This is a genomic window from Pseudomonas sp. 1L-C-7-B-C1 (genome assembly GCF_057291635.1).
Map to the genome: position 1 here is coordinate 55,109 of NZ_JBXAWH010000005.1, position 115,343 is coordinate 170,451.

Genomic DNA, 115,343 nt, shown 5'->3' on the forward strand with positions numbered 1-115,343 from the left:
CCGGTGCGGTCGTCGAATTTGCGCTTGGTGCGGTTGTTTATCGCGTCGACCGCCGTGTCGCCCGTCAACGGTCGGCTGAACACCTGATTGTGGGTCGGCACGTAACCCTGCTGGGTGCAGGCGATGGCAAAAACCAGCCCTTCATGACGGGTCAGCAGCGGCTCTTGAATGGCCGGCAGCGTCTGATCGGTGTAGCGGTCGAAGCGCGTCTGGTACTTGGCCGGCGAAGTGTTGGCGATGGGCTGATAGGTGCGGTCGAACAGGTCGGTCAGGCTGACCCGGCCCTGATCGATGTCCTGCTCGAACTTCGCGGCAATCTGGCCGGCGCCTTCCCGGGCAAGGTCATAAATGCGCTGGTGGTAGTCATCGAGGCCGACCTGGGCCAGGCGTTCGCTGATGGTTTCCGCCTGTTCTTCCATTTGCAACGCCGACTGCGCCAGGCGCCGGGTCTGGTCATCGCTGACGGCAAGGTCGCTGCGCATTTGCTCGACGGCCACGAACAGGCTGCTCAATTGCTCCTGATTGGTCTGGGCGCCCCGTGCGATTTCACCCACCTGCTGCTCCACGCCCACGGCCAGCTCGGCGATGTTCGCCAACTGCTTGCCGGTGGATTCAACCTGGGCCACGCCGCCACTCAAGTCGCCCGACAACTGGCGAATCTGCTCGACCACTTGACGGGTGCGCTGCTGAATATCAACCACCATCTCCCCGACCTCATTGGTCGCCGTCGCGGTGCGCCCGGCCAGCCCGCGCACTTCATCGGCCACCACGGCAAAGCCACGGCCATGTTCACCGGCGCGCGCGGCTTCGATGGCAGCGTTCAGGGCGAGCAGATTGGTCTGGCTGGCGATGGACTGGATCACCGCCGTGACACGCTGAATGTCTTCGCTGCGCTGGCTGAGCGCTTCGATCAGTTCACGGCTGCTGTCGGCCCGTTCACTCAGTTGGTGCATCAGACCAATGGATTCATTGAGGACGCTGAGCCCGGCACCGCTGCTCTCCCGCGCCTGACTGGCGGCGCTGAGCGCTTGCTGGCTCAGGGTCGACGTGGCGCGCTCGGTGGTGATCATCACATCAGCGCTGCTGACGATTTGCTCGGCCGCATTGACCTGGGACTGCAGCTTGCCCGCCAGTTGCCTGACGGAAAACGCTACGGCCGCAGCAGACAACGCGTTGTGACTGGTGCTTCGGGACAGATCCCGGGTCAGACGTGTCATGCCGTCTTCGCTCGTACCTGCCACGGTCTCTGGCGTTCGTTTGGCGATCAGCGTTGGTAACCACAAGACCAACAGCGCAACGGGCAGACTCACATAGACAGATACATCGACCCAGGCCATCGCCGCAAACAGCAGGCACAGACCAAGGCTTTGCAGGGCGGGCGTCAGCCAGCGCGAACCGGTACGAACCTGCCCGTCAGCAGACGCGTGCGCGGGGTGGGAGGGTGTTGCTGCGTGATGACCTTTCGCATCCATGTCCGGGACCTGCCCTGCTTTCATTATTGTGAAAGCATTAGACGCCCAAATAGCGGCCATGCGCCATGAGTCATTGGTGGTAGTCGGTCGGAATGTGCGGTGACGGGGAACTTGAATGGGCGCAGCAGACGGTGCGCAATGGAACGGCTCGACCACCCGTTGCAGGCGGTCGAACCCGAGGGATCACGCCTGACGCTGGTGGCGGTCGATCTGCTCGTGGCGTTCCTGAGCTTCGATGCAGTACTTGGTGGTCGGGCTGATCAGCAGGCGCTTGAGGCCAATCGGCTCGCCGCTGTCTTCGCACCAGCCGAAGCTGTCGTCAGCGATGCGGCTCAAGGCCATTTCCAGCTGAGGCAGCATGCGCTGGTCACGGTCAATCACGTTCACCAGCCAGTGACGCTCTTCTTCCACGGAAGCGGCGTCGGCTGGGTCAGCCGGGGTGTCCAGGCTTTCGATCGCGATACGGCTCTGCTCGATGCGCTCGTGGATTTCGACTTTCATGGCTTGCAACAGGTCGACGAAGAACGCGTGCTGCTCGGCGTTCATGTAGTCATCGGCCGGCATCGCCAGCAACTTTTCCTTGGTCATTGATTTCTCTATAAAAAAACGTGCATTAAGGCGATCTCAAAGGTGCGCCTCAACCTGGCATAAAGAGCGCCGTAGTCTCGAAGCGCCACTTGGCACTCAATTTACGAGGGGCGGCAGTCTAAGGCCGGGTTCGGTACTCGGCAACATAATTGATCAGGATTCGTCCAACAAGGGCTTGAATACCCGACGGCATTGGGTCGCGCCGGGATTTCAACACATGCTCGCCCGGTCGGGGTGCGCTCGAAAAGCGGCAGATGGTGTCTGACCGGCCATTGCCTGATCGGTTCAAACCGATGAAAAACGAAAAGGGCCTGATATCAGGCCCTTTAAGCAGCACGTCTCTAGCTTAGCGCTTGAGCTTGCGCTTGTTGCGGTACTGATCGATGACCACGGCGACGACGATGATCAGGCCCTTGATGATGTCCTGGACGTAGGCATCGACGCCGACGAAGGTGAAGCCGCTGGCCATGACACCGAGAATCAAGGCGCCGATGACCGTGCCGGTGATCCGCCCGACGCCCCCGGCCAGACTCGTGCCGCCGATGACCGCAGCGGCAATGGCGTCCAGTTCGTAGGAAACGCCCATGCCGGCCTGCCCGGTGGCTGCCCGCGCCGATGCCACCACCCCGGCCAGCCCTGCCAGCAGACCGGCAATGCTGTAGACGATGATCAGGTGACGCTTGACGTTGATCCCCGAGGTGCGCGCCGCCTGCATGTTGCCGCCGATGGCGTAGGTGTATTTGCCGTACTTGGTGTAACGCAGGGCGATGTGAAAAATCACCGCCACCACCAGAAAGATGATGACAGGCATGGCGCCCTGGCCGATCGCCGTGTAGGAATCATTCAGCATGCTCACCGGCTGACCACCGGTGTAGTAACGGGCCAGGCCGCGCGCCGAGACCATCATCCCCAGTGTGGCAATGAATGGCGGGATGCCGGTGATGGCGATGATGCTACCGTTGATCGCACCGGCAAGCAGCCCCACCCCGAGCCCCGCGATCACCGGCGCCCACACCGGCAGATCGGTCAGCGACGGAAACACCGCGCGGGTGTAGTCCGACGACTGCGCCAGGCTGGCGGCAATCATCGCCGACAGCGCCAGCACCGAGCCTGACGACAAGTCGATACCGGTGGTGATGATGACTTGGGTCACGCCGATGGCCAGCAGGCCGATGATCGACACCTGCAAAATCATCAGCACCAGCCGCTGGGAGTTCATCAGAAAGCTCTGATCGCGGACGATCCAGCCAAACAGCTCGAAAATCAGGCCAATGCCGATCAGCACAAGGAAAATGCTCAGTTCGGTGGGCAGCCGGCGCTTGTGCTTGCGGGGCGCCAGCGCGGGTTTGTTTTCCAGCATCGCGTTCATCTTCATGTGTGCCTCTTGTTCTTTTTCGACCCGACTGGGGCGTGGCGCAGTGCTCGAATTGGAGCTTCAACAGCCCGAAATTCAGTGGACCGGGTTTCCGGACGCCAGGTGCATGACCCGCTCCTGAGTGGCCTCGGCGCGGTCGAGGGTGCCCATCATTTCGCCTTCGTGCATGACCATGACCCGGTCGCTCATGCCCAGCACTTCCGGCAGCTCGGACGAAATCATGATGACCGCCATGCCTTCGCTGGCGAGCAGGGAAATCAGCCGATAGATCTCGGCCTTGGCGCCGACGTCGATACCGCGGGTGGGCTCATCGAGAATCAGCACCCGCGGGTTGGTCATCAGCCAGCGCGCCAGCAACGCCTTCTGCTGATTGCCGCCGGACAGCGTATCGATGCACTGCTCCAGGGACGGCGTCTTTACCCGCAGTTTTTTGCACATGTCTTCGCACAGCACGCGCAGGGCTTTCTGATGGACAAAGCCGTTGCCCACGTAATGGGGCAGCACCGCCATTTCCATGTTTTCCAGCACCGACAGGCACGGAAACAAGCCGCTGAGCTTGCGGTCTTCGGTGAGCAGCGCGAAGCCTTTTTCGATAGCAAAGTGCGGGTCGCTGACGCGGATTGGCGTGCCGTCGAGGAGAATTTCCCCGCGGGTGCTCGGGGTGATGCCGAAGAGCGTTTCGGCGACGTTGGTGCGCCCCGAGCCCATAAGGCCCGCGATGCCCAACACTTCGCCAGCGTGCAAGTCGAACGAGACGCCGTCGAACACACCGTCCAGCGCCAGGTCGCGCACCGACAGCAGCAACTTGCCCACGGGCTGGTCGCGTTCAGGAAACAACTGGGTCAGTTCACGGCCGACCATCATGGAAATCAGGCTGTCGCCGTTCATGCTGTCGGCTCGCTGCAGGCCGATGTAGGCGCCGTCGCGGAACACCGCCACTTCATCGGCAATGGCGAACACTTCGTTCATCTTGTGGGTGATGTAGATGATGCCCTTACCCTGGGCGCGCAGGTCGGCAATGATCGAAAACAGGTGGGCCACCTCCGTCTCGGTGATGGCGGACGTCGGCTCGTCCATGATCAGCACGTCGGAGTCGTAGGAAACGGCCTTGGCGATCTCGACCATCTGCCGCTCGGCGATGCTCAGGTTGCCGACCATTTCTTCCGGATCGAGGTTGATGCGCAGGCGTTCGAGCAATTCTTCCGTGCAGCGATGCATCGCGCGGTGATCGACCATGTGCAGGCCGTTGAGCTGCTCGCGACCGATCCAGATGTTTTCGGCAATGCTCATGTGCGGCATCAGGTTGAGTTCCTGATGGATCATGGCGATGCCCGATTGCAGCGCCGCCAGTGGCGACTGGAACACCACCGGCTTGCCGCGCAGGCGGATTTCGCCGGTGTCGGGCTGGTAGATGCCGGCGATGATTTTCATCAGCGTGGACTTGCCCGCGCCGTTCTCGCCCATCAGCGCCAGCACGCTGCCGGGCCGCACGCGCAGTTGCACGTTGTCCAGTGCCACCACCCCGGGGAAGCCCTTGCTGATGTTGGTGATTTCCAGCAGATAGGGGTGCTCGGCGTCGTCCGCCGTCCCGGAAACGGGCGGGTTGGTTGAGGCCGCAGCGGTTGCGGAAGCGAACATGGTCACAGGCTCCTCGGGTGACAGGGTGGCAGAGGCACGGTGACGCTCTGCCGGTGTCAGTCGGTCTGAGATGAGCGGTTATTTGAAGGTGTTGACGTTGTCCGGCGTGATCAGCTTGAAGGGAATCAGGATGGCCTGTTCGGGCAGCGTTTCCTTCTTCGCCAGCTTCACGGCCGCATCGATTGCGCCCTCGCCCTGCCCCTTGGCGTCCTGGAACACCGAAACCGAGAGGTCGCCTTTCTTGACGGCGCTCAGGCCGTCCGGCGTACCGTCGACGCCCGCGACGAACACATCGCCCTTCTTGCCGGCCTGCTTCAAGGCCATGGCCGCGCCGATGGCCATTTCGTCGTTGTTGGAAATAACCGCCTTGAACGCGTCGCCCTGGGTCAGCCAGTCATTGGTGACGTCCATGCCTTTCTGCCGCTGCCAGGCGCCGGTCTGCTCCTGGGTCACCTTGATATTGGGGTAGTTTTTCAGGACTTCCTTGACCCCTGCGGTGCGGTCGCGTGTCGAATTGTTCGCCAGCTCACCGAGCAAGATGACGACATTGCCTTTGCCGTCCATTTTCTTGGCCAGATACTCCATCTGCATGCGACCGGCTTCTTTGTCGTCGGAGGTCACAGAGGCGACGCCTGCGGGCAGCTTCGGATCGTCCGGCCGGCGGTTGACGTAGACCAGCGGAATGCCGGCATCTGTGGCGGCCTTGGTGATTTTTACGGTGGCTTCGGTGTCGACGGGGTTGACGATCAGTGCGTCGACCTTCTTGCCAATCAGCTCTTGCACCTGATCGAGCTGTTTGTTCACGTCGTTGCGGCCATCGACGAACTGCAGATCAACGCCGCCCATGGCTTTGACTTTCTTGTCCATGTCCTCGCGCATGTAGGTCAGGTAGGTGTCATCGAACTGCGACATGGACACGCCGATCTTCAGGTCGGCGGCCAGGGCGGCGCCGCTGCTCAGCATCAGTGCCAGAGCGAGTGAGGTAAAACGGACTTGGGTATTCATGAACGGTCTTTCTCCAGATTCTTGTTGTTGTAATGGCAGGGCTGACGACTGCTGGAGGTGCTGAGACTCAGCGCGGAGCGGTTGGCGCCGTGTCTGCAAGGTGCGCGACCGACCCGCTCGATGCCCCGCACACCACAACGCCGCGGCTTTGAACGCAGAGCACGCGGGCGATGGTTTCGAGGGCGGATTCGAACGCGGGGGCTGCGTGGATCAATCTGTGGGAAGCTGCGTGGGAAACAGCGCGGCGAAGGGCGGGAAGCGCGAGTAAGAAGGGACGGCAAGCCTTGGCGGCTGATCTGAAGATGTTCATCGGCGGTACCTGTCTGCGATTGGCTTTCTTGTTTTTGTGTCGCTCGTTCGGCCTGCTGCCGGAAGACCCGACCTCAGGCGCTGACGGCGAGAATCGGCAACCTGGAAAGGACTCTATTGGAAAATAATTTCTACTTCAACAGCTTTTAGAATTAATTTCTATTTTCGTTTTGATGCGCCAAGCCCGGACTATGGTGGATGTGGCGCAGTGCGTCACAGGGCATCTGCGTGTGCTTTTCACAGCACCACCACCCTGCCCTCCATCGCGCTGATTCTCGCAGCATCCAGCACCCTGGCCGAGGCCACCGCATCGTTGGCATCCACAGGATTGCGCCTCTGATTCATCACCGCGTCTTGCAGCTGCCGGTAGAACTCGGTCCAGCAGCCACGCTCCGACGGGACCCGCTCACGGTGCTCGCCCTGCTCGAACCAGCCCCAGCGTCGATGTTCTTCCACGCCCCAGCGTTCGCCTTCGGATCGGGGGGACAACCCGGCCAGCGCGGCAGCTTCCTGACCGTCGAGGCCCTCAACGGTATAGCAGCCCTGGGAACCGTTGACCCGAAATCGCGGGCCCTGGGCGTTTTGCAGGCAGTTGCCCCAGAGGTGCGAAACCACGCCGTTGGCATGGGTCAGGGAAATAAAAAAGCCGTGATCGGTCTTTTGCTCAGGCGTCGCAAACTCAAGCTCGGCATACACCCGCTTCACCGGCCCGAATAGCAATAACGCCTGATCCACAAGATGGCTGCCGAGATCGCGGAGAATACCGCCGCCGCTTTCCTTGCCCACCGAGGACGGCGAATAGCGTTCGACCCGCGACTCGAAGCGGCTGACGTTGCCGAGAATGCCCTGGTCGATCAGCTTGCGCACGGTGAGAAAATCCGAGTCCCAGCGACGATTCTGGTACACACCCAACAACACGCCTCGGCGTTCGGCGGCGTCCACCAGTTCCTGTGCCGCCTGGGCATCCGGCGCGAAGGGCTTGTCGCTGACCACGGGGACGCCGAGTTCAATGGCCTCGAGGATCAATGCACGCCGGGAGGCCAGCGGCGTCGAGATCACCACCGCATCGACACCGGCGGCGATCAGATCGGCCAGGCTGTCGAAGGCCGGGACTTTGGGGTAGTCGTTGCGCAGGTCTTGGCGGCGTTCCGGCGAACGGGTGACCACGCCGGCAAACGTCACGCCGGGGTGACTGGAAATCAGCGGCGCGTGAAAGTAGCGCCCGCCTTTGCCGTAGCCGATGAGTCCGATTTTCATGTGTGGAATTCCTGTTCCTGCTGGAGCCTGTTCAATACTGACGGGCCTTGGCCAACGCCGTTTTTTGTCGCTCGTATGCTTCGGCAGTCGTGCCTGTGGTCGAGACCTGCGCCACGCCCACGCGCCACCACGACAGGTAGCCATGGATCATGGTTTTCGGCAGCACCTTGATGTCGATCAGCGTCGAAACGGTCTGCGTGCGGGCGTCGGCCAGTGCCGCTTCCAGCTCCCGGGCGTTGCCGACTTTGTACGTCTTGCAGCCGTAGGCCGCGGCACTCATGGCAAAATCCACCGGCACGAAGTCGCCATCCAGCTGACCGGTCTCGGGATTGCGATACCTGAACTCGGTGCCGAAACTGCCCATGCCGTTGCCCATCTGCAAATTGTTGATGCAGCCGAAGGCCATATTGTCGAGCAGCACCACGTTGATCTTGCGCCGTTCCTGAATCGACGTGGCCAGCTCCGAGTGCAGCATCATGTAGGAACCGTCGCCGACCAGCGCGTACACCTCACGTTCCGGCGCCGCCATTTTCACGCCCAACGCGGCGTTGACCTCGTAGCCCATGCAGGAATAGCCGTACTCGACGTGATAACTGTCGACACTGGTGCTGCGCCAGGCCCGCTGCAAATCACCGGGCAGACTGCCGGCCGCCGCGACGATCACCGCGTCCGCGGGCAGTTGCTGATTGAGCACCCCCAGCACCCGGCTCTGGGTCAGGCACGAACCGGTCATCTCGATGAAGTCGCGCAGCACCTGCGGGTCAAGGTGGCCGCTGACTTCCGGCTCGAAATCCTCGGTCTGGTATTCCACGGCGTACAGCCGATCCACCTCTGCATCCAGGGCAGCCCTCGCTTCTTGTGGCTGATCGCCCCATTGCGCGCGGTAGTCGCCCAACTGAGTCGCCAACGACTGCAGCGCCAGGCGCGCATCGGCCAGCACCTGCACGCCATCGAGCTTCTGCACATCGAAGGCGCCGACGTTGAGGTTGAGGAACTGCACGTCAGGGTTTTGAAAAAGGGATTTCGAGCCGGTGGTGAAGTCGCTGTAACGGGTGCCGACGCCAATGATCAGGTCTGCTTCTCGCGCCAGGGTATTGGCCGCCAGGGTGCCGGTCTCGCCGATGCCGCCCATGTTCAGCGGATGGGCGGAGACGATGGCGCTCTTGCCCGCCTGGGTTTCGCTGAACGGAATGCCGAAGCGCTCGGCAAACGCCTGCAACTCGGCGGCCGCGCCGGAATAGCGCACGCCGCCACCGCAGATCAGCAGCGGTTTGCGTGTGCCCTTCAGCAGCGCAACGGCGTCATTGAGCATTGACTCGGTGGGCGGACGGCGGTCGATGCGGTGCACGCGTTTTTGCAGGAAGGAATCCGGGTAGTCGTAGGCTTCGGCCTGCACGTCCTGGGGCAACGCCAGGGTGACGGCGCCGGTTTCGGCAGGGTCGGTGAGCACGCGCATGGCATTGAGGGCGGCGCTCATCAATTGCTCGGGGCGGTTGATGCGGTCCCAGTATTTGCTCACGGCCTTGAAGGCGTCGTTGGTGCTGATGCTGAGGTCGTGGAACTGCTCGATCTGTTGCAGCACCGGATCGGGCTGGCGACTGGCGTAGACATCGCCGGGCAGCAACAGCAGCGGAATGCGGTTGGCCGACGCGGTGGCCGCGGCGGTGAACATGTTGGCGGCGCCGGGGCCGACCGATGAGCTGCAGGCGTAGATCTTGCGCCGCAGGTGTTGTTTGGCAAAACCCATGGCGGCGTGGCACATGCCCTGTTCGTTGCGCCCTTGATGCACGATGAGGTCGCCGCTGTCCTGCTCCAGCGCCTGGCCCAGGCCGAGCACATTGCCGTGGCCGAAAATGGTGAACACCCCGGCGACGAACTTGCTCTGCACGCCGTCGACCTCGACGTACTGGTTATCGAGAAACTTCACCAGGGCCTGGGCCATGGTCAATCGAGTCGTGGTCATGCTTGCACCTTGTTGTTATTAGAGGTGATTGCTTCGTCTGCTTACCGCGATCCCCTGTAGGAGTGAGCTTGCTCGCGAAGACGGCATTCCAGCCGCTGAAGATTTAGCGAATGTCCGAGCCCCTTCGCGAGCAATCTCGCTCCCACATTGACCACCTACGACAGACGGCCAGCGCAAATTCCTTACTTCGCCGTCGGCATGCTGAATTCCGCACCCTTGGCGATGCTGTCCGGCCAGCGCTGCATGACGCTCTTGTAGCGGCTGTAAAAGCGCAGGCCTTCTTCGCCGTAGGCATGGTGATCGCCGAACAGTGAGCGCTTCCAGCCGCCAAACGAATGCCAGGCCATCGGCACCGGGATCGGCACGTTGATGCCCACCATGCCGACTTTGATGTTGCGCGCGAACGCCCGGGCGATGCCGCCGTCGCTGGTGAAGCACGACACGCCGTTGCCGAATTCGTGGGCGTTGATCAGCTCCACCGCCGAAGCGAAATCAGGCACGTGGACGATGCCCAGCACCGGCCCGAAGATTTCTTCCTTATAAATAGTCATCTCCGGCGTTACCTCATCGAACAGCGTGGCGCCGACGAAGAAGCCCTGCTCCGCACCCGGCACGGTGAAGTTGCGCCCGTCGACGATCAGCTTCGCGCCTTCCTGCACGCCCTGGGCGATGTAACCCTCGACCTTGGCCTTGTGCACCGCCGTGACCAGCGGGCCCATGTCCGAATCGGCGTTCATGCCGTTGCCGACCTTGAGCGCATCAATGCGCGGCAGCAGTTTGTCGATGAGTTTCTGCCCCACGTCGCCCACCACCACAGCGATGGAAATCGCCATGCAGCGCTCCCCCGCCGAACCGTAGGCCGCGCCGATCAATGCGTCGGCGGCCTGATCCAGATCGGCATCGGGCATGACGATCATGTGGTTTTTCGCACCGCCGAGGGCCTGCACGCGTTTGCCGTGTGCAGTGCCCTGCTGATGAATGTATTCGGCGATGGGCGTGGAGCCGACAAACGAAATCGCCTCGATGCCCTTGTGCTGCAACAGCGCGTCCACGGCCACCTTGTCGCCCTGCACCACGTTGAACACACCATCCGGCAGGCCCGCCTGTTTCAGCAGGTGCGCCATCAGCAGGCTCGCCGACGGGTCACGCTCGGAAGGTTTGAGGATGAAGCAGTTACCGGTGACCAGCGCCATGGGAATCATCCACAGCGGCACCATCACCGGGAAGTTGAACGGCGTGACGCCGGCGCAAACGCCCAGTGGCTGACGCAGGTTCCAGTTGTCGATGCCGCCACCGATGTTGTCGCTGTAGTCGCTTTTCAGCAGGCTCGGCGCGCCACAGGCAAACTCGACGATCTCGATGCCGCGCACCACTTCGCCCTTGGCATCGGAAAACACCTTGCCGTGCTCGCGGCAGATAATGGCGGCCAGCTCGTCATGGTGCTGGTCGAGCAATTCCTTGAATTTGAACATGACCCGCGCACGCCGCAGGGACGACTGATCCGCCCACGCGGGAAACGCCGCCTGGGCCGCGGCGACGGCTTCATCAACGGTCTTCAGCTCCGCCAGCGCCACCCGCGCCTGCACGGCGCCAGTGGCCGGATTGAACACATCACTGAAACGCTCGGCGCTGTCGTGAATCTGGCCGTTGATGTAGTGGCCGATGATTGGGGCAGTGCTCATTGCGGGCTCCTTAAAATAAGCGGGGAATTACAAGTCGAGCAGCCAACTGTGCTGCGGATCGTTATGGAATTGCCAGGCGCGCTTCGGCCCGGCCATCACGTTCAAATAATAGGACTCGTAGCCGTACGGCACGGTGACCGGGTGATAGCCCTTGGGCACCGTGACCAGGTCGTTGTTCTCCACGGCCATGGCCTGATCGATGCTGCGATCGTCGGTGTACACGCGCTGGAATACATAGCCCTGGGGCGGGTTGACCTGATGGTAATAGGTTTCTTCGAGGAAGCTCTGGTGCGGCAAATCATCTGTGTCGTGCTTGTGCGGCGGGTAGCTCGACGAGTGGCCCGAGGGCGTGCGCACCTCCACCACCAGCAATGAATGCGCCGGTTCGGAATCGGGGAGGATGTCGCAGACGTAACGGGTGTTGGCGGCCCGGCCGCGCACGCTGCGTTTCATCGTGTCGGGGGTGATCACGCGCGCCGGCAGGTCTTTGGACGCATCGCCCGGCGCAGCGCACACGGCAATCTGCACCGCGCTCAGCGCCGTGACTTCGGCCTGACTGCCCGGCGGCAGGTACACGGCGAAGGGCGATTTGTCCTCAAACACGGACTGCCGATCGCCGAGGTTTTCCCAGCTGAAACTGCCCTGCCCCGGCGCCTCGCCGCTGACGCTGATGCGGCCGCTGAGCAGCACCAGGCAGATTTCCTTGTCGCCCGTACTCACCGGCAACCGTTCGCCGACGCTCAATCGGTGGGCGGAGAACCCGACGTACGTCAGCACGCCGTCGGCCAGCGCGACCACGTCGCGCCCTTCCGGCTTGCTCTTGACCAAAAGATTCATGTTCACAGGCTCCTCTGTTCAAGGGGATGTTGAAGTGCGTTCTGTTGGTTAGCCACGCTGTTCACCTGCGCGGCGGCCAGCAGCGTGCGCAGGGTTTCGTAGCCCTTCTTCGCGTAGGCATAACTCGGCGCGACGGCCGGGTCCTGTTCCGCCTCGACCACCAGCCAGCCCTGGTAACCGGCCTGCATCAACACGTCCAGCAGCGCGGCGAAATCGATGTCGCCATCGCCGGGCACGGTGAAGGTGCCGTTGACGATGCAGTCCGGAAAGCTCCACAAGTTGTTGCGCGCCAGCTGCACCACCGGCTTGCGCACGTCCTTGAAATGCACATGGCAGACGCGATCAATGTGCTGGCTCAGCAACTGCAGCGGTTCGCCGCCGCCCATATAGCAGTGGCCGGAATCGAACAGCAGGCCGACTTCATCGCCAGTCAGGGCCATCAGCGTGTCGATGTCCTGCGGCGATTCCACGTACGCGCCCATGTGGTGGTGATAGGCCAGACGCACGCCATGGGACAACGTAAACCGGGCCAGCTCTGTGAGCTTGTCGGCGTAGGCCTGCCAGGCGCTGGCGCTGTGGAAGCGCGGCCGCTCGACCAGCCGGATACGCTGGCCCTGAATCGAATCGGCCACTTCGCCATAGACCAGCACCGAGGCGCCGTTGTGTTTAAGCAGTTCGACGTGACTGGCGATGGCGTCGATTTCTTCGGCCGCCGAACGGCTGGCCAGTCGACCGGAATACCAGCCTGACACCAGCGCCAAGTCATACGGGCGCAACACATCGGCCACGCCTTGAGCGGTCTTCGGGAATTTGCCGTTGAGCTCGAAGCCCTCATAGCCAATCTCCTTGCCCTCACTGAGCGCAGTGCTCAGAGGCGTTTCGCCGCCGAGGGCCGGCAGGTCGTCGTTGCTCCAGGAAATCGGGTTGATGCCAATTCGGATTGCAGAAGCGGGCATGGCTGCACCTTTATTGTTGTTATCACGTTCAACTGAACGCACAGTCCTCAGGTTCTGACTTCAAGCCCGGGCGTCGCGCCAGGACTCGATCAGGAACACGAAATTGCTCTGCACCCGCGTGATCAGGTCCGCGTCATCGATTTCGCCCTCCAGCCAGGCTCGGCTCGGTTCGTGAAAAATCGTGCGGCCTACGGCAAACCCACGGCAGGTGGTGCTTTTCGCCGCCTGACGAAAACCGGCCGCGAGGGTTTCGGCAGGCGCGTTCAGCCCCAGCAACACCACGCCTCGGCAGTACGGATCGCGCTCGTGGATCAGCGCATCGAGCTGTTCCCAGACCTCCGCGGGCTGCGACTCGATTTTCCACCAGGCCGGGTAAATGCCGAGGTTGTAGAGGCGCTTGAGAGAACGAAGGATGACGTCCGGATGAGTCGAAGGATGATCCTTGGGCGGGATAACCTCCAGCAGCAGTTCGTGACCGCTGGCCAGCGCCGCCTGATACAGGCCCAACAACTGCGCTTCCTGCTCCAGTCGCAGCATCGGCTCGTCATCCGGGTGGTATTGCACCAGGCACTTGATGATCTGTTCTTGCGGCCAGGTTTGCAGCGCGCTGCCGACCGAACGCCCATGCTCGAATGCCAGCGGCCGCGAGCCTTGCACTTCCACCGGCCGGGCCACCCACCAGCCGCGGCCGCTGGCGGCATTCAGCGAATCCTGACCAAAGCGCTGATCCGCCAGCACCCCAACATCAGCGGCAATGCCGCGCCTGTGCAAATCGGCCTCGACCCGGGCGACCGCCTGAACGAACAACTGCTTGAGCTGGCCGATGCAGGCCGGATCGCCCCCGGCCTTTTGCGCCAGTTCTACCAGTTGCCCCCGGTGATCGAAGGCGAAGATGAACAGCGGCTGCCATTCCCGACGGGGCACGCTGACGCGGTGCAGTCGCTGCAGCACCGCGTCCTGATCGGGTCGGGTAATCGGCACCGGGCTGTTGAACAGGTATTCCAGCTCGACCAGCGTGGGCATGGCCGGCGCGCAGGCATGGCGCGATACCACCAGACCACCGCAGGCATTCGCCAACTGGCAGCAGCGCTCGTCGCTCTCGTCGTTAAGCCAGCCCTTGAGGAAGCCGGACATGAACGCGTCGCCCGCGCCCAGCACATTGAGGACTTCCACGCGCACGCCGGGGTAAATTGCGCCGTCTTCCAGCTTCTCCGGTATCGCCCCGTGAATCACCGTGCAGCCTTGGGGCCCGAGCTTCACCACCAGGGTCGCGGCACTGAGCTCGCGGACCCGGCGCAAGGCACTGAGCAAATCGGTCGAGCCGCCGGCGATGAGGAATTCTTCTTCGGTGCCAACGATCAGATCGAAGCGCGGCAGGATGCGTTGCACGTGCTGGCTGACGGTGTCGTTGGCGACGAAGCGGGTTTCGCCGTCAGCCTTGCCGGCCAGGCCCCACAGCACCGGGCGGTAATCGATGTCGAGGACGCGTTTGACGTTGTGTTTTTCGGCGTAATCCAGCGCCTGACTGCTCGCACGGAACACCTGATCGGTGGAGAAATGCGTGCCGGTGATCAGCAGCGCCTTGCTGGAGGCGATCTGCGCTTCGTGGATGTCTTCGGGTTGCAGCGCCATGTCGGCGCAGTTCTCGCGGTAGAACACCAGCGGAAAGGTTTCGCGGTCTTTGATGCCGAGCAGGACCATGGCGGTCAGGCGTTCACTGTCGACTTTAATGCCTCTGACGTCGCAGCCCTCCCGCGCCAGGGATTCGACCAGGAACCGGCCCATGTGATCGTCGCCGACGCGGGTCAGCATGGCGGACTTCACGCCCAGCCGTGCGGTGCCGAACGCAATGTTGGCGGAGGAGCCGCCGAGGTATTTGGCGAAACTGCTCACGTCCTCCAGGCGCGCGCCGATCTGCTGCGCGTAGAGATCGACGCCAAGGCGCCCGAAACAAATCACGTCCAGCTGACGCCCAGTGGCAAAACGAGTCTGGCCCATGCCGGCCCCTCTTCTTTTATTGTTATTGATTTGATTGCTCATGGCCTCGCTTGAAAGCGAGGTGCATGCAAGCGAGTTCGTGGATGCAGACTAGAACGCCGCCGGGGCTTGATCAATGGATTTTTCTAAATTATTTTCATGTGGAATATTTATTCCACTTTGCAATGCGGGTCGCAGCCTGCAAAACTGCCTGCCTGTCGTCCCGAACACTCCACAACGCACCACCCCGCCAAAGGATTCGCATTTATGTCCAGCCTTGATCAGCCAGGCTCGCCCGATACCGGAGCCGGCGGTGCAACGGCCGTTACCGCGCCGGAGACCGCCGATGCACTGCTCAAGTTGATCACGGCCGACTACGAAAGCCTACCGCGCCAGCTCAAGCGCATTGCCAGCTACATGAGCCAGCAGAGCGACCGGATCATGGTCGACCGCATCAGCGACATCGCTCGGGAATGCGAAGTGCATCCTTCCGCCATCGTGAGGTTCTCCCAGCGCTTCGGCTTCAGCGGCTTCAGCGAAATGCAGGCGCTGTTCCGCGAGGCCTACACCCACAAAGCCACGCCGGTGCAGAACTACCAGCAACGCATACGCAGCATGATCGCCAACAAATCCCAGAAGGCCAGCGCGGGCGACCTGGCCCGCGAATGCGTGAACGCTACCCTGTCGGGGCTGGAGCGGCTTGCGCTGGAACTGGACGACGAGGCCTTCGAGAACGCCGTGGACCTGGTGGTCAACGCCGACAATATCTACGTGGTCGGGGTACGACGTTCGTTCGCCGTCGCCGACTATCTGGTCTACAACCTGCAACACACCAACAAGCGCATCCATCTGATTTCCGGTCTCGGCGGCAGTTATCGAGAGCAGATGCGCAGCGTACGCGCCAACGATCTGGTGATCGCCATCAGCTTCACGCCCTACGGCAAGGAAACCCAGCACTGCCTGCGCATCGCCCAGCATCATCAGGCCAAGACGTTGATCATTACTGACAGCAATCTGTCGCCCCTGGCCAAGCGCGCCAATGCGGTGCTGCTGGTCAACGAAGGCAGTTCATTTGCATTTCGCTCCCTCAGCGCCACCCTGTGTTTGTGTCAGGCGCTGTTCATTGCCGTGGCCTACCGCCTGGAGTTGAAGGTGGACGAGATTTCCGAACAGGCGGGGTTCGAGGACTGACATCAGACAACCTTGTACAAAACCGACGAGCTGTATAACTTTGGTATAGCTTTTTAACATCACGTGCGTGATGATCCGCTGCACTGCACACGGAATACGCATCTGAGCTGCCTCGCGCTCGCAAGGTCATGGATAGGACCGCTCCTCATCCATTTGCCTGAGCCGCCATCATGTTTTTCGACTCGTCCAAGAACAAAATCATCCAGGACCTGCGACTGACCGTCGCCCATCAGGCCAGTCTGCTGGAGGCGATCAATCGCTCTATGGCCAGCATCGAATTCGATCTGAACGGTGTGGTGCTCAAGGCAAACGACAACTTCTTCAAAACCATGCGCTACCGGCCCGAGCAGGTCATCGGCAAGGAACACCGCATGTTCTGCACGCCGGAGCACGCCCGCAGCCCCGAGTACGCGCAATTGTGGTCGCGCCTGCGCAATGGCGAATTCGTCTCGTCGAGGTTCCAGCGCATGGCGGGCGATGGCAGCACCGTATGGCTGGAGGCCAATTACAACCCGGTCAGGGACTCGGACGGCAAGGTCACCCGGGTGGTCAAATACGCGATGGACGTCACCGCCAAACTTGAAGCCGAGAGCGAAGCCCACAATAAGCTGCAGGCCATCGACCGCGCCATGGCAGTCATCGAGTTCGATCTGGACGGCACGATCATCGCTGCCAACGACAACCTGTTGCGCTTGCTGGGCTACAGCCGGCAAGAGCTGCTGGGTAAAAGCCACAAGTTGCTCTGCCCCCCTGAGTTCACCAAAAGCACCGAGTACCAGGACTTTTGGCGTCGGTTGAACAAGGGTGAGTTTTTCAGCGATCAGTTCAAGCGCGTCGGCAAGCACGGCCAGACGCTCTGGCTGGAAGCGTCCTATAACCCGGTGTACGACGCCGCTGGCAAGCTGTGGAAGGTGGTCAAGTTTGCGTCGGACGTGACCGCGCGCATCGAAAAGCACGAGCAGGATTCCCACAGCGCTGCGCAGGCGTATCACATTTCAGTGCAGACGCAGAAGTTTGCCGAGCAGGGCACGCTGGTGATCCAGCAGGCGGCCAGTGAGATGCGTCAGATCTCGCAGAATATCGATGATTCGTCGCGGATCATTGGTCAGCTGGGTGAACGGTCGGAGCAGATCACGGCGATCGTGAATACGATTCGCAGTATTGCGGATCAGACGAATTTGCTGGCGTTGAATGCGGCGATCGAGGCGGCCCGGGCCGGTGATCAGGGCCGTGGCTTTGCGGTGGTGGCCGATGAGGTTCGGCAGTTGGCGGGACGCACGAGCCGTTCGACGCAGGAGATTTCGGAGATGATTCAGGTGATTCAGACCGAGACGCGGCAGGCGATTGTGAGTATGGACAATACGCGGAGCACGGCGGTGAAGGGTGTGGATCTGGCGGATCAGGCGGGGGATGCGATTGTGCAGATCAGTTCGGGGACGAATGATGCGGTGGATGCCGTGAGGATGTTCGCTGGGCGGGATTGATCTTCAAGATCAAGATCAAGGGCGTCTGCCTGGGGGCAGACTGTTTCGCCTTCGGCGAGTTACTTGGAAAAGCACCCCAAGTAACCAAGGGTGCTTGCTCTCGGTTGGGCCCCTCGTACCTCGGGGTTCCTTCACTCCGGTCTCGCTCCGTGGGCCCGCTGCCATCCACCATCCATGGCGGGGGGCAGCTCTCGCCGCATCCATGCGGCTCGGCCCACTCCGCGAGACCTACGTTCAGCCTGCACCCAAGTCGCGATTGGCGTCGCTTGGACCTCTTGCGTATGAAGATCAAAAGCAGATCAAAGGCTTCCCGGCTGAAGCCGGTCTCACTGAGCGCATGGGATGCTTTTAGTGGGACCGGCTTTAGCCGGGAAGAGGCCAGTTCAGGCGCTGGCGATTTCAGGATCTTCGCTGATCGTGCCCACGCTCCGCGTGGGCATGCATACCGTGACGCTCTGCGTCACCCGACACCGGTTCCACTGAGTGAACGCGGTGTTTTTGTAGGACTGGCTTTAGCCGGGAAGGGGCCAGTCCGGGCAACATTTTTTTGGACTGAGTTGAGCGACTGATTTATTTACGACGCCTCACTGCAAAATCATCAGCCCCCGAGCTCCCGCGTCATCCTTCCCACTCACAACTGCCCTTCATTCCTGAGCCGCATGGCCTTCGCGCGCTTCTCCAGTACCACATACACCACCAGCGCAATCATCAGCGGGATGAGGAAGTAGATCACTCGATAGCCGATCAGCGCGGCCAGCAATTGGCCTTTGCTGAATTGGTGTTGCATGAGGGTGATGAAGACGGTTTCGAGCACGCCAAGCCCGGCGGGGATGTGGGCGATGACGCCGGCGATGCTGCTGATGAGCAATATCCCGAGCACGGCCGGGTAGAAGGCCTTTTCCGGCAGCAGGACATAGATGAGTAGCGCCATCAGTCCCCAGTTCAGCGCGCCCAGCAAGGCTTGGCGCAGTGCCTGGTTGAGTGAGGGCAGGACGAGTTGTTGCTTGCGAAGGGTCCAGGTGCGTTTTTTGGAGAAACGGCAGGCCAGGAAGTACGCCAGGCAGACGGCCAACAAGACGAAGCCGATCAGTTGCAGCGTGGTGTCGCCGATCTTCCAGCCTTCCGGGAGGTCGACGAAATCACCCGCGAAGACAAACCCCGCCAGCAGCATGTAGCCCAGCCAGTTGGTGATCAGGCTCAGGCTGAGGATCCGGGTGATGGTCGGCACGTCCAGGCCCAGCCGCGAATACAGGCGATAACGAAGCGCAATGCCACCGACCCATGAACTCAGGTTCAGGTTGAAGGCATAGCAAACAAACGTCACCGGGATGATCTGTTTTATGGCCAATTTGTGTTCGGTGTAGCGCCGGGCCAGGACGTCGAAGCAGCAGTACGTGAGGTAGCTGCCAGCGGCGATGACGAAGCCCAGCGCCAGGGTGCTGAGCTTGTAGGACTCCAGCGCGTGCATCACCTCGTTCCAGTCGAGGTTCTTCATCAGCGTGAACAGCAGGACCGGCACGGCGATGAAGAAGAACAGCGTAAACGCACGTTTGGCCCACTTCAGCCACGGACGATTCTTGCTGGCCTCGGTCGGTTTCTGCTCGTGGGTGGAAGCTTGGGAGACGCCTGTCATAAGGATTTCTCCTGATCGGTCGGCAGGTCGTTTTTAAGGGCGGCAGCTTCCGGCAGTGTTTCCGGTGCGCGCAGGGGTTTCAGCCGTGGGCCGTGTACCGGGAACAGGCCGGCAATCGCCGGAAAGTGCCGCAGGAAGTGGAAGCTCAGGAAAATCATCGGCGCACGCCACCATTGCCCTTTTGCCAGGCCCTTGAGGTTGACCTGTTTGCTGTGGGCCACCGCGAGGTCGCGCAAGTGTTCGTGCAAGCGCTGGTTCAATGCGTGGTCGCGGATGAACAAATTGGCTTCCAGGTTCAGCGCGAGGCTTAGCGGATCAAGGTTGCTGGAACCCACGGTGGACCACTCGTGGTCGATCAATGCGACCTTGCCGTGCAGCGCCCGTTGTTTGTATTCATGAATCACCACGCCTTCACGCAGCAGCCAGGTGTAGGTCAGGCGCGAGCACACGCGCACAAACGGCATGTCTGGCTTGCCTTGAAGGATCAGCGTGACCTTCACCCCGCGACGGGCTGCGTTGCGCAGTTCACGCAAGAACCGGTAGCTGGGAAAGAAGTACGCGTTGGCGATGGTGATGCGCTGAGTCGCATTACGCATCGCCAGCAGGTATTGCTCTTCGATATCGGTGGTGTGATGACGATTGTCGCGTTCGGCGAGAAGCATCCGCGCACTGCCGGCCTGACGCGTCACCGGCTTGAGCGGCGTGAAGGTCTTGCGCACGGCCGGGCCGAGCATGCTCAGCGTCGAGCGATAGATGTCGGCGACAATCGGCCCGCGCACCAGCACGGCGTAGTCCTGCTTGGCGGTGATGCCGGTGTCGGCCATGTGGTCGACGCTGTAGTTGATGCCGCCCATGAATGACGTCTCGCCGTCGATGACCACCACCTTGCGGTGCAGGCGCCGGAACAGGTTAGTGCGCATGCCCATCAGTTTAGGGCGCGGGTCGAATAGCTGAATCTGCACGCCGGCCTCGATCATCTGGCTGACGAACGCGGTGCTCAGGTCGCTGGTGCCGTAGTCATCCACCGTAATAATCACCCGCACGCCACGGCTGGCCGCTTCGATCACGGCCTGCTGCAAACCCTCACCGACGCGGTCTTCGAAGATGATGAAGGTCTCGATCAGCACCTCTTCGCGCGCCCCTCGAATGGCGTCGAACACCCGAGCGAAGAAGTCTTCGCCATTGATCAGCAACTCCACCGAGTTGCCGTCCCGCCAAAGGCCACACATGGCGCCCATCGCTCTCATACCCCTCAAAGCGTTACCTCCACCGCCAACGGCGCATGATCGGAAAGGTGCGACCAGGGACGATTCGACATCACCCTGGGCGACCGGATGTGCGCGTTGCGCACGTAAATACGGTCCAGGCGCAACAACGGAAAGCGCGCCGGGAAGCTTTTCGCCGGCGCGCCAAATGATTCAACAAAGACCTCGCGCAGCCCGGCAGGATTCAACACGTCATCGGCCTTCTGCCGCCAATCGTTAAAATCCCCCGCCACAATCACCGGCGCATCGGCCGGTAGACGCCTCACCAGGTCGGCGAGCAATTTCAGCTGCTGCTGGCGATGAACCTCTTTCAGGCCCAGGTGCACGCACACTGCGTGCAGCTCGCCGAAATGCGGCACGTCCAGTACGCAATGCAGCAGACCGCGTTCCTCAGTGCCGTGGATCGAGATGTCGAGGTTGTCATGACGGAGGATCGGGTACTTGGACAGCAGCGCGTTACCGTGGTGCCCATGGGGATACACGGCATTGCGGCCGTAGGCAAAGTCCTTCCACATGCTGTCGGCAAGGAATTCGTACTGCGAAGTGGTCGGCCAGTTCTTCACGTTCTGCGCGTGGTCCTGATGCTCGCCGTGGACTTCTTGCAGGAAAACGATATCGGCCGACACCGAGCGTACTGCATCACGCAGTTCCGGCAGGATGAAGCGTTTATTGAGGAAACCGAAGCCCATGTGCATGTTCATGGTCAGCACGTTAAGCGTGACCGAGGCCGACGCGCTTTGTCGCTGGCCATTAAGGTCTTCGGGGATCAGGGCACTGGTCACAACGTGGCTCCATGCAAATCGCCTGGCGCAACTTCCAGGTTTTCAGTGAGATTGAAACGTTCAAGCAACCGGCGCGCGTCGTAAGGGGCGCGGACCTTGATGTCGTTGTCGAAATAGCAATAAACGTCGCGGGACTTCCGCGCTCGGGGGGCTTTGTCCACGATCAACTGAGCATCATTGGGCTGCGCGCCCCGTTGCCAGGCATCGATGCGATCACCCCAGTGCTTGATCGCCTCGTCGGAATACCCGCTGGCATAGAGTTCCTTGTCACCGTGCAGGCGCACGTAGACGAAATCCGTGGCAAGGTCTTCAACGTGGGGCCACTTGCCGGCAGTGTCCGCGACCACCAGCGCCACCTTGTATTTGCGCAGCAGCGCGACAAATTCAGGCACCAGAAAGCTTTCATGGCGGATTTCAACGGCGTGACGCAGCTTCAGGCGCGCCGGAATGTCCAGATAACCCGGCTGCTGCAGCCGTTCTGCGCATTTGCTGGCGCAGGCCTTGGCGGCTTTACCGTCGTGGGGCAGCAGTTTGAGAAAGTGCTCGAAGCGCTCGGCGTCGAATTTGAAGTTGGGCGCGAACTGCCAGAGGATTGGCCCCAGTTTTTCCTTGAGCTGAAAAACACCGGAGGCAAAGAAGTTGGCGACAGGCTCGTCGATTTCCTTGAGGCGGCGGACATGGGTGATGTAACGCGGGCCCTTGACGCTGAAGACAAAGCCCTTCGGCGTATCGTCGTACCAGCGCGCATAGAGGTCAGGCGACTGCAGCGAATAGAACGAGCCGTTGATCTCGATGCTGTTCACAGCCCTGGAGGCGAATTTCAACTCGTTTTTCTGCGTCAGGCCTTCGGGATAGAAATCCCCGCGCCATGGCGTGTAACGCCAGCCTGAAATGCCGATACGGATGTCGCCCATGCCTGCGCTCTCTCGTGTCCTGCCGCGGCACCTGCCGCGACACTTCTGAACTAGAGATAAGAAGCTTGGGAACCCGGCAGGTTCCCTGGCTTTTTGCGGGCGTTGTCGCGCAGATTGCCGCAGGCTGTGCCACTGCCTGCGCTCAGGACGCAGCCATGGCCCTTTTGACCTTTTCCCGCGCGCCGCAGACATTCATCTGGCACCACCGGCGACGGCCGTTTTTAGAGGTGTCGAGGAACAGCCAGTCGCAGTCCGGGGTGGCGCACGCCCTGAGACGTGACAGATCACCGGAGGTGAGCAGTATGGATGCCTGAACCGCGAGCCGGCCGATAAACCCGGCCGTCATCGAGCCCAGATCATCGCCGACCCGCCAGCGCCAGATCACACCCGCTGGCGTCAAAACCAGCAGGCGCTGGTCGGCCGTGTCGGCCAGCGCCTGATTCAACGCATCGAGGCTGACTTGATCGGCGCTGTGGTCCAGCGCCATAGGAAGCAATAACCGATACAGCGCTTCGCGGAAATCGATCAATTGTTCAAATGCCGTCACCGTGTGCCAGGAAGAACGGCGCACGACGGCAACGAAGTGCTGGTGCTCCAGATCGTCGATCAGGTCGGCGTGGCGGAACCAGTGGACGATGTCCTCCAGGTTGCTCAGCTTGTCGACGACCTCCAGCAACCCCGTGCCCGGGCGGCGTCCGTCACAGGTATTGAGGTAATCCAGCACAGCCGACCCGCCGACGAGGCGGATGGCGTTGATCTTCAGTTGTCCGATAGACATGGAATGCCCTCAGCTGGAGGTGAGGCAATCATGGCAGAGATGTGAGGGGTTGCTGAAATTTCGGACGGTCTGGGCTGGATCGCAAAAACCCCACGGAACTCGCGCCCGATTTGTCAGGACGTCCCCCCAAGCTGAGAAAGACTCGCCGCCAGCTCGCTCTTGCGGAAAGGTTTGGTCAGGCGGGGCAAATCCGGGTCCAGCCCTTCATGTTCCGCATACCCCGAGACAAGCAGGATCGCAGTCCCGGGCCGGGCGTTACGGACCCGTCTGGCCAGGTCGGTGCCACTGATGCCGGGCATGAGATGGTCAGTGACGATCAGGTCGACGTGCTGCCCGGTCCCCAGCAGTTGCAAGGCTTCCTCGCCAGACGAGGCTTCGATCACCCGATAGCCCAGGTCGGCCAGCATGTACGACGTGCTGGCCCGCACAAGCTCTTCATCGTCTACAAGCAGCGCGATCCCTCGCAGCGAGTGCCGTTCCTGCGCGTCGTCGATACGTGCTGCCGAGGTCGGCAGGGTCATGCTGCGGGGCAGCCAAAGCTCTACGTTTGTCCCAAGCCCTGGCGAACTCTGAATGGTCAGCGCGCCGTTCAGCTGGGACGCCAGGCCGTGCACCATCGACAGCCCCAGCCCAGTGCCTTTGCCAACCCCCTTGGTCGAAAAGAACGGCTCCACCGCCCGCGCAAGGGTGGGCGCATCCATACCAATGCCGGTGTCCGCAACGGAGAGGCACAGGTAGTCGCCGGTCGGCAGCCTGGAACGGTGGTCCCTGCTCACCCACTCGGTGCAGGCAGATATCCGCATGGTCCCGCCCTCCGGCATGGCGTCGCGGGCGTTCACGGAAAGGTTCAGAAGCGCCATCTCAAGCTGGTTAGGGTCCGCGATCGCCGCTGGCAGATCAGGCGGGGCATCGACCACGACCCGGATCTGCGGCCCGGTAGTGCTGGCGACGAGATCGCCCATGCCGTTCACCAGTTTCGCGACATCGACCGAGACGGGCTGCAGCGGTTGACGACGAGCGAAGGCCAGCAACCGCTGCACCAGCGTCCTTGCACGATCGGCTGACTGCACGGCGCCGGAGATCAATCGCTGCTCACGTTCACCGCCCACGCCTCGGCGCTGGAGCATGTCGAGGGTGCCGACGATCGGGGTGAGCAGGTTGTTGAAGTCATGGGCCACGCCACCGGTAAGCTGCCCCATGGCTTCCATCTTCTGACTCTGGCGCAGTGCCGCCTGGACTTCTTCACGCTCGGCGATGGCATTGGCAATTCGTCCTTCCAGCGTGGCGTTCAGCTCCCGCAGTCCCTCTTCGGCCTCCTTGCGCGCGGTCACCTCGACAGCCGTGCCGGTAACGCGCAGGCAGCGGCCGGCGGCGTCGAACACGCCCCGCCCCTTGGCGGCGACCCAGCGAATCACGCCATCGTCCCTGCCGACGGTGCGGTAGTCGACGTCATACAGGGCACGGCGTTCGGGGTCGATGGCCGCCGTGAACGCCTCGATCGTTGCGTCCCGGTCATGGGGATGCAAGCCGTCATAAAAGTCTTGAATCGTGACTGGCACGTCAGCCTGGATGCCGAACATTGCTTTGGTTCTGGGCGGCCAGATCAGCGTGTCGTGAACGATGTCCACGTCCCAGAAGCCGATGTCGGCGTGTTCGACGGCAAGGCGCAGACGCTCTTCGCTTTCGCGCATGCGCATCTCGGCGCCGACCCGCTCGACATGCGCCCAGCAGCGTTCGACGACTTCCCTGACGAGCAGGACTTCCGAGGGCAGCCAGTCGCGAGGCTGATCCTGATGAACCGCCATCATGGCGGTCAGCCGGCCGTTCTTGACCAGCGGGCAGCAGATGATCGCGTCAATGCCAATGCCCCGAAACATCTCCAGGCCTTCGCTGGGGCCGAGCTCTGCGCCGACGTCGTGCACGATCAGCGTTCGGCCTTCGCGCATGTCGGCAGCCGTCCGCGGGCCGAAAAGATCGAGGCTGTAGGTTCCGGCAGAGCTCTGGATGCCCGCGGCGTTGTAGTCGCTGCGAATCCAGAAGCGGTCATTATCGACGTCGACATCCGCGTAGGCGCAGCGCGACACGTTGAGCCGGCGCCCGAGCAACCCGGTTGCAACGAGCAGAGCCTCTTGGGCTCGGCGGATATTGAAAAGGCGGCTGTCGAGCTCATCAAAAAAGCTCAGTCGCTCCGCGCTCTCTTGCCGCGCTGCATCCGCCTGGTGCTCGGCCGTGCGGTCGCGGAAGATTTTGACAAAACCGCCCTGATCCGTCGCCAGCGGCATCATCAAACCTGAGCCCCAGAAGCGCGCACCGTCTTTATCAACGTGCCAACGTTCGTTGACGGCCCGTCCCTGCTCCATCGCGAGTTCGAGCTCGCCGTGAAACACTCGCTCGGCCTGATCAGTTTCGGTGTAGAAAAGATCGCCGTCGCGGCCCATGACTTCCTCGGCACGGTAGCCGACGACGCGCTGGGCGCCGATGTTCCACCCCGTGACCTTGCCTTGGGCATCAAAAGTGATGATTGCGAAGTCCTCTGCGCCTTCGACAATCTGGCGGTAGCGCGCCTCGCTGCTGCGAATCGCTGCCTCAGCCCGATCACGGTGCACGACCAGTCCCACGGTCTTGACCACGAAGTCGCCGATCTCGATATCCGCCGGCAGCGGCTCGCGCAGTTCAGGGTGATACATGACGAACGTGCCGAGCATGGCGCCCTGTGCCGACCGGATCGGAATGGACCCGCACACCTGCAAACCGTGTCCGACGGCGAGCGCCCGGAACTCGGCCCAACGCGGGTCGTTCGCGATGTCGGACGCCACCGCCCACGGGTTCGGGATCGTCGAGGTAATACCGGAATCTGCGCTCAGCCCGACAGTGACACGTTCGACCGCGTCGGTGTAAGCGTGGGGAAGGCTGGGTCCTGCGCACTGCTGCAGCTGACTGCCCTCCTCGTTCAGCAGCAGGATGCTGCCCAGGAAACGGGAGGGCGACAGCGCTTACACCTCTCGGACGATCGCGTCGAGCGCGGCACTCAGCGGTGTCTCTTCGACAGCCAGCTCAAGGATACGGTTCTGGGCGGCTCCAAGGGCTGCCGCGCGATTGCGAGCCTGGGTGAGGCGGGCATTCTCGATGGCAATCGTTGCCAGACGCGCCAGGCTTTCCAGGCGTTTGACCGTGTCGTCGTCGTGAGTGCGGACCTGCGACCAGTAGGCGCCAAGTGCCGCGACCGGAACAGGTCGACCGATAGGCGCCATGACCAGGCTACGGACGAACGTCGGTGCATAGGCGTCCTGAGGGATGCGCGGATCGAGCCGGACGTCGCGGATCGCAACCGTCTCGCCGCGACGCATCACCCACCCTGAAATGCAGTGTTCGGCCGGGAAGCTATGGCCCTCCCAGAGCGGAGAAACCGCATCCTCCGCTATATAAGAACAGTACCCGCCATTTTGGATCACGATCGCAACGCCATCCGCTCCTACAGCGGTACGCGCCACATCGCGCAGGATAGCGACGACCTCGTCCACTGATTCCGCCATCACCAGCCGCTCACTGGCATTCAGCACATGGGACAGGCGCTCATCGCCGCTAGGATCGACCGGATTGGTAGTCAAACGGATCTCCCGACATCGCCACGGCATCAACATCCCGCAGACTGGTTCGAACTGGACAGGGCTAAAGCGGCATTGTATCGGCTAACCCTTCGCCCTCGACACGGCCCGCATCAGTTTTTTCGGCGAAGCGACCCACGCGCAAACAGCTCACCCTTTTGAATGATTCAGCAAACCTGAAACGACGAAGCCCCGCTGTCAGAAAACCGACCAGCCAATCCGCGAGCTCAACAATTCCAGTGCCGCCATCCCGGCGAGTGAATTCCCGGCAGCATTGAGTTCCGGCGACCACACGCACACGGTAAATTGCCCCGGCACGATCGCCACGATTCCGCCCCCTACCCCGCTCTTGCCCGGCAAGCCGACGCGGTAGGCGAAATTGCCGGCTTCGTCATACAGCCCGCTGGTGGCCATGATCGAGTTCACTTGCTGGGTCTGGCGTGGGGTGAGGATCTGCTCGCCGCTGTGCTTGCAGAACCCGTTGTTCGCCAGAAAGCAGAACGCCCGGGCCAGATCCAGGCAGCTCATCTTCAGGGCGCAGCAACTGAAATAACTGCGCAGCACGGTTTCAACCTCGTTATGGAAATTGCCGAAGGACTGCATCAGGTACGCCATTGCCGCATTACGCGCGCGGAACTGGTACTCGGAATCCGCCACGCGGGCATCAATCAAGACCTGGGGATTACCCGACAGCCGCCGGACGAAATCGCGCATGGACAAAGTCGGCGCGGCGAAGCGCGACTGATTGATGTCGCAGATCACCAAAGCGCCGGCATTGATAAAGGGATTACGGGGCCGCCCGCGCTCGAACTCCAGCTGCACCAGCGAGTTAAACGGCTGGCCCGAGGGTTCATGACCCAGGCGCTCCCAAATGGCTTCGCCGGAATGGCCGATCGCCTGAACCAGGCTGAACACCTTGGAAATGCTTTGCACCGAAAACGGCTCCAGTGCATCGCCCGCGCAGTGATAGGTGCCATCGTTGCCGTACACGGCAATGCCCAACTGCTGCGCCGGCACGTCGGCCAGCGCGGGAATGTAATCAGCCACCTTGCCCTGGCCGATCAAGGGACGGACTTCGTCGAGAATCTCGTTCAACAGCGTTTGCATGGAGGGTCCTGGTGTCGATCCCCTGACGGCAGCAGGGGTTAGGGTTCATGACGCCTATTGAAAGGAAGGGATCACACATTCCGGGAGAATTCGATTGCGGTTGTGGGTGCGGTGATACTTTGAGGGTGTCAGGCGCTCGTTGAGAACCACCATACGTAGATATTGATCTGGATCAGAAACCCGAACCCTGCGAGCGGTAAAAAACACGGAGAGGCAAAAAACTGCCCCTATCACTCTCCGAGGAATGTCGCCATGTCATCTCACCGCTCTACTGTCTCAACCCTTGAGCAGCACGGCTCCGATGTTGAAACCTCGCACTGGCTCGAGCCCTTGAGCGACGGCAGCCATGTTTTGATTCGCCCGCTGCAGCCCGAGGATCGTGAGCGTGAGTTCGCGTTCATCCAGAATCTCTCGCCCGAATCCCGACACTTTCGCTTTCTCAGCACCCTCAAAGAACCAAGCGAAGTGCTAATGAATCAGTTGATGAATCTCGATTATCGCCAACGCATGGCCTACGTGGCGCTGACGATGCAGGACGGGCAGTTGATCGAAATCGGTGTGGCGCGCTATGCCTCCACAGAGAGTGATAGACAATGCGAGGCGGCGGTGGTGGTCGCTGATGACTGGCAACGTAAAGGCCTCGGCAAACGGCTTATGCTGCGCTTGATCGAAGCCGCGAGACGCAATGGTTTTGCACGCATGATGTCGATGGACTCAGCGGCCAACTCGCCGATGCACCGATTAGCCACCGAGCTGGGTTTCAAGTGCCGGCAAGACCCGCTGGACGCAACGCAGGTCATCTACCAACTCAAGCTTGACTGAACCGGCATGGACCACGCCGCTACAGTCGTAGCGGCAGTCCACCGCCCTGTTTACCCAGGTTGGCGCGGGTTGATCGCAAGGAGACTGCAGGGCATGTGATACGCGACGTGTTCAGTCGTGCGGCCGAGCAGGTTTGCCACGTGATCGCGGTGAACGGTGCCCATCACAATCACGTCAATGGCCTGGGATTCGGCAAAGGATACGATCTTCCTGGCCGGGCTACCCGTCAGAAAATGCCTGCGTTCGCGGGGTACGCCAAAACGATCAGCCAAGGCGTCGAACGCCGCTTCCTGCGCATCATAAACGGACTCTGTTGCGCTCAGCCCGAAGGCCGTTTCGCCCTGTCCGGCCAGCACAGAAGAGAAATCGTGGACGTAGAGCAAATGGAGTTGGGCATCACATTGCGCGGCCAGCTTCTCAGCGGCCAAAATGATAGTTGCGTTGATATCCTCGAACTGATCTTCAAGGCGAAAGGCATCGACCGCCACCAAGACCTTGCGTGGCATCGCGTGAACGACCCTGGACACCAGATGCAGCGGTACCGGGCACTCGTGCAGCAGACGAAGATCCAGCGAAGTGAACAGCGCACGCGTCAGCCAGGACTCATGTGCCAAGTCCTTGATCACCAGCGACGGATTCAGCTCTGTTATATGCACCATGATTTCATCCAGCGGCAGCCTGGCCCAGACAGCCTCAACCGTGACTGACACCCCGGTCTGGCGCAGAGTGACGGCCTGTTCTTCAAGCCAGTCGTGATGACGCTGGAGATAGGCCTCCCGCATTTGCTCCAGTGCTTTTTCGTGCACCATTCCAGCGGTCGCCAACCCTTCCACAAAGTCGAAAGCAACAATGTGCAACGTCGCATCCTTGGCTTTGGCCAAGGCGGCGGCTCGATCAAATGCCGGGGTTCTTTCCAGGGTGGATGAAGCAATCAACATCAGGCGTTCCGAACCAAACATGTGACACCTCCTTAGAATAAGTAGCGGCCGACCGCTAGGTCGATGGCGTGACCTTTGAACATTTTGGCCGCCACTTTCCCGTCCTGCTTGATCTACATCAGAAGGACCCCTCGCCTCACGAACATCACCTGTTCTGTGCTCCGACTTCGACAGCGCGGCATGTTTCCCGATGAGTCTTGACGAGGCCAACAAAGGGCTTCAGCTGTGTTCACATTAGAAATCAATGCGTTTTGATAGGACGGCGGTGGCGTGAGTGTTCGTTGTCGTGACCACCGACGCCTTGATATGGAAATAAAGTCCGGGAACGCCCCCGCTCGTCCAGAATCACCGTTATTTTCCGGCTTGTCCGGCCTCAGGAAACTAAGCTCACGGCCACTCAGGAGAATACGTATGGTTACGTCAACGCTTTCTGTTCCTGCACTCAAGCTGAAAGCCACCTGCTCCACTTGCAGCGTTCGTGAATTGTGTCTTTCGGTCGGAATGAATGCAGGGGACGCCGAGCGTCTCTCGGCCATCGTGCCGCAACGGATCAAAGTCCGAAAAGGTGAAGCCCTGTTTCACGCAGGCGATCCGCTGCGGTCGTTGTACGCTGTGCGCTTCGGTTTTTTTAAGACCACGATTTCTTCGGAAGACGGGCGCGAACAACTGACAGGCTTCCACATGGGTGGCGAACTGCTCGGGATCGACGCCATCTTCATGAATCAGCACGTATGTGACGCCATTGCCCTGGAAGACAGCGAGGTCTGTCCCATCCAGTTCACTCAGCTGGAAAAACTCTCCCGGGAATTACCGTCGCTGCAACACAACCTCAACCGGATACTCAGCCAGGAGATTGTCCGCGACCACGAAATGCTTCTGCTGATGGGCAATCTCAATGCCGAGGAGCGAATGGCCGCCTTTCTGCTGAACCTGTCAAACCGAATGGCCATGCGCGGCTACTCGCCCACAGCGTTTGTACTGCGCATGACGCGTGAGGACATTGGCTCTTATCTGGGGCTGCGTCTGGAAACCATTTGCCGCGCCATTGCTTATCTGCGTGATAACGACAGTGTGCGTATCTCCGGGCGTGCCGTGGAGATCCTTGACCTGGAGCGGCTACGGCAATTGGTAAATAGCTGCTCGCGTCATGCCAGGGAGCTGTAGATCATTCACCATCGACCAGGGTGTCCGCTTTGACGATCAGCACGCTGCACGGCGCCTGTGCCAGAAGTGCGCGTGCCGTACCGCCCAGGAATCCCCAGCGGTCTTGTCGGGGCAAGGTACCAATTACCAACACGTCGAAATCGTTATGCCGGGCGAACAATTCGATCATCGTCTGCGGCGTACCGGTCAGGAAATGGCGGTGGCGATTGTCTACGCCGAAGCGTTCGCAGAGCATCGCGAATGCATCCTCATGGGCGTCCGCCAACGCTTCCTGAAAGCCTGTTTCTATTGGCATGCTGCCCAGCATGGTGATACCGCTAGCGTAAATGCGCGCCCAATCGTAACTGTACAGTACATGCACACTCGCCCCGCTTTCCCTTCCAAGTCGGGTGGCAGCGTGAAGGATTTGATCATTCAGACGCAGGTCAACATCTTTGGCCCGGTACAGATTCACGGTAACCAGGATCTTGCGCGGCAAAGCGTGCAGGCTGCTCGTGACAAACTGCACCGGGCATTGGCAATCGCGCAATAAATGCCAATCCAGGGGGGTGGAGAACACGCTTCTCAGCGATGACTCCTGGTGCACATCCTTGATCAGCATGGCCGGCCCGATCGCCGCGACACACTTTTTTATGTCCTCAACCACATGATCGCTCCACACCACTTGCACACTGCAATCAAGCCCACCCCTGCGCTCGTGCTCAGCCTCCTGTTCCAGCCATCGGCGATGGCCCTGAAGGTGGCCTTCGCGCATTGTCGAAAGCCACTCGTGATTCAGCCATCCGAACACCTCAAGCATTCTGATGTAGTCCAAGGCAACGATACGCAGGGGGACACCGCTGGCGTGGGCCATCGCCACCGCACGCTCGAAGGCGGGAGTACGTTGCAGGGCTGACGATGCAATCAACAGGAGAGGCGCTGACTCACTCATGGCGAGCTCCGATTCGGGAAGCAACACGGGAGGCCGTTTGCTATTTGGGTTCCTCAGTGTGAGCGGCGATGGGCAGGACAATCTGACGTAGATCAGAGACGGGCACTGCCAGGCTCACCCTCCCCCTAATCTTCAACGAGCGGGCGCCTTGGCGTCGATGTGCATTGAGCACTGACTGGATGTCCCCCGACGCCTGAAGATCAGAAAGGCCCACCTCCGCCATCGTGCCATGTAGCCCCTCATGGCAACGCCACGCTTATGACGTGATCGTCTTGTTGACTTCGATCAAGGTTTTTTTGCCAGGCGGCGTTACCGTTCGGGGCACTGATTTATCGCCTGTCAACCGAAACGAGGCCTGACTATGAAACATCTAACGTCGATCGCTCTGCTGGCAATCGTGCTGGGCACCACCGCAGGCTGCAGTCACAAGGGCCAGGAGATGAACATGCGGATGGAATCGTTGGAAAACACCGCCGCGACCGCAAGGCTCAGGGCCGACGAAGCCTACAACAAGGCAGAAATGGCAATGAGCGCCGCCGCCCAGGCGCAGAGAACGGCCGACGAGGCCAATGAACGGGCTCTGCGTATGCTCGAAAACTCCACTCGTAAATAGCGACGACGATGAACGATGTGCGGTGCAAAACGCAGGTGATCTGCCCAATGACCGTCGGGGATCATCGCAGGCAAAGCACCGATCTGAACGACTCACAGCCCCGCTGAAGCGTGCGTGCTCAGCATCAACGGTGCGGCGACCGCTACGCGGGCAAGCTTTAGCATCTCAAGAGATGGCACGCAATTCTGGGCACGGAGAGACGATGAACAGAGGCAAACTCGACCCGGCCCTGCTCGTCGTCTCTCTGGGCGCTTTGGCAGCGGGCCTGATTGCCAGAGCACTGGACGCACCCGATATCGCCCGTGGGTTATGGATCAGCACCTCGTTACTAATGACAGTGGCCATGTGCTTCGAAGTGACCGTCAGCCTGACGAGACGCAAGGTCGGGGTGGATCTCCTAGCCCTTATAGCAATGGGAGGTGCACTGTTTTTTTCCGAATATCTGGTGGCCGCAGTGATCGCCGCCATGCTTGCCTCCGGCCGAACGCTGGAACAGTTCACCTCGCAGCGTGCCGAGCGTGAACTCAAACGTCTGATACAGCGCGCGCCGACCCGTGCGTGGCAGATCGACGGTGAAAACCTGGTGCAAACGCCCGTTGAGCAGATCGGCCCCGGAGTGCAGATCCTTGTGCGTATGGGCGATGTCATCCCGCTTGACGGCACCTTGATCAAGAGTGGCGCCAGCATCGACGAGTCGGCACTAACGGGGGAGCCGATTCCCGTCGACTACGCCGCGGGCGCAACCATCAGAAGTGGCGGCGTGAACGTGGGCGCACCGTTTGCGCTGATAGTCACCCACCCTGCCAGCGAAAGCACCTACGCCGGCATCGTGAAAATGGCAGAAACAGCGCGGCGCTCGCGTGCCCCCTTCGTCAGGGCTGCGGACCGGTTCGCCCTGGTGCTGATTCCTGTGACGCTGATGATTGCCGCCGCAGCCTGGTACGTTTCCAGCGACCCCCTGCGGGCGCTGGCGGTGATTGTAGTATCGACGCCCTGCCCTCTGATTCTGGCTGTACCGATTGCCCTGCTTTCGGGGATTTCCCGCTGCGCCCGCCGCGGCATCCTGGTCAAGGACGGCGCGACACTTGAGGCGTTGTCCAACACAACAATCGTCATGCTGGACAAGACGGGCACCCTCACCACGGGCCGCGCCGTGATCAGCAGCGTCGAGACATGCGGTGATGTTAATCGGGATCGCCTCTTGTCACTGGCGGGCTCGGTTGCGCAGCAGTCCCGGCATCCTGTGTCCATGGCGATCACTGCCGCTGCGCTGCAAAGTGGCGCGGTGTTGACGATGCCGGCAAATCTCTCAGAGCAACCGGGCGCCGGGGTGTCGGGGCAGATCGACGGCCAGCGGATCAGGTTGGGGAGCCTGGCGTTTGTCACGTCCGAGGAGGAACCTTGGTCCAGGGCTTTGCTGGACCGGATGGCGTACCAGGGTGTCGGCGCCAGTTTTGTAGCGGTCAACGGCCGTATAGCAGGCGCCATCCTGTTCTCCGATCCGCTGCGATACGAATCGCCCTCGGCCGTGCGGGCCCTCAAGCGCATGGGGGTATCAAAGATCACGTTGCTGACCGGCGACCGTCTGGCTACCGCACAGTGGGTCGCGATAGCGGCCGGCATCGATGACGTACTCGCGGGATTGAGTCCGCAAGATAAAGTCAGCGCGGTGCAACGGGCCTGCTGCCAAGGGACGACCATGATGGTCGGCGATGGGATCAACGATGCACCGGCACTGGCCGCGGCAAACGTAGGCGTCGCCATGGGCGCCAACGGCGCGAGTGCGGCGTCGGAAGCCGCGGGCGTTGTGCTGCTGGTGGATCGCCTTGATCGGGTCGCACATGCGCTGGAAATTGCACAACGCTCTTGCGCCATTGCCAAACAAAGTATGTTGATCGGTATGGGCCTGTCGGTCTTAGCGATGCTGACGGCCGCCGCGGGTTACCTGCCACCGCTGACCGGCGCAATCTTGCAGGAGTTTATCGACGTGGGCGTGATTTTAAACGCGCTGCGAGCGCTCGGCCCGCCACGATGGCGACCCCTGCAAGGCCTGCACAGGGAACATCTCCAACGACTGGAAGCCGATCACTTGAAGATGGCCCAGGTGCTGGAAAAGCTCAATCACCTGGCCCGCGACTTCCCGCACATGCCGCCGGAACTGGCCAAAACCGATTTGCGCAAAGTGGTCGGTTTACTCGAACATTTGTTGCTTCCCCACGAGCACGATGACGAAGACCGCTTGTACCCATCACTCCTGGCCTATCTGCGCGGCGACGATCCGCTTGCTGCAATGAGCCACACGCACCGTGAGATATTCCGTCAGATCAGCGTCCTCGTCCACATGAGCGAAGAGCTTTCCGCCCCCCCGTCAACGCCTGAGATCGAAGACATCCACACCACGTTGATCCGCCTGGACACTCTTCTGACGTTGCATTTCGCCCAGGAAAACGAACTTTATCGAAGCCTGGCGGTTTGACGACGCCCTGCTTGCCTGAGCGAAGTCCGCCCGCCGGCAGCAAATGGATCGGAGCAGTGTTTGAGCAAATCCTGACAAACCTCAACGTTTTGCCGCAGGCAACGCTATTTAATGATCAGCACCCATAACCTGACTGATTCCAGACTGAGCAACTCCGGCTCAGCCCCTGGTGGAGCGAGCATGCATTTTCTGGCACTAGCGGTGGACTACGACGGCACCATTGCAGAGCACGGCAGCGTTCCAGAGCACGTCCTTGCATCGCTCATGACGCTCAAAACCAGCGGGCGCAAGCTGCTGCTAGTGACGGGCCGAGAGCTGCAAGCGCTCAAACACCATTTTCCACATCTTGACCTGTTTGACCTTGTGATAGCAGAAAACGGTGCGCTCCTGTACGACCCGCGCACGGATACCGAAGAGCTCATTGCCGCCGCGGCCTCGACCGAGTTGGTCGGCGGCCTGCGGGCCAAAAATGTAGCGCCATTGTCGGTGGGGCGATCGGTCATAGCCACGTGGCACCCCTTCGAGGGAGCAGTGATCGACACCATCCGCGCGCTTGGTCTTGAGTTGCAGATCACGTTCAACAAGGATGCGATCATGATCCTGCCGACGGGCGTGAATAAAGCATCGGGCCTGGCTGCCGGCTTGAGGCGGCTCGGTATATGCGAGCTGAATGTGGTAGCCGTTGGCGACGCAGAAAACGATCATGCCTTTCTGTCGATCTGCGGTTGCTCGGCCGCAGTGAGCAACGCCATCGACTCGATCAAGGCCGCCGCTGATATTCGCTTGAGTCAGGACCACGGCAGAGGGGTGTGCGAGCTGATAGAAATGCTGCTGGAAAAGGACGCAGCCCTGGTGCCTGTCGAGCGCACCGGTGTGCAACTGGGACAGACCATTGAAGGACGCAAGGTCTGGCTGGCCCCTGAATCGGTGATGCTGATCATTGGCAACTCGGGCTCAGGCAAGTCCAGCTACGTCACTTGGCTCAGCGAGCAAATGGTTCAGGCGCATCAGGAATTTTGCATCATTGATCCGGAGGGGGATTACCTGACGCTGGACGATGCGGTGACGATAGGAGGCCTGACGGTGCCACCGACGACAGAGGAATCCGTGCATCATCTACTGCTCGCTGGACTCAATGTGGTGGTGAGTACGCTTGCGCTGGATCCGGCAGCACGTGTGCAACTGTTCGGTGAACTACTGCCGTTCATCAAGGACCTGCGCAGTACTTCGGGTCGGCCCTACTGGTTGATCGTGGACGAAGCCCACTACATGCTCCCCCACTGCGCCCTCTGGCCGCGCGGGTTTCTGGGAAATGTCGGTGCAATTATTGTGGCCCTGGATTTCGATCAAGTGTGCCCGGCACTCCTTGAGGACGTGAGTACGCTGGTGACGTTGGGCAGCACCGCCAGAACGCTGGTCGAACAGTTCGCCAGGCGCATGCAACGTAGCTGCCCTGACTTTCCGGGGCGCATGCCCGGCCCTGAATATGCCTGCCTGTGGGACCTTCGCGAGGGCCAAGAAGTGGTCATGCTCGAGCAGCTCAAGCCTGCTCAACAACACCATCGTCACAGCGGCAAGTACGTCGCGGGGGATGTTGGTCCCTGGCATGCATTCCGCTTTCCTTCTCTGGGGGAGAGTGCCTCGAACCTGACTGAGTTCCTATCCTGCTCGACGCAGCTGGAGAATCCTGCACTGGACGGCCATCTGAAAGCAGAGGATTTTTCCAACTGGTTCCGCCAGATCATTCGTGACGATGTGCTCGCCAACAGGACCCACGCCATCGAGACAGACACAACTCTCACGCCGACAAGCGCCCTGGAGCGGATCAGCCAACTCGTGCGATCGCGCTATCACCTGTGAAAGAGGCGCGTGCAGACGTGAATGCCGCACGAGCGTGAGCTTAAGAGCAATCAATGTGCGCCCTGTCAATGGCGCAGCACGCCGACACTGCAGGCTGTTTAGACAAACCCTGACAAAGCTCAATATGTGTCCCATGCGCTGAGATTTTAATGATGGTTATCCACTGGGCGCCTCGCCACATGGATAATCAGCACCTCAGGAGCAGCGAACATGAACGATTTAGAGTTACGGCGAACCATTCTCGACGAGCTTGAGTTCCAGCCCCATATCGACGCGGCCGCCATCGGTGTGACCGTCAAGGACGGACTGGTCTGTCTGTCCGGTCATGTGAGTACGTACGCTGAAAAGATTGCCGCCGAACGCGCTGTCAAAAGCGTCAAGGGTGTAAAGGCGGTGGCGGAAGAAATTCAGGTTCATGTGCCCGGCGATCTGGACATTGACGATGAAGCCATCGCTTCGCGCTGCATGGACGTCATTCGCTGGAACAGCGCCCTGCCAGAAGAGCGCATCCAGATTAAAGTTCAGCAGGGCTGGGTCACTCTGGAAGGCGAAGTAGACTGGCAGTATCAAAGACAAGCGGCTCAAGACGCCGTGCGTAAACTGGCAGGGGTCGTTGATATCAATAACATGCTGGCGGTGAGGCCCGCGGCAACGCCTGAGGACATCAAGGAGCTGCTCGAAGCGGCGCTCGCCCGCAATGCGGAGTTGGACGCCAAGCGGATCAGGGTAATCGTTGAGGGCAAGACGGTGACACTTGAGGGCCATGTCCATCTTTGGCTCGAGCGCAAAGCGGCGCAAAATGCGGCATGGGCGATACCGGGCGTGACCCACGTCGAAAACCACCTGCTCATCGCGTAAGGCCAAGGCCTGGGGGCCTTCAAACCGATTACCCCAGACCTTGCTTCTGCCAGGCATTCCGGGAAATCTCAAAACACAACCCTTTCGGCTCGGCGGTTGACGATTACCCGGGGCACGCCGATGGATGCCATCGACGACTGACCGAATGGGCACTGCCCCCGCAGGCAGGCACTGCAACGGCAGCTCGAAGATCAGCAACCACGCTGACCTCCGTTGCCGTCGGCCGGAGCATTACGTCTGCGTCTCGGGGTTGATCGTCAACACGCTGGCGTGCAAGTGATGCGCCACTTGCTCGGTAGTGCTGCCCATCCATCTGTTCTTCACTGAGCGATGAACCGTGCCCATGACCACGACGTCGATACCCTCCTCGTCCATGAACGATTCGATCACTCTGGCTGGATTGCCGGTGATCATGTGACGACGGTCCTTTGGCACGCCATAGCGGTCCGCCAATTCGGCGAAGGCCTCACCCTCTGTCTGGTACATCTCGTCCATTACCGATGGCGCAGCGCCGTAACCGCCGTCAAGCGCAACGATGTAAGACAGGTCAAAGGCAAACAACAGGTGCAACTGAGCATCGCATTGGGTGGCGAGCCTTTCCGCCGCTTGAATGATTGTGTCATTGACGTGCTCGAACTGGTCCGCGGGGTGAAGAGGATCAACAGCCGCCAGAATCCTGCGCGGTAAACCGTGCTGAACCTGGCCGACCAAGTGCAGCGGTGCCGGGCAATCACGCAGCAGCCGCATGTCAAGACTGGTGAACAAAGCGCGGGTCAGCCAAGACTCGTGCTTCAAGTCCTTGATGACCATTGAGGGGCTGATCTCGCGTATATGGACCAGGATTTCTTCGAACGGCCTCTGCACCCACACCACCTCGGTAGTGACCTCGACCCCCATATGCCTGATGCCCCCGGCCTGCATCTCCAGCCAGTCACGATGACATTGCAGATAGCCTTCACGCATTTCCTCAATGGCCGTCTCGTTGGCAAGCCCGTCAGCAGCGAGGCCGTCTACGTAATCGAATGCAACGATGTGCAATGCGGCAGACATGGCCTTGGCCAATGCTGCCGCGCGATCAAACGCGGGCGTGCGAACAAGTAACGGGGTGGCTATCAGCAACAACCGCTCGGATTCAGCCATTTCACACCTCCATCAGGTTGAACAGCGCAGACGGTGGTCCACGCCGTGAATGTAAGACTGATTGTTGGCCAGCCGCAGACAGCGCCTGTTGATATAAGTCAGAAGGCAGTCGGTCGATCCTTGTTTTGCGGCTGCATCGGATCGGCCCGGTGAGTTGATAAAGATCAATTTGTCCGGCCTGATTGACGGTGGTTCGCGCAGTTAGAGCTTCGCGCCCGCGCTGTCACTGCCGGGTGGAGCGAGAATTTCCAAGCAGGTTGGCGCCAATTGCTCGCAAGCTGGCCAGATATTCCCCCTCAGCCGGCATAAGTCGCGGTGTTGCACAAATGAGCGCGGAAGATTATGAGGTGGGAGATCGCTCAGCAGAGGTCACTGATCCTGCTCAGGTCGCCGCACTGGTGACCTGGGCTGAATCACCATGGGGCTGATCGATGTGCTGGTGAACAACGCCGGCATGGCGTTTCAGGGCGAAGCCCAATTGTTCTCCGACTTGGCCCACATGAGCGTGGAGGTTTGGAACACCTCGATTGCCCGAAACCTGATGACTGCATTTTTGCTGATACCCGCCGTGCTACCAGGAATGCAAGGTCATCGCTCACCTGAACGTCATGCCCTGACCCGAAGTCATAAAAAACACTTCAGCCATGCCCCTCAAGGTGCCTTATGCGTTTGATACCGGAACTTAACAGTGGAGCACACGTGCTGATATGCGGAGCCAGCCGAGGTATTGGCCTGGCACTGTGCGCAGCGTTGCTCGCTCGCGATGATGTTACTCAGCTGTGGGCAGTATCGCGGGAAGCGACCACCTCTGCGGGGTTGGCAAAGCTCGCAGAGCAATATGGCGACCGTCTGAAACGCGTCGACTGCGACGCCCGGGATGAGCCATCCCTCGAAGCACTGGTGAGCGAGACGCTTGCAGGGTGCGATCATCTGCACCTCGTCATCAGTGCGCTGGGCATCCTTCATCAGGACGGCGCCAAAGCAGAAAAGGGTCTGGCGCAACTGTCGCTGGCCAGCCTGCAAGCGAGCTTCGCGACCAACACCTTTGCTCCCATCCTGCTGCTCAAACACCTGCTTCCGTTATTGCGCAGGCAGCCTTCGACGTTCGCGGCGCTGTCCGCGAGGGTTGGCTCCATTGGCGATAACCGATTGGGTGGCTGGTACAGCTACAGAGCCAGCAAAGCGGCGCTCAACCAGCTGCTGCACACGGCCAGTATCGAACTGAAACGCTTGAACCCTGCTTCTACTGTCCTCGCCATACACCCAGGCACAACGGATACGGACCTGTCCCGGCCATTCCAGGCGAATGTGCCTGAGGGTCAACTATTTGAAGCAGGTTTCTCGGCGGATCGCATTCTTGAGGTGGTAGGCGCACATGGGCCGGCGGACAGCGGGACATTCTGGGCCTGGGACGACAAACCCATTGTCTGGTGACGTGTGTCGGTCGAGAAATCCCTGCCAGGCATGTCCCCCCGAGAGAGGAAACATGCGGCAGGAATCGTTTAGAGCATGCCCGCTGCGTTGCGCACCCCTTCAGGGGCAGCTTTGGTTTCAGACAACGCCCCGCCATAAGCACCAGCCGCCATGGCGACCGGGTTGCCGCCACCGCCGATAAGGCCGACGGCTGCGCCTTTCGCAGTGTCCGCTGCGCCTCCGACGCCGCCTTTGAGCATCCCGCCGACACTGCCGTCGGACTCGCCGATGCCAGTCATCACGTTACTCAAACCGGGCACCATCCACAGTGCTTTCCCGACTTGCCCAGCGGCTCCGGTTAAACCGTCCTTGTTATGGCTTTGCTCGGCCACAGCCGTGTCCTTGGTGTGCGTGGGGGCAGCGTCGCCCCCGGCAGGTTGCTTACTCGCCCCGCCGCCGACTGACTGCAACAGCGCCCCGATCAACTTATCCAGCAGCTGCAGAAGCGGTGAGTTCTGCGTCGACTGCTCACCTGCGTTGCCCAGTCCCGGGCTCTGCTGAGCCAGGGACTGGTTTTGCAGACCCGACGGCCCGCCACTCCCGGCAGGGCCGCCATAGTTCACTGCGCCCGTGGTGGATTGCGTGGCGTATTGAGAATTCTGCGTGCTCTGGTCAGCCCGATAAATGGCCGCGCCGCCGCTGGCCAGAGCGCCCGTACCTTGGGCGACATTGCTGAAGTTGCCGGTGGCACGGCTGCCGCCGTTACCGGAGTCGGTGGGGGTATTCGAGGGTTTGCCCGCGTCGGGCGTCGGCTTGGCGTCCGGCTTGGAGGCATGGGGAGTGATGTCTGGTGTCTTGGGCGACGAGGCGCCGAGTCCGGGTAATTTCACGTTTTTCTCCAAACTGAAAGGTCGGTTGGCAGTGCCCCAGGCCCACTCTGGACCGCTTGCACGGATGCAGGCGTGTTGGATGTTGTAACGGGGCGATCGCTGTGAGGTTCGCGTGGGAGTGGGTAGCCCTTGTGTGGCGCCTAACGGCAGATCGGTTCCGCGGAAATAAAGGCTCCGGTCTGCAGCGGGGTCCCGATCTTCACTTCGCAGCAAAAAACAGCCTTCAGCGCGCTCGCCAGTTCAGCCGGCGCCTCCTCCGCCATGTGGTGGCCGCTATCGATTCCGATGCCGGTGACCTTCTGTTGTGCCCATGGCTGCCAAACAGCAATCACATCGCCGTAGAGGAATTCGAGGTCATCCTTCAATGACCAGATGACGTGAAGCGGGCATTGAATCCGGCGACCGGCCTCGCGGTCTTCCTTATCATGCAAGTGGTCCAGGGCGATGCCGGCGCGATAATCACCGAGCATTCCGATAACCGTTTCGGGGTCGTGGATCGCGGCCTGAAAATCCTCGAAATTCTCTTGGCCCATCGACTCGGCGCTGCCCCCGTACCAGGCTTTGGGGTCGGCGAAAATCGCCCGTTCAGGCTTGTCGGGTTGAGCATAGAAAAACCAGTGCCACCATGTGGAAGCAAACCGCGCTCCACACCGTTCGAGCGCTTCCAGGATGGGCACGCCATCCAGAATCGCCAATTTCAGCACCCGAGAGGGATGGTCAAGGGCCAGACGAAACGCCGCGTAGCTGCCCCGGTCATGACCTGCCACATGAAATTTATCGAAACCGAGGCGATCCATCAGGGCGATGCAATCACGCGCTTTCGCTCTTTTTGAAAACGCCTCGTGGTCATGGGGGTCGGCGGGCTTGCTGGACTGACCAAAACCTCTGAGGTCAGGGCAGATCACCGTAAAAGAGTCTGCCAGCAGTGGCGCAACCTGATGCCAGGTCGTGTGGGTCCGTGGATGACCATGGAGCAACAGCAACGGAGGACCAGAACCACCGTAGCGAACACGTAGCGTCGCCTCAGGCAGATCAATCATCGCGAGTTGGAAACCTTCGAACATGTTCACCTCCTGGTGACCTCCGACGGTAGTGCAGGCACCGCTGGCGTGCGCCCGTTTCAGACTCACCGATTTCAGATGGCCGTGCGCAACTTCCTGACAGCTCAGAAACGATCCCTTGGCCCGGAGATTCCACGCAGCAACACCGCAGAAGCAACAAACGCCAACGACGCCACCAGCACATTCGCAAAATACCCGGCGTTCAAGCCATACAGCCAGGCACTCAACAATCCACCCAACGTCCCACCCGTTTGATACACCGCGTTGAGCGATGAATTAAGACTTCCTCTTCGAGAAGCCTCAACCAGCCCCATGGCATCGCCCAATATCAACGCCAGCATCAGGTCTCGCCCGAACGCGAAGCCCATGTAGGCAGCGCCTTGTGCAAACGGTGAGCCCTCGACCCATGGGATCATCTGGATCACTGCCGCGATCGCCATCGAGGCGACGGCGCACAGCCGCAATGGATTGTTGAATCGACTGGCAAGCCTGGCAGAAAGCATCGCGCCGAAGAGTCCACCGACCTCACCGATGAAGATAACCGAGCCCACGGCATCGACGCCAAATGATGAAAGGCCGTGTTGCACAAGCCAGCTCGGGTACAGCCCCAGAAAAACGTACACGCCAATCGACCAGCAAAAGTACGCCGCCATCAACGGGCGGGTGCCGGGACTGGCTGACAGCGACGTCAACCGCTCCTTGTACATGGCCCAACTTATTCTCGAAGACGACAGCGAAGCTTGCGGCGGTGTCGGAAAGGTGAGCGCCAGCCCGGCAAGGGTGGCGCAAACGACCGCCAGGCCGACGACGGTGACTTGCCAGGACAGCAGCCCCCCGACGACAACCCCCATCGAGAGTGAGCACAGAAAGGCGATCGGCGCGGCGGTGGTGACATACCCCGCCGCCCGGGCGCGTTTGGGCTGGGGGACATAGTCCGCCAGGGCGGCGAAGATCGATGCGCCGATCATCGGCATGAACAGCCCTGTCGCCGCCCGGCTCAACACGATCATGGAAGCGCTTTGGGATGCGGCGGTGAACAGCAGCGTCAGGCAGCAAGCAACACCACCCACGGTGATGAACAACTTTCTGCCGAAGCGATCAATCAACGGGCCAAGCGCCAGATTACTGATCAGCGCCACGACCGGAAACGCGGCCAATATCCACCCGGAGTCACTGGGAGAAAGGTGCAGATCCCGCTGAATAAAAGGCAGCAGCGGAATCATCATCACCACGTTGAAGTTGATGATGAAAAACGCTATCCAGAGAATCCCGGTAACAAGCATGCGTGACCCCTTATCGGGTGGGGGACCGACAGTCGAGCCGGCAGGTCAGGACGGAATCAGCAACTGCGGCAGCCCGGAAAGGTCTTTCAATACAGCGTCAGGTTGCCATGCGGGGTCCAGGGGTTCGCCCTCTCGGTCGATCCAGACGGACCGAATGCCCAGTTCCTGGCAGACCTTCAGGTCACTGAACTGGCCCATGGCGACATGGATTGTTTCTGCTTTCGTAACACCCATCGCGGCGTAAGCGTGGTGAAAGAGCGCGTGATCGGGCTTGTACGCATGCGCCTGTTGGGCCGTGATGACAAAATCGATCGGTGTACCGATGGCGGTGATGGTGTCGGCAATCAGGTTATCAGAGGTGTTGCTGATGACGGCGATCCGGTAATGCTCGCGCAATCGGGCAAGCGCTTCGGGTACGTCGGGGTGGGGCTCGATCCTTCCCAGGGTCGTGAGCAAGGTCTCAAGGTCTGCCGCCGTGGCGTCATGACCGGTTTCGCGCAACGCCTGGTTCAGGCTCGCATCGAGTACCGCTTCATAGTCGCGAAACGGCGATTGCTGTTGATGCTCCATCGCAATCTCACGCAGGCGCGCCGCGAAACTGGCGACACTTTCCGTGGAGGCATGGGCCGACAGATGTCGCTCAAGGATGGACGCCGCCGCTCGCCGAACAGCGTCATGCCACTGCACAAGGGTGCCGTAACAATCGAAGGTAATGACTTTGATGCGGGAATCGAGCTCAAGCATGGAAGTGTTCTCCGAAGGCTGCGGAACGATGCCGCGTGTGGATCACAAAGGGAGTGACCCGGCGGAACGCGCTAAAACTCAGTGTCCGGGTTGTTCAAAGAGTTCCACCGGAATACGCCGCCTGGCAGGTGGAAATGATGATGTCCCTGAGCCTGCGGTGAACCGGGTCAGCGTGCATGCGGGGGTGCCAGAGCGCCGAGACTTTGAACGCCGGAACGGGTGACGGAAGATCAAAGCGGCCCAAGGTTTGGCAGCCCGGGGCAGAAGCCGCATCAGCGACGCAGGATGCCGGGACGATAGCGATCAGTTCCGACTGGCAAGCGATGCCCATGGCGTCCGGGTAGCCCGGCACCACAATGGTGATTCTTCGGCGCAGACCGATGCCTTCAAGTTCGTCATCCAGCGGCTTGATCGCGTGCCCCTCCTGCAACGCGACAACATGACCGCACGCGGCAAACTGCTCAAGCGTTACCGCCTCATTTTCCAGAATCGGGTGCCCGATCCGCGCCACGCCCACGTAGTGATCGTGGAAAAGAAAGCGGGTGCGAATTTCCGGTGCCGACGTTCCTATCCGCCCGATCTCCAGGTCAACCAGCCCCTCCCGAAGGAGTCGCGCATCCTTATCGGGCTTCGCTTCGAAACGCAGACAGATGCGTGGCGCTACGCCAAGAACCGCGTTCACCACCGGGCCGGAAAGCCACTTCATGAAGGATTCACTCGCGCGGACCGTGAACGTCAATTCGACCGACGCCATGTCCACCTGACTGATTTGCGGCCGCAGCACCGCCAGGGCATCTCGCGTCAACGTATGGACGTGATCCACCAGTTCCAGCGCGCGACGGGTGGGCACCAGCCCCCGTCCTGCGCGCACCAGCAACGGATCACCCGTCACCAAACGCAAGCGCGCCAGCGTACGGCTCATGGCCGAGTGGCTCAGGTTCAAGCGGCGAGCGGCGCCGGTCACGCTGCGTTCGACGAGTAAAGCATCCAGCGCCATGAGGAGGTTCAAATCAACGTTGCTCATATGGGAATCCGCCAAGGGTTGCGATGGCCAGCTATGGCGTCGGACGCAACTATAGTGTGATTCCTGTGCGCCTACCGCTTTTAGCAGGCCGACTTTATAGTCGAATCAATCCAAACGACCTTCGCAGCACAGCGTGCCGGGCGACGGTCAATGGGGCTGAATTATCTCGGTAGCCCCATTGCGCGGTGAGCGCGGAGAACAGGATGAAGCTGATAGGTATCGAAGAGCATTTTCTGACGGCGGAAGTACGCGACGCGTGGAGCGCAATCGGCCTCGAGCTGACCGACCCCAGCGTCCGCTTCCATGCCGGCGCCATCGAGAAACGCCTGACGAATCTCACCGACGAGCGTCTAGCGCTGATGGATGAAACAGGACTGGATGTTCAAGTGCTGTCGCTCACCACCCCGGCGCTTCACAACTTGGGCCCGGAAAGCGTTGATATGGCGCGCAGGATCAATGACAAGGTCGCCAGGGCAGTGGCGCGGCACCCCGACCGCCTTCAGGCGCTGGCTACGTTGCCGGTCAGCTCGCCAGAGCAGGCCGCCCTGGAACTGGAACGCTGTGTCACCGCCCTGGGTTTCAAAGGGACCATGCTGTGCGGGAGAGTGGGTGAACACAACCTGGACCACAGCCGCTTTCATTCCATCTTCGCCTGCGCTGAAGCGCTGACCGCACCGGTATTGCTCCACCCCCGAACACCGCCGACTGCCGTGCGCGAGGCTTATTACTCCGGATTCAACCCCACGCTGGATGCCTGTTTCGCAACCTTTGGTATGGGCTGGCACTACGATGCGGGTCTTCAGTTTCTGCGGCTGATCCTGTCTGGCACCTTTGATCGCTTGCCGAGGCTGCAGATTATTCTCGGCCACTGGGGCGAGCTGGTGTTGTTCTATGCCGAGCGCTTTGCGCGAATGGATCAGGTTGCCAGCCTTGAGCGCCCCATCGAGACGTACTTTCGCGACAACCTGTATGTGACGGCCAGCGGGATGTTTCTTCGTCATTATCTGGACCGTGCCGTCGAGATCGTCGGCACCGAGCGGTTGCTGTTTTCCACCGACTTCCCTTACCAGTACCGCCCGGGTCGGGATGCCCGAAATTTTTTGGAGCAGTGCGGCCTCGATCAAGAAGCGACCGAAGCGTTTGCCCATGGCAACTGGACGCGGTTGATCAGCGGCTTGCCAGCTTGAAGAGGTGCGGATGACCACGTGTGGTTATCCGCACCTCTTCCCCCTACCCTCGCGCCAACAACCACTCATCAATCATCTTCACCGCCCGCCCCACATCAACCTGATCACTGCGAATGTGCAGCTCGGGAAACACCGGCGGTTCATACGCTGAATCCACACCGGTAAACCCTGTAATTCCCCCCGCCCGCGCACGCCGGTACAACCCCTTCGGGTCCCGGGCTTCAGCCACCGCCAGCGGCACATCGACAAACACCTCCACAAACCGCGCACTGCCTACAATCGAGCGGGCCAGCTGCCGGGCCGAGCGCGTGGGCGAGATCAACGCCACCATCACCGTCAACCCTGCTCCAACCATCAACGCCGCGACTTCCGCCACCCGGCGCACGTTCTCTTCACGATCTTCGGCAGAGAAACTCAAGTCGCGGCACAGACCGGTGCGTACCGAATCGCCGTCCAGAATGCAGGTTGTCAACCCGCGAGCACTGAGCACCGGCCCGAGGTTGTCGACGATGGTGGATTTCCCCGCCGCCGACAGCCCGGTCAACCAGATGACCCGGGGTCTGGCGCCGGGCCTGGCCGAGGTGATTTCGCTAAACGGGTACGGCACCAGGTTGTTGTGCTGCGTCAGGCAAGGGGTATGGGTGATCATGACAATGCTCCTCCTTGAGTCAGCGTCAGGCATGGGCTTGATGAATGATGAAGTCCACGTTCATGACGTCGTAGATCGGTTTGAAATCGCCGTACGCATGGGGGGCGCGGAACCCCGCCGCGCGCAGTTCGTCCTGCAACTGGCGCGGGCGAATCGGGCACACGCGCAGCCGATATTGCGGCCCGTCGGCAAAGCGATAGACGAACTCGCACACCGACTCGTCCAGTTCGCCAAGGGTGACGTTGGCGGTGTCGCCGCAGTAGTAATAGCGCCCCGATGACCTGAAGCGGCCGGCGAGGATGGCTTCGAAATTGCGCTGATCGACCAACAGCAGCCCACCGGGTTTAAGCATCTGCCGAAACCGCTTCAACACGGCGATGCGCGCCTCGCGGTCGAACAAATGGCATAGCGAGCTGCCGAGGCACAGCACTGCGTCGAACTTGCCCAGTACGCGGGCGTCCAGCGCTTGCCAGTCGCAACGATGGAGCGGAACGTCGACCCCCAGCCGCGCGAAGTTGCGGCGGGCGCGATCCACCATGGTCGGGCTGCCGTCACAGGCAGTGACGTCAAACCCGGCCTTGTGCAGCTGGGCGGCATGAAAGCCGCTGCCGGTGGCGGCATCCAGCACCCGCCAGGCACAGGCGGGGCGCAGCAGATCGTAGAAGAAAGAGCCCTCGCCGGCCGCACGTTTGTCCCAGTCGATGAGTTCGTCCCAGCGCTCGACGAAATCCGCCGCGTACTGCCGGGCATAATCCTCCTCGGCAATGCCTGACAGGTCAGCAGGCGAAAGCGCGATAACCGGCGTCATGGGCGGCGACTCCTGCGTGATGGCTGTTGGTGTGGTGGCTCGCGTCGGCGTACGCCCGGTATTTGCTGCCCAGTTCCTCCGCCCACGCTGCAGAATCGCAAACGCGCATCTCGGCCATGGCGAAATTCAGTTCACGCTGCATGACCTGCCTCTGCGCCTCGCCGAACACCGCCGTGCCATCAGCGCGAATCAGGCTGATGCCGTCCAGGCGCTGCCCTGCTTCATTGACCTTGATGGCTTCTTCGCGCGTCACGCCGTAGGGCAGGTCGAGCAGCACCTTGCCCATGCCGACCTTGACCGGATAGCCACCGGGCAACCCGTGGGGACCGGGGGCGTGAACCCGCACCTCGTGATCGGCGTACAGGTTTTCCAGCACGGTCACCGCAGACATGGCGGTGAGATACTGCCCGTCGACGCCGCCGAGCCGACTGAATTCACGGGCGACGCAGCCAAAAATAGCTTCCGCCGTGTGCTCGTCGGTGCGCTCTTCGCCATCAATCCAGTAGGTCAGGTTGAAGCTCGCGTCGAGCTGCTGCGGCGGCAGGCCATGGCGGGGCACGCTGTGACTGAAATAGTGATGGCCGATGAGTTTGGCGCAAACCTGTGTCGGCAGGCAGTCGGTCAGATGCGCGATGGCGCTGCGCGTGGCCGGAACCAGGTTGGCGATGTTGCCGATGCCGACATCCGGCGCCATGCCGACCTTGTAGAGGATCGGATTGACGGCGTCCGGAAACGCCGCGTTGACCACCAGACTTTTCGGGCACGCCTGTTTGACGGCGCGCATCAGCGCGTAGGCCGGTGCCAGGTGCATCGGTAGCCAGGGCCCGAGCTGCGCCTGATCGAGGGCAGCGAAGCGCTCGGCCGGCAATTGCGTGATCACCCGCCAGGATTGCAGCGAGGCACAATTGACAATGATGTCCGGACGAATCTTCAGGAGCATCTCGGCATTGCGGTTGATGCACGACTCGCGCAGTTCCATCTCATGGCTGTGAATCTGAATCGCGACGTTTTGTTGAAGCGCGGCCAGTCGGATCAGGTTGCACATCCGCGTGGCCTTTTCGAGATCGCGGCTGGCGACGTGGAATTCGAACTGATTGCGCGGGGCCAGGACCTGCAGGATTTGCAGGCACAAATTGCCGCCGCCAACGATGAGCAGTTTCTTGCGGTGCATGGTGTTCTCCCTGAAATGCGTGAGGGACTGCGGTGTTCCTGATCGCTAGCGCGGGTAGGCGCCGTTATCCACTGCGAGGACTTTTCCGGTCAGGTGACGGCTCTTTTCCGAGAGCAGGAACAGAATGACGTCGGCCACGCCGTCTGGCTGGATGGGCGCCTTGATGATTTCCTGCCGCTCGTACTCCTTGAGGCGCGGCTCCGGAATACGGTCATGAATCGAGGTGTCGCGAATCAGCCCCGGCGACACGGCGTTCACCCGGATCCGGGGAGCGAAATTCCAGGCGTTGGCCTTGGTCAGGCCGATCACCCCAGCCTTCGTCGCGCCGTACAACGCGTCCATACTGCCGACCTCACCCGCAACCGACGTGACGTTGACGATGCTGCGCAAGTGCGTTGCGCCGGACTCGCGCCGGGCGAAATCCTTCGACAGATACACCAGCGACTTCAGATTGACGGCCCATATTTCCTCCACCTCCTCGTTGCTGTAGTCATAGACGCTCTTGCCGTGATAGATCCCGGCATTGTTCACCAGCGCCTCAAGTGCGTTGTGTCGGTGGCGGTCATAGAGGTCGCCGATGAATGACTGATAGACCTGCGGCTGAGAAAAGTCTGCCAGGTGCGTTTCCAGCCGATGCGTGGGCAGACGGGCCTGCAAGGCTTGCAGCCCCAGGCGATCCTTGTCAGCGGCGATGACGTAATAACCCGCCTCTACACAAGCAATGGCGGTGGCCTTGCCGATGCCGTTGGCGGCACCGGTGATGACGATTTTTTTCATGGCTGTCCCTGCTCGGTGAATTGATTCATGCGCTCATAAAAAGGTCGATGAAGCTGGTAGTAAGTCAGCAAGCGCGAATCAGCGTGCAGAGGACGCTCGTCGAAGTCGGCGCTGCCGGCTGTGATGGTGGTGCTGTTTTCCGCGTCCTTGTGCCAGCCGCGCCAGGTCTTCCATTGTTCGGGACATGTCGCGTTCCAGTTCAAGGCATCGGGCATGAAGTCCAGCTGCAGGTGGTCACACAGCCTGCGCACGGTATGTTCCGGGCGGCTGGCAAGGTCCTCGGCGTTGATCACCCAAGGGGTTTTGCCGGTCAGCCGCCTGACTTCGCAGAATATTTCGTACAGCGCCTGGTGACCGATCGCCTGCACCGGCATCTGCGGGAAGATCGCGTGATGGGAAAGAATCGCCCGGGCCGGATCGCGAATGATGAAGACGTTCTGCTGCTCCATTAAAAACTCGGCATCAGCCTTCAACGGGGCGAGACAGTGGTAGCACATGTCCTTGTGCAAGACAGACGAGCGCTGGCGGGCGTTGCGCAACAGGGCCTTGATCGCTTCGTAGTCACGGGGTATTCCGCAGTTGAGGTCGCCATGGGGAATGGCCGAATGCTCGTCGAAGGCCATGTGCGAAAAAGGCTCGTGGAACACCTCGAAGTCACCGCGCTCGATGAACACCCTTTCCAGCACCGTCGAGCGCGACCGAGGATGGGCCCACACGGCAATCATGCGGTTCATGCCCGGCCCTCCAGGGCCGCTTGCCGAAACGCTGACCGACGCACGAAACCTGGCGGATCCAGGGTGTCGGTGACAAAGCCTTGCAGGCGTTGCATGCCCAGGCGCACGTCATTGCCTGCGGTGAGGAACGCCGAATGACGCGCGTATTCGTCCTGGGTCAGGCCGCCTTCAAAATACGCCTGGTTGAAATAGGGAATGGCCAGAAGACGATCGAGGACTTTGCCGGGAATCTGCACCCACTCGGTGGCCGGTACGATGCTGCGCCCGGCCTGCTGACGACGCACGATAAACTCGATGAGCTGAGGCGTCAGCGTGTACAGCGTGGTATCGGCGCCGGTGCGCTGCAGGTGCCAGCAATGCTCGCGGCCGCGTGCATCGGTGTCGACCTTGATGCTGCACAGCAACAGTTGCGCCGGGGTCTCGCGCCGTCGCATCAGCGCCTGCATCGCCTGATACACCGCAAGCTCGGCCCAGCGTTTGTCCGTGCGGCTGAGGTTGATACGACTGCCCCGCGCCTGCCGCTCGAACTCCGTTTCCGCACCCAGCCGACCAATCATGAAGCTGACCACGTAACGCGCCCGCTCCGTGTTCACGCCGTTGGCGAGTGCACGCTGACGCCCGGCATGGATGGCCTTGAGGCAGGCCTCCAGCTGGGAAACGGTAAAACACAAGGTGTTGTTGATCGAGCAGCCCCGCGCCACCAACTGCTCTATGGCGCGATAGCCCTGGGCGCTGCCGGGGATCTTGATCATGATGTTCGGCGCCAGCGCCGCCAGTTCCAGCCCCCGCGCCACCAGCGCGTCCTGATTCATCCAGTGCCCGCCCTCGATTTGTGCCGACAGCCAGCCGTATCGGTGTCTTGAACGCTTGAACAGCGGCAGCAACGGTTGAGCGCTGTCGATGATCACCTGGTCGTAGAGCTGTCGCAGCCGGGGTTCGACCGACATCGACGTCGGCAAGGTGTGAAGGAAATCACGGTAGTGGGCTGCATTGCTCATGACAGCCTGACCGATGAGCGAAGGGTTGGTAGTGGCCCCGCTGACGCCGACATCTGAACTACCCGGTTCATCGGGCAACAGTCCGGTAATAACATCGCGCATGTCCGGATAATCCCGCACCAACTTGTTGGCACAGTCTTTATATACGGTCGGCGACGAATCAAACCACACTTGCGCATCGGAGTTATGACGTTTTAACAGATCAACAAAGCCCGAAGCATCCATGTAAATGCCCTTCCCTTTTCAATAGACCCAGGAAAATCGAGGCCCCCATTGCATACGGGCAAAATGCCAGCTTTTTCAAGCTGATAGTCAGGAATCTGAGCCGTCGAGGCATTAAGATGGATCCATGCAGATGACCTGTCAAACTGATTTAGACAGATTTTTAATGCCAATTCAGAATAAAAAGACGCCGTGCATATAGCTAATATCAAGATGAATGATTACTCAGCATTTTCCCGCTATTTGAATTTACTCAAACGAATGACATTTAATTTAAGTATCAGAATTAGTGCAAATCAGTATTAAGCAAGTCAGCCCATGAACTTTTCGAAGCCGCGATCTGTGAAATAATTAGTCATACCAATTATGAGGGATGGAACTGTTTCGTAGTGGAGGCGATAACGCTGCGGACATGTTTCACGCGTAAACGGGTGATGCTCCAGGTGCAGGTCGACTCGCACGTTGTCCTCGACGACCACCCGCCATTGGGTTATGAAAGCGCTGCGGCAGTGATTGCGCCGCGCCAGATCACAAAAACAGACCAAGAGACCTGACCGTGAGCAAACCTTCCGCTACCGAACGCTACAGCTATAAAGCCCGCTGGTTTCACTGGGTGATGGCGATCCTGATTGTGCTCGCCTACGCGCTGATCCTGAGCCGTACCCAACTCGCCCGTGGCAGCGACGCACGAACCTTCGTGGTGCAAACGCATTTCTGGGTCGGCATTGTCGTGCTGGTCATGGCATTTTTCCGCATCGCCGAGCGCCGCCGCCACACGCCGCCCGGCATCACCCCGCCTCTGGAAGGCGCGTTGCGTCTGGCCGCCACGTTGTCCCATTACGCGCTGTACGCCTTCCTGTTCGCGCAACCCCTGCTGGGTCTGTCCACGGTGCTGCTGGAACGCGGCGCCTTGCCAATTCCCCTGACCTCGCTGAGTATTCCGGCGCCGTTCGACCTCTCCAAGGACACCGCCGAAACACTGGAGCATTACCACGTCCTGCTGGGTACGATTTTCTACTACGTCATCGGCCTGCACGTGATCGCGGCGATCTGGCACCACGTTGTGCGCAAGGACAACACCGTCAGACGCATGGTGTAAGCGCGACCTTTCATTCGTCAGCGCCTCTCGCTTCAGCCTGTCCATGGGCCTCATCAAGGAGCTGGCGAATGACCTGCTCCTGGGTGTCGTAGGCGCCTTCGCCAAAGTGGCTGTAACGGATCTGCCCCCGGGCGTCGATGAGGTAATGCGCGGGCCAGTACTGATTGTCGAAAGCGCGCCAGATGGCATAGTCGTTGTCGACAGCGATCGGGTAATTCAGGCCCAGCCTGGCGACGTTCTTGCGCACATTGTCGATGTCCCGTTCGTAAGGGTATTCAGGGGTGTGCACGCCGATCACCACCAGGCCATCCTTCTCATACTTCTTCGCCCACTCATTGACGTGCGGAACGCTGTGCTGGCAGTTGATGCAGTCGAAGGTCCAAAAATCGACCAGCACCACCTTGCCGCGCAGGGATTCATCATCGAGCGGCGGCGAGTTGAGCCATGCCGTTGCGCCGGAGAGTGAAGGCATCGCGCCCTGGCTGCCGAGATTCGGTGCGGCGGCAGCGTTGACGCGGGTGACGACGTAGTCGATGGCTTTGGGCACGGCGCTGAGCAGGCCCTTTTCCACCGCGGCTGCGCCTTCAGACGTGGTGCCGGCGAGCAACTGATTCTGCGAGCCGGTGGCAAGGGTCACGGCCACCAGCAATGCAGCGAAGCCAACGCCACGCCGTAGCCAGGCAGTGACCGGCAGCGACAGTTTCAGCCGCGCGAGCAACTCGCGTCCGGCGAAGATCAGTACTCCCAACGACACCGCACTGCCAAGCCCGTACGCCAGTAGCAACAGGCTGGTCTGCGCATTCGGCCCCTGCAGCATCGCGCCGGTGAGAATGATCCCCAGAATCGGACCGGCACATGGCGCCCATAGCAAACCGGTCGCAACACCGATCGCCACTGACGCACAAGGACCGGACAGGCGCCGCGTAGCCGGGTCGAGCCGATTGCCCAGCGCCACCAGCGGCAGCATCAGCCAGTGACCCACGCGGACGGAAAGCAGCGACAGGGCAAACAGCGTCAGGATGACCAGCGCGATATCACGACCGATGCCGTTGGCCGCCACCACCCAGTCGCTGCTGACCACGGCCAGGCTTGAGACCAGCGCAAACGTCAGGGTCAGCCCCAGCAGGGTCATCAGCACCGACGACGCCGACCGATCGGCCCGGGCAAACAGAAAGGGGATGACCGGCAAGATGCAGGGGCTGAGCACCGTAACGATGCCGCCCAGAAACGCGATCAGAAACATGGCCGGCCCCCCACATCGCTGATGAGGGTGGCGGACAGGAAGGCAGTGGTGAGGTTTTTCCAGTTCATGGCGGGCTCCGGGCACTGGGCACGTTGGATGTAAGAGCGGCCGAGGCGTGTTGCCTCGCAGCCGCCATTCAACGTGCGGGAGGTGTCGCCGGTGTGTCGGAAATATCAGTCAACGAATCGGCACGTATCTGCCACGGGACGGGATACACGGCGATACAGGCGGGCCGATTCAGCGACCGTTCACCGAGTCCACCTTGCCATCCACCGGGTCCGGCGGTACGGCGCCGTCCTGGCTGGTGTCGATGCTGACCACCACCGACATCCCCGGTCGCAGGCGGTCGACGTCGTGCTGGTCGTCGTCGATGGTGATGCGCACCGGAATGCGCTGGGCGATCTTGACGAAGTTGCCGGTAGCGTTGTCGGCAGGCAGCAAGCTGAACTCGGACCCCGCTGCGGGGGAAATGCGCTGCACCCGGCCGCGCATCTTCAGATTTTCCAGGGCATCGACGGTGAAACTCACCGGCTGACCCAGACGCACGTTGGCCATCTGGGTTTCTTTCATGTTGGCGATGATCCAGCGCGGGCGCGGCACCAGCGCCATCAACTGTGCGCCGGAATTGACGTACGCACCCAGGCGCACCCCGATCTGACCCAGCTGACCGTCCCGAGGTGCGGTGATGCGCGTGTTGGTCAGATCGATCCGCGCCAGCTCAATGGCCGCCTCGGCATTCTTCACCGAGGCCTCCAGCGAGCCGCGATTGACGATCACCGTCTGCAGGTCCTGGCGGGAAATCTCCAGCGCCGCTTTGGCCTCGGCCAGCGCCGCCTTCGCTTGCGCATCTGCGGCACGGGTCACATCGAATTCGCTTTTCGACACTGAGCCGTCAGTCACCAGCGCCTGCCCGCGGCGGAGGTCGGCAGCGGCCTTGTCACTCTGCGCCTGGGCATTCGCGATAGCGGCCTGCCGCTGGGCGATAGTGGCTTCGGCGCTGCGCCGTTGCTGCAGATTATTGGCCAGTGCGGCCTGTTGAACGCCCAACTGAGCAATGCCCTGATCCAGGTGCTGCTGATAGATCCGGTCGTCGATGCGCACCAGCAAGTCGCCCTGCTTGACCCACTGAAAATCCTGCACCGGCACTTCGTACACATAGCCACTCAGCTGTGGGCCGATGATCGTGGTTTGCCCGCGAATCAGGGCGTTCTCGGTGCTTTCGATCGGGCTGCTGAACGGCGGCAACTGCCACGCATACAGCACGACCAGCACACCCGCCAAGGCGATGCCGCCGAACAGAATGGAGGACACCAGGCGTATACGCGCCGACCGCGGTTGCGTGGTGGCCGGCATCACCGCCGGCGCGGGCGCCGGAGCACTCGCCGAGGAAGGTGCAGCGTTGCCTGAAGCGCCGGGCGTCGTATCGCCAGTAGCGTTGCCAGAAGGTTTGCCGGGTTCTGTCATGAAGGTTGAGCGCCAGAAGGTGTTAAGGGAGATGCCGCAGGGGTCGCCGGCGTAAACGGCGCGACCGGCTCGGTGGTGATCCACAGCCAGGTGGCGCGGCTGGTGATCCAGATCATGGTCAGCACCGCGATGACCGCAATCAGCATGAATACATCGTTATAGGCCAGGGTATTGGCTTCGCGGGTGGCGGCCGTCGCCAGCGAGCGAATGCCCAGACTGGTGCGCGCCGCCGGGTCGGCGATGGCGGAAATATAGGTCCCGCTCGCGCTTTGCAGGCGCGACTGCACCTGAGCATCAATCAGCGTGACGTGTTCGACGATATGCGCCGAATGGAATTTCTCGCGCCAGACCTGAAAGGTGCCCAGCAACGCCGAGCCGATCAGGCTGCCGACGTTTTGAGTGATCCCGAACATCACCGAAAAACTGACCATATTGCGCGGGTTGCTGATCACCCCGCTGATGCCCAGTACCAGGGTTGGGCCAAGGAAGAAGGTGCCGCCGAACGCCAGCAAAAACTGGCTGAAGTACATCTGCGGTTCACGGGTCAGGCTGGTGGAGAAGCTGTCCATGCTCGAACCGATCGCCATCAGCGCCAGGGAAATGATTAATGGCTTGAACAGGTGCTGCGGATCGATCGTCAGTGCGCTGACCGCCAGGCCGGCGACGCTGCCCAGCAGCATAAACATATACAGCGTGTGCAACTGCTCGGTGCCCTGATTCAGGCCCTGAAGAAAACCGACCGCGCCAGTGGATTGTTCCGACAGCACGATCCGCGTCAGCAGCACGCCGAAGGCGAAGCGGATCATCCGGCCACTGCCCAGCCAGCGGGTGATCAACAACGGTCGGGTGCGATTGTGCTCGATACACAGCCCGGCAAGGATCAGCACGATGGACGACGCCAGGGCGATGCCGATCCAGGGCTCTTCAAGCCACCATTCAATCCGCCCCAGCGACAACGCCGCGCACAGTGCCGCGAAGCCTGATGCCAGCAAAGCGAAGGTCAGGAAATCGAGTTTTTCGAAAGCCTTGAAGCGGTCGCCCGGTGGCAACTTGAGAATCAGCACGCAGCCCAGGGACAGCAGGCACATGCCCAGTTCGAACAGGTAAAGCCCGCGCCATTCGGCAATCTGCAACAGGTCTTCGGAGACCAGTCGCGCCAGCGGTGTCGCCAGCTGCGCCGTGCCGAGGCCCAGCACCAGCGCTTTCATCCGCCACTTCTGCGGGAATGCCTGAATCATGTAGTACAGGCCCAGCGAACTCAGTGCCGCGCCGACCATGCCGTGGGCGGCACGAACGGCGATGGCTGACTCGATGTCGTTGACGAACAGGTGGGCGAAGGTGACCAGCGCGTACAGGACCAGGAACACTTCAGTGAAAGCCCGCAGACCAAACTGCTGGCGAAACTTCACCAGCAGCAGATTCATCGAGACGTTGGTCATGACGTAAGCAGCCGGCAGCCACGCGATCTCGGCCTGGGTGGCGCCCAGCGAGCCTTGCAGGTATTGGAGGTTGGCGACCACCAGCGCGTTGCCCAGCCCGCCGGTCAAGGCCACGATCACGCCGACGATGGCGTAGGCCCAGCGCTTGGGCGTTGCGTGCAAGGGCGTCGACGGCGACCCCGGCAACGTTGGTCGCTCGTGGGGGGCCCAGTCGTGGGGTTTGTACTTGTCGTTCATTGAGCGAACCTGATGGATGCCGTGCCGAGATCACTGAGAAGCGAGGGAGCCCATTCCTGCAAGAATGGTCCCCCGTTAAAACTAGCTGATCATTCTCAGTTCCCGCGCCTGCTCCAACGTCACATCCACCGCATGAATGCTTGCCTGTCGATGCTTGAGCATCCCGCCGCTGCGGCCGTTGAATACCGCGTTGATCTCCGCCAGGATCGACAAGGCCACGCTGTGCGGCGCATCGCCGCCCAAGTCGAGGCCGACCGGGTAATGCAGGCTGGTCTGCGCAGCGGCTTCACGGGTGCGCTCCGGAAGTTCATCGAGCAAACGCTCGGTGCGGCTGCGCGGCCCGAGCTGCCCGATATAGCGCGGCGTTGATTCAAGAACCTGCCCCAGCCAATGACGGTCTTGGCTCAGGCTGTGGGTCATCACCACCACGGCGGCATCGGCGACCATCGCATGGAGTTCGGGCATCGGTTGCAGGGGCGCTGAAAGCACCTGATCGGCATCCGGAAAACGCTGGAACCGGGCGAAATGCGAGCGCGCGTCGATCACCGTGATGTGCCAGCCCTGCAACCGCGCCATGCTGACCAGCGGCATGGCGTCATGACCGGCACCGAAGACCACCAGCCGACGCGGCGCTGCGATGTACTCAAGCAGCACTTCAACGGCGCCGTCCGCGCTGTCGTAGGTACGGGTGGCCGAGCGGCGGGCATCGAGCACCGTTTTCAGGTCCTCGGCCACCGCCGTCGCCAACCAGCGCTCACGCATTTCGATTTGCACCTGCCCGGATGCACGGATAGCCACCCGCTCGCCCAGCGCCGTGTGCCGTTCGCTTTGTGTGCCGATCACCGTCGCCAGCGCAGCGCCAACACCGCTGGCCTTGACCTCACGCAACACGTCCGCCACCAGACTTGCCGCCTGGGGATCTATCCGTTCGAAAAGGATGTGCACCGTGCCGTTACAACCCAGCCCGAAGCTGAGTTCGGCGTCTTCGAGCTCGTCGTCGTCCTCGCCCGTGCTGTACGTGCGCATGGACGGCTTGCCATTGGCCGTCAGCCACCAGGCCTTTTTGCTGACGTCGCTTTCCAGGCAGCCGCCGCTGACGGTGCCGGTCGACTCGCCCATCGGCGCGATGATCATCCGCGCACCCGGGCGTCGGTAAGCCGAACCCTCGACTTTGACCACCGTGGCGATCACCACTTCCTGCTGCCCGGTCTGCGCCTCATCAAGCGCCTCCAGCAGACTGGATAGATCATTCATGCGCGTCCCCAAAAACCGGTTCATTCATCTGGCGTAATTCGTTTGTCACCTGACACATACCCTGAAAAGCCACTGCCGTCTGTGACGCAAGTGCTGTTGTGCAGACTGCGAGTCGCCGCGCAGGTTCAGGTTTTGCCCGCGAAACACGTATCGTGCACAGCGCACTTGCAGCGATTGGCCAGCAGGTTACCGCAGACGGCGCGCGGGTTGGCCATCGGTCACCAACCGGGCGAATCAGCCGGCGGCGGGACTACACTCGAAGCTTGCCGTTAAATCCATGCAAAACGCTGATAATCCAGGGCATCAACGTACTCGTGGACAAGGGCCATCCTTCGTTTGGATATTTCGGTTGAACATTCCGGGCGACCCGAGTCTCAAACCCTGAATCGCCGTACCGCCTGGCTGCGTGGAATCAGTCCACCGGGCCCACCGGGCATCGGCTACGCCGGAGAGCACCTGATGACGCGCCAATTACGCCAGCTTCGCGAAACATCCTCCACTCACACCCTGTGCCAGCGCTTTCAGAGCGTGCGCGACCGTACCGAGTTTCTGGTCGAGCCGCTGAGCGCCGAGGACATGGTGGTGCAGTCGATGCCTGACGCCAGCCCGGCCAAGTGGCACATGGCGCACACCACGTGGTTCTTCGAGACATTCCTGCTGATCCCGAACCTGTCGGCCTACGAACCCTTCGATCCGACATTCGGCTACCTGTTCAACTCCTATTACGAAGCCGTCGGCCCGCGCCATCCGCGTCCGCAACGCGGCCTGATGACCCGGCCGAGTGTCGATCAGGTCCTGGCCTACCGCAGGCACGTCGACGAAAACATGACCACGCTGCTGATGACGCCGCTGAGCGACGAGATGACCAGCCTGATCGAACTCGGGCTGGCCCACGAAGAGCAGCATCAGGAACTGCTGCTGATGGACATTCTCCATCTGTTCAGCCTCTCGTCGCTGAAACCTGCCTATAGCCCACGCTGGCCGAAGGACCTGTCCGGACGCCGCGGTCATTTCAAGCCGCTAAGCGCCGGCCTGACCGAGATTGGCCACGACGGCGACGGCTTTTCGTTTGACAACGAAGGCCCACGCCACACCACCTACCTGCAGTCCTTCGAGATCAGCGACCGGCTGGTGACCAATGGGGAATGGCTGAGCTTTATTGCCGACGGCGGCTATCACACCGCTGCGTTGTGGCTGTCCGAAGGATGGACGCTGGTGCAGGAACACGGCTGGAATTCACCGATGTACTGGCAGCACGACGAGAACGGCTGGAAGCGCATGAGCCTGCGCGGTCTTGAGTCGATCGACCCGTCAGCGCCGGTCACCCACATCAGTTATTACGAAGCCGCCGCATTTGCACTGTGGGCCGATGCGCGCCTGCCCACCGAGGCCGAATGGGAAGCCGCTGCCCGCGCCGGTCTGCTGGAGCAAGTGGACGACGTCGCCTGGCAGTGGACCCAAAATGCCTACAGCGCCTACCCCGGTTTCAAGCCGTCGGTGGGCGCCGTCGGCGAGTACAACGGCAAGTTCATGGTCAATCAGATGGTCCTGCGGGGCGGTGCCAGCATCACGTCGCCCGATCACTGCCGCCTGACCTATCGCAACTTCTTCCACGCCGACAAGCGCTGGATGGTTTCGGGCCTGCGCCTGGCCCGTGACAGCCGTCAGCCCGGCGTGGTTGACCCGAACGACAGCGAGTTTGCCCGCGACGTCGTGGCCGGTCTCGGCGCCCCGGAGAAAACCCTGTCGCCCAAGTATTTCTACGACGCAGCGGGTTCCGACCTGTTCGAAGCCATCTGCGAAACGCCTGAGTACTACCCCACCCGCGCTGAAACCGGGCTGCTGAAAAGCATCGCCGGGCAGATCGCCGCGACCATCCCACACGGCGCAGCGCTGGTGGAATTCGGCAGCGGCGCCAGTGAGAAGACGCGCCTGGTGCTCGATGCCGCGCCGCACATCGCCGTGTACGTGCCGATCGACATCAGTGCAACTGCGCTGAACAAGGCCGCACGGTCATTGCGCCAGCGCTACCCTTCACTGATCGTGGCGCCGCAAGTGGACGATTTCACCCGGGTGCTTACGCTGCCTGAAGAGGCCGACGGCCACACCCGTGTGGGTTTCTTTCCGGGTTCTACCATCGGCAACTTCAGCCACGAGCAGGCCGTGGATTTCCTCCACAGCGCTCACGACGTGCTGGGTGAAAATGCCCATTTCATTGTAGGGGTCGATCTGGTCAAGGATGAGCAGACGCTGGTGGCCGCGTACGACGACGCCGAGGGCGTGACCGCGCAGTTCAACAAGAACCTGCTGACCCGCATCAATCGCGAGCTGCACGCCGACTTCGATGTTTCCGCCTTTGATCACCTGGCTGTCTGGAACGCCGATCAAGCCTGCATGGAAATGCACCTGGTCAGCCGCAAACAGCAGAGCGTCACCGTCGCCGGCCACACCTTCCGGTTCGCTGCCGGTGAACGGCTGCACACCGAGAACTCCCACAAGTTTACCGTCGAGTCGTTCACTGAACTGGCGGCCCGTGCAGGGTGGACCGTCAGCGAATGCTGGATCAGCGACGCGCCGCAAATGGCGCTGTTCAGTTTGCAGGCTTGATGGAGATCACTGTTCTCCCACGATTGCGGTCGGTTGATGCCTCGACATTCCCACAGGATTCTCCAGTGTCATTTGCAAAATGGCGCTGGTAGCATCCGTTAGCACCCTCACGGATCCCGGGGGTTCAGCCGGGGATTGAGCACAACAATAATCAACAGGGAGTCAGCGATGACGGCTCAGGTCTTACCTGCCGAATACGCGGGCCAGCAATCAGCCTGCGCGAGCGTTCTGTCCGACGTTCGCAATCACATTGGTCACCTCACCCTCAACCGCCCCCAGGGCCTCAACGCCATCGACCTGCACATGGTCCGGCAGCTGCAGTTTCAGCTGGACGCCTGGGCGAAGGATGACGACGTCTACGCCGTGGTCCTGCGCGGCGCCGGCGAAAAGGCGTTCTGCGCCGGCGGCGACATCCGCTCGTTGTACGACAGCTTCCACGCCGGTCGAACCGAGCACCTGGACTTCTTTGTTGAAGAATACGCGTTGGACCTCACGCTGCATCGTTACCGCAAACCCGTCGTCGCCCTGATGGACGGCTTCGTGCTGGGCGGCGGCATGGGGCTGGCGCAAGGCGCAGACCTGCGCGTCGTCACTGAACGTAGCCGTCTGGCGATGCCGGAAGTGGCGATCGGTTATTTCCCTGACGTCGGCGGCAGCTACTTTCTGTCCCGGGTCCCCGGCGAGCTGGGAATCTATCTGGGCGTCACCGGTGTGCAGATCCAGGCCGCCGACGCGCTGTATTGCGGTCTGGCGAACTGGTACCTCGACGGCGAACGCCTCGATGACCTCGATCTGCAGCTGGATAACCTGAAGTGGAGCCTGACCCCGCTCAAGGACTTGCAGGGCGCGCTGGCGAAAATCGGCGTGCAGCATCTGCCCGCCCCGCCGCTGGCCCGGTTGCGGCCAGCCATCGATCACTTCTTCGCCCTGCCAGACGTCCCAAGCATCATCGAGCAACTGCTGGAAGTGAGTGTCTTTGACACCCATGCCTGGGCCATCGACACCGCTCACCTGATGCAAACCCGCTCACCACTGGCCATGGCAGTGACCCTGGAGCTGCTGCGCCGCGGCCGGCACTTGCCGCTGGAGCGCTGTTTCGCCCTGGAGCTGCACCTGGACCGCCAGTGGTTTGAACGCGGTGACCTGATCGAAGGCGTTCGTGCCTTGATCGTCGACAAAGACAAGAAACCGCAATGGAGCCCTTCCAGCGTGCAGGCCCTGGATGCCGAGCACGTGGCAAGCTTCTTCAGCGGTCATGAGGGGTGACCTATGCAAGATCTTGAACTGACCGAAGAACAAGTGATGATCCGCGACATGGCGCGAGACTTCGCGCGCAACGAAATCGCGCCCCATGCTCAAGCCTGGGAAAAAGCCGGCTGGATCGACGACGGGCTGGTGGCCAAGATGGGCGAACTGGGCCTGCTTGGCATGATCGTTCCGGACGAATGGGGCGGCAGCTACATTGACTACGTGGCCTATGCGCTGGCAGTGGAAGAGATCTCCGCCGCCGACGGCGCCACCGGCACACTGATGAGCGTGCACAGCTCAGTGGGATGCGGGCCAGTGCTCAACTACGGCAGCGACACGCAGAAACAACAGTGGCTTGAAAAACTCGCCAGCGGCCAGGCCATCGGTTGCTTCTGCCTGACCGAACCCCAGGCGGGGTCCGAAGCTCACAACCTGCGCACCCGCGCGGAGTTGAAAGACGGCGAATGGGTGCTCAATGGCGCCAAGCAGTTCGTCAGCAATGGCAAGCGCGCGCAGTTGGCGATCGTCTTCGCCGTCACCGATCCGGAGCTGGGCAAGCGCGGTTTGTCGGCGTTTCTGGTGCCCACCGACAACCCTGGTTACAGCGTTGACCGCATGGAACACAAAATGGGTATCCGCGCCTCCGACACCTGCGCGGTGACCCTGAACGACTGCCGGATTCCGGCGGAGAACCTGTTGGGTGAACGGGGCAAAGGTCTTTCGATAGCCCTTTCGAACCTGGAAGGCGGGCGTATCGGCATTGCCGCCCAGGCCCTGGGCATCGCTCGCGCCGCATTCGAAGCCGCGCTGGGGTACGCCCGCGAGCGGGTGCAGTTCGACAAGCCGATCATCGAACACCAGAGCGTCGCCAATCTGCTGGCCGACATGCACACCCGCATCAACGCCTCGCGGTTGCTGGTCCTGCACGCTGCACGCCTGAGAACGGCGGGCAAACCCTGCCTGTCGGAAGCGTCCCAGGCCAAGCTGTTCGCCTCGGAAATGGCCGAGTGGGTCTGCTCCAAGGCCGTGCAGATTCATGGTGGCTACGGCTATCTGGAAGATTACCCGGTGGAGAAATATTATCGGGACGCGCGGATCACTCAGATCTACGAGGGCTCCAGCGAAATCCAGCGTTTGCTGATCGCCCGCGAGCTAAGGCACTACGCGCTGTAAGGGTCAGCCGGTTCGCCGGCACGCCCTCGCCTGCTCACCACCCTGGGAACGCCGAGCCCCTCAACGCTCGGCGTTTGTCACTTAGCGGCCGCCCGGCGAAGAGGCAGGCACCACAAAGCTGCGTCTTCCCAGCCGCAGGATCAGCAGGGTCACCGAATCGGCATTGGCCAGTAGAATCTTGCTCCGTTTACTTGCATCGCTCAGAAACACGTCCCGGGCCTCGTCCAGAGTCTTGGTGCGCGCAAGCTTCAGGATAGCGCCGTGTTCAAAGCCCTCATCTTCATCGAAATCACGCCACTCGCCCTCTTTCAGATGCAGAAACAGCTCATTGCGCGTGCTCAGATGGGACAAGCCATAGGTTTGCAGGCGCTCGATGTCCGCTTTCAGCTTGATGTTGTTGGCGTTGTTCTCCATTAGCAGGTCGGGATACGGCGCCGTAGTCTCCAGATAGGCGATGTCGTGGGTATCGAGCACCAGGTGCGAGAGTTCATGGATCAACGTCGCGGCGCGGTAATGGGCCGGGCAATCGAAGCCCTGGGCGGCCGCCTCGGGTGTGAGCGGGAACGGCGGCGCGTCGAAATAGCGATCGGTCAGGAACACGCGCTTTTTCGGGTCCCGCTTGATGACGAAACCCATGGTCCCTGAATGGCCTGCTCGACTGGTGCCCACCACGAACCGTGGCGATGAATACGGCGACAGCGAGGCATCCATGACCTCATCGAACAGCGCCTTGATCGCGCGCTCGGTCTCGACCAACAGCTCGGGATCGGGCTGACTGACGCCAAAAAAGTCACCGATGATTTGCGTGACACGCGGGTGCAGCGCCGCGCCGGGTTTATGCACGTTCAGGTTATCCAGCGCGTTTTCAAGGTAGCGCTTGGCCTGCAGGTGAGCCTCGCCGATATGCTGCGCGCGTTCGCGAAAGAACTGGCGTATCTCGGGCATGCCAGTGGCTTCGATGAGCAAGACGTCATCGGCGCTGACGTCCGCGGCGTGTGTACGCAACTTGGTCATTGCCCCGCCGCCGCCCTTGAGACCGGACTCAATGTCCAGCTGCCAGCGTTGCTTTTCATCCAGCCTGATGAGCGGGCCGGAGGTCCGGTCCGCGCCAATGATCATCCATCTGCCGTTATTGGCCTCGCGTCGCACTTGATATACCCGTCCGGCGACGGCTGCATAAGCCCTTCCGTTGGTCGGGTCCATAAACAGACTCAGCAATTCATCGCGACGCAGATTTTTGAGCGAGATGTTCCGGGCTTCCAGCGCCTGCAGGCGTTTTAGCTGCTCGGCGGTGAGTGTGACCCCACCCCAGGAAAAGTCCGAGGGCGTCAAGTCATCGTCCGTTACCAGGTCGCCGCCGATCAACTCGTCCTTTTCGGCCTGCTCTCTGGCCGTCACCATCACGCCCAGCGCAGCAGAGAATTCGGAAATGGCCTCGCCCCAGTGACGCCCGGCAGCAGACTCCGCCGAAGCACGAAACAGCGTATGGCTCTGCCAGAACGCGACCATGGTGGCGAGCTTGCCGGGCACAATGCTCAGTGCCTGCTCCAGGCCCAGCGAAGCCAGGAATTTGCGGGACGACTGATCGGCCTCCTCGGTCGTGACCGTATCGGACGTGCCAATGTCCACCAGCAGGCTGACGGTGTCGGTGAACATGAACTGCAGCGAGTTGCCTTTTTCCTCATCCAGCGAAACCGTGACCGGCCCAGGGGTGTTAGTGGGCACGTCTCCCGGCCCCTGGTAGAAGAAAGGCAGATGAGGCTCGACGAACCCGCCATGCTCATATCGCTTGCGCACCTCCGCGTCCAGTCGTTCGAGCACCAGTTGTTGCAGTGTCGTGTCGCTGCGCAGATCGGCCAGCAGGGCTGACAGGCTGGCGTACTCGCGGAAGACGAGATCCGGGTGGAACACGGCGTGCAAAATCACCGGGCCGCTGTCAGGATCCTCGGCGCAGATCAGATAAACGCCCTTGACGGGGTCGGGGGTCATGCCTTCATCGGCGACCAGTCGCAGGGCACTGATGATCGTGCGCTCACCGTCGAAGGGTTCGCGGGCAATACCGTCGGGCATTTCAACCACCTGCGAGATGAATTCGCAGGCTCGGAAACTCAACTTCCCTTGCAGCTTATGCTGCAGCGCCACGGCCTGCATCATCGGTGGAAGTTGGTTGACGAAGAGAGTGTTGCGCTTTTCCCAGTTGGCATCCGCCGGATTCAACGTCTGCCGCAGCAGTGTTCGGAACCCTGCGCCGACGTCCAGCCGACGGACAGTCCTGCGCACATAATCCGGCGTCATCAGGCGGCTGACATCGGGAAATTCGGTGGAGTGGATAGTCAACGCCGCCTCCGGAAAATCAACGAAGCGATTGATGGCGTAATCAGTCAGTGACTCGCTGTGCTCAAGTGTGGCGGCGGGAATCGCTGAAGGGATTTGCCCAACGCCGGGTGGCGCGGCGACGTAGCGACGCTGGGTGACGATAATCTGGTCGGGGTCCAGGTTGCGTCCGACGAAATCGCTGTTCATCTGATCAAGCAGTTTGGTGCGCGCGTATTCAGTAAGCGTCGGGACGCCAAAGAGAAAGTCCTCGCCCCCTTCGCTGGCAACAAAGAAACGACGCCATATCGCGTTATAGGCTCGAATGTCGCTGACCGATGCGGTCTTGAACCAGTCCGGCAACAGCTCTTCAAACAGCGTGTTGTCGATTCGGACCGCGAGCGCGTCAAGCATGTCGACCAGTTGCGTATCCAGTTCGGTGGCACGGGCGACGCCGGTAAAGAGCCCGGCTTCAAACCGACAACGCCGGGCACGGGCGCACAGTGCCTGGAGATTCTGTAACTGGCGGTTAAACACGCTCTGCTGTAACGCCTCGATTGCATGGCCGTCGCAACGACTGTAATCAACGCGAAGCTGTGCCTGCGGTTGTGTGCGCAGTTGGTTACGCAGCAGCGCCCGGTCACGTTCCCCCAGCAGACCCAACCAACGCTCGCTGTGCACACTGCGCAGTCGACTGTCTATTTGGTCGACCAATGCCTGCGCGGAGGGGAAATGCTCCCAACCCAGCAGGCTGGTCCAGAACATCAAACCTGCACCGGTCTGCAGCGGCTGCCAGAGCACCATCGCATCACTGAGGGTGGCACAGGCCTCAGGTCCGTAGGCCAGCGAGAGCGAAAACACGTCAGTCATCGAAGGGCCCGATTCTGTCCTCTGCGCACGGACTGGCGCGTTGAGCACTTGCATGACCATGCGCGCCGGATCGCTCGTGACCAACTCCATTCGCTGCCTCAGCGCCAGGTCCAGCCGCAACGCGTCTTCCCTGAGCACCAGTGCCATGGCAACCGGTTGCAGCTGCCTGTCGCCCAGGCGCGCAAGGGCAACGCGTGACTGCTCAAACCGATCCAGGTAGCGTTCGACGAAGTCCTCGGCAATGCGCTTGAGCATGAAGTTGATCAGTTCGATATCAAGGTGCGCCCCGCCCGCCTGGGAAGTGACCAGCACCTGCGCCGTGTGTACGAGGGGATCAGGTCGGTGACCACTCACGCGTTCAAGCAACAACGCCACCAGATCCATTGACGTGGCGCGCAAGGATTCACTGATGACGACAGAGGTCGGCTCGACGTCGGAGGTGGCAATTGGCAGCGATTCCAGCCAGCGCACCCGTACCTCACCCGCGCGCAGACCACGTGCCGAGGCCGCGCAGAGATAGCTCTGCAGTGCCTGCTCGGCGTAGCTGACCAGAACGTTGTCCAACTGGCGCAGATGCGCCGCGTTGGCATCGGATACCTGAGTTCTTTCCAGCCAGGACGGGGGCGACGGCTGGAGCACGGGTGGCTGGGAAGGCCCGGAGGGCGAGGGTTCAAGGAGGGCGCTCTCAGGCTCCGGCGCAAGGGCCACCTGAATCAGATCGTCCGCGGCGCTGCTGCACCAGACGGCGGCGAAGTCCATGGGCTGATCGTGCCGCCAGCGCCCGGCAGTGAAATGGACCTGACGCGGATCGATCAGGTAACGCACGTCCAGCGCATCGTCATACATCGCCGACACCTTCACGGACTCAGCTGACAAACCTGTGACGTACTGCAGATTGCGCAGTTGAAGCGCAAGGATGGAATCCACCCGTTCGCGGAGCAGTGGCCCGCCGATCGTATCCAGCGAAAGGGTCAAGGGACCTTCACGCAGCAACAATGGCTGGTCCACCAGCGCCAGTGTCGGGCGCAGCAGCTCGCGCCCCTCCGGGGTTGAGCAGAATGAACTCAGCGACGTCAGGTTGGCGAATCGGCGCAGGCCGTGCTCCGGCGTAAACCACAGCAGCGGCAGGTCGGCCGGGCTGAAATCGAAAACCAGTGTGCCGGCCAGTTGTGTAACGGTCCCGTCAGCCAGGTGCAGCACAAGACGTCTGCAGCGCACTTGAGCGTCTGACGAAATATAGAGCGGCGCCGAGATGAGCAACGGCTTCAGCCTTTCGTACTCTTGCCGAGTGAGGTTGCCCTCGTGGCCGTACCGGTACAGCTCATGGCACAGGCTGGTCGCGTAGACCTGAATAGCCATGTCGCGGCAGGAACCGGTCGCGCGTTGCTGGCTCCAGTACTCGCGCAGCAGCGCGGCGAATCGGTCAGGCAGCGCAGGAATCGTGTCGGCGAATGCCTGAGCGAATAGTTGGGCGTCGCGATCGCTCACTACTCGCCCCTGCGCATCCAGAAATTGCTGCGTCACCTCCGCAGTCTGCTCGGCATGGCAAAACGCTTCAAACGCCGTTTGCGCCAGGGTTTGAGTCATCAGCACCAACTCTTCGTCAGCGCTAAAAGCAGGTTGCACCATGCGCATAAGGTGCTTCGCCGGATCAATGAGCTGATCAGGCAACAGCCGATGCAGTTGCAGGGCCAGAGTGGAAGTTACAGCGCCTACCAGGTCCGGCGTTAACTTCAGTTGTTCGGTGAACTGCCTCACCGACTGCGCCTGATACTCAACGATGGCCTGCATCTGCGCCTGAAAAACGTCCTCGTCGATTTTTTCGTACTCGAACGCCGCGGAGGGGTCGTTGTTTGCAAAACGCCCAAGCAGCGTTTCAAGCAACTGCTGGCGACCGTCAAAGGCCTCGACCCCGGACGCCAGGGTAAACAGAAAAATCCGTGGGTCGGGGGTCTGACCGTGGCTGAACATCAGCGCAGCGCTGAGCTCAAGCGACGTGGGCGGGCCGTCATTGAGCAACAGCCGATCGACCCTGACCGGATCGGGATCATCGGCAGCCATCGCGCCTGCTGCGCGTCTGAGCCAGGTTTGTTCGGATGAGCCGAGCACGCCGGCAGCGAAAGCGTGGTCGAGTTCGTCGAGAAAGCGTTGTCGCAGTGACGCGCTGTTGAAGTACGTGGTGGTAACGGTGGACATGACAGCTCCTTGAGCACAAGCGCCCACGGCTGGCGTTGGCCGGCTGTGGGCAGAAAGGCTGGGAGCGTAGGGAAGAAATCCACCGCGACTGCGGTACATAACGCTGTACACGGGAAGGAAAATTCAGGATTGACTGGCGAAGGCGCGGCGACGTCAGGCCATGAATGCGAAAGGCCCGCACGTCGAGTGGCGTGCGGGCCTTTTAATCAGAAGACAGTCCAGCCGATCAGGCTTTCAACGTGCGCTCAACGTGGCCGGCGAACGCATCAATGATGTTCTGCAGGAACGGCCGGGTTTTCTCGCTCAGTTTGCCGTGCTCGTCAAAGAAGGTGCCGGCGTTGCCCAGATACGCTTCCGGCTGCTGCATGCACAGCACGTCGAGGAACACGAAGCACTGGCGCAGATGCTGATTGGCGCCGAAACCGCCGATCGCTCCAGGCGACGCACTGACCACCGCCGCCGGCTTTGCTTTGCCCCACGCGCTTTTGCCATAAGGGCGCGAGCCGACGTCGATGGCGTTCTTCAGCGCGCCCGGTACCGAGCGGTTGTATTCAGGGGTGACGAACAGAAAGCCGTCCGCGCCCTGCAAGGCTTCACGGAACGCGGTGTACGCGGCAGGCGGCGAATCGAGGTCGATGTCTTCGTTGTACAACGGCAGGTCGCCGATTTCGACGATGCTCAGCTTCAGGCTTGGCGGCGCCAGTTCGGCCAGTGCACGGGCCACTTTGCGGTTGATGGAGTCTTTCCTCAAGCTGCCGACGATGACTGCAATCGAATGAACCTGGCTCATGAAACGGACCTTCTGCTGTGGGAGGAAACAACAGTTATAGATGAAACAGGTGCGACATTCTGCGTTGTTTTTCCGTTGCTGATCATCGAAAGGTTCGATCCTGAAGCGCTGGCCTTCAGCGCGTCTATCGACAGGCCCCCTCGATCCCGGCGCTACCGTTGGTCGCGACTATTTTTTTACGCGGTGAAAACTACCCCTTGAAACGGCGGTCTGACTGCCTTAGGCGAATAAGGTCCCTGTAGAAATTTGGGAATTACCTTACAAGCGGCCACGGTTTATTCACTCGCGGTGTTAGGATGCGAGCGAAAACGAGCAGTTATTTCCAGAGGTTACAAAGCAAATGGCTTCAGTTCTAGTTGGGCAATTTCATGCGAGGGATGCGGAGGGTCGCGTTTACTCGGTGCATGAATTCCGTGAATCACAGCCTGACGAGGTTGATGGCGAGGAGCCCGTTTCCACTTATCGCCTGGCCATTGGTGACCGCGTCAAACATTTGGGCGGAGAAGAATTCGAGTTGATTCAGGGCAAGGTCAAGCTCATACGAGAGCATTGAAACACCCTGCAAGCCCGCCTCTCTCCCCACAGGCCGTGCAATTCGCGCGGCCACGAGTTCGGTTAGAGGGGCTTGCCACAGTGATCGACGCCCGGCGCGTCGAACAGCAGATACCAGAAAATCGCCGTTTCCTGCGTCGCCGGATCTATCGCGCGATAACGCAGATGATCCACCCCGCCGACCACAAATCCGTAGCGCTCATATAGCCGGCACGCCTCCAGATTATTGTTCTGGGTTTCCAGGGTGATGCCCGGCAGACCGCGCTTGCGGCTCCAGAACTGCGCCACGTCCAGCAGCTTTCGCGCCACGCCATTGCGCCGCGCCCCGGTGTCCACTGCCAGCTCGTCGATATGGGCGAAGCCATTCCAGTGCTGACTGACCACCACATGCCCCACAGGCTGTTCGTCAAGCCAGGCCACCAGCACGGTGCTGTTGGCGGCGTCCCGATAATCGCAGAACTCTTCCGAATCGATGCCGTAGTTTTTCAGGTAAGGCTCGACCGCATCGACGTGCCAGTGCGCAACTGGCTCGCCGATCTGCACCCGTGCGTAACCGGTGACGGTGAAGGTGAATTCGCTGTTGAGGATGTAGTCTTCGAAGCACTCGTCAGCGACACGAATGCTGAACGTCGGGCTGGACGTGTTCACCATGGGCCTCTCTCATCGAACAACCGCAGATGTATATGCCGACTCATGACTTCTGGCAGCTAGCTTGCTCGCGAAGAGGCCCTTACCTCCGGTACATCCGTAGCGCGTGGAATACCGTCTTCGTGAGCAAGGTGGAGCGCCACTCCGGTCACTCCCACACTTACTGCGTTTGCTCCGCGAGTGCGCGGCTTTCATCGTCAGGCTTCGGCCTGGGCTTGATTCCGGGCTTCGAGCAACTGGGTCCACAGCGCCGGGGCACCGGCGGATTTTGCGATAACGGCCAGACGCGCCTCATGCTCCGCCAGCTCTGACTCGCTGGCGATGATGATGCGGCCCGGCGTGCGATTGGCGATCCGTCGGATCTCGGAAGGACGGTCGGCGCCGCCCTCACCGTCGTTGTTGCCGGCCAGCGACAGGGTCGTCTGGCCACCGGTCATCGCCAGATAGACTTCGGCGAGAATCTCGGAGTCGAGCAAAGCGCCGTGCAGCTCGCGGCCAGAGTTGTCGACGTCGTAGCGTTTGCACAGCGCATCGAGGCTGTTGCGCTGGCCCGGATGACGTTCGCGGGCCATCGCCAGGGTGTCGAGGATTGTGCAGTAATTGCTCAGGTTGGCGCGATCGTGCTGGCCGATCAGGGCGAATTCGTTGTTCAGAAAGCCAACGTCGAACGCCGCGTTGTGGATGATCAGCTGAGCGCCTTTGACGAACTCGAAGAATTCGTCGGCCACTTCAGCGAAACGCGGCTTGCCGATCAGGAACTGGTCGGTGATGCCGTGAACGCCGATGGCGCCCTCGTCACTCTCCCGGTCCGGTTGCAGGTAAACGTGGAAATGCCGCCCGGTCAGACGTCGGCCAATCAGCTCGACGCAGCCGATTTCGATAACCCGGTGGCCGTCGGTAACGGGCATACCGGTGGTCTCGGTATCGAGGACAACCCTTCGTTCAGTGATGATGTTTTGTACAGTCATTGCCTACCGCCTCAGCTTCAGACGCGGATATTAGCATGGGGGTTTTGGGATGTGCGCAACCTTGCCAGCACGCACCTGCCAGTGTGGGAGCGAGCTTGCTCGCGAAGGGCCGATCCATCCACGGGATCCCTGATGGCAGAAATATCTTTTCGCGAGCAAGCTCGCTCCCACAGTTTTATCCGGCGTCGCCGATCACGACTTGTCATCAAGCGTGCTTGATACCGCGCACTTCATCCACGCCGCGGTTCGCCAACTGGTCAGCGCGTTCGTTGCCAGGATGGCCAATGTGCCCACGCACCCACTGCCAGCTCACCTTGTGGCGGCCAACCTGCTCGTCCAGCTGCTTCCACAGATCGGCGTTTTTCACCGGTTCCTTCGCTGCGGTCTTCCAGCCGCGCTTCTTCCAGTTGGTCATCCACTCGGTGATGCCCTTCATCACGTACTGCGAGTCGGTCACCAGGATCACTTCACACGGCCGCTTCAGCTCTTCCAGCCCGCGAATGGCGCCGAGCAGCTCCATGCGGTTGTTGGTGGTGTTGGCTTCACCGCCCCAGAGTTCTTTTTCGACGCCTTTGCACACCAGCAACGCACCCCAGCCGCCGGGCCCCGGGTTGCCCTTGCAGGCGCCATCGGTGAAGAGTTCTACGGTATCGCTCATTACGATGTTTCCAGAAAATTGAGAAAGCGTGGCGCCAGCCGGTGAATCAAGGCTCGGGCGTGCGCCGATTGACCTTGGCCATCGGCAACGGCAGCAATTTGCCCATGGGCTCGCGACGCGGCATGCGCACGGGTCGCAGTCCTACACTCATCTTGCGCGCGATCAATAGATAGAAGCCGCCGCCGGGACTTTGCCAGCCATCGCCGAGACGTTCGAGTCCGGCCAGACGGGCCTGCCACTTGGGCGAAGCAAGCGGCGGACGATAACACCCGAAGCGGCGTTTCTCCAGCGCGAAGCCCAGTAGGTTGAGCCAGTCACCAACCCGCGAAGGCGAGATGCAACGCGCCCTGCGCAGGGCGTCGTTGGCGAAAAAATGACGAATGCCCCAAGTGCTCCAGGGGTTGATGCCGACGATCACCAGATGCCCACCGGGCCGCACGCTGCTGGCGGCTTCGCGCAACAGGCCGTGGGGCGACAGGCAGAAATCCAGGCCATGCTGCATGACCACCACATCGGCGGCGTGCTCGCTCAACGGCCAGGCCTGCTCTTCGCAGACAATCTCGACACCCGGCAACGGTGCGCCGAGCCGTACGTTGCGCTGCACCTGCTTTGCGGCCGGCGGGGTTTGCGCGGACGGACCGTAATGCACCAGATAGCCGCCGAAAAAACGCTCGAGCTCTTGCTCCAGCACGCGGCTTTCTTCTTCCAGCAACAACTGCCCCAGGGGCCCGGACAGCCAGTCGCGGGCGGCGCTGATCAGCTCAAGCCATTCAGGATCGGCCTGGGCGAACGCTTCATCGGTCATTTCCGGTCTCCATGAGAAGGTCATTGCGATAGAGACTCGCCTCGAGTCAGTTCAGACCCTAAGATGCTTCTCTATGTTTCCAGCCAAGCGAACCGCGCCATGATACAGGTCGATGCCCTGCCCGCTTTCAGCGATAACTACATCTGGTTGTTACTAGACAATGCCGCCAAGTGCTGCGCCGTGGTTGACCCGGGCGATGCCGCTCCGGTCATTGCCTGGCTTGAGCGCAACCCGGACTGGCGCCTGACCGACATTCTCATCACTCACCACCACGCCGACCACACCGGTGGCGTCGTGCAACTCAAAACGCTCACCGGCGCCAAGGTGTACGGCCCGGCCAACGAGAACATTCCGGCGCGGGACGTGGCCCTGTCCGACAACGATCAGCTCACCGTACTCGGCCTGACATTTGTCGTCCATGCGGTTCCCGGCCACACCCTGGGCCACATCGCCTTTTACCATGCCGACGCACAACAGCCGCTGCTGTTCTGCGGCGACACGCTGTTCGCTGCCGGCTGCGGCCGCTTGTTCGAAGGCACCCCGCAGCAGATGCACCATTCCCTGAGCCGGCTCGCCGAGCTGCCCGACAGCACCCTCGTGTACTGCGCCCACGAATACACCCTGAGCAATCTGCGCTTTGCTGTCGCGGTCGAGCCGGACAACGCCGACGTGCTGCAACGTTTCGAGCAAGTAACGCAATGGCGTGCGCAAAATCGCATCAGCGTGCCGTCGACACTGGCACTGGAGCGCAAAACCAATCCGTTTCTGCGCGCCGCCGTCATCTCCGTGAAACAAAAAGCAGACGAACGGAGCGGAACCCTCAACGTAACGCCCACAGAGGTCTTTGCCGTGCTGCGGGCATGGAAAGATAAGTTCTAAACAGGCTGCGAATCAGCACGGAAATTCTGAAAGGTTGACCGTTCAGCAGCCACTTTCTAGAATCGCCCGACATTTTCGCCTGGAACTATCCCCCAGCCAATGTCGTCATCTATACATAAAACCTTCAATTCCGACACATTGACTCGGTTGGCCCAGGCGATCGCGGTGGTCGCGAGCGCGACACTGGCAGGCTGCCAGAGCACCGGCAGCCTCGAATCCGGGCATGGCAGCAGCACGTCTCATCCCGTCGCCAGTACGAAGCCAAAGCCTGTTTACATTGCGCGCAAACCTGTGCCGCTGGCCCCGCCCCACGATGTCTGGGAGCGAATGCGTCAGGGTTTCCAGCTGCAGGACGGCAACGACCAAAACCCACGTATCGATCAACAGCGTCTCTGGTACGCCAACAACCCGTCGTTCCTCGAAACGGCCGGTAACCGTGGCAGCCTGTACATGCACTACATCGTCGAGCGACTGGAAGAGCGCAACATGCCCCTCGAACTGGCGCTGCTGCCGGTGATCGAGAGCGCGTACAACCCGATGGCCTTGTCGCGCAGCGATGCGGCGGGGATCTGGCAGTTCATTCCATCCACCGGCCGCTACTTCAACCTGCGTCAGACCAATTTCTACGATGGCCGCCGGGACATCACGGCGTCCACGACGGCAGCGCTGGACTACCTGACCAAGCTGCACGACATGTTCAACGGCGACTGGCTGCTGGCCCTGGCGGCCTATAACGCCGGCGAAGGCACAGTCAGCCGCGCCATCGAACGCAACGACAAGCTCAACCTGCCCACCGATTACTGGAACCTGCCGCTGCCGCAGGAAACCCGCGACTACGTGCCCAAGCTGCTGGCGCTGTCCCAGGTGGTCATGTCGCCGGATGCTTACGGCGTTAACCTCAGCCCGATCGACAACAAGCCGTACTTTCAGGTGGTCGAGCTGAATCAGCGCATGGACCTGTCGAAGGTCGCCGCCATGGCAAACATCGACGAAGACGAGCTGGTGCAGCTCAACCCGGCGTTCAAGAAGCGACTGACCATCGACGGCCCGCAGCACTTGCTGGTGCCAACCTCGAAATCCCAGCTGCTGACCACCAACCTGTCGAACATGAAGCCTGAAGAGCTGGTCGACTGGCAGCAGTACCGCGTGCGTCCGGGCGACAGCCTGGCCAGCATCGCCAGCCGCTACAAGGTCTCGACCAGCACACTCAAGGACATCAACAAGCTGTCCGGCAACCAGGTCAAACGCGGCCAGGCGCTGACGATTCCAGTACAACCGGGCATGCAATTCGCGATGCCAGTGTTCGAAGAAGTCGCCGAGGTGGACGAGAAGCCAGCGCGCACTCGCAGCTACCGGGTGAAGAAGGGCGACAACCTGGTGCAGATCGCGCGCATCAACAAGGTCGACGTCAAGGATTTGCAGCACTGGAACAAGCTGTCGGGCCAGAACCTCAAGGTCGGCCAGACGCTGGTCATGCAGGACAACAGCAAACCGGCGAAGGCCAGCTCCCGCGCCGTGGCCAAGGCCGACAACAGCGCCAGGGGCGAAGACGCCGGCAAGAAATCGATGCAGTACAAGATCCAGAAAGGCGATTCGATGTACCTCGTCGCCAAGCGCTTCAACGTCGAAATGCAGCACCTCAAGCGCTGGAACCCTCGCAGCGGCCAGGCCCTCAAGCCAGGGCAGACGTTGACGGTGTACCTGCCGCATTGATCTTACGCCCGCCGTGCCGACGCGCCGTGTAGGAGCGTCGGCCTGACACCTCCGCCCCACCCTTTTTCCAGCCGATACAAGCTGTTACTGTGACCGACCGCTGCCTGGATCGACCGCCGACTTGATACGTCACCTGCTGCTGACTTTCAGCCTGGTCTTGAGCACGACAGCCGCCGCGACCATCAGCGAAAGCCATGGTTACGCGCAGTTCGGTGTCCTCAAGTACCCTGCCAGCTTCACGCATTTCGACTGGGTCAATCCTGAGGCGCCGAAGGCTGGCACCCTGCGAATCATGGCCAACGGCACGTTTGATACCCTCAACCCCTACACCTTCAAGGGCAGCAGCCCGATTTCGACGGCCAACTTCGGCCAGTACGGCGTCAGCGAACTCAACGAACCGCTGATGGTAGGCACCGGCCAATACGACCCGTCCGGCGATGAACCCACCTCCAGCTATGGCCTGATCGCCAAAACCGTCGAGTACAGCGAGGACCGCAGCTGGGTGGTCTTCAACCTGCGCCCCGAAGCGCGCTTTCACGACGGCAAGCGGATTACCGCCTACGACGTGGCGTTTTCCTACCGGACGCTGTTGAAGGACGGCCACCCGCAGTACCGCACCGCGCTTCAGGAAGTGCAGCGGGTGGACATCCTCAACCGCCACCGCATTCGTTTCGTGTTCAAGCGCGCCGGCAATCCATTATTGATTTTGCGCCTCGGCGAGCTGCCGGTCCTGCCGCAGCATTACTGGAAGAACCGCGACTTCAAGGCCACCTCCTTCGAGCCCCCGCTGGGCAGCGGGCCCTATCGCATCACCCAGGTGCGGCCGGGGCGCAGTCTGGTGTTCGAGCGCGTGAAGGATTATTGGGGCAAGGACCTGCCGGTCAACCGCGGCAAGTACAACTTCAATCGGGTCGAGGTGGAGTTCTACCGCGACGCCGACGTGGCGTTCGAAGCCTTCAAGGCGGGCGAGTTCGACATCTACATTGAGCATCAGGCGAAAAACTGGCTCACCGGCTATGACTTTCCGGCGGTAACCGAGGGCAAGGTGATCAAGGCGCAGATCCCGCACCAGATCCCCACGCAGACCCAGGGGCTGTTCATGAACACCCGTCGCGGTGCGTTCGCCGACATTCGCGTGCGCGAAGCCCTGGGGCTGATGTTCAACTTCGAATGGACCAACCGCACGCTGTTCAACGACGCCTACATGCGCTCGACCAGTTACTACCCCAACAGTGAATTCACCTCCAGCGGACTGCCCGCCGGCCGTGAGTTTCTGATGCTTTCGCCCTACCGCGAGCAACTGCCGGCCAGGCTGTTCACCCAGCCCTTCGCCGTGTCAAAAACCGACGGCGGCGGCGTGCCCCGGGATTCCATTCGCAAGGCGCTGGGGCTGCTGGCCGAGGCAGGCTGGACGTTCACCGAGCGCGGCTTGACCAATCGCGCGGGCCAGCCGTTGCGTTTCGAAATACTTCTGGTCAACCCCAACCTAGAACGAATTCTGCAGCCCTACATCGAAGACCTCACGCGGATCGGCGTCGACGCACACCTGCGCACTGTCGACCGCGCCCAGTACAAACAACGGCTGGACCAGTTCGATTTCGACATGATTCTGATGACCCTGAACCAGACCCTCAGTCCGGGGCTGGAGCAATGGCAGTATTTCCATTCCAGCCAGGCCAGCATCAAAGGCAGTAAAAACTACGCCGGCGTCGCCAATCCGGTGGTCGACAACCTGCTCAACCAGCTGTTGGCCGCGAAGACCCGGGACGACCAGGTGGCGGCGACCCGCGCCCTGGATCGCGTGTTGCTGTGGCAGCACTACATGATCCCCAACTGGTACCTCAATAATCATCGTCTGGCGTACCGCAACCGGTTCGCCATGGTCACCACCCCGCCTTATACCCTGGGCCTGCGTGCGTGGTGGCTCAAGCCTTCGGAGAAAACCCAATGACTGCCCTGCGCTCCCTGACCCGCGCCGGCGGCCTGTTTCTGAGTCCGTTCGTGCTGGCCCCGCTTCTGCTGGGCGTGACCGGTCCAGCCCACGCGGCCCCGCAACACGCCATCACCCTGTACAACGAAGCGCCGAAATACCCGGCCGACTTCAAGCACTTCGATTACGTGAACCCGGACGCGCCGAAAGGCGGAATCCTGCGCAGCGCCGGTTTTGGCGGCTTCGACAGCCTCAACCCGTTCATCAGCAAAGGCGTGCCCGCCGACGACATCGGCCTGATCTACGACACCCTCGCCCGCCAGGGCCTGGACGAGCCGTTCACCGAGTACGGCCTGATCGCCGGCAAAATCGAAAAGGCCCCGGACAACAGCTGGGTGCGTTTTTACCTGCGCCATGAAGCGAAATTCAACGACGGCCACCCGGTACGCGCCGAAGACGTGGTGTTCAGCTTCGAGACCCTGATCAAGGACGGCTCGCCGCTGTACCGCAGTTACTATGCGGACGTGGATCAGGCCGTCGCCGAAAACCCGACCACGGTGCTGTTCAAGTTCAAGCACAACAACAACCGCGAACTGCCGCTGATCCTCGGCCAGTTGCCGGTGCTGCCAAAACATTGGTGGGCCTCCCGCGACTTCAGCAAGGGCAACCTGGAAATTCCGCTGGGCAGCGGGCCGTACAAGGTCGTCGAGGTCAAGGCCGGCCGCTCGGTGCGCTACGAGCGGGTCAAGGATTACTGGGGCAAGGACCTGCCGATCAACAAGGGCTTCTACAACTTCGACCGGCTGTCCACCGACTACTATCGCGACAACACAGTGGCCCTCGAAGCACTTAAAGCCGGCGCCTTCGACTTCTGGCAGGAAATGGCGGCGAAGAACTGGGCGACGGCCTATGACGTTCCGGCTGTCAGAGAGGGTCGTCTGATCAAGGAAGAAATCCCCAACGGCAATCCGCAGGGCATGCAGGGTTTCATCTTCAACCTGCGCAAGCCGATGTTCCAGGACGTGCGCGTGCGCCAGGCACTCAGCCTGTTGCTCGACTTCGAGTGGACCAACAAGCAGCTGTTCTTCGGCACCTACACCCGCACCAAAAGCTATTTCGACAATTCCGACATGGGCGCCACAGGCCTGCCGACGCCTGCCGAGCTTAAGATTCTCGAGCCCCTGCGTGGCAAGCTGCCGGAATCGGTGTTCACCGAGGCATTCAAGCTGCCGGTCACCGATGGCAGCGGCATCATCCGCGAGCAACAGCGCAAGGCGTTTCAGCTGCTCAAGGAGGCGGGCTGGAAAATCGTCGGCGACAAGATGGTCGACGCCGACGGCAAGCCCGTCACCATCGAGTTTTTGCTCGCCCAGACCGAATTCGAGCGCGTGCTGCTGCCGTACAAACGCAACCTGGCCGACATCGGTATCGACCTGGAAATTCGCCGTGTCGACGTCTCGCAATACATCACCCGCCGCCGCTCACGGGACTACGACATGATCGTCGGCAGTTTCCCGCAATCGAGCTCGCCGGGTAACGAGCAGCGCGAATACTGGGATTCCTCCGCCGCCGACAAGCCGGGCAGCTACAACGTGATCGGCCTCAAGGACCCGGCGGTCGACACGCTGGTCAACGGCCTGATCAACGCCGACTCGCGTCAGAGCCTGATCAACCACACCCGCGCCCTCGACCGTGCGCTGCTGTGGGGCTACTACGTGATCCCGAACTGGCACATCAAGACGTGGCGCGTGGCGTACTGGGATCACCTGGGTCACCCGGGCAAAACCCCGCTCTACGACATCGGCACCGTGACCTGGTGGGTCAAACCCGACGCGAAGCCGGCGATTCCCGTGCAGGTCGCGCCGGACGCCGCCGAGCCTGAACCAGCCCAGCCTGAAACCGACCAGCCAAAAGGCACGGAGCGATAACATGCTGGCCTACATTCTGCGGCGTCTGCTGCTGATCATTCCGACCCTGTTCGGCATCTTGTTGATCAACTTCGTCATCATCCAGGCAGCGCCCGGTGGTCCGGTGGAGCAGATGATCGCCAAGCTCGAAGGCTTTGAAGGCGCCACCAGCCGCATCGCCGGCGGCGGCGCGGAAGTCTCGGTGGCCGGCTCGACCTATCGTGGCGCCCAGGGCCTGGACCCGGGCCTGATCAAGGAAATCGAGCACATGTACGGCTTCGACAAGTCGGCGCCGGAACGCTTGTGGATCATGGTCAAGAACTACGCCCATCTGGATTTCGGCGACAGCTTCTTTCGCGACGCCAAGGTCATCGACCTGATCGTCGAGAAGATGCCGGTGTCGATCTCCCTCGGGCTGTGGAGCACGCTGATCATGTACCTGGTGTCGATCCCCCTGGGGATCGCCAAAGCCACGCGCCACGGCAGCCATTTCGACGTCTGGACCAGCTCGGCGATCATCGTCGGCTACGCCATTCCGGCGTTTCTGTTCGCCATTTTGCTGATCGTGGTGTTTGCCGGCGGCAGTTACTTCGACTGGTTCCCGTTGCGCGGGCTGACATCGAGCAACTTCGATGAGATGAGCTGGCTGGGTAAAGTGGGTGATTACTTCTGGCACCTGGTGCTGCCGATCACCGCGCTGGTCATCGGCAATTTCGCCACCATGACCCTGCTGACGAAAAACAGCTTTCTCGACGAGATCGGCAAGCAATACGTGATCACCGCCAAGGCCAAGGGCCTGACCCAGCGCCGAGTTCTTTACGGCCACGTGTTCCGTAACGCCATGCTGCTGGTGATCGCAGGTTTCCCGTCGGCGTTCATTGGCATCTTCTTCACCGGCTCCCTGCTGGTGGAAGTGATCTTTTCCCTCGACGGCCTTGGCCTGATGAGTTTTGAAGCCGCGATCAACCGCGATTACCCGGTGGTGTTCGGGACACTGTTCATCTTTACCCTGCTGGGGCTGGTGGTGAAACTGATCGGCGACCTGACCTATACGCTGGTTGACCCACGCATCGACTTCGACCGCAGGGATCATTGATATGACGTTGTCCCCTCTCAATCGACGCCGTTTCGAACGTTTCAAGGCCAACAAGCGTGGCTGGTGGTCGCTGTGGCTGTTTCTGATCCTGTTCGGCGCCAGCCTGGGCGCAGAGCTCATCGCCAACGACAAACCGCTGGCCGTGCGCTACGACGGCGAGTGGTACTTCCCGGTGTTCAAGCGCTACCCGGAAACCACCTTCGGCGGCGAATTCCCGCTGGAAGCCAACTACAAGAGCCCGTACATCAAGGAGTTGCTGGCGGCCAAAGACGGCTGGACGCTGTGGGCGCCGATTCCGTTCAGCTACCAGAGCATCAACTACGACTTGAAAGTCCCCGCCCCGGCCCCGCCTTCGCGGGAGAACCTGCTGGGCACCGACGATCAGGGCCGCGACGTGCTGGCGCGGGTGATCTACGGCTTCCGCGTGTCGGTGCTGTTCGCCCTGACGCTGACGATCCTCAGCTCGATCATCGGCGTGATTGCCGGCGCGCTGCAGGGTTTCTACGGCGGCTGGGTCGATCTGATCGGCCAGCGCTTCCTGGAAATCTGGTCCGGGTTGCCGGTGCTGTATCTGCTGATCATCCTCGCCAGCTTCGTCCAGCCCAACTTCTGGTGGCTGCTGGGCATTATGTTGCTGTTTTCGTGGATGAGCCTGGTGGACGTGGTGCGCGCCGAGTTTCTGCGTGGCCGCAACCTCGAATACGTCCGCGCCGCCCGGGCGCTGGGCATGGAGAACGGCGCGATCATGTTCCGCCACATCCTGCCCAACGCGATGGTGTCGACCATGACCTTTATGCCGTTCATTCTCACTGGAGCCATCGGCACGCTGACCGCACTGGACTTCCTCGGCTTCGGCCTGCCTGCTGGCTCACCGTCCCTGGGCGAACTGGTCGCGCAAGGCAAATCCAACCTGCAGGCGCCGTGGCTGGGCATCAGCGCCTTCGCCGTGCTGGCAATCATGTTGAGCCTGCTGGTGTTTATCGGCGAATCCGCCCGCGACGCATTCGACCCGAGGAAATGAGATGAATCAGGACAATCTGGTCGAAATCCGCGACCTCTCCGTCGAATTCGTGAACGGCACCAGCGTCCAGCGGGTGGTAGAGGGCATCAGCTTCGACATCCGCAAGGGCGAAACCCTGGCGCTGGTCGGAGAAAGCGGATCGGGCAAGTCAGTCACCGCCCATTCGATCCTGCGATTGCTGCCCTACCCGCTGGCGCGCCACCCGACCGGGACGATTCGCTATGCGGGTGATGACCTGCTGAAAGTCAGTGAGAAGCGCCTGCGCGGCATTCGCGGCAATCGCATCGCGATGATTTTCCAGGAGCCGATGACCTCACTGAACCCGCTGCAGTCCATCGAAAAGCAGATCAACGAAGTGCTCGGCCTGCACAAGGGCCTGACCGGCAAAGCCGCAACGCGGCGCACGCTGGAGCTGCTCGATCTGGTGGGCATTCCGGAGCCGGCCAAGCGCTTGAAAGCCCTGCCCCATGAACTGTCCGGCGGCCAGCGGCAGCGGGTGATGATCGCGATGGCTCTGGCCAACGAGCCAGAGCTTTTGATCGCCGATGAGCCCACCACTGCGCTGGACGTCACGGTGCAGCTGAAAATCCTCGAGCTGCTCAAGGAATTGCAGGCCCGGCTGGGCATGGCCTTGCTGCTGATCAGCCACGATTTGAACGTCGTCAGGCAAATTGCCAACCGAGTATGTGTCATGCAGCGCGGTTGCATCGTCGAACAGGCATCGTGCGAAGAGCTGTTCCGCGCGCCGCAGCATCCGTACACCCGGGAACTGCTCAGCGCGGAGCCCAAAGGCGGGCCGGCGAACAACCTGCCGGGCGCGCCGATGCTGGAAGTCGAGGACCTGCGGGTCTGGTTTCCGATCAAGAAAGGCGTGTTCAAGCGCACGGTCGATTACGTCAAGGCGGTCGATGGCATCCACTTCAGTCTGCCCAAGGGCCAGACGCTGGGGATTGTCGGCGAGAGCGGCTCGGGGAAGTCGACGCTCGGCCTGGCCATCCTGCGGTTGATTCGCAGCGAAGGCGCGATACGCTTTCACGGGCAATCGCTGGCGGGGATGAATCAACATCAGGTCAGGCCGCTGCGGCGGCAGATGCAGGTGGTGTTTCAGGACCCGTTCGGCAGTCTCAGCCCGCGCATGTCGGTGTGTGACATCGTTGGCGAAGGTCTGCGAATCCATAAGATGGGCACGCCGGTAGAACAGGAAGCGGCGGTGATCGAAGCGCTCAAGGAAGTGGGTCTTGATCCAGCGACCCGGCACCGCTACCCCCATGAGTTTTCCGGGGGACAACGGCAAAGGATCGCCATTGCCCGGGCATTAGTGTTAAAACCGGCGCTGATTTTGCTGGACGAGCCGACTTCGGCCCTCGACCGTACCGTTCAGCGTCAAGTGGTGGAGCTGTTACGCTCCCTGCAAACCAAGTACAACCTGACGTATTTGTTCATCAGCCATGACTTGGCGGTGGTCAAGGCGTTAAGCCACCAACTGATGGTGGTCAAGCAAGGCCAAGTGGTCGAACAGGGTGTGGCAGAAGCCATCTTCGCCGCACCGCAACATCCTTATACACAGCAGCTGCTGGAGGCCGCCTTCTTGGCGCCGGCAGCTGTCGATTAACCTGAAGAGGAACAAACCAATGGGTTTTCTCGCCGGTAAGCGCGTCCTGATCGTCGGTGTCGCCAGCAAATTGTCCATCGCATCCGGTATCGCTGCCGCCATGCACCGTGAAGGCGCTGAGCTTGCTTTCACCTATCAGAACGAAAAACTCAAGAAGCGCGTCGAGGAATTCGCCGAAAGCTGGGGTTCGAACGCTGAGCTGTGCTTCCCTTGCGACGTCGCCAGCGACGAAGAAATCGCCAAGGTCTTCGAAGAGTTGAGCAAGAAGTGGGACGGCCTGGACTGCATCGTGCACTCCGTTGGCTTCGCGCCGGGCGACCAACTGGACGGTGACTTCACCCAAGCCACCACCCGTGAAGGTTTCCGTATCGCTCACGACATCAGCGCCTACAGCTTCGTGGCCCTGGCCAAAGCCGGCCGCGATCTGATGAAGGGCCGCAATGGCAGCTTGCTGACCCTGTCGTACCTGGGCGCCGAGCGCACCATGCCGAACTACAACGTAATGGGCATGGCCAAGGCCAGCCTTGAGGCCGGCGTCCGTTACCTGGCCCGCAGCCTCGGCCCGGAAGGTACACGCGTCAACGCCGTATCGGCTGGCCCGATCCGTACCCTCGCGGCGTCGGGGATTTCGAACTTCCGCAAAATGCTGGCCGCGAATGAGGCGCAGACTCCACTGCGTCGCAACGTGACCATTGAAGAAGTGGGTAACGCTGGCGCGTTCTTGTGCTCTGACCTGGCGTCCGGTGTCAGCGGCGAGATCATGTACGTCGACGGTGGTTTCAACACCACGGCGATGGGTGATCTGGAAGGTTGATGGTTGCTTGCCCGTTTTCAGCGTGATGACGCTCTGAAAACGGGCGCAAGACCTGTAAGCGCTGGCTAGCTGGCGAAAGCGGTGGATCAGACGGCCCTGAGGCTTAATGATCTGCCGTTTTTTTTGCCTTGGGTTTGTCAGTCAGGTTCGGCGGCGTTCGTTAGAGTCGGCCTAACGGCCTCGGGTTTCGCCTTCGGCGAGTTACTTGGAAAAGCACCCCAAGTAACCAAGGGTGCTTGCTCCCGGTTTGGCCCGACTTCGTCGGGTTCCCTCACTCCGACGACGCTCCGTGGGCCCGCGCCGAACCGACATCCATGTCCTAGCGGCGCTCTCGCGGCATCCATGCCGCTCGGCCCACTCCGCGTCGTCTGCGTTCGGCCTGCACCCAAGTCGCGATAGGTGTCGTCTGGGCGTTATGTGCTTGAAGATCAAGATCAAGATCTAGATCAACAGCAACAGCTTCCCGGCTAAAGCCGGTCCTACAATTGAAATGCGTTCAGCCTGTGGGACCGGCTTTAGCCGGGAAGGCGTCAGGTGCTACAACGCAAATGTGAGGGTGTCCAAACTGGCCTCTTCCCGGCTAAAGCCGGTCCCACTAAAAAGCACACTTCGTCCCCTGTAGGACCGGCTTCAGCCGGGAAGCCTTTGATCTGCTTTTGATCTGCTTTTGATCTTCGAACACAGAAAGCTCAGACACCGCAGAACGCGACTTGGGTGCAGGCTGAACGCAGGTCTCGCGTAGTGGGCCGAGCCGCATGGATGCGGCGAGAGCGCCGTCAGGACATGGATGTCCGTTCGGCGCGGGCCCACGGAGCGAGACCGGAGTGAAGGAACCCCGACGCAGGAGGGGCCCAACCAGGAGCACAAGCCCTTGGTTACTTGGGGCTTTTTCAAGTAACTCGCCGAAGGCGAAACAGTCTGCCCCTAGGCAGACGCTCTTGATCTTGCCCCACCCCAGCGAATACAAAAAAGCCCCGACTCTCGCGAGTCGGGGCTTTCTGTTAACAGCTTCCTGCGTCGATCAATATTTCTCGATCTTCGCCGCTGCTTCCAACTGCTTACGGTAGGCCGCGAAATCCTGCTGCCCCTCACGGGATGACAGGAAACGACGGTACTGGCTCTTCTCCTCATCCGACGCCGGCGCCGCCTGATTCACGCCATTCAGACGCACAATCACAAAACTGCCATCCGCCGCCGTCAGGCTGCCATATACCGGCTTGTCCTTGCCTTCAGGCTTCGGCATACGGAACACCGCCTGCAGCACCTGAGGATCGACACCTTCCTGGCTGCGTGAGGCCGCTTCCACGACCTTCCAGCTCTGACCTTCCTGCTTGGTCGCCGCATACGGCACCTTGCCGTCACGCAGGCCGGTCAGGAGCGCCTCGCCCTTGGCCTTGACCGCATCGCTGGCATGTTCTTTCGCCAGTTGCGCACGAATCGGCGCCGACACCGCCTCCAGTGGCAATTGCTCCGGCTGGCGGTGCTCCTTGGCATGCACCACCACCACAGTCTCCGGATCCAGTTCCAGCGCAGAACTGTTGGAACCCTCTTCCATCACTTCCGGACTGAACGCCGCTTGAATCACCGCGCGGTTGGCTGCAATCCCTTCGCCACCCTCGCGACCGAAGGGCGCGGTCGTCTGCACTTTCAGACCCAGATCCTGAGCCGGTTGAGACAGGTCGGACGCTTCGAACGCAGCGTCTTCAAGCTTCTTGCTCGCATCAACGAACTTCTGCTCGACCTGCTGAGACTTCAGCTCGTGGGTCAGCTTCTCCTTCAGGCTGGCGAACGTCGGCACCGACGGCGCTTCAACGCCCAGCAGCTTGATCAAGTGCCAGCCGAACTGACTGCGAACAGGCGCCGAAACCTGATCCTTGTTCAGCGCGTACAGTGCATCTTCAAAGGCCGGATCGTAGACGCCCTTGCCGGCGTAGCCCAAGTCACCACCTTTGGTCGACGAGCCCGGATCCTGAGAGAATTCTTTTGCCAACGCCGCGAAATCTTCGCCTTTGGCCACGCGCTGCTGGATCTCTTCGATTTTGGCTTTCGCCTGAGCATCCGTGGTCTTGTCGTTGACTTCGATCAGGATGTGCGCGGCACGGCGTTGCTCGGCCAGGTTGGCGATCTCTTTCTGATAGGCCGCTTGCAGGTCCTCGTCCTTCACCGAAACCTTGTCGAAGAAGGAAGACTTCTTCAGTTCGATGTAGTCGAGCACCACTTGCTCAGGGCTCAGGAACTCTTTCGCGTGTTGATCGTAGTGCGCCTTGATCTCGTCGTCGGTGACTTTAACGCTCGACGGATCGGCCGGAAGGGTCAGCGTAGCGAAATCGCGGGTCTGTTTTTCCAGGCGGGCGAACGCGTCGACCTGGGCGTCAGTCACGAACGCACTGCCGCCGATGCCGGCACGAATCTGACCGATCAACATTTCCTGACCCAGAATCTGGCGGAATTGCAGGCGGGTGTAACCAAGCTGGCGAATGACCTGATCGAAGCGATCGGCATTGAATTTACCGTCGACCTGGAATTCCGGCGTCAGCAACATCTGCTGATCCAGCGCAGCTTCGGAGAAGCCGAATTTGGAATCAGCGGCGCCCTGCAACAGCAGCTTGCGATCGATCAGGCCTTTGAGGGCCGAGTCACGCAGCATCTTTTCGTTGAGCATCGCAGGATCGAAATCCTTGCCCAGCTGTTGCATCAGTTGGCGGCGCTGCATTTCAACCGCTTGACCCAGTTCAGCCTGGGTGACTTCCTCGCCATTGACCTTCGCAGCGTCCTGAGAATGGCTGGTGGCCCGAAAAATGGCATCGAAGCCGGTCAGGGCCATCAGGGCGATGATGACCCCGATGATGGTTTTGGCAATCCAGCCCTGTGAATTGTCCCTGATATTCTGCAGCATGTATCCCCCAGAGGGTTGTACTCGACTCACCAGGCTGCTGCACACGGTAACGCGGAGCGTGGGTTGAATCCGGATAGAAGAAAGGCGCATCCGAGGATGCGCCTTCTCGTAACTTGCAGAGCGGACGGGGTTCGATGTGCGTTCCCCGAGTGACAGTCCAGCGCTTGACCAACCGCACGTACCGCTTCACGCCCCGAACAGAGATAACGCTGTCCTGGACGGGCAAAGTAAAAAGAAACTTAGTTGACGGCTTCTTTCAGAGCTTTACCGGCTTTGAAGCCTGGTTTCTTGGCCGCTGGAATTTCCAGGGTTTTACCGGTCTGAGGGTTACGGCCGGTACGGGCAGGACGATCAGTGACGGAGAAAGTGCCGAAGCCCACCAGTACAACAGAGTCGCCAGCCTTGAGAGCGCCAGTGACGGATTCGATTACAGCGTCCAGCGCACGGCCAGCAGCAGCTTTCGGGATGTCAGCGGATGCGGCGATGGCATCAATCAGTTCCGACTTGTTCACTCTAAGTCCCCTTATATATTTGAGTATTTCTAAGTTTTTTTTGGTGTAACCAAACGAACACTGAGCGGCCTGAACAGGCTTGAAGAGCCGCTTTATAGCAAGGGCCCCAAAAACCTGTCAAGGAAGGCCTCCCAGACTAATGCGTGCTGATCCTCTCCTTGGCGTCAGACTCGCGCTTTTCATCCTTGGCAACCATCTCGGGAGCCACATCCGGCAAGGGCTGCGGCGCGTATTGCAGCGCAATTTGGAGGACCTCGTCAATCCATTTAACCGGTTTGATCTGCAGGTCTGCCTTGATGTTGTCCGGAATCTCCTTCAGATCACGAACGTTCTCTTCCGGGATGATCACTGTCTTGATGCCACCACGGTGAGCGGCCAGCAATTTCTCCTTGAGACCACCGATAGCCAGCACCTGTCCACGCAGGGTGATTTCACCCGTCATGGCGATGTCAGCACGGACAGGAATCCCCGTCAGGGCCGACACCAGTGCCGTGCACATGCCTACGCCTGCGCTTGGGCCGTCTTTTGGCGTCGCACCTTCGGGCATATGGATGTGCGTGTCGCGCTTCTCGTGGAAGTCCAGAGGAATGCCCAGGCTCTTCGCACGGCTGCGCACAACAGTCAGCGCCGCCGTGATCGATTCGACCATGACATCGCCCAGCGAGCCGGTCTTGATCAACTGACCCTTGCCCGGAACAACTGCCGCTTCGATGGTCAGCAACTCGCCACCCACCTGCGTCCAGGCCAGACCGGTCACCTGACCGACCTGATCCTGCTGCTCGGCCAGGCCATAACGGAATTTGCGCACGCCCAGGAAGTTCTCGAGCATATCCGCCGTAACAACCACGGAAAAACGCTTCTCGTGGGCGTGTTCCTTGACCGCCTTGCGGCATACCTTGGCGATCTGACGCTCAAGGCTACGCACGCCCGCTTCACGGGTGTAGTAGCGGATGATGTCGCGGATCGCCTCGACTTCGAACTCGATCTCCCCTTTCTTCAAGCCGTTGGCAGCGATCTGCTTGGGCGAGAGATACTTGGTCGCGATGTTGATCTTCTCGTCTTCGGTGTAGCCGGGCAGACGGATGACTTCCATACGGTCGAGCAGCGCCGGCGGAATGTTCATCGAGTTGGCGGTACACAGGAACATCACGTCGGACAGGTCGTAATCGACTTCCAGGTAATGGTCGTTGAAGTTGTGGTTCTGCTCGGGGTCAAGCACTTCCAGCAACGCCGACGCCGGGTCACCACGCATATCGCTGCCCATCTTGTCGATTTCATCGAGCAGGAACAGTGGATTGCGAACGCCGACCTTGGTCATCTTCTGGATCAGACGACCTGGCATCGAACCGATGTAGGTGCGACGGTGACCGCGAATTTCAGCTTCATCGCGCACGCCGCCCAGGGCCATACGCACAAACTTGCGATTGGTGGCGTGAGCGATCGACTCGGCCAGCGAGGTTTTACCCACGCCAGGAGGACCGACCAGACACAACACCGGGCCACGAATCTTCTTCACGCGCTTTTGCACGGCGAGGTATTCAAGGATCCGCTCTTTGACTTCTTCCAGACCGTAGTGGTCAGCGTCAAGGATGTCCTCGGCGCGGGCGAGGTCAAGACGCACCTTGCTCTGGGCCTTCCACGGCACCTGGACCAGCCAGTCGATGTAGGAGCGAACGACAGTGGCCTCCGCTGACATCGGCGACATCTGCTTGAGCTTGTTCAGCTCGGCGGTGGCTTTGGTCATTGCGTCCTTGGGCAGGCCGGCGGCATCGATGCGCTTTTTCAGCTCTTCAATTTCGTTGTGGCCTTCTTCGCTGTCACCGAGCTCCTTCTGAATGGCCTTCATCTGCTCATTCAGGTAGTACTCGCGCTGACTGCGCTCCATCTGCTTTTTCACGCGACCGCGGATGCGCTTCTCGACCTGGAGCAAGTCGATTTCGGCATCCAGCAACGCCAGCACGTGTTCGACACGGGCTGGCAGGTCAATGATCTCGAGGATCTCCTGCTTTTGCTCGATCTTCAGCGCCATGTGAGCAGCCATGGTGTCGACCAGACGACCCGGCTCATCGATGCTGTTGAGGGAGGAAAGCACTTCAGCCGGGACTTTTTTGCCCAGCTGTACGTATTGTTCGAACTGAGCCAGCAGGCTGCGAACGAAGACTTCGGATTCACGGTCCGGCGCGTCGACTTCATCGATCAACGCAACCTCGGCGCGGCAGTGGCCGTCCACCTCAATGAAGCGCTCGACCGAACCACGCTGCTCGCCTTCGACCAGCACCTTCACGGTACCGTCCGGCAGCTTTAACAGTTGCAGCACGGTGGCAACGGTGCCGACGTTGTACAACGCGTCTTCGCCGGGATCGTCGTCCGCCGGGTTTCGTTGCGCCAGTAGCAGGATCTGCTTGTCGCCGGTCATCGCCGCTTCCAGGGCCTCGATCGACTTCTCGCGCCCCACGAACAGCGGGATAACCATATGCGGGTAAACCACAACATCGCGCAATGGCAAGAGAGGCAGTTCAATGGTCGTCTTCATGATTTCGCCTCTACGGCGGCCTTCAGGCCATGGACAGATATAAATAAGCTGAAAATCAAGATGGGGGTACAACCTTAAAAAAACAAGCGCCGGGTTGAGTTAAAACGAAAGGATGCTTAAACACAGACCGGCTTCGAAAGAAACGCGAAAAGGGCCCGAGGGCCCTTTTCGTTTCCAGTCGCCCGGTACGTTGCCAGCAGGCTACGCGTCGGGTGCCGCCTTGGCAGGTGGCTCGCTGTTTTCGTAAATCAACAGCGGCTTGGAGGTGCCCTCGATCACGCTCTCATCGATCACCACCTTGCTCACGTCGGACTGCGACGGGATCTCGTACATGGTGTCGAGGAGAACGCCTTCAAGGATGGAGCGCAGACCGCGAGCACCGGTCTTGCGCTCAAGCGCACGACGGGCAACCGATTTCAACGCATCCGGGCGGAACTCAAGGTCCACGCCTTCCATCTCGAACAGCTTGCCGTATTGCTTGGTCAGCGCGTTCTTCGGCTCGGTCAGAATCTGCATCAGCGCAGCTTCGTCCAGCTCGTCCAGCGTCGCCAGTACAGGCAGACGACCCACGAATTCGGGGATCAGACCAAACTTGACCAGATCGTCAGGCTCGACTTCACGCAGGGACTCGCCGACCTTCTTGCCTTCTTCCTTGCTGCGCACTTCGGCGTTGAAGCCGATGCCGCCTTTCGTGGAGCGATTCTGGATGACCTTTTCCAGGCCAGAGAACGCACCGCCGCAGATGAAGAGGATATTGCGCGTGTCCACCTGCAGGAATTCCTGCTGCGGATGCTTGCGACCGCCTTGAGGCGGAACGGAAGCCACAGTGCCTTCAATCAGCTTCAACAAGGCCTGCTGCACGCCTTCGCCCGACACATCACGGGTGATGGAAGGGTTGTCGGACTTGCGCGAAATCTTGTCGATTTCGTCGATGTAGACGATACCCATCTGGGCCTTCTCGACATCGTAATCGCACTTCTGCAACAGCTTCTGGATGATGTTCTCAACGTCCTCACCCACATAACCGGCTTCGGTCAGGGTGGTGGCGTCAGCGATGGTGAACGGGACGTTGAGCAAACGAGCCAGCGTTTCCGCCAGCAGGGTCTTGCCGGAGCCCGTCGGGCCGATCAGCAGGATGTTGCTCTTGCCCAGTTCAACGTCGTCATTTTTCTTGTCACGCTGATTCAGTCGCTTGTAGTGGTTGTACACCGCTACTGCGAGAACCTTTTTGGCACGCTCCTGACCAATGACGTACTGGTCAAGGATGCCGCTGATTTCTTTAGGCGATGGCAGTTTATGCGCGCTGCTCTCGGCCTGTGCTTCCTGCACCTCCTCGCGGATGATGTCATTGCACAGGTCGACGCACTCGTCACAAACAAATACCGAGGGGCCGGCAATCAACTTGCGCACTTCATGCTGGCTTTTGCCACAGAAGGAGCAATAAAGCAGTTTGCCGTTGTCCTCGCCGTTGCGGGTGTCAGTCATTCGATCGATCCAATCCGGTAGGCTTGCAACACAAGATGAGGGCAATTGCTCGATTTTTCAAGTCCACAGGCGGCACGGATGTATCAGCCGCCCGGGATCATTGCCCGTCACGCAGTCATTTGGTCATTTGACGCCGATCGATGACCGAGTCCACCAGACCGTATTCAGCAGCGCGTTCTGCGCTCATGAAGTTGTCGCGGTTGGTATCGCGCTCAATCGCTTCCAGCGTCTGACCGGTGTGGTGCGCCAGCAGTTCGTTCAGACGTTGACGGATAAACAGGATCTCTTTGGCGTGAATGTCGATATCCGACGCCTGGCCCTGAAAACCGCCCAACGGCTGGTGAATCATGACGCGAGAGTTCGGCAGTGCGAACCGCTTGCCCTTGGCGCCACCGGCCAGCAGGAAAGCGCCCATGCTGCACGCCTGACCCATGACGGTCGTCGAAACGTCCGGCTTGATGAACTGCATGGTGTCGTAGATCGCCATGCCCGCAGTCACCGAACCGCCTGGGGAGTTGATGTAAAGATGGATGTCCTTGTCCGGGTTTTCCGCTTCAAGGAACAGCAACTGCGCCGAGATGAGGTTGGCCATGTAGTCTTCAACCGGACCGACCAGGAAGATGACGCGTTCCTTGAGCAGGCGGGAGTAGATGTCATAGGCGCGCTCGCCACGGGCGGACTGCTCGATAACCATCGGGACCAGGCCGCCAGCGGCCTGGATGTCAGAGTTCTGCTGAATATAAGAATTGCGGGACATGTCTCGCATTCACTCCCAAATAGTCATGTCTTGAATACGCATAAGCCAGCGCGAAGGCTGGCTTATGGTGTTTTCGAACGAGAGAAGGAAATCAGTCGGCTTGTGGAGCTTCAACCGGCTTGACTGCCTCTTCGTACGAGACCGCTTTGTCGGTCACGCTCGCTTTCTGCAAAACAGTATCCACAACTTGCTCTTCCAGCACAACCGAACGAACTTCGTTCATTTGCTGTTCGTTCTTGTAGTACCAGGCCACAACCTGCTCTGGCTCCTGGTAGGCGGAAGCCATTTCCTGGATCAGCTCGCGAACGCGGGTGTCGTCAGGCTTGAGGTCGAATTGCTTGACGACTTCAGCCACGATCAGGCCCAGTTCAACGCGGCGCTTGGCCTGCTCTTCGAACAGCTCTGCCGGCAGTTGGTCAGGCTTGATGTTGCCGCCGAACTGCTGAACAGCCTGAACGCGCAGACGGTTCACTTCGTTTTCCAGCAGCGCTTTAGGCACTTCGATCGGGTTGGCGGCCAGCAGACCGTCCATTACCTGATTCTTGACCTTGGACTTGATGGCCTGACGCAGCTCGCGCTCCATGTTCTTGCGAACTTCGGTGCGGAAGCCTTCGATGTTGGTTTCCTTGATGCCGAACTGTTTGAAGAACGTTTCGTTCAGTTCAGGCAGGGTCGGTGCCGACACAGTGTTGACAGTGACGGTGAACTCGGCGGTTTTGCCAGCCAGTTCCAGATTCTGATAATCCTCCGGGAAGGTCAGGTTCAGAACGCGCTCTTCGCCGGCTTTGGCGCCAACCAGACCGTCTTCGAAACCCGGGATCATGCGGCCCGAACCCAGCACCAGCTGAGTACCGGTGGCTGAACCGCCAGCGAACGCTTCACCGTCGATCTTGCCGACGAAGTCGATGTTCAGTTGGTCTTCATTTTGCGCAGCGCGGTCGGCTACTTCAAAGCTGACGTTCTGCTTGCGCAGGATTTCCAGCATGCTATCCAGGTCGGAATCAGCAACGTCAGCCGACAGACGCTCGACGGAAATGGACTCGAAACCGGCAACGGTGAACTCAGGGAACACTTCGAAAGTAGCGATGTACTCGAGGTCCTTGCCCTTTTCGAAGGTTTTAGGTTCGACGGAAGGTGCGCCGGCCGGGTTCAGCTTTTGCTCGACGACTGCTTCGTAGAAGGTCGCCTGGATCAGGTCGCCCAGTGCTTCTTGACGAGCACCGTCTTCGTAACGCTGGCGGATCACGCTCATAGGCACTTTGCCTGGGCGGAAGCCCGGGATCTTGGCTTTACGTGCGGTCTGCTGCAGACGCTTGTTGACTTCAGTCTCGATGCGCTCAGCGGGCACGCCAATGGTCATGCGGCGCTCGAGAGCGGAAGTGTTTTCAACAGAAACTTGCATGGATATTCCTCGTTGCACAGACGTTAGCCGGCCGTTTCCGACCCCAGAATCAAGGGCAAGCATTCTAGTGGGTCAAACTCAAGAAGTCACCCTACTGAACAAGGGTAAATAAAGTGGCATGCAGCCCGGGAATCGCAGACGAATGTTTCAACCTGCGGGAGGTGTCTGGAACGCACCTGATACGCCCCTATATAAAGGAAGCAAAAGGACGACCGAAACATGATCCAGTCCCTGGAAGCACACCGGACGAGCCCTGTGTCATGGACCCATCAAGCTCGCACCGCGTTAAAAAGCAGCACACTGAAACAAAAAAAGCCGCACTAGGCGGCTTTTTTTCGCCCCTCAACACCCGAGGTGTTGCGAGACTTGTAACTGGTGCGGACGGAGAGACTCGAACTCTCACACCTTTCGGCGCTGGAACCTAAATCCAGTGTGTCTACCAATTCCACCACATCCGCGTTTTGAAGCGCTTAAAGCAAAGGCGCCAGATCAAGAATCTGGCGCCTTTTCGAATATGGGGTGGACGAAGGGGATCGAACCCTCGACAACGGGAGTCACAATCCCGTGCTCTACCAACTGAGCTACGCCCACCATATTGCGTTGTAACCGACGCATTCAAACTGAATGCTACTTGTGCCAAAGCTGCCTAATGGCGCACCCGGCAGGACTCGAACCTGCGACCATCCGCTTAGAAGGCGGATGCTCTATCCAGCTGAGCTACGGGCACTTATTTCATTTGCCTTCGTGAGACTGCAAATTAAGAGCTTTCAATCACGCTGAGCCGATCTTAACTCTACCTGACTTATTCAACCTTTCGACCTGATCTACCGCTTCCGGCTTATCCTGTGTGGGGTTGTGCCCGACAAGTGCGACGAATCTTATAGACGGCCCAAAAGGTCGTCAACACTTTTTTCTAAAAAATTCAGTTAATTAAAGGGCTTAGCTTATTAAGCGGACCAACCGTCTTTGCCCTTGGGTCAGGTCATGCGAGAATGCGCGCTCTTTTTCCCTCCCCTTCCGATGGTTAATCACGCGTAATGACTGCAAAACTAATAGACGGCAAAGCGATCGCAGCCAACCTGCGCCAGCAGATCGCTCAACGAGTCGCCCAGCGTCGCGAGCAAGGCCTGCGCACGCCAGGCCTCGCGGTGATTCTGGTTGGCAGCGACCCGGCCTCTCAGGTTTACGTCTCGCACAAACGCAAAGACTGCGAAGAGGTCGGCTTCATCTCCCAGGCCTATGACCTGCCCAGTGAAACCACCCAGACCAAACTGACCGATCTGATCGACCGCCTCAATGACGATCCGGCCATCGACGGCATCCTGCTGCAACTGCCGCTGCCCGAGCATCTGGAATCTTCCAGCCTGCTGGAGCGCATCCGCCCGGATAAAGACGTCGACGGCTTCCACCCCTACAACGTGGGTCGTCTTGCCCAGCGCATTCCACTGCTGCGGCCCTGCACACCCAAGGGCATCATGACCCTGCTGGAAAGCACCGGTGTCGATCTGTACGGCAAGGACGCTGTCGTGGTGGGCGCGTCCAACATCGTCGGTCGTCCAATGGCGATGGAGCTGCTGCTGGCGGGCTGCACCGTGACCGTGACCCATCGTTTCACCCAGGATCTGGCCGGACACGTCGGTCGCGCCGATCTGGTGGTCGTGGCAGCGGGTAAGCCGGGCCTGGTCAAGGGCGAGTGGATCAAGGAAGGCGCCATCGTCATTGACGTCGGCATCAACCGTCAGGATGACGGCAAGCTGGTGGGCGATGTCGTGTATGAAACCGCCCTGCCCCGCGCCGGCTGGATCACGCCGGTGCCCGGAGGCGTCGGCCCGATGACCCGCGCCTGCCTGCTGGAAAACACGCTATATGCCGCAGAAACGCTGCACGGCTGATTTCCCAAGCCCTGAGCGCCAAAGCGCGCACATGAAAAACGGCACCCGAGGGTGCCGTTTTTTTATGCGCCGAACGTAGAAGCGTGCAGGTTACTTCTTCGCGGCTTCCCAGCTTTTCAAGAGATCCGAGTAAGCGATGGTTTCGCCCTTCGGTTTCTCGTTGGCCAGTTTGCGTTGTGGCGCGAGGAACGCACCGTTGCTCTTCTCGGCTTTGGTGTACCACTCTTCGGCCGAGGTTTCCGGGTTCATCTTCGGCGCGCAACCGCTTGGTTCCTGAACCTTGGAGCGCTCGATGCGGGTCATGATTGCATCCTGATCCTTGGCCAGACCGTCGAGGGCCGCCTGCGCGGTTTTCTCGCCGGTAACGGCTTCAGCCACGTGACTCCACCACAACTGAGCCAACTTCGGATAATCCGGAACGTTGGTGCCGGTTGGCGACCATTGCACACGGGCCGGGCTGCGGTAGAACTCGACCAGACCACCGAGTTTCGGCGCCAGGGCGGTCATCTCTTTGGAGTTGATGTCCGATTCACGAATCGGCGTCAGGCCCACGATGGTTTTCTTCAGCGAGACGGACTTCGATGTCACGAACTGCGCGTAGAGCCAGGCGGCCAGGCGTTTCTTCTCTTCGGTGGACTTGAGGAAGGTCCAGGAGCCCACGTCCTGATAACCCAGCTTCATGCCCTCTTTCCAGTAAGGACCCTTAGGCGATGGCGCCATCCGCCATTTCGGCGTGCCGTCGGCGTTCATGACCGGCAGACCTGGCTTGGTCATGTCAGCGGTGAAAGCGGTGTACCAGAAGATCTGCTGTGCGACGTTACCCTGGGACGGCACCGGACCGGACTCGGAGAAGGTCATGCCTGCCGCTTCAGGCGGCGCGTAGGCCTTGAGCCAGTCGATGTACTTCTGAGTGGCGTACACAGCGGCCGGGCCGTTGGTGTCGCCGCCGCGGGTGATGCTCGAACCGACCGGGTGGCACGCTTCAACACGAATGCCCCACTCGTCGACCGGCAGACCATTGGGCAAGCCTTTGTCGCCACTGCCGGCCATGGAGAACCAGGCATCGGTGAAGCGCCAGCCCAGGGACGGGTCTTTCTTGCCGTAGTCCATGTGGCCATAGACTTTCTTGCCGTCGAGTTCCTTGACGTCTTCGCTGAAGAACTTGGCGATGTCTTCATAGGCGGACCAGTTCACCGGCACGCCCAGCTCATAGCCGTATTTGGCCTTGAATTTCTCTTTCAGGTCAGGACGGTCAAACCAGTCGGCGCGGAACCAGTACAGGTTGGCAAATTGCTGGTCAGGCAGTTGATAAAGCTTGCCGTCCGGCGCGGTGGTAAAGGACGTACCGATGAAGTCCTTGAGGTCAAGCGTCGGAGAAGTGACTTTCGCCCCTTCCGGGCTGGCCATCAGGTCCGTCAGAGACATCGCCTTGCCGTAGCGGAAGTGCGTACCGATCAGATCGGAGTCGTTGACCCAGCCGTCGTAGATACTCTGGTTGGACTGCATGGCGGTCTGCAGTTTCTCGATCACGTCGCCTTCCTGCAGCAGGTCGTGGGTGACCTTGATGCCGGTGATTTCGGTAAACGCCTTGGCCAGGGTTTTGGATTCGTATTCATGGGTGGTCAAGGTTTCGGAAACCACCTTGATGTCCATGCCGCGGAACGGCTCGGCGGCCTTGATGAACCACTCCAGCTCCTTGAGTTTCTCGGCATCGGAGAGCGTGCTCGGCTTGAACTCGCTGTCGGCCCATTTCTTCGCCGCATCCTCGTACTGATCGGCCCATGCCGACACGCTCAAGCCACTGAGCATCACCATCGTTGCTACCGTCACACTATGTCGCAGCTTGTTTTTCTTATTGAACATAGACACCTCTTGTGTTGAATCTTATGTGATCCCGCGTTTCAACCTTCGTCATTCGCTTGCAGCAGGGGTACGTCTGCCTCCTGCTGGCAAAACCTTCTCAACCCCAACGCATCACCACCAACAGCCAGACCAGGGACAACCCGGAGGCCACCCAGATATCCCAGCTCGTCGCGCCGATGACCAGCAGATGCAGGTAGGCACTTCCGAGCAGGCCGATGAACAGACGATCGCCGCGCGTGGTGGCAATCGGCAGAAAACCGCGACGCTCAATACTCGCCGAACGCAGTTCCCAGGCCGTCATCGCTACCAGGATCGCAGCGATGGACGCAAAGAAAATAGCAGTTGGCAGGGTCCAGGACATCCACTCCATTTTTCGACTCCTCAGACACGACCAAGAGCAAAGCCCTTGACCACGTGATTACGAACGAACCAGATCACCAGCATGCCCGGCAGAATGGTCAACACCCCCGCCGCGGCCAGCACCCCCCAATCGATCCCCGACGCTGAAACGGTACGGGTCATGACCGCCGCGATCGGCTTGGCATTGACCGAAGTCAGCGTCCGCGCCAGCAGCAACTCGACCCAGGAGAACATGAAGCAGAAGAACGCCGTCACACCGATGCCCGAGCCAATCAGCGGGATGAAAATCTTGCCGAAGAACTTGGGAAAGCTATAGCCGTCGATGTAAGCCGTTTCGTCAATTTCCTTGGGAACCCCGGACATGAAGCCTTCCAGAATCCACACCGCCAGCGGCACGTTGAACAGGCAGTGCGCCAACGCTACCGCAATGTGCGTGTCGAACAGGCCGATGGACGAATACAGCTGGAAGAACGGCAGCAGGAAAACCGCAGGTGGTGCCATCCGATTGGTCAGGAGCCAGAAGAACAGGTGTTTGTCGCCGAGGAAACGATAGCGTGAAAACGCGTAGGCCGCAGGCAATGCGACGCTCAGCGATATCACCATATTCAGGCAGACGTAATACAGCGAGTTGATGTAGCCGCTGTACCAGCTTTCGTCGGTGAAGATCACCTTGTAGTTCGCCAGCGTGAAGTCCTGTGGGAACAGGGTCAGGCCGCCGAGAATTTCGGTGTTGGTCTTGAACGACATGTTGACCAGCCAGTAGATCGGCACCAGCAGAAACAGCAGGTAGATCCACAGCGGTATGAGCTTTTTGAACGACACTTTCTCGCGCTTGTTCATGGGCGCTCCTCAGTTCTTTTCGCTGTGGGTCATGGCGGTGTAGAACACCCACGACACCAACAGAATGATCAGGAAATACACCAGCGAGAACGCTGCCGCAGGGCCCAGGTCGAACTGGCCCAGCGCCATGGTCGTCAGGGTCTGGCTGAGGAAGGTCGTCGAGTTGCCCGGACCGCCACCGGTGAGTACGAACGGCTCGGTGTAGATCATGAAGCTGTCCATGAAGCGCAGCATCACCGCGATCAGCAGCACGCTCTTCATCTTCGGCAGCTGGATGTGTCGGAACACCGCCCAGTTCGACGCCCGATCAATTCGCGCGGCCTGGTAGTACACGTCCGGAATGGCGCGCAGACCCGAGTAGCACAGCAACGCCACCAGTGAGGTCCAGTGCCAGACATCGATGACCAGCACGGTCACCCAGGCGTCCGACGCATTGGCTGCGTAGTTGTAGCTGATGCCCAGCACATCGTTGAGGACCCAGCCCAGCAGACCGATATCGCCACGGCCGAAGATCTGCCAGATGGTGCCGACCACGTTGAAGGGGATCAGCAGCGGGATGGTCATGACGATCAGGCACACCGACGACCAGCGTCCCTTGGTCGGCATGGTCAGGGCGATGCCGATGCCCAGCGGGATTTCGATCAGCAGCACGCAGGCGGAGTAGATGAACTGGCGCAGCAGGGAGTCATGCAGGCGCGGGTCCTGCAGCACTTGCCGGAACCAGTCGGCGCCGACGAAGTAACGGCTGGACTGGTCGAAGATGTCCTGCACCGAATAGTTGACCACGGTCATCATCGGAATGATGGCGCTGAACGCCACCAGCAGGAACACCGGTAGCACCAGCCACCAGGCCTTGTTGTTTTGCACTTTAGTCATGGGACACCTCGCTGGCCGACAGTGTGTTCGTCGCGGCCTCCAGCAGAAATTCATCGGCGTAGAGCATCAGCCATTGCGCAGGGAAACTGACCCAGGCCTGACCCTGAGGCACGGGTTTGTCTTCCTGCAGGCGTACTTTCAACAGTTGGCCGGCCAGCTTGAGGGTGAGGATCTTGTAGGTCCCCAGGTCCTCGACGTAGGTGACTTCAGCCTGCATGGCGTCATCCACCGGGCCGTCCCAGACGTGCACGAACTCGGGACGAATCCCGACTTTCAACGTGCTCCATTTAGTGGCTGCCAAGCGCTGCTGCAAGGCGTCGGACAACGGCAGATGAATCCCGCCAAAGCCCACGCCGCCGGCTTCAGGCTTGACCTCGATGAGGTTCATGCCGGGGCTGCCGATGAAGTAGCCGACGAAGGTGTGGTGCGGCTTTTCAAACAGTTCGCGGGGGGTGCCGAACTGGACGATCTGGCCGCCGTACATCACCGCAATCTTGTCGGCGAAGGTCGAAGCCTCCAGCTGATCGTGGGTGACATAGACCATGGTGATGTTGAACTGCTCGTGAATCTGCTTGAGCTTGCGGCGCAGTTTCCACTTCAGGTGCGGGTCGATCACCGTCAGCGGTTCGTCGAACAGAATCGCTGACACGTCATCGCGAACCAGCCCGCGGCCCATGGAGACTTTCTGTTTTTCGTCAGCGGTGAGGCCTTTGGCTTTCTTCTTCAGCAACGGCTGCAGATCCAGCACGTCGGCGATTTCCTGCACCTTGATCTTCACTTTCGCTTCCGGCATGCCTTGATTGCGCAGCGGGAAGGCGAGGTTGTCGTACACCGTCATGGTGTCGTAGACCACCGGGAACTGGAAAACCTGAGCGATGTTGCGCTCTTCCGGCGACATGTCGTTGACCACGGTGGTGTCGAACAGGACCTTGCCTTCAGAAGGGCTGAGCAGGCCGGAGATGATATTGAGCAGGGTCGATTTGCCACAGCCGGACGGGCCGAGCAAGGCGTACGCGCCACCCTGCTCCCAGATGTGGGTCATTTCGCGGATGGCATAGTCTTCAGGGCCGGTCGGATTAGCGCTGTAGCTGTGCGCAAGTTGTTGCAAGCGGATCTCGGCCATCAGGCAACCCTCGCCATGCGCAGGCCCGGTGCCTGAATCAGGCCGCCCTGCTGATCGAATACGAACAGTTTGTGAGTCGGGATGTACACGCGAATCGACGTGTCCACGTCGTACTCGTGGACGCCCGGCAGATGCAGCACCAGCGAGAAATGCTCGTTGCGCACGTGCAGGAACGTTTCCGAACCACTGATTTCGGCGAGCTCGACGGTGACCGCCAGTTCGAGATCGTCATCGTTCGACGGCACCAGGCTCAGATGGCTCGGGCGCACGCCAAAGCGGTACTCGCCGTCGCCGATGGTGCGCAGGTCGACGTTCAGCGGAAAGTGCACGAAGTTGGCGAAGCTGACTTCGTTGCCTTCGATACGGCCTGGCATCAGGTTGATCGGCGGCTCGGAGAACAGCTCGGCGGCCAGCACGGTTTTCGGCTGGTGATACACCTCGGGCGTTCGGCCGCTCTGGATCACGCGACCTTCGTGCAGAATCGTGGTAGTCCCGCCCAGCGCCAGCGCTTCGTTCGGCTCGGTGGTGGCATAGATAGCGATGGTATTGCGCGTCTCGAACAGCTGGCGCATTTCCTGACGCAGCTCTTCGCGCAGCTTGTAGTCGAGGTTGACCAGCGGCTCATCGAACAGAATCAGTTCGGCGTCCTTGACCAGTGCCCGCGCCATCGCCGTGCGCTGCTGCTGGCCGCCGGACAATTCGAGGGGGTGACGGCTGAGGAATTTTTCGATGCGCAGCATCTTCGCGGTTTCGCGGACGCGGCGGTCGATTTCATCCTTCGACATCTTCGCCTGGCGCAGCGGCGAGGCGATGTTGTCGTAGACGGTCATGCTCGGATAGTTGATGAACTGCTGATACACCATGGAGACGTTGCGATGACGCACCGCGACCTGGGTGACATCTTTGCCATTCATCAGTACTCGGCCGCTGTCTGGCTTGTCCAGACCGGCCATCAAGCGCATCAGGCTGGTTTTGCCTGATAAGGTGCGCCCCAGCAATACGTTGAATGAGCCGGGTTCAAAGCTCAGCGAAGCATCGTCGATCCAGATCTGACCGTCGACGGCGCGGCTGACGTGCTCAAGCGTGAGAGACATGGCGTGCCCTTTTTATTTGTTTTGTTCGGGGTGTTGCGTGTGTGCCGTATGGCAGGTCGTGACATCCGTTGACCGATTGTGCTGACCGCTTGTTGGATAGCGACAATCGTGCCAACCGGCCTGCTCAGGCGCTTTCTGGCTGAAATGCGCGGACTAGAGCGGTTGCGACAATTTGCCGCAGAGATCGGCATTCGTTGATGAACATAAATGAACAGGAAAGGCTGAACACCTGAACAAAATGAACATTGACTTTGAACAATCCTGAACAACAATGGGTGGACGTTTTCGAGCAGGGATGCTCTGCCTAGCGGCATCTCGACAACAATAAATAAAAAGTACTCGGACGGAGCCATTTCATGGCCACAGCAGGCGCATCCCCCAGCCACGACACCATCATTCAGGACTCGTGGGCCCGTTGCCGCGAGTTCGGCCTCGACCACCAGTCACGGCCGTCCTTTGGCCGCCTGCCCGATCAGCAGGTTTCGCAACTGCTCGAGCGCCATCATTCACTGGTGCAGACCACCCATCAGCAAGTGCTGCCCTTCTACGAGAACATCCTGAGCAATTCCAATTGCCTGATTTTGCTCGCCGATCATCAGGGCCAAGTGCTCAATTCCTGGGGCAACAAGCGCTTCGTCGAGCCAGATCAACAACCGGGTTTCGTCGCCGGGGCCAGCTGGCTGGAGCAAGGCGCCGGCACCAATGCCATTGGCACGGCCCTGGCGTGTGAACAGGCTGTTCACATTGAGCACGATGAACACTTTCTCAAGGCCAACCGTTTCATGACCGGGTCGGCAGCGCCGATTTTCGATGCGTCGCGGCGGATGATCGCGGTGCTCGACGTGTCCAGCGACAGCTTTCTGCCGCCCTCCCACACCCTTGGGATGGTCAAGATGATGGGCCAGACCATCGAAAACCGGTTGATCCTCGACCAATTTCAGCACAGCCATTTCCAGCTGGTGTTCAATACCGGCCTGAACAACCTCGACAGCCAGTGGGCCGGGCTGCTGGTGTTCGACGAAAGCGGCCGGGTGCTCTGTGCCAACCGCCGCGCCGACAACCTTTTGGGCGTCAGCCTGCTCAACGCCAACATCGAAAACCTGTTCAAGGCGCCGATCGCCGACCTGCTTGATCAACCGGAAGGCCAGCCTTTCCCGCTTCAGGCCTCTGGCCACAACCGTTTTCATTGCGTGCTGAAGCGGCCGAAGGCGCCGGTGCTGAAGCTCAGAACGGTGCCGGTGCCAATTCCGGTGCAAGCACCGGTTGTGTCACGGTCGGTCACCGTTGGCGCCATTGAGCCAGGGCTGGGTGATGAGCGGGTTGAGAAAGCCGCGCGCCAAGGTCAGCGACTGCTGGAGAAGAACGTCCCGCTGTTGATCCTCGGCGAAACAGGCGTAGGCAAGGAAGTGTTCGTCAAGGCCCTGCACCGTGCCAGCTCCCGCGCCGATCAGCCCATGATTGCCGTGAACTGCGCAGCGATCCCGTCGGAACTGGTCGAGGCCGAGTTGTTTGGCTATGAAAAAGGCGCGTTCACCGGCGCCCACCATAAAGGCAGCATCGGGCTCATCCGCAAGGCCGACAAAGGCACGCTGTTCCTCGATGAAATCGGCGACATGCCGCTCCCGGTTCAGGCGCGCTTGCTGCGGGTGTTGCAGGAACGGTGCGTGCAGCCGGTGGGCAGCAGCGAGTTGTACCCGGTGGACATCCGGGTGATTTCCGCGACCCATTGCTCACTGCGCGAACATGTGCAGAACGGGCGGTTTCGTCAGGATTTGTACTACCGCATCAGCGGCCTGAACCTGGAGTTGCCGCCGTTGCGGGATCGCAGCGACAAACCCGCGCTGGTGCGTGCCATTTGGGAGCAGCACCGCGAACCGCAGCAGACCGCGGGGTTTGAGCCGCAGGTGATGGAGTTGTTCGAACGGCACCCGTGGCCGGGGAACCTGCGGCAGTTGAGCAACGTGATTCAGGTGGCGTTGGCGCTGGCCGACGATCAGCCGATTTCCACCGAGCATCTGCCGGAAGACTTTTTTGCGGACCTGGCAATGGGCTGCGAGCGCGTCGAAACAGAGACAGTGCTCAACCGAAAGTCTGCGCTGGACACGCCAGAGGAACTGAGTGAGCTGTTGCAGGCCGCGGGCGGGAATATATCGCAGCTGGCGAAGCGGCTGGGGGTGAGCCGGAATACGCTGTACAAGCGGCTGCGGGAACAGGGGTTTTGATTGGGGTTTTTCGCTAGCGCGTCTGGCGCGCAGACTTCATCGTTCCCGCGCTCCGCGTGGTAACCCCGCCCGCGACGCTCCGCGTCAGAGAAGACGCGGAGCGTCTGGCGATGCATTCCCACGCGGAGCGCGGGAACGATCATCAACAATCACCGCAGATGTAACGGGTGACAGATGAAATGTGGGAGCGAGCTTGCTCGCGAAGAGGCGGTTACAGTCGCTACATCTTCATTGGCTGAAAAGCTGCCTTCGCGAGCAAGGTGGAGCGCCATCCCGGCCGCTCCCACATCAACCGTGTGCGCGGCTGATCAGTCCGCCAAGCGCCAGGTCGTGCTGCCTTTGCTGTCTTCCAGCACCACGCCCATGGCGGTGAGTTGATCGCGGATGCGGTCGCTCTCAGCCCAGTTCTTGTCGACGCGCGCTTGCAGGCGGGCGGCGATCAAGGCTTCGACTTCGGCAGCGTCCACACGACCTTCGGCGCCGGCGCGCAGGAAGTCATCGGCTTCCAGTTGCAACACGCCCAACACGCTGGCCAGTTCCTTCAAGCGCGCCGCCAGACCTGCCGCTGCGTTGACATCGCTGTCGCGCAGACGGTTGATCTCGCGGACCATCTCGAACAGCACGGCGCACGCTTCCGGGGTCCCGAAGTCGTCGTTCATCGCCGTCGAAAAACGCTCGACGTACGCCTCGCCACCCGCAGGCTCGGCGACCGGCAGACCCTTGAGCGCGTGATAGAACCGCTCCAGCGCGCCTTTGGATTCCTTCAGACTGTCTTCTGAATAGTTGATCGCGCTGCGGTAGTGGCTCGACACCAGCAGGTAACGCACCACTTCCGGGTGGTATTTATCCAGCACGTCGCGAATGGTGAAGAAGTTGTTCAAAGACTTGGACATCTTCTCGCCATTGATGCGGATCATGCCGCAGTGCAGCCAGGCGTTGGCGTAGGTCTTGCCGGTCGCGGCTTCGCTCTGGGCAATCTCGTTTTCGTGGTGCGGGAATTCGAGGTCGCTGCCGCCGCCATGAATGTCGAAGGTCTCACCCAGGCAGCAGGTGGACATCACCGAGCACTCGATGTGCCAGCCCGGACGCCCTGCGCCCCACGGCGATTCCCAGCTCGGCTCGCCCGGCTTGACGCCTTTCCACAGCACGAAGTCCAGCGGGTCGTCCTTGGCTTCGTCGACCTCGATCCGCGCACCGATGCGCAGGTCTTCGATCTTCTTGCGCGACAGCTTGCCGTAGCCGAGGAATTTGCCGACGCGGTAGTAAACGTCGCCATTGCCCGGTGCGTAGGCGTAACCCTTGTCGATCAGGCGCTGGATCATGTCGTGCATGCCGCCGATGTAATCGGTGGCTCGCGGTTCCATGTCCGGCTTGAGGATGTTCAGCCGCGCTTCGTCCTCGTGCATCGCGTCGATCATGCGCGCGGTCAGGGCGTCGAACGCCTCGCCGTTTTCACGGGCGCGGTTGATGATCTTGTCGTCGATGTCGGTGATGTTGCGCACGTAGGTCAGGTCGTAGCCGCTGAAACGCAGCCAGCGGGTCACGACGTCGAACGCCACCATGCTGCGGCCGTGGCCCAGGTGGCAGTAGTCGTACACGGTCATCCCGCAGACGTACATGCGCACCTTGTTGCCATCCAGCGGTTTGAAGACTTCTTTGCTCTTGCTGAGCGTGTTGTAGATAGAAAGCACGTTGCCTACCTTAGCTCCACGAATCGCGGAGCGTCACAGTCCGGTTAAAGACCGGATGACCGGGTTTCGAGTCCTTCAGATCCGCGCTGAAATAGCCTTCGCGTTCGAACTGGAAACGGTCTTCCGGCTGAGCGTCAGCCAACGACGGTTCAGCGCGACAACCGGTCAACACCTGCAAGGAGCCCGGGTTGATGTTGTCCAGGAAGGTCTTGCCCTCTTCTGCTTTCTCAGGGTTCGCCGAGAGGAACAGACGGTCGTACAGACGCACTTCGCATTCGATGCTTTCCGCTGCCGGCACCCAGTGCACAACGCCTTTGACCTTGCGGCCTTCAGGGTTCTTGCCGAGGGTTTCCGGGTCGTAGGAGCAGCGCAGCTCGACGATGTTGCCGTCGGCGTCTTGGATCGCTTCGTCGGCGCGAATCACGTAGCTGCCACGCAGGCGCACTTCGCCGTTGGGCTCCAGACGCTTGTAGCCCTTCGGCGGCTCTTCCATGAAGTCTTCACGGTCGATGTAGATCTCGCGGGAGAACGGCAGCTTGCGCACGCCGAGCTCTTCCTTCTGCGGATGGCGCGGCAGTTCGAGGTGGTCGACCTGGCCTTCCGGGTAATTGGTGATCACGACTTTCAACGGACGCAGCACGCACATGGCGCGCGGGGCGTTGTGGTCCAGGTCCTGACGAATACTGAATTCCAGCATGCCGAAATCGACCACGCCGTCGGAACGGTTGGTGCCGATCATTTCGCAGAAGTTGCGGATCGACGCCGGGGTGTAACCGCGACGGCGGAAGCCCGAGAGCGTCGACATGCGCGGATCGTCCCAGCCATGCACGTGCTTTTCATCGACCAGTTGCTTGAGCTTGCGCTTGCTGGTGATGGTGTAGTTCAGGTTCAGGCGCGAGAACTCGTACTGGCGCGGCTTGCACGGCACCGGCAAGTTGTCGAGGAACCACTCGTAGAGCGGGCGATGGCTCTCGAATTCCAAAGTGCAGATCGAATGGGTGATGCCTTCGATGGCGTCCGATTGACCGTGGGTGAAATCGTAGATCGGGTAGATGCACCACTTGTCACCGGTCTGGTGGTGGTGGGCGTGACGAATGCGGTAGAGGATCGGATCGCGCAGGTTCATGTTCGGCGACGCCATGTCGATCTTGGCGCGCAGGACGCGGGCGCCGTCTTCGAACTCGCCGGCTTTCATGCGGCTGAACAGGTCGAGGTTTTCTTCGACGCTGCGATCGCGAAACGGGCTGTTCTTGCCCGGCTCGGTCAGGGTGCCGCGGTATTCTCGGGCCTGCTCGGGGGTCAGGTCATCGACATAGGCCTTGCCCGTCTCGATGAGATGGACCGCCCAGGCGTACAGCTGGTCGAAGTATTGCGAGGCATAACGCACTTCGCCGGACCACTCGAAGCCCAGCCATTTGACGTCGGCTTCGATGGCATCGATGTATTCCTGGTCTTCCTTCGCCGGATTGGTGTCGTCGAAGCGCAGATGCGTGACGCCGCCAAATTCCTGAGCCAGACCAAAGTTGACGCAGATCGACTTGGCATGACCGATGTGCAGGTAGCCGTTGGGCTCCGGCGGGAAGCGGGTCACGATCTGGGTGTGCTTGCCCGAATCCAGGTCTGCCTGCACGATGGGGCGCAGGAAGTTGGTTGGAATGGCAGGGCCTGCCTTGGAATTCGCAGCGGCATCTTGAGTGGGCTTGCTCATAGGATCCTTGTACGGGTCGCGGCCAGGAAGGCCGGTTAAATCAAAGCGCCTATCATAGCCGAAGCTGTCAAGCCCCTGACAGCGCGCTGTGACAAAACTGCCGAGATGGACCTGTACCCAGCGAGAACCGCCGGGGCAATCGCGACTACCCGAGCGACGGCGGCCCTCTGTAAACTGCGAGCCTGGTGTGATCAAAGGAACAGGCCTCGCACCCCGATGGCCGACTGCTGCGATCACCGCCCCTCACCACAGACTTCAAAGAGCGAGCTGACCATGTCGAAAGTAAAGCTGACCACCAACCACGGTGAAATCGTTCTGCAACTGAACGCAGAGAAGGCGCCGCTCACGGTCGCCAACTTCATCGAATACGTCAAAGCCGGCCACTACGAAAACACCGTATTCCACCGTGTGATCGGCAACTTCATGATCCAGGGCGGCGGCTTCGAGCCCGGCATGAAAGAGAAGAAAGACAAGCGCCCGAGCATCCAGAACGAAGCCGACAACGGCCTGCCGAACAAGAAGTACTCAGTGGCCATGGCCCGGACCATGGAGCCCCATTCAGCCTCGGCGCAATTCTTCATCAACGTCGCCGACAACGATTTCCTCAACCACAGCGCCAAGACCGTGCAGGGCTGGGGTTACGCCGTGTTCGCTGAAGTGGTTGAGGGCACTGACGTGGTCGACAAGATCAAGGGCGTCGCTACCACGTCCAAGGCGGGTCATCAAGACGTGCCAGCTGACGACGTGATCATCGAGAAAGCCGAGATCGTTGAGTGATATTGCTGATCTCCGATCTGCACCTGGAGGAGGGACGCCCGGACATTACCCGGGCGTTTCTCGGTCTGCTGAATGGGCGCGCTCGTGGGGCCGAGTCGCTGTACATCCTCGGGGACTTTTTCGAGGCCTGGATTGGCGATGACGCCATGTCGCCCTTCCAGCGATCGATCTGCCAGGCGTTGCGCGTATTAAGCGACAGCGGCACGCGGGTGTTCCTGATGCATGGCAATCGCGACTTCATGATCGGCCAGGGGTTTTGCAAGGCGGCGGGCTGCACGCTGCTCAAGGACCCGAGCGTCGTGAATTTCAACGGCGAACCGGTGCTGCTGATGCACGGCGACAGCCTGTGTACGCGGGACGAAGCCTACATGCGTATGCGCCGTTATCTGCGCCATCCGCTGACGCTGTGGGTGCTGCGGCATCTGCCGTTAAGCACCCGGCACAAGCTGGCCCGCAAGCTACGCAGCGAAAGCCGCGCGCAGACGCGGATGAAGGCCAACGACATTGTCGACGTCACGCCGGACGAAGTGCCGCGGGTGATGAACGAGTCAGGCGTTAAGACGCTGATCCACGGGCACACTCATCGGCCCGCGGTTCACCAGGTCGAGCTCGGCGGAATCACGGCGCAGCGCATCGTGCTGGGGGATTGGGATCGCGAGGGGTGGTTGCTGCAGATCGATGGATCGGGCTTTCATCTGGAGTCGTTTGCGTTCGAGGCCTGACAGTCAGGACTGAACATCGACGATTGTCGGACGGGGAACCTGTGGGAGTGAGCTTGCTCGCGAAAAGGCCAGTACATTCGCTGCATCTTTAGCGGCTGAAATACCGTCTTCGCGAGCAAGCTCGCTCCCACAGGAACGATGTCTGACGCCGACAGCGCGGCGTCAATCAATGCCCTCCCCCAGGCGCCGCCTTCGCGGTAAACGGCGGTTTAGCCAGCCAGATGATCAGGATCAGCGACAGGAAGATCCAACCCATCATGTAGAAATAGTCCACCGTGGACATCATGTAGGCCTGACTGGTCACCATCGAATCGAGCTGTGCATACGCCTGATTGCTCGCCCCGCCCAGGGTCTCCAGCGCATGCCGCGTTGTCGGCTCGTAGGCGTTCACGTTTTCGCTCAGATACGCATGATGCTGATTGGCGCGGCGGATCCAGATCCAGGTGGTCAACGACGCTGCGAAGCTGCCGCCCAGGTTACGCAGGAACGTCGCCAGCCCCGAGCCGTCGGCAATCTGCGACGGCGGCAGGTCCGACAGCAGGATGCTCAAGGTCGGCATGAAGAACAGCGCCACGCCTGCCCCCATGAACAACTGCACCAGCGCGATGTGGGTGAAATCCACCTGACTGGTGAAATCCGCACGCATGAAGCAGCTCAGGCCGATCGCCAGAAACGCCAGACCGGCCAGCAGACGCAAGTCGAACTTATGCGCGTAACGGCCCACAAAGGGCGACATCAACACCGGCAGCACGCCCAGTGGCGCCACCGCCAGCCCTGCATAGGTCGCCGTATAACCCATCTGCGTTTGCAGCCACTGCGGCAGAATCAGGTTGATCCCGAAGAACCCCGCATAGCCCGCCACCAGACAGATCGTCCCGTAGCGAAAGTTGCGGAACGCAAACAGCCGCAGGTTGACCACGGGATGGTCATCGGTCATTTCCCAGATGACAAATGCCGCCAGGCCAATCGCCGAAATCGCCGAACCGATAATGATGAAATTCGACTCGAACCAGTCCAGGTCATTGCCTTTGTCGAGCACGATCTGCAGCGCGCCCACGCCGATGATCAGCGTGATAAGCCCCACGTAGTCCATGGGCTGGCGACTGGTGCTGACCGGTCGCGTGGCCATCTGCTGACGCACGACGAACGCCGCGAACAGACCGATCGGCACGTTGATGAAGAAGATCCACGGCCAGCTGTAACTGTCGGTGATCCAGCCGCCGAGAATCGGCCCGGCGATCGGCGCCACAACCGTCACCATCGCCAGCAATGCCAATGCCATCCCCCGTTTCGCGGGGGGATATACGGCAATCAGGAGCGTCTGGGTCATCGGGTACAACGGCCCGGCGACCATGCCCTGCAATACCCGAAAGCCCACCAACTCAGGCATCGAGGTGGAAATGCCGCAGAGGAACGAAGCGGTCACGAACAGCAGCGTGGCCCATAGAAACAGCTTCACTTCGCCGAAGCGCCGGCTCAGCCAGCCGGTCAGCGGCAGCGCGATGGCGTTACTGACCGCGAACGAGGTGATGACCCACGTGCCCTGCTCCGAACTCACACCGAGGTTACCGGAAATGGTCGGCAAGGCCACGTTGGCGATGGTCGTGTCGAGCACTTGCATGAAAGTCGCCAGCGACAGGCCGATGGTGGTCAGCAACAGGCTTGGCGGCGTGAAAGAAGCGGGAGCGTTATTACTCATCGCGAATCCTTTGACACTCGAAGATCACTCCGGCCAGCAGACGCAGGCCGGGGCAAATGGATTGGCGAATCAGCGCTGGGCCGTCTTGCCGCTGGTTGACGCGCTGTTCTCGTGGATCACGCGGGCAATCATCGTGTCGGCGTCGGCCAGTTGTTTGGCGTAGACATCGGTGGTGAACAGCGGTTGCTTCGGCGGTTGCTGCGCCAGCACCGGACCGCTCTGGTCGTGCAGGTTGACGTCAACGGTGGTCGACAGGCCGATGCGCAGCGGGTGCTTGGCCAGTTCGTCGGCGTTGATGTGAATCCGCACCGGCACACGCTGGACGATCTTGATCCAGTTACCGGTGGCGTTCTGCGCGGGCAGCAACGCAAACGCACTGCCGGTACCGGCGCCGACGCTGTCCACGGTGCCGCTGTACTTGATGTCGCCGCCGTACAGGTCTGCTTCAATGTCCACCGGCTGGCCGATGCGCATCTGGCCCAGCTGGGTTTCCTTGAAGTTGGCGTCGATCCACAGCTGGTCGAGAGGAATCACCGCCATCAGCGCAGTGCCCGGCTGAACCCGCTGGCCCAGCTGCACGGTGCGCTTGGCGACGTAACCGGTGACCGGCGCAATCAGCGTACTGCGCGCGTTGCTCAGGTAGGCCTGGCGCAGTTGCGCGGCCGCCGATTTGACGTCCGGGTGCGAGGAAACCTGGGTGTCGTCCACCAGCGCGGTGCTGGTTGCCAACTGCTGCTGGATGTTGGTCAACGCGTTCTGCGCGGTGGTCAGGTCATCCTTGGCGTGGGACAGCTCTTCCTGGGAAATCGCCCCGCCCGCCGCCAGACTGCGACGACGGTTGTAGTTGTCTTGGGCTCTCTGCACTTCGGCGCGCTGGGCCGCCAGTTGCGCTTTCATGCCGTCGACGTTGCTGTACAGACCGCGCACCTGACGCACCACTTTGGCCAGATTGGCTTCGGCACTTTGCAGCGCCACTTCGGCGTCATTCGGGTCGAACTGAACGAGCACCTGACCTTCACGCACCAGGTCGCCGTCGTCAGCGCCGATGCTCACCACGGTGCCGGTGACTTGCGGGGTGATCTCCACGACGTTGCCGTTTACGTAGGCGTCGTCGGTGCTCTCGCTCCAGCGACCATACATTTCGTACCAGGCCCAGACGCCAATCACGCCGAGCACCACGATCAGCAGCAAACCGAGCAGCAGCAACTTGCGCTTGCGCGGGTTCTTGGTCTGCGTGGTCTGCCCGGCGCCCTTCTCGGCTGGCTTGTCAGCGGCCTTGTCGGGCGCCGAAGCGTTGACGTCCTTTTGTTCGTTTTCAGCGTTGTTGTCGGTAGTGGCAGTGGCCATGACGATTACCTTAATGAGTCAGCGAAGCAGTTGACGGGACGACCGGGGCGGCGTTTTCGCCGGACTTGCTTTCTTCGAAGCCTCCCCCGAGGGCCTGCATCAACTGGATCGAAAGATCGATTCGTTCCGCGTTGAGATCAGCCTGTTGGCGTTGCGATTGCAGCAGTTGTTGCTCGACGCTCAGCACGTCCAGGTAATTACCGATGCCGGATGAGTAGCGCTGAACGACGGTGTCGTAGGATTTCTGAATCACGTCGGTCGCCTGCTGGCGGGCCTCGATCTGGCGACGGATGTCGCGCAACTGGCCAATGCCATCACTGACATCCCCCAGCGCCCGGACCAGCGTCTTGTTGTATTGCGCCACGGCGAGGTCGTAGTCGGCGTCCCGCGCATCAAGGTCGGCACGGCGACGGCCGCCGTCGAAGATCGGCAGCGACACCGTCGGGGCCACGTTGAAGAAGCGACTGGCCGAGCCGAACATCGCATCACCCAGCAGCGACTCCGCCCCTGCCGAGGCGCTCAGGTTGAGGTTCGGGTAGAAGTTGGTCTTGCTGACGTCGATGTTCTTGCTCGCTGCTTCAACCCGCCAGCGCGCGGCGACCAGATCCGGGCGACGGCCCAGCAATTCCGCAGGCACCACCGACGGCAATGCCACCGCAGCGGGTTGCAACACGGCAGGCCGGCTCAACTTTTCGCCGCGGTCCGGGCCTTTGCCCATGAGCACAGCCAGCTGGATCCTGGCGCTGCGCAGGTTCTTTTCGGCGTCCGCCAGCGACTCGCGGGAATTGGCTTCAAGGCTCTGGGTCTGCTCGTACTGGTACTCGCTGTCGATGCCCGACTTGAAGCGCCGCGAGCCGAGGTCCAGCAATTGACTCGTGCGCTTGAGGTCTTCGGCCGCCAGATCGCGGACGATATAGGCCTGGCCCAGGTCGCTGTAGGCGCGGGCAACGTCGGCAGCGAGGGTCAGCTGCGCCGCTTGCTGATCGACTTCACTGGCGCGGGCCTGGCCCAATGCCGCTTCCCAGGCAGCCCGCTGGCCGCCCCACAGATCGAAGTTGTAATTGAAGCCGGCGCTCAGGCTGCGCAAGGTGCTGTAGCGACCGCCGGCCCCGGTCGGGTCCTGATCCCGGGCCAGACGGGAGCGGCTGACGCTGGCATCGGCATCGACGGTCGGCATGCGTTCGGCGTCGGCGGCGTACGCCTGGGCATTGGCCTGATGGGTGCGGGCAGCGGCGATCTGCATGTCCGGGCTGTCGCGCAGCGCTTCGGCGATCAGGCTATTGAGCTGCGGATCGCCCAGGCTGGTCCACCAATCGCGCTTCGGCCAGGCCGCGGGGGACAGGGTGATGCCGTTGAGGCTCTGGGCCGCCTGCAGCGTGTTGGCATCAATGCCGACGCCTTCGGTTTTCAGGCCTTTGGAACTGGCGCAACCGGCCAGCACGAGTGCCACGACTATCAGGCTCAGGGAAGTGCGCAGGGTCGAGCCCCGCTGAATGTGAGTGCTCATCGTTCGGCGATCCGGGCAATCGTGATGGGGTCGCCCGAGGCAACCAGAATTTTCGTCAGAATCTTTTCCAGTGCCAGCAGCTCGCTGTCTTCCAGCACGCCGACCATTTCGTTCATCGCGTGTGCGCCGATTTCCGGCAACAGGTCAGAGAGCGCCTTGCCTTCATCGGTCAGCACTAACTGCACCTGGCGTCGATCGGATTCCGAGCGCGCGCGGGACAGCAGGTTTTTCTGTTCAAGGCGATCAAGCATGCGGGTCATCGAGCCACTGTCGAGGTTCAACATGCGACAGATGTCGGCCGGGGTCTCGGCGCAGAACCGCGCGATCATCACCAGCACTTTGAACTGCTGCGCGGTGACGCCATGGGGCTCGAGATGCCGGTCGAGGATGCGGTTTTTCAGCTGTTCAGTCCGGCCCAGCAACATGCCCAGCAGACTGTCGTGAAAGTTTTCGGGAGTGAAATGCGCCATTGATAGCCAACCATTATCTGCTTAGGCAGTGAATGGAGCGGATCTTACTGCCTAGGCAGTGAACACACAATGAAACAATATTTAAGGTGCACGAAATCGGACGAACGTGGTTCGCCGGTAATGGACCGGATCTCAGAGTATGTGATGAAAGTGTCGCGGCCCCCGTAGGAGCCGGCTTGCTGGCGAATGCGATCTGCCAGTCGCTGATCGATTGGATGGCAGGTCCGGTTCGCCAGCAAGCCGGCTCCTACGGTCGGGACTCGTCAGGGAGGGGGTTTAAAGCGCCGGCACGCCGCTGTGAAAGCGGAAATCTTCGTCCGGGCTCAGGATCAGCTCGCGCTCGGCCAGGCGGATTTCTTCGATTTTGGCGTCGACGTCCGCTTCAGTGCCGTAGGTGTAGGCGAGCTTCAGGTAATCCTGAAAATGCCGGGCTTCGGACTTGAGCAGGCTGGCGTAGAACTTCGACAGGTCTTCATCCAGATGCGGCACCAGCGCAGCGAAGCGTTCGCAGGATCGCGCTTCGACGATGGCGCCGACGATCAGCGCGTCGGTCAGTCGATAGGGGTTATGGGTGCGAACGAGTTTGCGCAGCGAACCGGCATAGCGCGCTGAACTGATGTTGGCCATCGGGATGTTGCGTTTCTTTATGATGCCGATCACTTGCTCGAAGTGACGCAGCTCTTCGCGCGCCAACCGCGACATCTTGGCCAGCAGATCGAACTTGTCGTTGTACTGGAACATGAATTGAAAGGCCGCGCCGGCGGCTTTCTTTTCATTGTTGGCGTGATCAATCAGCAGGATATCCAGATTCTGCAAAGCAGCCTGAACCCAACTGTCGGGCGTGGGGCAAAGCAGGAAGGCGTCGATTTCTGGATAAATCTGCATGGGTTCACGGATGGCTGGCTGGGCAAGGCGCAGCATTATACGGAGCCTGACCGGCAGAGCCAGCCTGCGCAGATGAAAAGCGCAGGATTTACCGCGCAAGCGCGCGATTCACGGCGTTGTCAAACCGCGCCCATCGCATCCTTGAGGAAGCCCGGCGCGATGTAGCGTTCGTAGTGCGCCTCGGACAGCAGGAAGAATTCCCGATCAATGGCATCGCGCAGTTCAGGCAGCGACCAGTCGCGAAATTCCGGCAGCAGCACCATGCCGTAGGCGTCCAGTTGGTTGATCACCCGCGCGCCCCGCGCAATTAGCTGATACGCCCAGCAATATTCCGACTGATGGGGGACGAAGCGGATCTTGCGCTGCTCCAGTTGCGCCCGAAGCCTGGCCGGATCGAAGACCTCGACTTTCCCCGCCATCACCTGCACCAGCAGCTGTTCCAGACGCAGCCAGACGGCACGTTTAGCCTCTTCGTCGTAGCCGTTCCAGTGAATCACTTCGTGGTGGAAGCGCTTGCATCCCCGGCACACGAGGTCGCCGTAGACAGTGGAGCACAGGCCCACGC

At 60.7% G+C, this 115,343-nt stretch carries 90 protein-coding genes, 3 tRNA genes and 3 pseudogenes (2 of these 96 running past the window's edge); 30 read left to right on the plus strand and 66 right to left on the minus strand.

The window, feature by feature from the left end:
- From AC0Z8Z_RS09605 to AC0Z8Z_RS09655, 11 genes are all read right to left on the minus strand, one after another.
- Nucleotides 1-1,532, minus strand: the 5' portion of a protein-coding gene (locus tag AC0Z8Z_RS09605; protein WP_485618940.1) for a methyl-accepting chemotaxis protein. It extends 151 nt beyond the left edge of the window; the window shows 1,532 of its 1,683 coding nt (coding positions 1-1,532); it begins with the start codon at nucleotides 1,530-1,532; its stop codon lies beyond the left edge, outside the window.
- Between the two features lie 123 nt (nucleotides 1,533-1,655).
- Nucleotides 1,656-2,060, minus strand: coding sequence for a TraR/DksA family transcriptional regulator (locus tag AC0Z8Z_RS09610; protein WP_122537744.1), 405 nt, complete (start codon nucleotides 2,058-2,060; stop codon nucleotides 1,656-1,658).
- A gap of 346 nt (nucleotides 2,061-2,406) precedes the next feature.
- Nucleotides 2,407-3,429 carry an ABC transporter permease gene (locus tag AC0Z8Z_RS09615; RefSeq protein ID WP_172613062.1) on the minus strand — a complete coding sequence of 341 codons (1,023 nt, stop codon included), beginning with the start codon at nucleotides 3,427-3,429 and terminating at the stop codon, nucleotides 2,407-2,409.
- Nucleotides 3,430-3,510: 81 nt separating this feature from the next.
- On the minus strand, nucleotides 3,511-5,073 hold the full coding sequence (locus AC0Z8Z_RS09620; RefSeq protein WP_485618941.1) for a sugar ABC transporter ATP-binding protein: 1,563 nt from the start codon (nucleotides 5,071-5,073) through the stop codon (nucleotides 3,511-3,513).
- A gap of 78 nt (nucleotides 5,074-5,151) precedes the next feature.
- Nucleotides 5,152-6,078 (minus strand): sugar ABC transporter substrate-binding protein, encoded by a 927-nt coding sequence (locus AC0Z8Z_RS09625; RefSeq protein WP_485618942.1) that lies wholly within the window; start codon nucleotides 6,076-6,078, stop codon nucleotides 5,152-5,154.
- 546 nt (nucleotides 6,079-6,624) lie between these two features.
- Nucleotides 6,625-7,644 carry a Gfo/Idh/MocA family protein gene (locus AC0Z8Z_RS09630; protein WP_485618943.1) on the minus strand — a complete coding sequence of 340 codons (1,020 nt, stop codon included), beginning with the start codon at nucleotides 7,642-7,644 and terminating at the stop codon, nucleotides 6,625-6,627.
- Between the two features lie 31 nt (nucleotides 7,645-7,675).
- Nucleotides 7,676-9,607 carry a 3D-(3,5/4)-trihydroxycyclohexane-1,2-dione acylhydrolase (decyclizing) gene (iolD, locus tag AC0Z8Z_RS09635; RefSeq protein ID WP_485618944.1) on the minus strand — a complete coding sequence of 644 codons (1,932 nt, stop codon included), beginning with the start codon at nucleotides 9,605-9,607 and terminating at the stop codon, nucleotides 7,676-7,678.
- Nucleotides 9,608-9,789: 182 nt separating this feature from the next.
- Entirely contained in the window at nucleotides 9,790-11,289 is a 1,500-nt protein-coding gene (locus AC0Z8Z_RS09640; RefSeq protein ID WP_122624782.1) for a CoA-acylating methylmalonate-semialdehyde dehydrogenase, read from the minus strand.
- Nucleotides 11,290-11,316: 27 nt separating this feature from the next.
- A complete protein-coding gene (gene iolB / locus AC0Z8Z_RS09645; RefSeq protein WP_485618945.1) occupies nucleotides 11,317-12,126 on the minus strand; it encodes a 5-deoxy-glucuronate isomerase in 810 nt (269 codons plus the stop codon).
- A gap of 2 nt (nucleotides 12,127-12,128) precedes the next feature.
- Nucleotides 12,129-13,082, minus strand: coding sequence for a myo-inosose-2 dehydratase (gene iolE / locus AC0Z8Z_RS09650; RefSeq protein ID WP_485618946.1), 954 nt, complete (start codon nucleotides 13,080-13,082; stop codon nucleotides 12,129-12,131).
- 60 nt (nucleotides 13,083-13,142) lie between these two features.
- Complete coding sequence (locus AC0Z8Z_RS09655) at nucleotides 13,143-15,080, minus strand: bifunctional 5-dehydro-2-deoxygluconokinase/5-dehydro-2-deoxyphosphogluconate aldolase (RefSeq protein WP_485618947.1); 1,938 nt, start codon at nucleotides 15,078-15,080, stop codon at nucleotides 13,143-13,145.
- Between the two features lie 246 nt (nucleotides 15,081-15,326).
- Between AC0Z8Z_RS09655 and AC0Z8Z_RS09660 the strand changes: the two genes are divergently transcribed.
- The 3 genes and pseudogenes from AC0Z8Z_RS09660 to AC0Z8Z_RS09670 form a co-directional block, all read left to right on the plus strand.
- Nucleotides 15,327-16,250, plus strand: a complete 924-nt coding sequence (locus AC0Z8Z_RS09660; RefSeq protein WP_485618948.1) for a MurR/RpiR family transcriptional regulator — start codon at nucleotides 15,327-15,329, stop codon at nucleotides 16,248-16,250.
- Nucleotides 16,251-16,513: 263 nt separating this feature from the next.
- A pseudogene (locus tag AC0Z8Z_RS09665) lies at nucleotides 16,514-17,197 on the plus strand (PAS domain-containing protein); the annotation flags it as partial.
- 105 nt (nucleotides 17,198-17,302) lie between these two features.
- Nucleotides 17,303-17,734: pseudogene (locus tag AC0Z8Z_RS09670) on the plus strand (methyl-accepting chemotaxis protein); the annotation flags it as partial.
- Between the two features lie 631 nt (nucleotides 17,735-18,365).
- On the opposite strand, the gene AC0Z8Z_RS09675 reads toward AC0Z8Z_RS09670, so the two are convergent.
- The 8 genes from AC0Z8Z_RS09675 to glsB form a co-directional block, all read right to left on the minus strand.
- Nucleotides 18,366-19,367 carry a lysylphosphatidylglycerol synthase domain-containing protein gene (locus AC0Z8Z_RS09675; RefSeq protein WP_122624777.1) on the minus strand — a complete coding sequence of 334 codons (1,002 nt, stop codon included), beginning with the start codon at nucleotides 19,365-19,367 and terminating at the stop codon, nucleotides 18,366-18,368.
- Entirely contained in the window at nucleotides 19,364-20,596 is a 1,233-nt protein-coding gene (gene clsB / locus AC0Z8Z_RS09680) for a cardiolipin synthase ClsB (RefSeq protein ID WP_485618949.1), read from the minus strand. The genes AC0Z8Z_RS09675 and clsB overlap by 4 nt, the downstream gene beginning before the upstream one ends.
- 23 nt (nucleotides 20,597-20,619) lie before the next feature.
- The gene (locus tag AC0Z8Z_RS09685; RefSeq protein ID WP_485618950.1) at nucleotides 20,620-21,414 is read right to left on the minus strand and encodes an endonuclease/exonuclease/phosphatase family protein; all 795 of its coding nucleotides are present in this window, start codon (nucleotides 21,412-21,414) and stop codon (nucleotides 20,620-20,622) included.
- Complete coding sequence (locus tag AC0Z8Z_RS09690) at nucleotides 21,411-22,328, minus strand: DUF72 domain-containing protein (protein ID WP_485618951.1); 918 nt, start codon at nucleotides 22,326-22,328, stop codon at nucleotides 21,411-21,413. Before AC0Z8Z_RS09690 ends, AC0Z8Z_RS09685 begins: the two co-directional genes overlap by 4 nt.
- A gap of 142 nt (nucleotides 22,329-22,470) precedes the next feature.
- Nucleotides 22,471-23,106 (minus strand): CGNR zinc finger domain-containing protein, encoded by a 636-nt coding sequence (locus AC0Z8Z_RS09695; RefSeq protein ID WP_485618952.1) that lies wholly within the window; start codon nucleotides 23,104-23,106, stop codon nucleotides 22,471-22,473.
- A 113-nt stretch (nucleotides 23,107-23,219) separates the two neighbouring features.
- Nucleotides 23,220-25,922, minus strand: a complete 2,703-nt coding sequence (locus AC0Z8Z_RS09700; protein WP_485618953.1) for a PAS domain S-box protein — start codon at nucleotides 25,920-25,922, stop codon at nucleotides 23,220-23,222.
- A gap of 177 nt (nucleotides 25,923-26,099) precedes the next feature.
- Nucleotides 26,100-26,714 carry a GAF domain-containing protein gene (locus AC0Z8Z_RS09705; protein ID WP_485618954.1) on the minus strand — a complete coding sequence of 205 codons (615 nt, stop codon included), beginning with the start codon at nucleotides 26,712-26,714 and terminating at the stop codon, nucleotides 26,100-26,102.
- A 195-nt stretch (nucleotides 26,715-26,909) separates the two neighbouring features.
- Nucleotides 26,910-27,818, minus strand: a complete 909-nt coding sequence (gene glsB, locus AC0Z8Z_RS09710; RefSeq protein ID WP_172611387.1) for a glutaminase B — start codon at nucleotides 27,816-27,818, stop codon at nucleotides 26,910-26,912.
- 252 nt (nucleotides 27,819-28,070) lie between these two features.
- Here glsB and AC0Z8Z_RS09715 point away from each other — a divergent pair, with 252 nt between their 5' ends.
- A complete protein-coding gene (locus AC0Z8Z_RS09715; RefSeq protein WP_485618955.1) occupies nucleotides 28,071-28,640 on the plus strand; it encodes a GNAT family N-acetyltransferase in 570 nt (189 codons plus the stop codon).
- A 50-nt stretch (nucleotides 28,641-28,690) separates the two neighbouring features.
- Here AC0Z8Z_RS09715 and AC0Z8Z_RS09720 read toward each other — a convergent pair whose 3' ends face one another.
- On the minus strand, nucleotides 28,691-29,578 hold the full coding sequence (locus AC0Z8Z_RS09720) for a universal stress protein (protein ID WP_485619099.1): 888 nt from the start codon (nucleotides 29,576-29,578) through the stop codon (nucleotides 28,691-28,693).
- Between the two features lie 411 nt (nucleotides 29,579-29,989).
- Here AC0Z8Z_RS09720 and fnr point away from each other — a divergent pair, with 411 nt between their 5' ends.
- Nucleotides 29,990-30,742: a fumarate/nitrate reduction transcriptional regulator Fnr gene (fnr, locus tag AC0Z8Z_RS09725; RefSeq protein WP_485618956.1), complete on the plus strand. Its 753-nt coding sequence runs from the start codon at nucleotides 29,990-29,992 to the stop codon at nucleotides 30,740-30,742.
- 1 nt (nucleotide 30,743) lies between these two features.
- Here the strand turns inward: fnr and AC0Z8Z_RS09730 are convergent, their stop codons facing one another.
- Nucleotides 30,744-31,673 carry a universal stress protein gene (locus AC0Z8Z_RS09730; RefSeq protein ID WP_485618957.1) on the minus strand — a complete coding sequence of 310 codons (930 nt, stop codon included), beginning with the start codon at nucleotides 31,671-31,673 and terminating at the stop codon, nucleotides 30,744-30,746.
- Between the two features lie 361 nt (nucleotides 31,674-32,034).
- Between AC0Z8Z_RS09730 and AC0Z8Z_RS09735 the strand changes: the two genes are divergently transcribed.
- From AC0Z8Z_RS09735 to AC0Z8Z_RS09750, 4 genes are all read left to right on the plus strand, one after another.
- Nucleotides 32,035-32,286: an Lpp/OprI family alanine-zipper lipoprotein gene (locus AC0Z8Z_RS09735; RefSeq protein ID WP_485618958.1), complete on the plus strand. Its 252-nt coding sequence runs from the start codon at nucleotides 32,035-32,037 to the stop codon at nucleotides 32,284-32,286.
- Between the two features lie 202 nt (nucleotides 32,287-32,488).
- Entirely contained in the window at nucleotides 32,489-34,762 is a 2,274-nt protein-coding gene (locus AC0Z8Z_RS09740; protein WP_485619100.1) for a heavy metal translocating P-type ATPase, read from the plus strand.
- A gap of 180 nt (nucleotides 34,763-34,942) precedes the next feature.
- Nucleotides 34,943-36,622 carry an HAD family hydrolase gene (locus tag AC0Z8Z_RS09745; RefSeq protein ID WP_485618959.1) on the plus strand — a complete coding sequence of 560 codons (1,680 nt, stop codon included), beginning with the start codon at nucleotides 34,943-34,945 and terminating at the stop codon, nucleotides 36,620-36,622.
- Between the two features lie 210 nt (nucleotides 36,623-36,832).
- Complete coding sequence (locus tag AC0Z8Z_RS09750) at nucleotides 36,833-37,480, plus strand: BON domain-containing protein (RefSeq protein ID WP_485618960.1); 648 nt, start codon at nucleotides 36,833-36,835, stop codon at nucleotides 37,478-37,480.
- Nucleotides 37,481-37,711: 231 nt separating this feature from the next.
- On the opposite strand, the gene AC0Z8Z_RS09755 is transcribed toward AC0Z8Z_RS09750, so the two are convergent.
- Complete coding sequence (locus AC0Z8Z_RS09755) at nucleotides 37,712-38,620, minus strand: universal stress protein (protein WP_485618961.1); 909 nt, start codon at nucleotides 38,618-38,620, stop codon at nucleotides 37,712-37,714.
- 418 nt (nucleotides 38,621-39,038) lie between these two features.
- Between AC0Z8Z_RS09755 and AC0Z8Z_RS09760 the strand changes: the two genes are divergently transcribed.
- Entirely contained in the window at nucleotides 39,039-39,293 is a 255-nt protein-coding gene (locus tag AC0Z8Z_RS09760) for an SDR family NAD(P)-dependent oxidoreductase (RefSeq protein WP_485618962.1), read from the plus strand.
- A complete protein-coding gene (locus AC0Z8Z_RS09765; protein ID WP_485618963.1) occupies nucleotides 39,284-40,054 on the plus strand; it encodes an SDR family NAD(P)-dependent oxidoreductase in 771 nt (256 codons plus the stop codon). The genes AC0Z8Z_RS09760 and AC0Z8Z_RS09765 overlap by 10 nt, the downstream gene beginning before the upstream one ends.
- A gap of 68 nt (nucleotides 40,055-40,122) precedes the next feature.
- Here the strand turns inward: AC0Z8Z_RS09765 and AC0Z8Z_RS09770 are convergent, their stop codons facing one another.
- The 5 genes from AC0Z8Z_RS09770 to AC0Z8Z_RS09790 form a co-directional block, all read right to left on the minus strand.
- A complete protein-coding gene (locus AC0Z8Z_RS09770; protein ID WP_485618964.1) occupies nucleotides 40,123-40,923 on the minus strand; it encodes a hypothetical protein in 801 nt (266 codons plus the stop codon).
- Nucleotides 40,924-41,063: 140 nt separating this feature from the next.
- A complete protein-coding gene (locus AC0Z8Z_RS09775) occupies nucleotides 41,064-41,987 on the minus strand; it encodes an alpha/beta fold hydrolase (RefSeq protein ID WP_485618965.1) in 924 nt (307 codons plus the stop codon).
- Between the two features lie 101 nt (nucleotides 41,988-42,088).
- Nucleotides 42,089-43,267 (minus strand): MFS transporter, encoded by a 1,179-nt coding sequence (locus tag AC0Z8Z_RS09780; protein WP_485618966.1) that lies wholly within the window; start codon nucleotides 43,265-43,267, stop codon nucleotides 42,089-42,091.
- Nucleotides 43,268-43,312: 45 nt separating this feature from the next.
- Complete coding sequence (locus AC0Z8Z_RS09785) at nucleotides 43,313-44,011, minus strand: haloacid dehalogenase type II (protein WP_485618967.1); 699 nt, start codon at nucleotides 44,009-44,011, stop codon at nucleotides 43,313-43,315.
- 94 nt (nucleotides 44,012-44,105) lie between these two features.
- Nucleotides 44,106-45,035, minus strand: a complete 930-nt coding sequence (locus tag AC0Z8Z_RS09790; RefSeq protein ID WP_485618968.1) for a LysR family transcriptional regulator — start codon at nucleotides 45,033-45,035, stop codon at nucleotides 44,106-44,108.
- Between the two features lie 203 nt (nucleotides 45,036-45,238).
- Here AC0Z8Z_RS09790 and AC0Z8Z_RS09795 point away from each other — a divergent pair, with 203 nt between their 5' ends.
- Nucleotides 45,239-46,222: an amidohydrolase family protein gene (locus AC0Z8Z_RS09795; protein WP_485618969.1), complete on the plus strand. Its 984-nt coding sequence runs from the start codon at nucleotides 45,239-45,241 to the stop codon at nucleotides 46,220-46,222.
- 43 nt (nucleotides 46,223-46,265) lie between these two features.
- Here the strand turns inward: AC0Z8Z_RS09795 and cysC are convergent, their stop codons facing one another.
- The 6 genes from cysC to AC0Z8Z_RS09825 are packed head-to-tail and all read right to left on the minus strand — an operon-like array spanning nucleotide 46,266 to nucleotide 51,461.
- Nucleotides 46,266-46,871, minus strand: a complete 606-nt coding sequence (cysC, locus tag AC0Z8Z_RS09800; protein ID WP_485618970.1) for an adenylyl-sulfate kinase — start codon at nucleotides 46,869-46,871, stop codon at nucleotides 46,266-46,268.
- Nucleotides 46,872-46,896: 25 nt separating this feature from the next.
- Nucleotides 46,897-47,679: a class I SAM-dependent methyltransferase gene (locus AC0Z8Z_RS09805; protein ID WP_485618971.1), complete on the minus strand. Its 783-nt coding sequence runs from the start codon at nucleotides 47,677-47,679 to the stop codon at nucleotides 46,897-46,899.
- Nucleotides 47,648-48,850 (minus strand): hypothetical protein, encoded by a 1,203-nt coding sequence (locus AC0Z8Z_RS09810; protein ID WP_485618972.1) that lies wholly within the window; start codon nucleotides 48,848-48,850, stop codon nucleotides 47,648-47,650. The genes AC0Z8Z_RS09805 and AC0Z8Z_RS09810 overlap by 32 nt, the downstream gene beginning before the upstream one ends.
- A gap of 45 nt (nucleotides 48,851-48,895) precedes the next feature.
- Nucleotides 48,896-49,627, minus strand: a complete 732-nt coding sequence (locus AC0Z8Z_RS09815) for an SDR family NAD(P)-dependent oxidoreductase (RefSeq protein WP_485618973.1) — start codon at nucleotides 49,625-49,627, stop codon at nucleotides 48,896-48,898.
- Complete coding sequence (locus AC0Z8Z_RS09820) at nucleotides 49,624-50,361, minus strand: sulfotransferase-like domain-containing protein (RefSeq protein WP_485618974.1); 738 nt, start codon at nucleotides 50,359-50,361, stop codon at nucleotides 49,624-49,626. The genes AC0Z8Z_RS09815 and AC0Z8Z_RS09820 overlap by 4 nt, the downstream gene beginning before the upstream one ends.
- Nucleotides 50,358-51,461, minus strand: a complete 1,104-nt coding sequence (locus tag AC0Z8Z_RS09825) for a transaldolase family protein (RefSeq protein ID WP_485618975.1) — start codon at nucleotides 51,459-51,461, stop codon at nucleotides 50,358-50,360. Before AC0Z8Z_RS09825 ends, AC0Z8Z_RS09820 begins: the two co-directional genes overlap by 4 nt.
- Before the next feature lie 676 nt (nucleotides 51,462-52,137).
- On the opposite strand from AC0Z8Z_RS09825, the gene AC0Z8Z_RS09830 reads away from it, so the two are divergent.
- Nucleotides 52,138-52,680, plus strand: coding sequence for a cytochrome b (locus AC0Z8Z_RS09830; protein ID WP_485618976.1), 543 nt, complete (start codon nucleotides 52,138-52,140; stop codon nucleotides 52,678-52,680).
- Nucleotides 52,681-52,690: 10 nt separating this feature from the next.
- Here AC0Z8Z_RS09830 and AC0Z8Z_RS09835 read toward each other — a convergent pair whose 3' ends face one another.
- The 4 genes from AC0Z8Z_RS09835 to AC0Z8Z_RS09850 all read right to left on the minus strand — a co-directional run bounded on the left by AC0Z8Z_RS09835 (nucleotide 52,691) and on the right by AC0Z8Z_RS09850 (nucleotide 58,317).
- Nucleotides 52,691-53,923: a cytochrome c biogenesis protein DipZ gene (locus AC0Z8Z_RS09835; RefSeq protein ID WP_485618977.1), complete on the minus strand. Its 1,233-nt coding sequence runs from the start codon at nucleotides 53,921-53,923 to the stop codon at nucleotides 52,691-52,693.
- 237 nt (nucleotides 53,924-54,160) lie between these two features.
- Nucleotides 54,161-55,387 carry an HlyD family secretion protein gene (locus tag AC0Z8Z_RS09840; RefSeq protein WP_485618978.1) on the minus strand — a complete coding sequence of 409 codons (1,227 nt, stop codon included), beginning with the start codon at nucleotides 55,385-55,387 and terminating at the stop codon, nucleotides 54,161-54,163.
- Nucleotides 55,384-57,063: an MFS transporter gene (locus tag AC0Z8Z_RS09845; RefSeq protein WP_485618979.1), complete on the minus strand. Its 1,680-nt coding sequence runs from the start codon at nucleotides 57,061-57,063 to the stop codon at nucleotides 55,384-55,386. The genes AC0Z8Z_RS09840 and AC0Z8Z_RS09845 overlap by 4 nt, the downstream gene beginning before the upstream one ends.
- An 81-nt stretch (nucleotides 57,064-57,144) precedes the next feature.
- Nucleotides 57,145-58,317 carry an XdhC family protein gene (locus tag AC0Z8Z_RS09850; protein WP_485618980.1) on the minus strand — a complete coding sequence of 391 codons (1,173 nt, stop codon included), beginning with the start codon at nucleotides 58,315-58,317 and terminating at the stop codon, nucleotides 57,145-57,147.
- A gap of 459 nt (nucleotides 58,318-58,776) precedes the next feature.
- Between AC0Z8Z_RS09850 and egtB the strand changes: the two genes are divergently transcribed.
- The 3 genes from egtB (at nucleotide 58,777) to AC0Z8Z_RS09865 (ending at nucleotide 63,345) form a co-directional block, all read left to right on the plus strand.
- Complete coding sequence (egtB, locus tag AC0Z8Z_RS09855; RefSeq protein ID WP_485618981.1) at nucleotides 58,777-60,924, plus strand: ergothioneine biosynthesis protein EgtB; 2,148 nt, start codon at nucleotides 58,777-58,779, stop codon at nucleotides 60,922-60,924.
- Nucleotides 60,925-61,092: 168 nt separating this feature from the next.
- A complete protein-coding gene (locus tag AC0Z8Z_RS09860; protein WP_485618982.1) occupies nucleotides 61,093-62,190 on the plus strand; it encodes an enoyl-CoA hydratase/isomerase family protein in 1,098 nt (365 codons plus the stop codon).
- Nucleotides 62,191-62,193: 3 nt separating this feature from the next.
- Nucleotides 62,194-63,345 carry an acyl-CoA dehydrogenase family protein gene (locus tag AC0Z8Z_RS09865; protein ID WP_485618983.1) on the plus strand — a complete coding sequence of 384 codons (1,152 nt, stop codon included), beginning with the start codon at nucleotides 62,194-62,196 and terminating at the stop codon, nucleotides 63,343-63,345.
- Between the two features lie 81 nt (nucleotides 63,346-63,426).
- Here AC0Z8Z_RS09865 and AC0Z8Z_RS09870 read toward each other — a convergent pair whose 3' ends face one another.
- Together AC0Z8Z_RS09870 and AC0Z8Z_RS09875 are read right to left on the minus strand one after the other, a co-directional pair.
- Complete coding sequence (locus tag AC0Z8Z_RS09870) at nucleotides 63,427-68,724, minus strand: hypothetical protein (RefSeq protein ID WP_485618984.1); 5,298 nt, start codon at nucleotides 68,722-68,724, stop codon at nucleotides 63,427-63,429.
- Between the two features lie 226 nt (nucleotides 68,725-68,950).
- Nucleotides 68,951-69,514, minus strand: a complete 564-nt coding sequence (locus tag AC0Z8Z_RS09875; protein ID WP_122537624.1) for an NADPH-dependent FMN reductase — start codon at nucleotides 69,512-69,514, stop codon at nucleotides 68,951-68,953.
- A gap of 340 nt (nucleotides 69,515-69,854) precedes the next feature.
- On the opposite strand from AC0Z8Z_RS09875, the gene AC0Z8Z_RS09880 reads away from it, so the two are divergent.
- Nucleotides 69,855-70,067 carry a hypothetical protein gene (locus AC0Z8Z_RS09880; protein ID WP_272631017.1) on the plus strand — a complete coding sequence of 71 codons (213 nt, stop codon included), beginning with the start codon at nucleotides 69,855-69,857 and terminating at the stop codon, nucleotides 70,065-70,067.
- A 62-nt stretch (nucleotides 70,068-70,129) separates the two neighbouring features.
- Here AC0Z8Z_RS09880 and AC0Z8Z_RS09885 read toward each other — a convergent pair whose 3' ends face one another.
- The 4 genes from AC0Z8Z_RS09885 to AC0Z8Z_RS09900 all read right to left on the minus strand — a co-directional run bounded on the left by AC0Z8Z_RS09885 (nucleotide 70,130) and on the right by AC0Z8Z_RS09900 (nucleotide 73,145).
- Entirely contained in the window at nucleotides 70,130-70,717 is a 588-nt protein-coding gene (locus AC0Z8Z_RS09885) for a GNAT family N-acetyltransferase (RefSeq protein ID WP_485618985.1), read from the minus strand.
- Nucleotides 70,718-70,911: 194 nt separating this feature from the next.
- Nucleotides 70,912-71,664 carry a DNA polymerase III subunit epsilon gene (gene dnaQ / locus AC0Z8Z_RS09890; RefSeq protein WP_485619101.1) on the minus strand — a complete coding sequence of 251 codons (753 nt, stop codon included), beginning with the start codon at nucleotides 71,662-71,664 and terminating at the stop codon, nucleotides 70,912-70,914.
- Nucleotides 71,665-71,887: 223 nt separating this feature from the next.
- Nucleotides 71,888-72,340: a ribonuclease HI gene (gene rnhA / locus AC0Z8Z_RS09895; RefSeq protein WP_122537621.1), complete on the minus strand. Its 453-nt coding sequence runs from the start codon at nucleotides 72,338-72,340 to the stop codon at nucleotides 71,888-71,890.
- A gap of 46 nt (nucleotides 72,341-72,386) precedes the next feature.
- The gene (locus AC0Z8Z_RS09900) at nucleotides 72,387-73,145 is read right to left on the minus strand and encodes a class I SAM-dependent methyltransferase (RefSeq protein WP_065986459.1); all 759 of its coding nucleotides are present in this window, start codon (nucleotides 73,143-73,145) and stop codon (nucleotides 72,387-72,389) included.
- A gap of 99 nt (nucleotides 73,146-73,244) precedes the next feature.
- Between AC0Z8Z_RS09900 and gloB the strand changes: the two genes are divergently transcribed.
- The 9 genes and pseudogenes from gloB (at nucleotide 73,245) to fabI (ending at nucleotide 84,117) form a co-directional block, all read left to right on the plus strand.
- Complete coding sequence (gene gloB, locus AC0Z8Z_RS09905; protein ID WP_485618986.1) at nucleotides 73,245-74,024, plus strand: hydroxyacylglutathione hydrolase; 780 nt, start codon at nucleotides 73,245-73,247, stop codon at nucleotides 74,022-74,024.
- 99 nt (nucleotides 74,025-74,123) lie between these two features.
- Nucleotides 74,124-74,235 (plus strand): annotated as a pseudogene (locus AC0Z8Z_RS09910) (lytic transglycosylase domain-containing protein); the annotation flags it as partial.
- Between the two features lie 65 nt (nucleotides 74,236-74,300).
- Nucleotides 74,301-75,737, plus strand: a complete 1,437-nt coding sequence (locus tag AC0Z8Z_RS09915) for a lytic transglycosylase (RefSeq protein WP_420793030.1) — start codon at nucleotides 74,301-74,303, stop codon at nucleotides 75,735-75,737.
- A 121-nt stretch (nucleotides 75,738-75,858) separates the two neighbouring features.
- Nucleotides 75,859-77,688 (plus strand): extracellular solute-binding protein, encoded by a 1,830-nt coding sequence (locus tag AC0Z8Z_RS09920; protein ID WP_485618987.1) that lies wholly within the window; start codon nucleotides 75,859-75,861, stop codon nucleotides 77,686-77,688.
- Complete coding sequence (locus AC0Z8Z_RS09925) at nucleotides 77,685-79,595, plus strand: extracellular solute-binding protein (RefSeq protein WP_485618988.1); 1,911 nt, start codon at nucleotides 77,685-77,687, stop codon at nucleotides 79,593-79,595. Before AC0Z8Z_RS09920 ends, AC0Z8Z_RS09925 begins: the two co-directional genes overlap by 4 nt.
- Before the next feature lies 1 nt (nucleotide 79,596).
- Nucleotides 79,597-80,670 carry a microcin C ABC transporter permease YejB gene (locus tag AC0Z8Z_RS09930; RefSeq protein ID WP_074891212.1) on the plus strand — a complete coding sequence of 358 codons (1,074 nt, stop codon included), beginning with the start codon at nucleotides 79,597-79,599 and terminating at the stop codon, nucleotides 80,668-80,670.
- A gap of 1 nt (nucleotide 80,671) precedes the next feature.
- The gene (locus AC0Z8Z_RS09935) at nucleotides 80,672-81,691 is read left to right on the plus strand and encodes an ABC transporter permease (protein WP_074891214.1); all 1,020 of its coding nucleotides are present in this window, start codon (nucleotides 80,672-80,674) and stop codon (nucleotides 81,689-81,691) included.
- A 1-nt stretch (nucleotide 81,692) separates the two neighbouring features.
- Nucleotides 81,693-83,303: an ABC transporter ATP-binding protein gene (locus AC0Z8Z_RS09940; RefSeq protein WP_485618989.1), complete on the plus strand. Its 1,611-nt coding sequence runs from the start codon at nucleotides 81,693-81,695 to the stop codon at nucleotides 83,301-83,303.
- 19 nt (nucleotides 83,304-83,322) lie between these two features.
- Entirely contained in the window at nucleotides 83,323-84,117 is a 795-nt protein-coding gene (gene fabI, locus AC0Z8Z_RS09945) for an enoyl-ACP reductase FabI (RefSeq protein ID WP_108121389.1), read from the plus strand.
- Between the two features lie 1,021 nt (nucleotides 84,118-85,138).
- Here fabI and AC0Z8Z_RS09950 read toward each other — a convergent pair.
- The 9 genes from AC0Z8Z_RS09950 to AC0Z8Z_RS09990 all read right to left on the minus strand — a co-directional run bounded on the left by AC0Z8Z_RS09950 (nucleotide 85,139) and on the right by AC0Z8Z_RS09990 (nucleotide 94,429).
- A complete protein-coding gene (locus tag AC0Z8Z_RS09950; protein WP_485618990.1) occupies nucleotides 85,139-87,013 on the minus strand; it encodes a SurA N-terminal domain-containing protein in 1,875 nt (624 codons plus the stop codon).
- 239 nt (nucleotides 87,014-87,252) lie between these two features.
- The gene (locus AC0Z8Z_RS09955) at nucleotides 87,253-87,540 is read right to left on the minus strand and encodes an HU family DNA-binding protein (protein ID WP_272631174.1); all 288 of its coding nucleotides are present in this window, start codon (nucleotides 87,538-87,540) and stop codon (nucleotides 87,253-87,255) included.
- 121 nt (nucleotides 87,541-87,661) lie between these two features.
- Nucleotides 87,662-90,058 carry an endopeptidase La gene (gene lon, locus AC0Z8Z_RS09960; protein ID WP_485618991.1) on the minus strand — a complete coding sequence of 799 codons (2,397 nt, stop codon included), beginning with the start codon at nucleotides 90,056-90,058 and terminating at the stop codon, nucleotides 87,662-87,664.
- Nucleotides 90,059-90,259: 201 nt separating this feature from the next.
- Nucleotides 90,260-91,543: an ATP-dependent Clp protease ATP-binding subunit ClpX gene (gene clpX, locus AC0Z8Z_RS09965; RefSeq protein WP_037013640.1), complete on the minus strand. Its 1,284-nt coding sequence runs from the start codon at nucleotides 91,541-91,543 to the stop codon at nucleotides 90,260-90,262.
- Between the two features lie 115 nt (nucleotides 91,544-91,658).
- A complete protein-coding gene (gene clpP, locus AC0Z8Z_RS09970) occupies nucleotides 91,659-92,300 on the minus strand; it encodes an ATP-dependent Clp endopeptidase proteolytic subunit ClpP (protein WP_122537614.1) in 642 nt (213 codons plus the stop codon).
- A gap of 91 nt (nucleotides 92,301-92,391) precedes the next feature.
- Nucleotides 92,392-93,702, minus strand: a complete 1,311-nt coding sequence (gene tig, locus AC0Z8Z_RS09975; RefSeq protein ID WP_485618992.1) for a trigger factor — start codon at nucleotides 93,700-93,702, stop codon at nucleotides 92,392-92,394.
- Between the two features lie 373 nt (nucleotides 93,703-94,075).
- Nucleotides 94,076-94,160, minus strand: a tRNA-Leu gene (locus AC0Z8Z_RS09980).
- A 57-nt stretch (nucleotides 94,161-94,217) separates the two neighbouring features.
- Nucleotides 94,218-94,293 (minus strand) — tRNA-His (locus AC0Z8Z_RS09985).
- A 59-nt stretch (nucleotides 94,294-94,352) separates the two neighbouring features.
- Nucleotides 94,353-94,429 (minus strand) — tRNA-Arg (locus tag AC0Z8Z_RS09990).
- Nucleotides 94,430-94,739: 310 nt separating this feature from the next.
- On the opposite strand from AC0Z8Z_RS09990, the gene folD reads away from it, so the two are divergent.
- On the plus strand, nucleotides 94,740-95,594 hold the full coding sequence (gene folD / locus AC0Z8Z_RS09995; protein ID WP_485618993.1) for a bifunctional methylenetetrahydrofolate dehydrogenase/methenyltetrahydrofolate cyclohydrolase FolD: 855 nt from the start codon (nucleotides 94,740-94,742) through the stop codon (nucleotides 95,592-95,594).
- A 90-nt stretch (nucleotides 95,595-95,684) separates the two neighbouring features.
- Here the strand turns inward: folD and AC0Z8Z_RS10000 are convergent, their stop codons facing one another.
- The 6 genes from AC0Z8Z_RS10000 to AC0Z8Z_RS10025 all read right to left on the minus strand — a co-directional run bounded on the left by AC0Z8Z_RS10000 (nucleotide 95,685) and on the right by AC0Z8Z_RS10025 (nucleotide 101,750).
- Entirely contained in the window at nucleotides 95,685-97,457 is a 1,773-nt protein-coding gene (locus AC0Z8Z_RS10000) for an ABC transporter substrate-binding protein (protein WP_485618994.1), read from the minus strand.
- 97 nt (nucleotides 97,458-97,554) lie between these two features.
- Nucleotides 97,555-97,827 (minus strand): DUF2160 domain-containing protein, encoded by a 273-nt coding sequence (locus tag AC0Z8Z_RS10005; RefSeq protein WP_065986436.1) that lies wholly within the window; start codon nucleotides 97,825-97,827, stop codon nucleotides 97,555-97,557.
- 11 nt (nucleotides 97,828-97,838) lie between these two features.
- On the minus strand, nucleotides 97,839-98,639 hold the full coding sequence (locus tag AC0Z8Z_RS10010) for a carbohydrate ABC transporter permease (protein ID WP_074892149.1): 801 nt from the start codon (nucleotides 98,637-98,639) through the stop codon (nucleotides 97,839-97,841).
- Nucleotides 98,640-98,666: 27 nt separating this feature from the next.
- The gene (locus tag AC0Z8Z_RS10015) at nucleotides 98,667-99,533 is read right to left on the minus strand and encodes a carbohydrate ABC transporter permease (RefSeq protein WP_455914162.1); all 867 of its coding nucleotides are present in this window, start codon (nucleotides 99,531-99,533) and stop codon (nucleotides 98,667-98,669) included.
- Nucleotides 99,526-100,656, minus strand: a complete 1,131-nt coding sequence (locus AC0Z8Z_RS10020) for an ABC transporter ATP-binding protein (protein ID WP_172611320.1) — start codon at nucleotides 100,654-100,656, stop codon at nucleotides 99,526-99,528. Before AC0Z8Z_RS10020 ends, AC0Z8Z_RS10015 begins: the two co-directional genes overlap by 8 nt.
- Nucleotides 100,656-101,750 (minus strand): ABC transporter ATP-binding protein, encoded by a 1,095-nt coding sequence (locus AC0Z8Z_RS10025; RefSeq protein ID WP_485618995.1) that lies wholly within the window; start codon nucleotides 101,748-101,750, stop codon nucleotides 100,656-100,658. The genes AC0Z8Z_RS10020 and AC0Z8Z_RS10025 overlap by 1 nt, the downstream gene beginning before the upstream one ends.
- Nucleotides 101,751-102,106: 356 nt before the next feature.
- Between AC0Z8Z_RS10025 and AC0Z8Z_RS10030 the strand changes: the two genes are divergently transcribed.
- Nucleotides 102,107-103,972: a sigma-54-dependent Fis family transcriptional regulator gene (locus AC0Z8Z_RS10030; RefSeq protein WP_485618996.1), complete on the plus strand. Its 1,866-nt coding sequence runs from the start codon at nucleotides 102,107-102,109 to the stop codon at nucleotides 103,970-103,972.
- A 308-nt stretch (nucleotides 103,973-104,280) separates the two neighbouring features.
- Here the strand turns inward: AC0Z8Z_RS10030 and cysS are convergent, their stop codons facing one another.
- Entirely contained in the window at nucleotides 104,281-105,663 is a 1,383-nt protein-coding gene (gene cysS / locus AC0Z8Z_RS10035) for a cysteine--tRNA ligase (RefSeq protein ID WP_485618997.1), read from the minus strand.
- Between the two features lie 10 nt (nucleotides 105,664-105,673).
- Nucleotides 105,674-107,371, minus strand: coding sequence for a glutamine--tRNA ligase/YqeY domain fusion protein (locus tag AC0Z8Z_RS10040; protein ID WP_485618998.1), 1,698 nt, complete (start codon nucleotides 107,369-107,371; stop codon nucleotides 105,674-105,676).
- A gap of 273 nt (nucleotides 107,372-107,644) precedes the next feature.
- Here AC0Z8Z_RS10040 and AC0Z8Z_RS10045 point away from each other — a divergent pair, with 273 nt between their 5' ends.
- Together AC0Z8Z_RS10045 and AC0Z8Z_RS10050 are read left to right on the plus strand one after the other, a co-directional pair.
- Nucleotides 107,645-108,148, plus strand: a complete 504-nt coding sequence (locus tag AC0Z8Z_RS10045; RefSeq protein WP_172611313.1) for a peptidylprolyl isomerase — start codon at nucleotides 107,645-107,647, stop codon at nucleotides 108,146-108,148.
- Nucleotides 108,145-108,870 (plus strand): UDP-2,3-diacylglucosamine diphosphatase, encoded by a 726-nt coding sequence (locus AC0Z8Z_RS10050; RefSeq protein WP_485618999.1) that lies wholly within the window; start codon nucleotides 108,145-108,147, stop codon nucleotides 108,868-108,870. The genes AC0Z8Z_RS10045 and AC0Z8Z_RS10050 overlap by 4 nt, the downstream gene beginning before the upstream one ends.
- 166 nt (nucleotides 108,871-109,036) lie before the next feature.
- Here AC0Z8Z_RS10050 and AC0Z8Z_RS10055 read toward each other — a convergent pair whose 3' ends face one another.
- From AC0Z8Z_RS10055 to AC0Z8Z_RS10080, 6 genes are all read right to left on the minus strand, one after another.
- Nucleotides 109,037-110,569 (minus strand): DHA2 family efflux MFS transporter permease subunit, encoded by a 1,533-nt coding sequence (locus AC0Z8Z_RS10055; protein WP_122624737.1) that lies wholly within the window; start codon nucleotides 110,567-110,569, stop codon nucleotides 109,037-109,039.
- A 69-nt stretch (nucleotides 110,570-110,638) separates the two neighbouring features.
- Nucleotides 110,639-111,916, minus strand: a complete 1,278-nt coding sequence (locus AC0Z8Z_RS10060) for an EmrA/EmrK family multidrug efflux transporter periplasmic adaptor subunit (protein WP_485619000.1) — start codon at nucleotides 111,914-111,916, stop codon at nucleotides 110,639-110,641.
- Nucleotides 111,917-111,926: 10 nt separating this feature from the next.
- The gene (locus AC0Z8Z_RS10065; protein ID WP_485619001.1) at nucleotides 111,927-113,423 is read right to left on the minus strand and encodes an efflux transporter outer membrane subunit; all 1,497 of its coding nucleotides are present in this window, start codon (nucleotides 113,421-113,423) and stop codon (nucleotides 111,927-111,929) included.
- Nucleotides 113,420-113,893 (minus strand): MarR family winged helix-turn-helix transcriptional regulator, encoded by a 474-nt coding sequence (locus AC0Z8Z_RS10070; protein ID WP_065986418.1) that lies wholly within the window; start codon nucleotides 113,891-113,893, stop codon nucleotides 113,420-113,422. Before AC0Z8Z_RS10070 ends, AC0Z8Z_RS10065 begins: the two co-directional genes overlap by 4 nt.
- Before the next feature lie 276 nt (nucleotides 113,894-114,169).
- Nucleotides 114,170-114,778, minus strand: coding sequence for a MiaE family protein (locus AC0Z8Z_RS10075; protein WP_122624818.1), 609 nt, complete (start codon nucleotides 114,776-114,778; stop codon nucleotides 114,170-114,172).
- Nucleotides 114,779-114,897: 119 nt separating this feature from the next.
- On the minus strand, nucleotides 114,898-115,343 hold the 3' portion of the coding sequence (locus AC0Z8Z_RS10080) for a DUF1289 domain-containing protein (protein WP_122537601.1). 28 nt of this gene lie beyond the right edge of the window; 446 of the gene's 474 nt are visible here — the last part of the coding sequence; its start codon lies beyond the right edge, outside the window; its stop codon occupies nucleotides 114,898-114,900.

Excerpts from the sequence above, each read along its gene's own strand:
- AC0Z8Z_RS10040 (WP_485618998.1), bottom strand. The coding sequence starts at position 107,371 with ATGAGCAAGCCCACTCAAGATGCCGCTGCGAATTCCAAGGCAGGCCCT.
- AC0Z8Z_RS09820 (WP_485618974.1), bottom strand. The coding sequence starts at position 50,361 with ATGAACCGCATGATTGCCGTGTGGGCCCATCCTCGGTCGCGCTCGACG.
- iolE (WP_485618946.1), bottom strand. The coding sequence starts at position 13,082 with ATGCCCGCTTCTGCAATCCGAATTGGCATCAACCCGATTTCCTGGAGC.
- AC0Z8Z_RS09795 (WP_485618969.1), top strand. The coding sequence starts at position 45,239 with ATGAAGCTGATAGGTATCGAAGAGCATTTTCTGACGGCGGAAGTACGC.
- fnr (WP_485618956.1), top strand. The coding sequence starts at position 29,990 with ATGGTTACGTCAACGCTTTCTGTTCCTGCACTCAAGCTGAAAGCCACC.
- AC0Z8Z_RS09610 (WP_122537744.1), bottom strand. The coding sequence starts at position 2,060 with ATGACCAAGGAAAAGTTGCTGGCGATGCCGGCCGATGACTACATGAAC.
- clpP (WP_122537614.1), bottom strand. The coding sequence starts at position 92,300 with ATGTCCCGCAATTCTTATATTCAGCAGAACTCTGACATCCAGGCCGCT.
- rnhA (WP_122537621.1), bottom strand. The coding sequence starts at position 72,340 with ATGAGCGATACCGTAGAACTCTTCACCGATGGCGCCTGCAAGGGCAAC.
- AC0Z8Z_RS09750 (WP_485618960.1), top strand. The coding sequence starts at position 36,833 with ATGAACGATTTAGAGTTACGGCGAACCATTCTCGACGAGCTTGAGTTC.
- AC0Z8Z_RS09690 (WP_485618951.1), bottom strand. The coding sequence starts at position 22,328 with ATGGGCGACATCCGTATCGGCATTTCAGGCTGGCGTTACACGCCATGG.
- AC0Z8Z_RS09715 (WP_485618955.1), top strand. The coding sequence starts at position 28,071 with ATGTCATCTCACCGCTCTACTGTCTCAACCCTTGAGCAGCACGGCTCC.
- AC0Z8Z_RS09810 (WP_485618972.1), bottom strand. The coding sequence starts at position 48,850 with ATGCACCGCAAGAAACTGCTCATCGTTGGCGGCGGCAATTTGTGCCTG.
- AC0Z8Z_RS10070 (WP_065986418.1), bottom strand. The coding sequence starts at position 113,893 with ATGGCGCATTTCACTCCCGAAAACTTTCACGACAGTCTGCTGGGCATG.
- AC0Z8Z_RS09775 (WP_485618965.1), bottom strand. The coding sequence starts at position 41,987 with ATGTTCGAAGGTTTCCAACTCGCGATGATTGATCTGCCTGAGGCGACG.
- AC0Z8Z_RS10075 (WP_122624818.1), bottom strand. The coding sequence starts at position 114,778 with ATGCAGATTTATCCAGAAATCGACGCCTTCCTGCTTTGCCCCACGCCC.
- AC0Z8Z_RS09835 (WP_485618977.1), bottom strand. The coding sequence starts at position 53,923 with ATGTTTCTGATCGCGTTTCTGGGCGGCATCGTTACGGTGCTCAGCCCC.
- AC0Z8Z_RS09850 (WP_485618980.1), bottom strand. The coding sequence starts at position 58,317 with ATGAATGATCTATCCAGTCTGCTGGAGGCGCTTGATGAGGCGCAGACC.
- AC0Z8Z_RS10015 (WP_455914162.1), bottom strand. The coding sequence starts at position 99,533 with ATGACTAAAGTGCAAAACAACAAGGCCTGGTGGCTGGTGCTACCGGTG.
- AC0Z8Z_RS10005 (WP_065986436.1), bottom strand. The coding sequence starts at position 97,827 with ATGGAGTGGATGTCCTGGACCCTGCCAACTGCTATTTTCTTTGCGTCC.
- AC0Z8Z_RS09840 (WP_485618978.1), bottom strand. The coding sequence starts at position 55,387 with ATGACAGAACCCGGCAAACCTTCTGGCAACGCTACTGGCGATACGACG.
- AC0Z8Z_RS09625 (WP_485618942.1), bottom strand. The coding sequence starts at position 6,078 with ATGAATACCCAAGTCCGTTTTACCTCACTCGCTCTGGCACTGATGCTG.
- AC0Z8Z_RS09620 (WP_485618941.1), bottom strand. The coding sequence starts at position 5,073 with ATGTTCGCTTCCGCAACCGCTGCGGCCTCAACCAACCCGCCCGTTTCC.
- AC0Z8Z_RS09720 (WP_485619099.1), bottom strand. The coding sequence starts at position 29,578 with ATGTTGATTGCTTCATCCACCCTGGAAAGAACCCCGGCATTTGATCGA.
- AC0Z8Z_RS09745 (WP_485618959.1), top strand. The coding sequence starts at position 34,943 with ATGCATTTTCTGGCACTAGCGGTGGACTACGACGGCACCATTGCAGAG.
- AC0Z8Z_RS09805 (WP_485618971.1), bottom strand. The coding sequence starts at position 47,679 with ATGACGCCGGTTATCGCGCTTTCGCCTGCTGACCTGTCAGGCATTGCC.
- AC0Z8Z_RS10025 (WP_485618995.1), bottom strand. The coding sequence starts at position 101,750 with ATGTCTCTCACGCTTGAGCACGTCAGCCGCGCCGTCGACGGTCAGATC.
- gloB (WP_485618986.1), top strand. The coding sequence starts at position 73,245 with ATGATACAGGTCGATGCCCTGCCCGCTTTCAGCGATAACTACATCTGG.
- lon (WP_485618991.1), bottom strand. The coding sequence starts at position 90,058 with ATGAAGACGACCATTGAACTGCCTCTCTTGCCATTGCGCGATGTTGTG.
- AC0Z8Z_RS09845 (WP_485618979.1), bottom strand. The coding sequence starts at position 57,063 with ATGAACGACAAGTACAAACCCCACGACTGGGCCCCCCACGAGCGACCA.
- AC0Z8Z_RS09860 (WP_485618982.1), top strand. The coding sequence starts at position 61,093 with ATGACGGCTCAGGTCTTACCTGCCGAATACGCGGGCCAGCAATCAGCC.
- AC0Z8Z_RS09655 (WP_485618947.1), bottom strand. The coding sequence starts at position 15,080 with ATGGGCCAGACTCGTTTTGCCACTGGGCGTCAGCTGGACGTGATTTGT.
- AC0Z8Z_RS09675 (WP_122624777.1), bottom strand. The coding sequence starts at position 19,367 with ATGACAGGCGTCTCCCAAGCTTCCACCCACGAGCAGAAACCGACCGAG.
- AC0Z8Z_RS09755 (WP_485618961.1), bottom strand. The coding sequence starts at position 38,620 with ATGGCTGAATCCGAGCGGTTGTTGCTGATAGCCACCCCGTTACTTGTT.
- AC0Z8Z_RS09885 (WP_485618985.1), bottom strand. The coding sequence starts at position 70,717 with ATGGTGAACACGTCCAGCCCGACGTTCAGCATTCGTGTCGCTGACGAG.
- cysC (WP_485618970.1), bottom strand. The coding sequence starts at position 46,871 with ATGATCACCCATACCCCTTGCCTGACGCAGCACAACAACCTGGTGCCG.
- AC0Z8Z_RS10060 (WP_485619000.1), bottom strand. The coding sequence starts at position 111,916 with ATGGCCACTGCCACTACCGACAACAACGCTGAAAACGAACAAAAGGAC.
- glsB (WP_172611387.1), bottom strand. The coding sequence starts at position 27,818 with ATGCAAACGCTGTTGAACGAGATTCTCGACGAAGTCCGTCCCTTGATC.
- AC0Z8Z_RS10030 (WP_485618996.1), top strand. The coding sequence starts at position 102,107 with ATGGCCACAGCAGGCGCATCCCCCAGCCACGACACCATCATTCAGGAC.
- AC0Z8Z_RS09740 (WP_485619100.1), top strand. The coding sequence starts at position 32,489 with ATGAACAGAGGCAAACTCGACCCGGCCCTGCTCGTCGTCTCTCTGGGC.
- AC0Z8Z_RS09695 (WP_485618952.1), bottom strand. The coding sequence starts at position 23,106 with ATGTCTATCGGACAACTGAAGATCAACGCCATCCGCCTCGTCGGCGGG.
- AC0Z8Z_RS09875 (WP_122537624.1), bottom strand. The coding sequence starts at position 69,514 with ATGAGCCAGGTTCATTCGATTGCAGTCATCGTCGGCAGCTTGAGGAAA.
- AC0Z8Z_RS09950 (WP_485618990.1), bottom strand. The coding sequence starts at position 87,013 with ATGCTGCAGAATATCAGGGACAATTCACAGGGCTGGATTGCCAAAACC.
- AC0Z8Z_RS09865 (WP_485618983.1), top strand. The coding sequence starts at position 62,194 with ATGCAAGATCTTGAACTGACCGAAGAACAAGTGATGATCCGCGACATG.
- iolD (WP_485618944.1), bottom strand. The coding sequence starts at position 9,607 with ATGACCACGACTCGATTGACCATGGCCCAGGCCCTGGTGAAGTTTCTC.
- AC0Z8Z_RS10065 (WP_485619001.1), bottom strand. The coding sequence starts at position 113,423 with ATGAGCACTCACATTCAGCGGGGCTCGACCCTGCGCACTTCCCTGAGC.
- AC0Z8Z_RS09930 (WP_074891212.1), top strand. The coding sequence starts at position 79,597 with ATGCTGGCCTACATTCTGCGGCGTCTGCTGCTGATCATTCCGACCCTG.
- AC0Z8Z_RS09940 (WP_485618989.1), top strand. The coding sequence starts at position 81,693 with ATGAATCAGGACAATCTGGTCGAAATCCGCGACCTCTCCGTCGAATTC.
- AC0Z8Z_RS10000 (WP_485618994.1), bottom strand. The coding sequence starts at position 97,457 with ATGTTCAATAAGAAAAACAAGCTGCGACATAGTGTGACGGTAGCAACG.
- AC0Z8Z_RS09925 (WP_485618988.1), top strand. The coding sequence starts at position 77,685 with ATGACTGCCCTGCGCTCCCTGACCCGCGCCGGCGGCCTGTTTCTGAGT.
- iolB (WP_485618945.1), bottom strand. The coding sequence starts at position 12,126 with ATGAATCTTTTGGTCAAGAGCAAGCCGGAAGGGCGCGACGTGGTCGCG.
- AC0Z8Z_RS09785 (WP_485618967.1), bottom strand. The coding sequence starts at position 44,011 with ATGCTTGAGCTCGATTCCCGCATCAAAGTCATTACCTTCGATTGTTAC.
- clsB (WP_485618949.1), bottom strand. The coding sequence starts at position 20,596 with ATGTGTGGCCTTTGGCGGGACGGCAACTCGGTGGAGTTGCTGATCAAT.
- fabI (WP_108121389.1), top strand. The coding sequence starts at position 83,323 with ATGGGTTTTCTCGCCGGTAAGCGCGTCCTGATCGTCGGTGTCGCCAGC.
- folD (WP_485618993.1), top strand. The coding sequence starts at position 94,740 with ATGACTGCAAAACTAATAGACGGCAAAGCGATCGCAGCCAACCTGCGC.
- AC0Z8Z_RS09660 (WP_485618948.1), top strand. The coding sequence starts at position 15,327 with ATGTCCAGCCTTGATCAGCCAGGCTCGCCCGATACCGGAGCCGGCGGT.
- AC0Z8Z_RS09935 (WP_074891214.1), top strand. The coding sequence starts at position 80,672 with ATGACGTTGTCCCCTCTCAATCGACGCCGTTTCGAACGTTTCAAGGCC.
- AC0Z8Z_RS09640 (WP_122624782.1), bottom strand. The coding sequence starts at position 11,289 with ATGAGCACTGCCCCAATCATCGGCCACTACATCAACGGCCAGATTCAC.
- AC0Z8Z_RS09870 (WP_485618984.1), bottom strand. The coding sequence starts at position 68,724 with ATGTCCACCGTTACCACCACGTACTTCAACAGCGCGTCACTGCGACAA.
- AC0Z8Z_RS09825 (WP_485618975.1), bottom strand. The coding sequence starts at position 51,461 with ATGCGCGATGTTATTACCGGACTGTTGCCCGATGAACCGGGTAGTTCA.
- AC0Z8Z_RS09780 (WP_485618966.1), bottom strand. The coding sequence starts at position 43,267 with ATGCTTGTTACCGGGATTCTCTGGATAGCGTTTTTCATCATCAACTTC.
- AC0Z8Z_RS10045 (WP_172611313.1), top strand. The coding sequence starts at position 107,645 with ATGTCGAAAGTAAAGCTGACCACCAACCACGGTGAAATCGTTCTGCAA.
- AC0Z8Z_RS09900 (WP_065986459.1), bottom strand. The coding sequence starts at position 73,145 with ATGACCGATGAAGCGTTCGCCCAGGCCGATCCTGAATGGCTTGAGCTG.
- clpX (WP_037013640.1), bottom strand. The coding sequence starts at position 91,543 with ATGACTGACACCCGCAACGGCGAGGACAACGGCAAACTGCTTTATTGC.
- AC0Z8Z_RS10020 (WP_172611320.1), bottom strand. The coding sequence starts at position 100,656 with ATGGCCGAGATCCGCTTGCAACAACTTGCGCACAGCTACAGCGCTAAT.
- AC0Z8Z_RS09760 (WP_485618962.1), top strand. The coding sequence starts at position 39,039 with ATGGGGCTGATCGATGTGCTGGTGAACAACGCCGGCATGGCGTTTCAG.
- AC0Z8Z_RS10055 (WP_122624737.1), bottom strand. The coding sequence starts at position 110,569 with ATGAGTAATAACGCTCCCGCTTCTTTCACGCCGCCAAGCCTGTTGCTG.
- egtB (WP_485618981.1), top strand. The coding sequence starts at position 58,777 with ATGACGCGCCAATTACGCCAGCTTCGCGAAACATCCTCCACTCACACC.
- AC0Z8Z_RS09790 (WP_485618968.1), bottom strand. The coding sequence starts at position 45,035 with ATGAGCAACGTTGATTTGAACCTCCTCATGGCGCTGGATGCTTTACTC.
- AC0Z8Z_RS09815 (WP_485618973.1), bottom strand. The coding sequence starts at position 49,627 with ATGAAAAAAATCGTCATCACCGGTGCCGCCAACGGCATCGGCAAGGCC.
- AC0Z8Z_RS09630 (WP_485618943.1), bottom strand. The coding sequence starts at position 7,644 with ATGAAAATCGGACTCATCGGCTACGGCAAAGGCGGGCGCTACTTTCAC.
- AC0Z8Z_RS09880 (WP_272631017.1), top strand. The coding sequence starts at position 69,855 with ATGGCTTCAGTTCTAGTTGGGCAATTTCATGCGAGGGATGCGGAGGGT.
- tig (WP_485618992.1), bottom strand. The coding sequence starts at position 93,702 with ATGCAAGTTTCTGTTGAAAACACTTCCGCTCTCGAGCGCCGCATGACC.
- AC0Z8Z_RS09615 (WP_172613062.1), bottom strand. The coding sequence starts at position 3,429 with ATGAACGCGATGCTGGAAAACAAACCCGCGCTGGCGCCCCGCAAGCAC.
- AC0Z8Z_RS09765 (WP_485618963.1), top strand. The coding sequence starts at position 39,284 with ATGCGTTTGATACCGGAACTTAACAGTGGAGCACACGTGCTGATATGC.
- AC0Z8Z_RS09730 (WP_485618957.1), bottom strand. The coding sequence starts at position 31,673 with ATGAGTGAGTCAGCGCCTCTCCTGTTGATTGCATCGTCAGCCCTGCAA.
- AC0Z8Z_RS09735 (WP_485618958.1), top strand. The coding sequence starts at position 32,035 with ATGAAACATCTAACGTCGATCGCTCTGCTGGCAATCGTGCTGGGCACC.